This window comes from Massilia arenae, assembly GCF_008014745.1.
In the GTDB taxonomy this organism is placed as follows: Bacteria; Pseudomonadota; Gammaproteobacteria; order Burkholderiales; family Burkholderiaceae_D; genus Telluria; species Telluria arenae.
The window spans coordinates 55833-141408 of record NZ_VPFD01000012.1; the positions used below are offsets into that span (position 1 = coordinate 55833).

The following is an 85576-nucleotide window of genomic DNA, read 5'->3' on the forward strand; positions in this document are numbered from 1 at the left end:
ACCGGGCTTGATCCAGTCCAGCGCATAGTAGCGTTCGCCCAGGCCCCTGTTGCGCAAGTCGCTCCAGGTATCGACGTCGCCGCGCGGCGCGTACGGGATGCTGATGCTGGCCAGGGCGTGGAAACGGTCGGGCCGCAGCAGGGCCGCGCGCTGGGCATGGTCGGCGCCCCAGTCGTGGCCGACGATGACCGCGTGCTCGATCTTCAGGGCGTCCAGCACACCGACCAGGTCCCCGACGATGTGCAGCGAGGTGTACTGGCTGGCATCCGGCGGCGCAAAGCTCTCGCCGAAACCGCGCATGTCGAGCGCCAGCGCGCGGTAGCCCGCCCCGGCCACAGCGCGCATCTGGCTGCGCCAGGTCTCGGCGGTGTCAGGAAAGCCGTGGCAGAACAGCACCGCCGGCCCCTCTCCCTGCTCGAGTACGTGAAACGATTCGCCGTTGATGCTCAGCCTGTGCCGGCGCAGGGGCGGCGCATCGGACCGCGGCGCCGATGAATGAGGTGTGCGTGACATCGACGACATGGTTGGCCTCTCTTCGTAGAGTCGGGCGGGGCACGCAGTTTCTGTCACAATACCCGCAGGGACAACGCGCGCCAGGCCGACGTGTTAGCTACCAATGGTAAGTTACCATTGGTAGTAACCGTTGGCAGCGACTATACGCGCGCTGCTCATGCCGTCAAGCGAAGGACAATAGTTGACGAACAAGTTACCGAGGGCCAACCGCAGGGCCCAGCTGCTCGATCATGCGCACGCCATCGTGCGCGAATGCGGCACCGACGCGCTGACCCTGGGCGAGCTGGCCCGCCATGCCGGCGTGAGCAAGCCGATCGCCTACAGCCATTTCGAGACCCGTTCGGGCCTGCTCATCGCCCTGTATCGTGAGATCAACGAGCGCCGCCTGGCCGCGGTCGCGGCGGTGCTCGCAGCAACGTCGTCCACCCTGCCCGACGTCGCCCGCGTCGTGTCGGATGCCTACATGGCCTGCCACGCGGCGCTCGGGCCGGAATGGCATGCGATCGCCGCCGCGATGCGCGGCGACGCCCAGATGCTGGCTTGCCAGCAGCAGATGCTCGACGGCTATGCCGACTTCTTCCACGCCGCCCTGGCGCCGGTGTCGAGCCTGCCCGCCGACGTTGTACGGCGCCGCTGCATCGCCATCATCGGCGCGGCCGAGGCGCTGTCCGACGCCATGGTGCGTGAACGCATGACCGAACGGATCGCCGCGGACGAGCTGTGCTCGCTCATCCTTGCCTGGCTTACCTGTTAAGCCTCCCGGCGGATCGGACTTCGACGGCTCAGGCGCCGCGCAGCCAGCCCCGACGCCAGAACGGACGCCCCCGGTAAGCAATCCGCGCCGACAATGCGAGAACGACCCGCGTGCCGCGCCCGCCGTGGCCCGCGCCGCTATGGATCTCCAGCCTGGCGCCGATGCGCTCGGCGCGTTCGCGCATGCCGCGCAGGCCCCAGTGATCGGGCCGGCCGTGCCCCGCCAGCCAGGAGGGATCGATGCCGCAGCCGTCGTCCGCCACCGTCAGCGCGAAGGCGCCACGGCGGTAGGCCACGTCCACCGTCACCTGCGCCGCCCGGGCATGGGCGAAGGCGTTGCGCAGCGCCTCATGGCCGATCCGGTAGACCTCGTCCAGGATGGCCGGCTGCAGGCGCCGCACCGTCCCGTCGACCGCGAACGCGAAGCCGCAGTCCCACTGCGCGGCCAGCTCCTCGCCCGCCGCCGCCAGCGCCTCGTGCAGCTCGCGCGTATCGAGCGGACCGCCGCGCAGCGCGCGCACGCGGTCGCGGCCCTCCACCAGCACCTGGTCGGCGCGCACCAGCGCCTGTTCCAGCTGCGCCCGGGCGGGAGCCCCGGATGGCAGCATGTCGGCCGCCGCCTGGAAACGCAGCACCAGCCCATGCACGCCCTGCAGCAAGGTGTCGTGCAGCTCGCGCGCGATGCGCTCGCGTTCGCGGTGGCGCTCCTGCAGACGGTCGCGCACGCGCTCGGCGGCGCGGCGCGCGGTGGTCCGGTAGACCATCCGCAAGGCCGCCAGCAGCAGCAGGCCCGCTCCCGCCAGGAACAGCGGATGGCGGTAGAAGGCGCGCGCGACACGCAACTGCAGCACCGCCTCGCGCGGGCTCGGCACGCCATCCTTGTTCAGGGCGACGACGCGAAACGCGTAGGCGCCCGGCGCCAGCCCGGTATAAATGGCCTGGCGCGCGCGGCCGGCGTCCACCCAGTCGGTATCGAAGCCGTCCAGCCGGTAGCGAAAGCTCAGCCGCTCCGGCGCGGCCAGGCTCGGCGCCGTGTAGTCGATAGCGATACGTTGCACTCCCGCCCCAAGGCTGAGCGGCGCATCGGGCGCGAGCCTGGCGCCGTCGACGCTGACCGCCTCGATCTCGACCGCCGGTCCCGGTTCGGCCGGCGGCAGGCGCGCCGGATCCAGCGACACCACGCCGCCGCCGGTCGAGAACCACAGCCGCCCGTCGCCGGCGCGCACGGCGGTCGGCAAGGGCAGCACCTGGTGCGGATCGTTCGCCAGGCCGCCCAGGGCGTCGAAGGAGCGGTAGCGGATGCGGTGGCCGGGCGTGGCCATCGCGTGCGCCAGCTCGGCGGCAGGGAGCTGGAAGATGCCCGCCCTGGCATGCAGCCACAGGTCGGCCTGCCGGCCGTCTCCCGTGGGGACGGGGACGATGGCGTAGATATTGTCGAACATCCCGTCGCCAGGCAGCGCCAGGCGGCGCAGGCGCCCCGCCTCGACATAGGCCAGCCCGTGCTGCCCTCCGACCCAGCTGCGTCCCGCATGGTGGGCCAGCGCGGTGACGTGGCCGAGGCCATCGGCTTGCGTCCAGCGCAACGTTCGCCCGTCGCGGCGCGCTTCCAGCAAGCCATCGCGGTAGCCGAACCAGAGCCAGCCGTCGGGCGCGGCCAGCGCGCTGACCGGCATGCGCTGGCTTGCGCCAGGCGGCGTGCCGGCTACCTTCGCCCAGCCCCCGGCTTCGAGCCGGAACAGGCCAACCTTGTTGATCGAGACCCATAGCACGCCCTGCCCATCGCGCGCCATTGCGCGCACCGGCGCCTGGCCGGCGGCGCCGGGAGGCAGGTCGGCCACGAATTCCAGCTGCCGCTGCGCACGATGGGGCGCGCGCCAGATGCCTGCCGGGCCGGCCATCCAGATGCCGCCTTCGGCGTCGCGGATGGCGCTGTTGACCGGCGCCGGCATGGCCAGCGCCTGCATGCGGCCCTCCTGCAGCCGCAGCGCCGAGCCGCTGCCCGGTCCGCCCCACATACTGCCGTCGGGGCCGGCGGCCAGCGCCACGTTCAGCGCATCGGGCGGAAACGCCGACGGCGCCAGGATACGCGGCCGAAAGCGGTCCAGGCCTGCATTGGTGCCGACCCACAAGTTGCCGGCGGCGTCCAGGTGGAGCCGCCACACGAAGTCCGAGCTCAGGCCCTGCCTGGCCGTGAAACGGCTGGCGCCGGCCAGCGCCGCGAGGCCGTCGGGACGCGCCACGTGGAGCAGGCCGCGGCCGGTCGTGCCGAGCCACAGGCCGCCGGCGCCGTCGATTACCAGGCCCGTTGCCGGCGCATCGAGCCGCGCCGTGCCGGACGACAGCGCGTGCCCCTCCAGCACCACCCGGTGCACCCGGCTGCCCCGGCGCTCGGCCAGCCAGAGCGCGCCATCGGGCGCCTGCGCGATCTGGCTCACGCCATCGACCCGCAGGCCGGTGTCGGTGAATCGCCGGTCGCCGTCGCGCAGGTAATACAGCGTGTGTTCGCCGGCGGCCCACAGCACGCCGCCGCGGTCGACGAACACGGCGCGGGCGCCGGCCTCGTCGAAACCCTGGTCGCGGCCGATGCGCCGCCATGCGCCGTTCGCCCGCCGCGCCAGGCCGTCTTCGGCAGCGGCCCAGATGGCCTGGCTACGGTCTTGCGCCAGGCCGTACACCACGCCGGCCGGCGCGTCGGGTCCGCGCTCGCGCGCGAGGACTGCCCCGGGACGGGACAGGGCCACGCCGCCGCTGCGCAGGCCGACCCACAGGGCGTCGCCCTGCGCCAGCAAGGACGACACGATGGCCGGCGCCCCGCGCGCGCCGGGCGGGTGGCGCCGAAAGCGCAGGCCGTCGAAGCGTACCAGTGAATCGTTGGTGCCCAGCCAGAGATAGCCATCGGCGGCGTGAGCGATCGCGCCGACCTGGCTCGGCCCGCCGTCGGAAGACAGCCAGCGCCGGTGTTCGAGGCGGTCGGGGGCATGTTCGTGCGCGGTCGCGGCCGCAACGGGCGGCGACGATACAAGCGTCAGCAGGATCGACAGCAGCATCGCCAGTGCCTGGCGAACCGGCCCCTGGCGAATGTGGCGATGTTGCAGGATTTTCATTTCCCGATGATAGCATCGGCGCTGGGGCGATCTGGCGCTGGAAGCCTCCCGAGCCGCGCCTGCGTTACACTGTCGTCCCCGTCCTTCGCGGCAATGACGGGCGTGCGTAACCACCAGACCAGAAACCCATATGCTCACTACCCTCCTCGATTGGTTCCTCCACCTCGACCGCCACCTGGCCGTCCTCGCGGCCGAATACCAGATCCTCGTCTACGTCCTGCTGTTCGCCGTGATCTTCGTCGAAACCGGCGTGGTCGTGATGCCCTTCCTGCCCGGCGACTCGCTGCTGTTCGTGACCGGCGCGCTGGCGGCGAAAGGCATGCTGTCGCTGCCCGTTCTGATTCCGCTGCTGATCGTCGCGGCGGTGGTCGGCGACATCGTCAACTTCGCGATCGGCACACTGTTCCGCGACCGGGTCAAGCACGGCTACCGGCTGCGCTTCATCAAGCCCGAACACATCGCCCACACCGAGCGCTTCTTCGAGCGCCATGGCCCCAAAACCATCGTGCTGGCACGCTACGTGCCGATCGTGCGCACCCTGGCGCCGTTCGTCGCCGCGCTGGGCAGCATGCGCTACCGGACCTTCCTATCGTATAACGTGGCCGGCGGCACCTTGTGGGTCGTGTCGCTGACGGTGGCCGGCTTCGCTTTCGGCAATATCACCTGGGTCAACGACAACCTGACGGCGGTCATCATGGGCATCATCGTGCTGTCCCTGGTGCCGGGCATCGTGGCCTGGCTTCAGGAGCGCCATCGCGCGAGGGCCGGCGCCGACCGCCAGGCCTGATGCTTCACTACGGCGCTCTCGCCGCTTCGTAGCCGGCTTCACGGAACCACCGCGCCCCATCGCTGCTCGAACGAAGGCGACTGCATGCCAGCCCGGCATGCAGCGGCCACCCGCCGCACCGAGAAGACAGCACAAGTGAGTTCCGCCCCGATGTCCAGCAAGCGGGCCAGGCTGCGAAGCTGGCTGGTGCCGACAATCGCGGCCGTGCTGCTGTGCGCGGCATTCTGGGTCTTGCATAACCAACCGCAGGCGATCCGCTATCGCGATCTCCAGGCCGCGCTGGCCCGGCTCGGCCCCGAGCACCTGCTGCTGGCCCTGCTGTGCTGCGCGGCCAACTACCTCGTCCTGAGCTGTTACGACCAGCTCGCTTTCGTCTATATCGGCAAGCGCATCGCACGCACGCGCCTCGCCCTGACGGCCTTCATCGGCTACGCGATCAGCAACAGCGTCGGCTTCGCGCTGCTGTTCGGCACAGCAGTGCGCCACCGCTTCTATTCGCGCTGGGGCGTGGGCGGCGCCGACCTGTCGCGGATCGTGGCGCTGAACGGCATCACCTATTGGCTCGGCCTGCTGGCGCTGGGCGGCTGGGCCCTCATCGATCACCCGCATGCCTGGCTGCAGGGCCAACTGGCCCAGCGCGGCGCGCAGTGGCTTGGCCTGGCCTGCGTGGCGCTGGTGGGCGCCTATCTGCTGCTGCCGCTGGTGCGCAAGTCGCCGTTGCGGGTGCGCGGCTTCGACATGCGGATCCCGCCGCTGCCGCTCACTCTGGCTTAGTTGCTGGTGTCGGTGACCGACTGGATGCTGGCGGCCAGCGTCCTGTACGCCCTGCTGCCAGCGGATGGGCCGCCCTACCCCGTCGTGCTGGGCGCCTTCCTCGCGGCCAGATGGTGGCGCTGCTTAGCCACGTGCCGGGCGGGCTCGGCGTGTTCGACAGCATCGTGGCGCTGCTGCTGGCGCCCTGGCTGCGCGCCGACCAGATCGTGGCGGCGCTGCTGCTGTATCGCATCGTCTATTATCTGATTCCGCTGAGCCTGGCCTTGCTGCTGCTGGTCGGCGACGAGACGCGACACCGTGGCGCACGCCTGCGGCAACTCGGGCAGTCTCTGGGACAGCACTCGGTGCGGCTGGCGCCCAGGATCCTGTCGCTGTTCACCTTCATGGCCGGCGTGCTGCTGCTGGTCTCGGGGGCCACGCCGGCCGCGCACCGGCGATTGCATTGGCTGTCAAGCCTGTTCCCGCCCGGCCTGTTCGAAGCCTCGCACTTTGTCGGCAGCATCGTGGGCGTGGCCCTGCTGCTGCTGGCTCAGGCGATCGCGCGCCGCATCCGGCTGGCCTGGTATCTCGCCGCCGGCGCGCTGGCTGCCGGCATCGCAGCTTCTTTGCTGAAGGCCGGCGACTGGGAAGAAGCGGCCTTGCTGGCCTTGCTGCTGCTGGTATTCGTGCCGAGCCGCCGCCTGTTCGAGCGGCGCGCGGCCCTGTTCGATACCCGCTTCTCGCCCGGCTGGATCGTCGCCATTATCGCCGCCTTCGGCGCCTCGCTGTGGATCGGCGTCTTCGCCTACCGCCACGTCGACTACTCGAACGCGCTGTGGTGACAGGTGGCGCTGCACGACGACGCGCCGCGCTTCCTGCGCGCGAGCCTGGGCGCCGCCGTGGTCCTGTTCGTCTTCGGCATCTCGCGCCTGCTCAGGCCCCTGCCATACTTCACCGAACCGCCGTCCGGCGCGGCGCTGGCCGACGCCGAGCGCATCGTCCGCACGCAGGGCGAGACGCTGCCCTTCCTGGCCTGGCTGCGCGACAAGGAGTTGCTGTTCAATCCTGAGCGCACGGCCTTCATCATGTATGGCGTGCGTGGCCGGACCTGGGTTGCGCTGGGCGATCCGGTCGGCCCGCCGGCCGCTGCCGCGCCGCTGATACGGGACTTCGTCGAGCGCGCGGATGACCATGGCGCCACCCCGGTGTTCTACCAAGTGCATCCGGAGCAACTGCACTGCTACGCCGACCTGGGACTGGCCTTCGCCAAGTTCGGCGAGGAAGCACGTATCCGCCTCGATGGATTGTCGCTGGCGGGAGGCCGCTTCAAGGAGTTGCGGGCGGCGATGCAGCGCCTCAAGCGGGAGCACGTGGATTTCCGGATCGTGGCGCCGGAATCGGTGCCGGCGATCTTGCCGCAGCTGCGCTCCGTGTCGGACGACTGGCTGGCCGGCAAGGCCGGCGGCGAGAAGGGATTCTCGCTGGGCTTCTTTGCCGATGATTATTTGACGCGGCAACCGGTGGCGGTGCTCGAGCGCGAAGGCCGCATCGTGGCCTTCGCCAACCTGCTGTGCGGGCCCACCGGCCAGGAGCTGTCGATCGACCTGATGCGTTTCATGCACGCGGCGCCACGCGGACTGATGGACGGTTTGATCACCCACGTGTTCCTGTGGGGGCAGGAACATGGCTACCGCTGGTTCAATCTCGGCATGGCGCCGCTGTCCGGCGTGCCGGATTCCGCGGGATCGCCCTTGTGGAACCGGCTGGCCGGTTTCGTGTACCGGCATGGGGAGTCCATCTACAAGTTCCAGGGCCTGCGCGCCTACAAGGAAAAATTTCATCCGGTCTGAGAGCCGCGCTATATCGCGTATACCGGCGGCAAGCTGCTTCCGGTCCTGCTTGCAGATATCGCCGCGCTCTCGGCGCGCGGCTATGCGAGGATCTTCCTGTGAACGATGACCGCACGCACCGGCGCAGGTGCGGCAGCATTCGCGCATGCTACGCCACCCTGCTGCTGGCACTGGCGTGGCCGATTGCCCCGGCGCAGCCGGCCACGCCGGCCATCACAGCGCCTGCACATGGGCCGGCACAGCCCGCCCCGGTCATGCTGCGCTACGGCCCGTTCAGTGAGGTCGCGGTATATCCGCCGGCCGGCAAGGCCACCAGCATCGCGCTATTCATTTCCGGCGACGGCGGCTGGAACCTCGGCGTGGTCGACATGGCACGCCACCTGACCGACATGCACGCGATCGTGGCGGGCGTCGATATCCGCCGCTATCTGCGCGGAGCCGACGCCTCGCAAGGACAGTGCCGCAACTTCGCCGCCGATTTCGAGGGCCTGGCGCACGCGGTTCAGCGCCATCTCGCGCTCGACGACTACCTTGCGCCGGTCCTGGTCGGCTATTCATCGGGCGCGACGCTCGCATATGCCGCCGCCGCGCAGGCGCCCATCACAAACATCATGCTCGCCGCGGCGCGGCGCAATGCAACGCCCTGGATCGCCTTCCAGGGCGATATCGACCAGGTCTGCGATGCCGGCAAGACCCGGCAGTTCGCCGCCGGCACCGGCAATGCCGGCCTCGTCTGGCTGCCGAAGGTTGGCCACGGCTTCTCGGTCGAGCGCAACTGGCTGCCGCAGTTCCGGGCCGCCTATGCCAGGCTGACCGCACCGGGCAAGCCGCCGTCCGCCAAGGATCCAGCGCTCGGCGACTTGCCGCTGACGGCAGTGCCTGCCAGCGCCGACACCGCCCCCGCGACGCAGGACCTGTTCGCGGTCCTGCTCAGCGGCGATGGCGGCTGGGCCGGACTCGACCAGGACGTGGCGGCGGCGCTGGCGGCGCGCGGCGTCCCGGTGGTCGGCTTCGACTCGCTCCGCTATTTCTGGCGCGCTCGCACGCCGCAAGCGGCTGCCCGCGACCTGGCGCGCGTCGTGCGCGGCTATGGCGCCGCCCGCGCGTGCTCCTGATCGGCTACTCGCTCGGCGCTGACGTGCTGCCGTTCCTGTACGCGCGCCTGCCGGCCGATGTGCGCACCGCGGTGCGCAGCGTCACCTTGATCGGCCCGGGCAAGACGGCCAGCTTCGAATTCCACGTCGCGGACTGGCTTGGCGCCGGCGCCAGCGCGCACCATGCCGCTCATGCCGGAGGTGGCGCGCATGGGCGGTGCCACCATCCTCTGCCTCCACGGGGTCGAGGAATCCGATTCACTCTGTCCGTGCCTGACGGGCCGGCGCCTCACGGCGGCCGCGCACCCCGGGGGCCACCACTTCGACGGCGACTACCAGTTGCTGGTGCACCAGATCATCGAGCATCCGCCGCCGGCGCCGGGAAGGGCACCGTAACTACCAGCGAGATCCGGCTTCCTTCATGCGCCGCCTTTTCGGCCGGGAAGCAGCGTGTTCCGGCCTGCCCGCGCCACCGCCGATTGTAGTGCGTTGACGGACATCGATCGGCATACCGTGGAAACAATCACGCCGCTGATCCGTCGCCGAATGCTTCCTGTACAGCCGGTCGCGCCCTGCCAGTTGCTGGTACGCGGTGGCCAAGATGACATCTTATTTCAATTCGGCAATAATAGTAAAACCGGTTTCTGGTCAGCCCCATGCCGGGCCTGCCGACGTCCGGACCGATCCGAACCTGACGAGAATAGACATGCACGACAGCGCACTACAGAACCAGCTACAGCTTCTCTGCGACGAGCCCGACTTCCAGATCCTGCGCGCCAGACTCAACCGCTTCGATCCGTTCAAGGCGCTCAAGGTCGAGCGCTATGAACTGCGTCACACCACGACCCTCGCCTGGCTGCTCGATCCACAACAAACGCACGGGCTGGGCGACAGTTTCCTGCGCGCGTTCCTGCACGATATCCGCGACGCGGCAGGACAGGCGATGCTTGGCGCCGGCCAGCCGCTGATCGGGCACGTCGCCGTCCAACCCGAACTCCGCCTGAGCGGTGGTCAATTGCACGCGCCCGTGACCGACGACACCGGCGGCGCGGTGGCCGCCGCGAGGATGACGGGAGAGCTCGACGTCCTGATCGAGAGCGAAACCTGGGCCGTTGCGATCGAGGCGAAGATTGACAGCAGGGAGGGCCAATGGCAGCTGCGCGACTACGGCCAATACCTGAAGGCCCGCTTCGGCGGCCGCAAGCGTCTGGCCCTGCTCTACCTCACGGTCCAGCCCGAAACTGACGTGATCGAGGAAAACCCCGACTGGACCGGTATCCAGTGGGGCGGACACGCCGTCACGGCGCTGCGGTCATCCCTGAAATCACACTACGGCTCCGACCCGCAGCAGGCCCTCGCGTCCTGCCCGGCGGACGCGCGCGCGCTCTGCGAATTCCTGCATGGCTATCTGGATCTGCTGGATCGCCTCGGCGACACGCTACATGGCGTCGCCGATACCGTCCAGAAGCTGGCCGACCGGTATTACGGCGCCCTTGGCGCCCTGAAGAAGGCGCTGCGCCAGTGCGAAGACGAGGGCCTGCCCGTCCTTCCATGGTCGACACAGCCGAGCTGGTCCGGGCGCTACTGGGCCGATCGCCAGTTGTTCGACATCCTGGTCGGCCGCATGCGTTCGCCCGAGGCGGGCTTCGCCGCGGCCGTAGTCGAGCGGGTATTCGCGCCGGCGGCCATGCCGCTGAACCGGTTCGGCTCTGGCATCAACAGCGCGACGGTGCGCTTCGTCCCGCAGCAATGGATGGACTGGCAAGTCGGCCAGGATGACCGCCGGGCGCCGTTGCACACGCTGATGCACTACCACGTCGCCTTCCGCAACGTTCAGAGGGATATCGAGATCAAGCTGTTGCTCCCCCGCAGTCTTGATCATGACCTGCAGGTGCGCCTCGTCGAACAGCTGCTCACGCTGGAGAAGGCGCGCGGATCGGCATCGCTGCAGCCGAAGGCGCCCTACCTCGGCGACTTCCTGGAACCGACCGGCAAGTCGCTCAAGCTGTACACCGATTCGCTCGCATGGCGCCTGGACGGCACCGATCTTGCGCTGGTCGACGGCGCCGACGATAGGATCGCCGCGTTCTGGCACGCGGTAGCCGAGCACACTGCCCTGCTGGAAAAAATCCTGTCGACCGACGCGCGCTAGGTCCGACCCGGGTCAGGCCGCACCTTCGGCGCCGCCGCTGTCTTCGGGCGCCGTCTTGCGCAGGGTAGGCTCCGCCCGGGATTCAGCTGGCGCCGTCGCCGTCGCAGGACCCAGGACATGGAATAGCGCCAGCCCTTCCGCCGACGGCGCGCCGCGGTCCAGGGCGATCCCGCGCCCCGCATCGTCGCGAACCTCGACCGACGCCTGCCTGAACACGGCAAGGTCTACCTTCAGAAACTGGATGATCATTTCAGGCAACGGGGGCATGATGCCGCCATCCGGAGTCGCATCGGCATCAGCCTCGGCGTCGCCGTGTTCGGACACGATTGTGGACCCGGCGCTCTCCGAGTACACTTCCTCATCGATGTCGGCCGCCTGGAAATCCGGCGTGCCCAGCAAGACATCGAATTTCTGGGCGCGCGAGAAAACGACGTCGTACTGGTATTTTTCGTAGTTATTGGCGAGAAATGGAATGCCGATGCGCAGGGGCCTGCTCGAATCGGCCAGCGAATTGACCCGGTCCAGCCGTCCGATCCGCTGCTCCAGCCGGGCGGGGTTCCAGGGTAAGTCATGGTGGATGATATCGGCGCAATGGCGATGCAGGTCGATGCCTTCCGAACCGATGGCGGAGCACACCAGGATATCCGGCAACAGGGGCGAGTTAAATGACGCGCACAGTTTGAGGCGCAAGTCGTTGCCGACCGCGCCGGACAGGGTGCTGACGTACCTGACGTCACGGCGCAGGATGCCGCTCCACATGCTTCTGCGCTTCGATTCTCGCTGGTCGGCCTTGCTGATCGATCCTTCCTCGGCCACCAGTCCCGAGATGAAGCGCTGCGCGCGCGCCAGCATCGTTTCGCCGTGCCCAACGTCCATCGTCGCCATGCCCGCGCTTATGCGCTCGAAATGGGACTTGTTTCCAGCCAGCGCTTCGTAACGCGCGATCAGGTCCTCGCGCAGGGCGACCCGCCTCAACCCTTCCATCAGCTGCGGCACGATGTCGGCAAATGCCTGCAGCGGCAGCGGTTGCGGATTGCGGGCGAGCAGACGCTCCGCCTCGGAGTCGAGCAGGTCCCATAAGGCGCGATGGAAATCCTGGCGCGGCGCGGCGCACCACAGGTTCTGGCGATCCCGGTATTGCGCATCGACCACCCGCAGCGCTTCGGACACGCCGTCATCCTCATCCTGGTCAACGCTGTCATCGGAACGCTCTTCGTCCAACTGCCCACTGCCATTGACATAGGCCCGCAGCAGCCCACTCCCCTCCTGGTCATCGCTGGCCGTCAATGCCTGGTGCAACCCGGCGAACATTTTGAGCGCATGGGACCAGCGGCTGGCGATCCGTGCATCCTGCGCCAACGCCGTCCCCAGCAGATAAGCATCCAGCAGCCGGATGATGCGGCGCGCGTTCGGCCTGATCCCCGCCCGCGCCAGGCTGGCTTGCACGAATCGTCCGGCCGCGTCGCGCTGGCGCGGCAGCTCCACGCCAAAGGCGTCCGCCTCGCCGGCAGCGTCGCCCAGCGATATCCACCACAGATTGTCGACAAGGTCGGCACGCTTCAACAGGCTGGTGCGCTGCATCGTATTGGCGCCCGCGAGGGAGCGGTGGTAGGCATCGATTTTCTGCGCCAGCGCCTCCTCGATCTCATCCAGCGTCTTGACACGTTCGCAGAAAATGAGTGTCTTGCGACCGTGGACAAAATTGTCCAACGCCCGCGTCACGGTCGCCTGGACCTTGGGGTGGGTCGTGTCTCGCAATACCTGGGCAAACATGGCCTGGTAGCGCTGCTGGGACGAGCCAATCTTGCGTGCACTGGCGCCTTCCAGGTAGGCGCTCTTGCTCGACGACATGCCCCCTAGCAGGCGGGCATTGGCCTGCTTCGTCCCGCCGCCCTCCCGCTCCACGAGCTGGCCCAGCCGCATGCCGATGAAGTTGACCATGGCGGCATCCTCGCCGCCATAGCCGGCGCTCGGATACAGGGCGGGACGCCGACGGCCATCCGGGTGGCCCGTATGGAAATGCTCGCCGATCCGGAAGTCACGCTTGTCGGGCGGTTTCGTATGGCGAATGACGATCTCACGCAAGCTTTCCTGCAACGCTCCGATCGTGTCGCGATACGCCAGCAAAGCTGCCGAAAAATTCTCTACCGCATCTTCCGCATCGCCGACGTCTACGATCTTGCTTGCAATCGAGCGAATGCCGGCATCGTCACGAGCAGCGAGCAGCGCGTCGAGTTCGCGACTGTCGCGCACCGTGGACAGCGCCTTCCAGGCAAGCGCGAACTTGTCGCTGGCCTGGAGACAGCGGCGCATCGCGCCCGTTTCCTTGGCGAAGACCTGGGCCAGCACCCGGGCCGACTTGCCGTCCTTGCGTACCACGACATCGAACACACGCTGCATCTCGGCTTCCTCGACCTGGAATGGAGTTGCAGACATAATGAGCTTGCTGGCGATATGCGGCGCATAGCAGGCCTCGAACACGCTGGCGTTGTGCTTTCCCGCCTTCCAGTTATGCACCTCGTCGATGACGGCCAGTCCGATATTCGCCTCGGCCAGCTTTTCCTGGAACACCAGGTCGCGTACCTGGTTGAAGAATTCGCGCGGCACCCCGCCGCCTTCCTGCAGCTGCGCGCGCAAGACACGCCAGCGCGCCGCCACGTCGGCGCGCTTCAGGACACGCTGGGTGGCGCCGCGCAGTCCGTACATGTCTTCGCGGCTCGTGGCCAGGATGCTCTCCAGGTAATCCTGCCAGCGGGCATACCGCAGGCGCGGTCTAAGGATATTTGCATCTTCGAGGGCGCGCACTACCTTCATCCTGTTGGCCGCATGCACGCCGGACAGCAGGAAGCCCAGCACGAATTGCGAGAACAGCTTGTTGTCGCCTTCATGGATACGGGGGGCGTTGAGCGCGCTCATCGACATAACATAGACATTCGGTTCAAACCGGTCCTGCTGGCCGGTGAATCGCTTGAACAGCTCGATAAGCGGTTTTTCGTCGAAGGTCTCGTTCTTCAGCTCTTGAAACGCTTTCTGGAACAATCCCCCAAGGGCTGCGGATTCGCTGTCGAGAAATTCCCGAATCGCGGCTTGCGAGTACCGGGCGGCAAACCCCAGATTTTCTCTCCCGAGAACGTCGAATTCGCTCAACACCGGCCACATGCGCGGCTGCTTGCCAAGCAGGCCATGCGCCTTGGCCCAGCCGAACAGCGTGTGCAGGAAGGGATGCAGGATGTGCTTGTCCACGCGCCGGCACGCCGCGTCTTCGTAATCGTGGAGGCTGCGAAACAGCTCCCAATAACTGTTGATGTTCAGCGGACGCATACCCTTGCGTTCAGCATCACCGACATGATTCACGTACTTGCCGTTGAAGCTGTCGATTTCCTCGACCCACTTATGCTTGAGCACGTGACTCGGCGGCGTGATCAGCAACACCCTGCGGTCGTTGCGCTCACTCTGCATCAGGTAGTCGGCCATCACCGCGAGCGCGACATAGGTCTTTCCCATGCCGACTTCATCGGCGAGCAAGACCGCATCGTAGCCCTTGCCGAAGCGCGTGGAAATGGCACGTGCGGTCGTGCGCTGGCGGTCCCAGTCGCCCTGTACGGTGGCGCGCTCGGCGGTGGCCTTGACGATACGGTCGAACGAGATGCGACGGCTCATGACAATTCGCTCCTGCAGAATTCAAGATAGGTTTTCAATACTGGGGGATCTGCGCGACGTGGCTTGATCCCTTTCACGAGCCGGCGCGCGAGAACGCTCATGGCAGGCAGCTGTGCGCCCAGCCTGTGGCAGAACAGTGCGAGTTCGCCCATCTTGAAGCCGTGCACCTGGTCGCGCAGCGCGCTGGTCGATGTGTCGCGCTCCGTGTCGAGCAGGCGGGCGTAGAGCAGCAAGGGCTTTTCGACGGTGCGCGTCCACGGCTCTTTCCAGTGTGCAAGTCGAGCGATGTCGGCCACTCGCTGCTCGAATACGCGCTCCACCTCGCCGAAAAGACTGAGGTGCCGCTGCATCGCGATGACCAGATTGGCTTCACGGTCGACCGTCTTGCCACCGGGCTCGCCGGTGTCGGGGGGCTCGCCCGGAATCTTTTCGCCGCGACCGCCGCCGCCCGCATACTGGGGCCGCAGGTAATACAGCAGCCAATCCTCGGCGTTGGCGAACAGGCGCAGATCCGAATAGGCGAGCAGGTCGGCGGCGTGGTGGAAAGGTAGATAGAACACGGGTTCGGGCTGTCCGCGCGGCACGAAGCGCAGATTGCGCTTCCCCAGCAGGGGTAGCGCGGACGCGTTCCAGCAAATCGGCTGCGACGCCGTGCGCTCCAGCGTGAGCGGCACTTCGCCCCAGTGGATGTCATAGTCGCGCAGCCTTTCGGGCTGGTCGCAGCCGAAGTGAAATGCCACGCTTGCCAATCCATCCTGCGCGCGCAGTTCAATGTCGCGGATGAAGTCGAGCTGGCCTGCGGCGTCTTCGTACAGTGCATCTTCTTCGCGCTCGGCGGCCTCGATCTGCTCGGGCAACTGCGCATACGAACAGGCCGCCGACGAAGACAGCGCCTTGACGACCTGGGCGACGATGGTGTCCGCACTGCCCGTCTGCACCCATGCCAGTCCCAGCTCGTGATTGTCGCCATTCCAGGCCTTGCAGGTGAAATTGGCGCTACCGATATACACCAAGTGGCGTTGCCCCTCGCCGCAAAGAATGAGGATCTTTGCGTGCAGCCTGCGCACGATGTTCAGGCTGGCCACCGGGGTGCCGTCGTTGGCGGCGGCGATGCGCGCGAGTTCTTCACTACGGATCGCCGGCGGGATCAGGTGCAGGCGACGCGTTTGCGCATGCAAGCCGTAGTGGCGCTTGCTCAGCGCCGGCAGATTGGCCGCATCGGTATGGACGGCGATCTCGCGGATCGGTCCCACTTCGCGGTCGAGCGCGTCGACCAGAAAGCTGCTGCCCCGGTCGAAGAACGGCGACACCACGACCAGCTTGCGCGCCGGACGGGCGGACACCGAGCGCCACAGGCTGGCCAGTTGTCCGAGCCCCGTTTCGCCATAGCCGGACGACAGCAGCGTATAAGCCTCTTTCGGCCCGCCTTTGCCGGCGGCTTTCCACTTTTCCAAACGTGCGTCGAGGGTGGCGACGATGGCGTCCAGCGCCGGAGAAGCCGCGGCCTGGGGGTGCTGCGCGTAGCCGTTGCGCAGCAAATCGGTGAATGCGCGCAGCAGCCCTGCGTTGGCGCGCTCACGCCCGCTCCACACGAAGTCCATGAAGACTTCGCGGTTCGAAAACAGGCCGGTCTGGGTCAGGTTGAACGAGCCGAGTACGAGGCGCACGGTGTCGCGCGTGACGATCAGGTAGGCCTTCGAATGGTGGCAGCTATACGCCTTCGCGCGCACCGGAATCAGGTCCAGGAAATGCGGCAGCTTGTTGGATTCACGGGTCTTGCGCGCGTCGTACAGCACCAGCGGCTGGCAGGCGGCGATGAAGCGCAGGTGGTTCGTGCGCAAGTCGAATTCGTCGTCGAGCTGGCGGCCAGCGATCAGGTTGATCAATTGCTGGTCGTCGAACTCGTAGGTCAGCACGACCATGCGCTCGATCGGATCCGTCCTGGCATTGGTGGCGATGTCGGCAAAGATGCTCTGCAGCGAATCGAATTCGCCATGCGATGGTGAGTGGCTCATGCTTGCGCGTGAAGATGGTATCGGTTGGCGCGCTGGAAATGCCAGTCGCGGCGGTGCTGGAAAGCGACCAGGGCCAGGCGCGCCCCGCGACCTCCAGCCTTGGCCAGCGCGCTGCGCCGCTCGCCGTAACTGAGGACCTCGAACTTGCCCTGCACGCGCAGTTCTCCATCTTCCATGAACGGCGTGCTGCCCTTGGCTTTCTGGTGCGCCACGTGGTGGGCCAGGATCCGCTGCGCCGCATCCTGGTAATCGCGGACCTCCGTCAAGCCGGCGAACAAGCCCTTGGTGTCGCCGGCGTCAGGCATCTGGCCATAGGCACGTGCCGTCACGCGCAGCGCCCCGGCCAGGTCTTCTTCGAGTTCGTCGAAAGGCAGCGGCCCGTTGTCCTTTTCGGCGCAGGACAGGTACTCGCGTTCGAATATATGCTGCACCAGCCCGATCAGTTGCTGAAACAGCTCGACCTGGGTGAGCTCCGTCTTCAAGGGAGCGTACCGGCTGCGCCATGCGTCGAAGCCGGCGGCGTAGCTCGCCGCATCGTGCTGCCAATCCTCGTCTTCGTCCACGCTGATGGGCCGGTCCCACAGGCAGCGAACCGCCGGCGTGCGGTCACAATACTCGCTGATCAAGGTGCGCCAAACCTGCGCTTCGGCCCGTCCCGCGGGCGCCCCGGTCTCGAACAAGGCGGCATGGTCATTCATGCGGCCCAGGTCCCAGGACTCTCCTTCCCACCACGAATCCAGGGCGGCCCGCAAGGATTTACCCTTGCGCTTGCCGAATGCGGAGGCGAGCTCGCTTCCGCGCGCGGTGAGCTGCTTGCCGGCCTTGTCGAGAATGCCCCAGGTGCTCGACGGGCTCGAATAATGGCCGAGCGTGCCGTAACCCAGACTCGCATAGATGCGATCGTTGTTCCTGATATCACCAAGGGCAAGACTGTCCCGCTCGCGCATCAGCGCGGTGTATTTCGTGATATTCAGGACCGTGGACGATGCCGATTCCACAGTGTGCAGCAGGCCCCACAGGATCTCCGCCCGGCGAAACTGCAGCGCGAAATCCTTCTGTCCCGGGGCAATGCCGCGCTCGGCGAGGAAGGTATAGATCAATGCCAGCACACCGTGGTAAGCCGGCTGATTGGACAGGACGGTGAACTGCTTGAACAGCTTGTCCTGCAGCGCGGTATAGGGAGACAGGAAGCCTAGCGGATCCATCAGCAAGCCCTGGCGCCCGAGTATGACGTATTCGGAAAATTTCATGAGAGAGCGGTAACTGAAATCGAAGCCGGGCGGCAGCGCGGCCTGAAAGTGGTGGAACAGCACGGGCACCACACGTAGGGACGCTGGCATTGTCGAGCCTTAGGCAATAGGATTGCCTACCGAGCGTGGCAAAATCCATCACCGCGACGTCAACGTCGGCGGATCGCTTGGCGGACATGTCGGGCGTTTCCTGCATTGCCGTTATCTTGACCTCATGGCTGAGTGCACACGCTGGTGGCGCGTAACGGCGCACGCCACAATCACGCCCGTGCGATTGGAAGACACTGGCATGCTAGAGCGAATTTTTCTAGTGCGCAACTTTACTTGCGCAGACGGATCAGAAAACAACGAGGCTTTTCCTGGAATCCGCATTCCTCATCGGTTTGCAGCCGATCAATCACCCTCGGCACTCCGAGCCAAAAAAATTCCCGCCGCCCGCGTATGGTCGACATCGGTTTTCCTTGGGGGGGGATATGACACAAGACCGTGCAATAAGCTCGGGGACTAGACTGATTTGGCGGAGACGGTGGGATTCGCCTACATCCCGCAGGCGCTCTACTCGTCTGATACGCCAACAATGAGAAAAGCCACCTTGCGGTGGCTTTTCTCATCAAACTTGGCGGAGACGGTGGGATTCGTATTGCGTTTTAAAACCCGCATGGATACTGGCTTTCCGCCGATACAAAATACCGCCAACCCTTTCTCATACCCCTAAGCGATCTGGTCGAAGCAGGACAATGTTGGACAATCCTGGGCTCATCACTGGCCGACTTCCTATATTTGATTTTACCGCCAACTTACCCCATGCAGCTACTGGGCGTTATTGGAGAGCAGCGGCGTCGATGCCTTTCGAGTGTCTAGAAGACTCGTGGCGATTCACTTCTCCATTTTGCGGTCATGCCATTACCCTGTTTGAAATAGCCAACATGGCGGCACGAGAACGGCAGATCACTGTACCACTGTCCCGTCATGCCTGCCCGCTTTGGGATGCAGGCATGACGGCATTCAGAGCACTTCCGCTTCGGGAGGCGCTTCAGGCAGATTGAGCCGCGTTTGCACTTGGCGCATTTCGTTGGCGGACTGCGGGGTTGCAGACGCAGGCTCGCGACGAGAAAGCAGGTTGTACACGAGGTCTGCAATCTGTTTCGCCAGCAGCGGCGGCACTGCATTGCCTACCTGATGGAACTGTTCGGTTCGGTTGCCCTGGAAGAAGTAATTGTTGGGGAAGGTCTGCAGTCGGGCAGCTTCACGCACCGTCAAGCTTCGGCACTGGGATGGTTCGTAATGGATGAAGTAGTGTCCGTCCTTGGAAATGTGGCTAGTCACCGTGTTCGACGGATCTTTTCCCACTTGGACTCGGAACCGGTCCTTGAATTTTCCGGATTCCCAGTTTTCATGGTTGGGCCGCAGTCCTTCCAGATTGAAATCGGCGTGACCCTTAGGCGACCGGTCGTATGCCTTCGCATATGCAGACGCGAACGCGTAACGCCGCAAGTCACTCCGCATGTGGGCGCGGGCACTGTGATTCAACCAGACTTCAAGCCGTGGATCGTGATACCAACCTGCAAGCAGATTTGGCGAGTCAGCATTGTAATCTTGAATCTTCAGCTGGTTATCTCCCGGCCCCAGACCATCCAGAACTTCGTTTGCCGTCTGCAGCAATACATCATGAAGTTCGCAACGCGCACTGTCATGCGCGACCTCGCGGGCCATGCTCAAGAAATGGCCGCGAACGATTTCCGCCCATGAGCTGTCCGAGTCAGGTTCTTTGCTGAGTACGCTGCGTATGGCGGGAAGTCCGCTTAAAACTTGGCGGGCGTTCACTTTACCAGCCGTCGCAAGCTGCCCGGGTGCACCACGGAGTTCGACAACATCTTCCCTCACGCCTACAAGAATCACCCTGTGCCGTGCTTGCGGAATCCCGTGATTTTCAGCCTTGATGACGAAATCGTGCACGTCAATCTGATGCGCATCGTCACTTGGGCGAAAACGGGTCGGGCTGCTCATCGAATAGATTCGGTATCTGTGCATCCGATTCGATCCACCGGCATCCTTGTCGGGATCGGACAAGTCCTGCAGGATCGTCTCGAAAATCTTGTTGCCTCCAACGGAGGCCGTAAGTATTCCCTTAACGTTTTCCATCACGAAGACCGAGGGACGGTACTTCCGGATGATCCTGAGGTATTCCTTGTAGAGGAAATGACGATGATCGTCTTCCGCCTTGTACTCGACGTTTCCGCGATTGCGCGAGCGCCCCACGATCGAATACGCCTGACACGGAGGGCCGCCGATCAGTACCCACTGGACATCAGGTCCGATGCCGTGCGCGCTGATCCTCCGATCTAGCTCCTCGTTGCCTTCCGGCGTTCCAAGTTCGATCTGACGAGCTTCTTCGCATGCTTCGGCCCACACATTCATGTTGGACTCGTCATAGGGATGAGGCGCATGCCGGTTACAGAACCGATAGTAAGAATCGAGTGCGTTGCCGCCACGTCGCTTGAGAAGACGATAGAACGCCCGCAGTCGAAGCGTCCGGTGCGCGGCCTCATTCATTTCGGCCGATACAATGATCCTGAATGGATCTCCCTCAACGGAAGAAAAGCCTTCACCGAGCCCACCAGGGCCTGCGAAAAGATCAACTACCTGGATATGTCCGGAACTGGCGGACTGTGATTTGCTCGACAACTTTGCTTTACATCAAAAATGGCTGTTGCCGTAGGATAGCAAGAAATATGGACGTAGTCGATGCAGCAACCCGTTCGCGGATGATGTCAGGCATCCGGTCGGCGAATACAAAGCCGGAAATGATCGTCAGAAGGTACCTGCATGCCCGGGGCTTTCGCTATCGACTGCACGTCCGAGCTCTACCCGGCTCGCCCGACTTGGTGCTGCCGAAGTACAAGGTTGCGGTCTTCGTTCATGGATGCTTCTGGCACCGGCATGAGGGTTGCCGCTACGCGACAACTCCGGCCAGCAATGCCGACCGCTGGAAGCTGAAGTTCGACTCGAACACGGCGCGTGATGCGCGAAACGCGAGCATGTTGACTGCAGCGGGTTGGCGGATCATCGTGGTCTGGGAGTGCGAGCTGAAGCGTGATCCCGAAGAAAGACTTGGCAGTCTCGTATGCGAGATAGTAAGTCGAAATGGCGGCAACTCACTACAATCTAGCGAATATCAGATTCAGACGTACTGTTAAGGTCAATTGCTATATGGCCCGCAATCTGAATCGCCACCTTGCCTGTCTTGAAGCAGACCAATTTAGAGCACCCAAATCTCTTGCTTACCTTAAAATCGATAATGCTATATACGATGCCACCCCGGCCGAATGCCATAAACGGATTGCATCAAAAAGTCGCGCGGAAATATTTCGCGACACCTTAGAAACCCAACCACCAAGCCATTGGCGCGATTACATTATTGATCCTTCGACGAGATAACCTTCAAATCAACTTCCTCTTTGCGTCGCGTCAACGGTGGCCCAATTACCAACTCGTCCACTTTACGATGTGGCGCCTTGGGCTCTTCGGATACAAGATAAACCATTAAACCGGGAAACTGATTTTCCAAGGCCTCAATCGCTTTCTTAATGGCTCTTTCCGCGTCTGCACGGATAACCGGCAAAGCCTCCTTCGCTTTAGGGTAATTAGCTGTTGCGCTCATTGTCCCTCCAGCGATCCCAGCGACGGCTGCAAGTATCGGAAGCACGCTCTTTATTGAGCCTCGCTCCAAGTCACACTCTGGAATGCGAAGATTTGGCGCATCCGACTCGACTTTCAAGAGGAATGCCTCAACCATTAGCGAAGCATATAACCGCCATAACGAATCGACAACAATTTGATACTTTCCGACATTGGTTCGGTCTAGATTCAAGTGCAACGATTGGGCGAGAAGAAATTGCTGCCAGTATTTTTCATCGTTCCGAATTTCTACTTTGAGATCGATTATCTTTGGATTATCTTCCTGGATTCTATGCCTGATCGGACTGAGCAAGAAGAAAAATTCCCGGCATTGCTCACCTAGCAACTCAGGCATGAGTGAGTGATCCACCAAGCCGCGCACTTCGACTTCACCACTAAATATGTAATTTCTCCTAAACGGGTAACGTTCAAACAACAGAACCCTAAAGCCTTCGGATTTGGCATTGTACAGCCTACTGTTAGGGTAATAGTGCAGGCCGTGCTGCCCGCGTCCCTTATGAGTAAACGCAGAAAAATAAAATAGATTTCCCCGCCATTTCTTTACATAATATTCATTGTTATAGTTTGTTAGAAGGACGATAGTCCTTCTTTCCTCTGACACTCGCAGCGCCCGAAAAGGACTACCACCAAATTCGCGCAATAGTTGCTCATTACTTACCTCTTGCCCCATCGAAAATCTTAACGTATCCACCATAAGCAACCTTATAATTTTTACTGGACAGCATCGACTGAAGTTACGAAGAATATAATATATCCGCCTTATTTCATGAATTAAAGCAATATTTTCTCAAAGCGGGGATGCGGTATCCCAAGTGCAGGCGGGGACGCACTTAATCGATCAAATTTTTCATATTGACCGTTACAAACACTCTATCTTGGCCATATTTGTGCACGATCCGAGTCTGTGTCGAATATCGTTGAACCGTTATCGTCCTGCTTCAAATCGAATGAATTTAGACAATTGTCCAGATTTGCAGAGCGGTATTCTCATGCAACATGCCGGAATCCCGTCAGCCAAGTTGGATCTCTGCAAAACCTTCTCTAACAAGCCTCGACCGTATCGACCAGATCTGCTCGCATTCCTTCACGGAGGGAACAAACTTCGGAATCCTGCATGCTGTCCTGAGTACTCTTACCTCGCGCGCATCCAGCAGCCCCTGCGCAGTGCCCCAGTCGAGCATCGCCTGCCACTGCCCCGGCCGTATCCCCAGCACCGCAGTCCTTGCGAACACGCCATACCCGACCTGCTGCACGCCTGCCCCGCTCGCGTACTTCCTCGACACCGGATCGAAGAGGCCGTCGACGACCTCCTGGCTCAGCGGCGCGGCCGCGTCGCGGACTCGTTCCCAACAGGCCTCCTGCTTCGCCCACTCGGTCACGTTGGCCCTCGGACGATGAGGATCGGTTAGCACGCCGAACACGGCACGTGCACACTTCGCTATCTGGTCACAAAGGGGCTGTGATATGCGCTGGTGCTCCCATATCTCGCCAAGATCCAGCTGTCTCCCCTTGCCGTTCTTCAGGACCGAAAACTGAAGCACGGCCAGCGTGTACGTGACGATGTTCGCACGGTACGCACCTTCGAACCAGGGCTGAGCCTTGACGATCAGTTCGGTCTGCCTGAACATGATCGCCATCGCTACCAGATCCCTGAAGTACTGCTCGTCGAAGGCGCTGTCGTTCTCCGTCCAGCGCTTCGCGAGCCAGCCTGCAAAGATGACGAAGTTCTTCTGTGCTCCCTTGCTGACCTGGTGTGGCAGCCCCTTCCATGTATTCTCGAGCTTGGCGACATCGAGCTTCGTGAGCAGCTGCGATTTCGGATTCCTGAGCAGGAATTCCTTGCCCGCTTCCCTGCTAAGGTTCTTCTGGTCGTTGACGTACTGCCCGCGAGAGCGTTCGTAGTACCACCGGGTCGGCACGCCACCGGCGAAAGCCGGTGCCAAGACCTGCTTCGACAGCTGCTCCAGTCGCAGGTGATACTGATGGTTTGCGAAGAAGTCGGACTCGTTGACCTTGTTCTGGCTGTTGGCAAATCGCGCGATCAGCGGAATCAGCTCCGCGGTACGCGCAGACGGCAGCACCGACAGCTTCATCTGTACCCATACCTTCGACAGGTCGTGGCCCTGGCGGGATGCTGCAGCAAGCGATGCCGTCGTCTGGCCGCCGTTGACGATCTGCAGATTGACCACCCTGATGATTCTTGACGACTCTTCGTCGAACTCCACAGACTCTGCAGTCGCGGCAACGCCGTTGTTATAGGCGAAGAACATCGCGGGTCGTTCCGCAATGGTCTGCTGGATGCCCGAGTTGATCTTGCCCTTGGTGCTGAGGAAGGACCGCACGTTGCCCTCCAGCAGGCGGCTTCCATGGCGCTCGTAGATCGACGCCAGCATGGCGCCGGAGACGGTGCACAGGTAGCCCTCGTACTCGTCGGAGGAACCTGCATGCAGCGCCGCGATGCCGTTGCCGCTGCCGTTCCTGAAGTCGACCTCCAGGTCGTCCCTGCCGCTGTCCGAAACCCATGCACGGTGAAAGCGGGTGACATCCCAGACATGCCGCTCGACCGGTATGCCGGCCAGCACACGGCTGTCGATTGCATAGCCGGCGAAGTCCGCCAGACGATCGGTAACGAGATAGAGGCGCAACCTCGATATGCCTGTCTGCTGACGGACGATGTCGGCAGCAAGACCGATGCCGGGATCGCCCGACGGGTTGCCGTCCCGGGACAGCTCGCCCGCGAGCGCTGCCGCGGCGTAGCGTTCCGCCAGGTCGAACAGCCGCCTCGCCTTCTCGGCTGCGATGGGTGGCATGTCCGGAGCGCCGCAGAAATCCGCGATCAGGAGGGCAAGCGAACCATCGGCATCGTCGAAGGCATACCCGTCGACTTGCATCGCGCCGTATCCCGGCACCGACCGCACGAAGCCGCAGCGTTGGAAATCGGAAAACTCTTCTGCATCGACGAGGCGCCGGCCGGTGTCGTCGACAAAGGCCGTGGCTTCGATCTCGCCCTCGTCGGTCGCAGCCTCGCTAATCGAGGCAATCCAGTCATCCCTGAAGGAATTCAGCGCACGGAACTGGTGCTGGAGCTCGGCATCCTGTCGCTGATCGAACACGCGTTCGATGTCGAAGACTTCGACCGGTACCGACCGGCCGAGGACCGCGAGTTCGGGCACGTGCAGCGCTCCGGCGCAGAGGTCGGTCAGCACGTGGATGCGGACGTGCTGCATCTCGCTCCATGCCGCCGCGATCGTCGAAATCAGCGGGAAGGCATCGTGACTCCGGTCGACCCGTTCGCCGAGCGTGCCGCTGGCGGACAGCGCAAGGAAGCGTCCGCAATGCTCGGCGGCTTCGTGCGCCATCTCTTCAGGCATCGTTCGCGGCTCAGTCTCGCCTGCGTAGACGGTGACGAGAAGGTCCAGGCGATCGAGCTCGTCGGAAAGCGCAAATCCGCTCAGCCGCACGGGCTGCCCGTCCACCGTGGCCACGAAGCGGCAGGGCTGCGGCGCAAACGTGATGCCGCGCTCCGCCATGTAGCCCGCGAAGATTTCGACAAACGCAAGTTCGTCGAACTGCGTCGCCCCTGCGCTTGCAATATTTTGGAGGTCGAGCCGCTCGCGCACTTCCACGTGCACGACGGCGAGGAAATCCTTCAGCAGTAGGCTGGTTTCGGCGTTGTTCATCAGGCTGCCTTCCGCAGGGTCATCAACTCGGGAATCTTCATGTCGGGTACGGACCAGACGTGATCGAGCATGATGTCCCAGCACTCGTTTTTCTTGGCCCATTCGGAAATCATCCGGCCCCTGGCGCTCTCCTGCAGCAGCGCGTTGACCTCGTCGGACCACACCCGGATCTGGTTTTCAAGCTGCGGCGAAATGCCCTGCTTTTCCCAGATGGCGTCCAGGCTGATCCTGTCGCCGAGCAGGCGGGAAACCAGCGCCACCGTATAGGCGGTGACGTTGGCCTTGAAGGCCGGGAAGCGCGGCTTGATGAGCCGATCCGCAGACTTGAAGATGATGACCTGCGCGATCATGCGCTTGTACTGCGTCACGTCCGGAAGCGTGGCGGCTTCCGCACCATCCGGCGTCATAGTCTTCATGAAGGCCGGGAAGGCCTTCTGTCCGCCGAGGCTGACCAAGTCGGGCCTCTGCATCCACGCGCATAGATACTTGGCGAAATCGGTCTTGGTCAGCTTGCGGGCCGGCGGCATCGAATCCTGGAGGCGACGGCGGTCGGTCGGGGTCTTCGCTTCGCGGTCAAGCATGACCTTGTAGCTGCCGGCCGCACGTTCGTAGTACCAGCGGCTGGTGCCATCCGGACAGTAGGTCGTCATGGCCAGCTTTTCCATCTCTACCTGAAACGGCTTGTTCGCGAACAGATCGGACGCCTTCACGGCACTCTGCGAATTGGCGAAGCGGGAAATGTCGGCGATCAGGGCATCCTCGGTGACCTCGTCGGTCTGGCGAAGCACGATGATCTTGGCGGGAACGCGCACCTTGCTCAAGTCGACGGCAAGCTTCTTGCGCGTGAAGAAGATCGACGCCATGGTCTGGCCGCCGTTCACGACCTGCATGCCCTTCAGCCATGCGATGCCGGGGCTGCCGTCCGCCGCCCGCGCCAGGCTGGCTTCGTCCGCAACGATGACCACGCCGTTGTTGTAGGCCATGAAGCGCTCTGGCTGATCGCGCAGCGTGTCCCGGATACCCTTGTTGACCTTGTTCGTCTGGCTGAGGAACGACCTCACGTTCGCTTCGAGAATCCTCGACCCGTACTTCTCGTACAGGAAGCGCAGCGCTTCGCCCGGGATTGCCGTCAGCGCATAGGCATATTCCGCGCCTTCGTTCGGCACCCAGACGCATGGGAGCGGCCCGCCGCAGTCGTCGGCGAAGTTCACGACCAGTTCGTCGCGCGGCTTGCCACTCTGAAGGTGGTTGAACAGGCGCTGAATGTCCATCACCTCGAGCTTGATCGTCTTCCCCTGGATTTCGCGGGCCTTGAAAAAGCCGGTCTTCGCCTTCCGATCGGTCAGCACGTAGACCCGGATCTGTTCCAGACCCGGGTAGGCCGTTTCGATGGTCTGCACCAAGCGGTAGGCGTCGTGCGACTGGTCCATCTTCCGCAGCAGCGCACCCGATACGCACTCCTCGAGGAACTTCGCACACTGTCCGGCCGCGCGGGTCGTTTCCGCGTCTGGAATGGACATCACCTCGTTGCAGCCTTCGTAAAGGCTGACATACAGGTCGAGTTGATCAAGCTCTTCCGAGACGGCAAAGCCGCTGAGCCGCAAGGTGCTGTTTCCGACCCGGGCCATGTAGCGGCAGATCTCGGGTTCGAACGTCATGCCGGCGTCGGCCATGTGCCGCGTCACCACTTCGGTAAACACCAGTTCCGGGAACGGCGTCTCCTCTCCCGCTTCAGCGGTACGCGCTGCCAGCTCGTCCCGCACTTCCTGCTGGGTTTGCTGCAAAAATTCGATCAATTCCATTCAGACTGCTCCAGTAAGTTCCAGTACATTCCCCAGCGAGAATGCGCGCGCGCCGGTTGCGTCGAGATCAAGTTCGTAGCGCACGCGCCGTATCGCGGCGGGCACGTTGGCGGCGACAAGACGCGGGAACGTTTCGTCGACGCGGATGAAGCGGGACTCGGACACGACCAGGCGTTGCGTGTAGTGTTCGGCGTGCGCGTCGACATAGCCGGCATGCAGCAGCGCGTTCTCGAAGCGCGACGCCGCTGAGGGGTCGCTCTCCAGCACGAGGCGCAGAGCAAGCACTCTTTCGCCCAGCGTGACGCCTTCGTCCGCGACGGCGAACCGGCAGCCGAAAATGAATAGCGGCTGGCGCGTCGCGTCGTCCAGCTGCTCCAGCGACAGGATAGTGGCCGGGAAGCCGTCATGGGACAGCGTGCTCTTGACCTCGACGGCGCCACTGCCGATCTCGAAGTCCTGCAGGCCGTCGAGCGGCCCCTGCCAGCCCTCGACCGCAGCGTGGGCATCCATTCCGGCATCAAGCAGCATGTCGAGGCAGACCAGCTCCCCCGTCAGCCCAAGCTCGGCCGCCGGATTCAGGGCGCCCCTGCTCCGGCTCATGAACTGCTGCCATGCGCGCACGCGTCCAAGGAAGAGCTGCAGCTGCCGCTGAGGGGCAGCATTGCGGCTTGCGGCGATCGTGGCCACCACGTCCGTCGCCATCCGCGAGAAAAGCTCGATGCCGCCCTCTTCCTGACGCACCAGCGCCAGCCAGTCGCCGGGAAGGCCGGACGAGATGCGTTCGACCCGGAACCCGGTGGCTGCGGGCAGCGTCGAAGCGGGCGGCAGCGCGACCGAGTCGAAGCCGATCAGAAGTGCCTCGCGGTCTTCGGGAAATCTGCGGGCAGCCTGCAGCCGCACGCCTTCCAGCCCCGTGACCGCGATGCTCCTCCAGCCGCCATCCCTGTCCGAACCACCGGCGAGCGCGCGCCAAGCAGTGACGAGTTCCTCGTCAAGCAGCGTCAGCATATTCCTGCTCCCAGAGGACGTTGTTGACCTTGTACTCGACTTTCTTGCCCGATTTGCTGCCGGGGAAGCTGATGCCGAAGGCGACGAACGGGGTCGATTCGAGCGGCTTGTCACCGGCATCGAATTCTGGCGGCTCAAGCAGGTAGATCAGCAGCACGCCTCGCTCGGGATGTGCGGGGACACCAGGCGCACCATAGCCTCGCATCTTGCGCAGCGCGGGGCCGTTCGGCACTGCCGGTTCCGTCCTGTTCTTTAGCCGTCCGGGCTCCTCCTTCCAGACCTTCCTGGTCTCCGCCAGAGCTGCTTCCCACGCCGCGCGATCGATGTCGACTCCCTCGTCCTTCGGCGAGAGCAGACGGCCGATCGAGTAACGGTCGGAACTGGAAGACTTGACCGCACGCTCGGCGCGCTGGACCTTGACGCCATCGAGAATGAACGGGTTTTCCTCGACGCTGCCGCCAACCAGCGCGACTGTCCACTTCGTCAGCTCCTTGTCGCCGACCATGGAGACGATGAATTCACGCAGCAGCTGTCCATTGGCCTTTGGAGCGCCAGGATGCGTACTGTAGGCCCCGAGGAAGTCAGTGACGTGCTCGTGCGGGACGTCCGTCCAGACGATGCCGTTCCAGCGGTCCCTGCCATTGGGCCGCTCCTGTTCGGGGATCGGCTTTCCCCGTCCCATTGCAGAAACCAGGTCCAGGAATGCCCCGTAATTGCTGTCGATCCGCTTCTGCTGCCGATGCATTGACACGGTTTCGATTACGTGTCCGCTGAAGGACAGGAACAGGCTCTTCGCCGCCCTCATCTTCAATCGCGAAGTCACCATCAGCACGGGATGCGACCTCACCTTGAGGCCATAGTCGCGCGGCGTCCCCCCGCTCTCGACCATCATGTCGAATTCCTCCCGCAGCTCTTCCGACGCGTCCGCGATGTGTTCGAACCATTCGACCAGCTCTGACGTGGTGTACAATCGGCAGAGATCCAGGTAGCCCGGACGATAGCCGAACCATCGGCCCATCTGCATCAGCGTGTCGTACATCTGCGAGGCACGCAGGAAGTAGCTGGTGCACAGTCCTTCCAGCGTCAGACCCCGGGCCAACTTGTCGCCGCCGATGGCGATAACCTTCAGCCCGACTGCAGCGTCAGCATAGTCCAGCACGTCGCCTGCCGTTCCGTTGATCACCCGGACGCTGATCTCGCTGACGACTTGCGGAAGAACTTCGGCGATGGCTTCCCAGGAAGGAGCCGGATACGGTCCCGCCTCCGGCAGACACTCTGCCATCTTCGCCGTCGTCGACACGAAGTCCCGGTCCCACAGGTCCTTCAGCCTCGTCAGCACGGGCTCATGACCGATCTTGCGCGACAGGCGCTGGTCCATGCCGCGGACCAGGGCTTCAACGCGGGCGTGCACTTCGCGCTGGACGTCGTTGAAACGCGTGACGTGCACAAGCATCGAACTGTGCTCGCCCTTTTGGCCCCGCAGCTGACGTGCCGCGCAGGCGAGGATAAAGGCATCGACCGCTTCCTGCAGGGATGCCGGCAGACCCGTCTCGTCCGGATGGGGCGGCACATGTGTTTTCTTGTGACCAAGCGGCATCCACCCGCCCGTGCCGTCGTCGCTGCAGTGGTCCTTCACCTCGCACACCAATGGCAGCGCACCTTCGCGCTGCTCGCCGTTGTTGAGTCCGAAGACCCTGGCAGGCCCAATGTAGTTCGATGGCGCACCCAGGCTGTGGATGAACGCTGCCGGGAATAGATCCGGCCCCTCTTCCTTCGTGTCGTTGCGCTCGTGGATGAAAATGTTTGCGAACGGCGTGGCCGTGTAGCCCACGTACGCCTTCCGGTGGAACGAATGCAGAATCCTGCGGATCAGCCCGTTGATGGCCTTCGGCTCGTAATCCTCTTCGGGCTTTCCGTTCTCGTCGTGGAACTGTTCGCCCGTGTCGACGGAAGCATGGTCGGCCTCGTCGTCGATGATCAGGAGCGGCAGGTGCGTCACGATCTTGCGCCCGGTTTCCGGATCCGTCGCATCGGCAACGTGGGTCCGGATCCACTTCAGCAGGCGGTTGAGCACGGTCTTGTTTTTCTTCACCACGAACAGCCACGGCAGTTTTTCAGGCGACACGCCGAGGTTGCGAATATTGCTCGCAATGAAGTCGCCCTTTTCAGTGCGATTGGTCGCGTAGTTTGGCCGGATGGATGGGTCTTGGTCGATCTTGCCAACACCCACCAGACGCATTGATTCCGCGTTCGGGTTGGTCTCGAAGCCGAGAAAGCCTTCATCCAGGCGGATCTGGGTCTGCGTGCGCAAATTGTTGTGCAGTCCCGCGAGAACGATGATGATCCTATACTTGGCATCCGCTGCCTTGCAAATCAGCCCCGTGTAACTGCTGGTCTTGCCAGACTGAACGTGCCCCACCACGAGACCGCGGCGATCCCATGGGCCTTCTCGCAGCGGATCTTCCAGCATACCGAGTATTCGATCGGTTGACTTGTCGAGTGCGTCCACGGCCTTCCATGGAAGCTTTGCCTCCTGCATTTCGCGGTAGCGCTGCCAGTAGCGCCAGTCCTTCTTCCGCTCGGGCGTCAGCCACGGAACGTGCCCCTCGTCGCTTTTCAGCCACGTGTCCTGGCCGCACCACACGCTGAATCGGCGAATCAGTTCGTCCGCCACGGCATTGCGGTCGAGCCCCTCCCCCCAGCCGGAATTGATCATCAGCGCCAGGTCGATCTTCTGGCCGATCAGGGCCGGCGTGATCGCACTCTTGTCGGCTTCGCTGGCGAGCAGTTCCTGCACGATCTTGATGACGCTGGTCTTGTTGGCTTCTGCCTGTGATGTCATTGCTTCGCTTCCTGTTCGGTAAAGTCGTCCGGCAGCGACGCCACCAGCTCGGGATAGTTCTGAAACGGTTCGGCCAGCAGAAGCTTGCTGCGCGCCACGGCCGGGGACATTCCCTTGAACCGCACCATGTTCCGGTACATGACCTTCAGCACATCCATGACGGCTGCGGGAGGCTCGCCGGCGAATCCGGTTCGCGGCGTCTCGCGCTGCTCGGCGGTGTCGATCCAGATGCGCTGCACCGGCACGGTTTCCTCGATCACTCTCAGCATGGCCAGCACCTGCGGCGCAAGCCCCTTCGCGTCATCGAGCACGGCGCGCACCGCCGGGTGGGTCTGGTCAATCCGGTAGCGCATCCCGCCGGAAAACTGCTGCGAATGCCATACCTGGCTGACTTCCTCGCCATTTCGGGTACGGGGGGTCTGGCCGCGCATGGCGAACGCGCGACGTGCCCGCGCACGGGTGTCGTCGGCCAGCTTCGCCAGCCAAGCGCGGATTTCGACTGGCGGCCTCGCGGTCGACTTGCGGATGTCGATCTTCCAGGCCTCGTCGGCGGAATTCGGGATGTCCAGCCGGATGCGGGCAAGGCGGTGCGCCTCGTCCTTCGTCCAGCCCCGGCCCTGGCCAAGCCCGAGCCAGCTGCCAGCAACCAGCAGGCGCCGGTTGCGATAGACGTAGAAGCCCTGCTGCGCGGTCCAGCCATCCGGTCCCTGGGCCGATTCGTATTCCTTCGCGCTCAGCCGGTCCTTGTGCGGCAGCACATGGCACTCGACTTCGACGCCCCGCATGCCAGGCGGCGACGCCGGCGGCGAATGCCACGGCTTGGCCGGATGTCCGTTCAGAAAAGGATCCCACGGAGCAATCGCCTTGCCGCCGATGCGCAGTCGCAGCAGCGGGCGAGGACCTTCCAGATAGCGGTGGAACACCATGGCAAGATGCCGTTCGACTTGGTCGATCAGGTTCAGAAAATCCTGCTCCTTGAACCCGTCGGTCACAATGCGGTCCAGAACTTCCCAGAGGACCAGCGTGCCCTTCCCGTGCGTGCCGAAGTCCGACACCAGCGCTGCCGCGCTGTCGTCCGGTCCTTCCAGCAGACGCCAGCCGTCGTCCCGGCTTGCAGCAAGCACGTCGAGATCCCAGCGCAGGCATTGCAGGCCATCCGCTCCTACAGTCGCCACGGTCAGGCGCCGGCACTGCGAGAACGAGGCAGTCTTCAGGCCAAGGCCGAAGCGGCCCAAGTCGTTTTCGGCGCGCCGGTCGAGCGGATTCTTCTCGCCCAGCCGCATTGCCGAGTCGAGTTCGGCGGCGGTCATGCCGTGACCGTCGTCCTGGATGCGCACGCTGCTCTGCCGGCCGTTCCAGACGAAGGTCAGGTCGACGCTGGTGGCGTTGGCCGCGATGCTGTTGTCGATGATGTCGGCCAGTGCCGTCGCGGTGCTGTAGCCGAGTCCGCGGAGGGCTTCGATCATTGCCACTGCGCGCGGAGGAGCGTGGCGAAAACCTGATTTGTTCATCATTACCCCTGCTCTCCCTTGTTGCGTGATGGTTTGACGTCGGCGTAAACTGCCAGAATTTCCGTGCGCGACGAATGTCTCAGCTTGCCGAGTGTCTTTGCCTCGATCTGGCGAATGCGCTCGCGGGTGACATTGAATGCCTGGCCTACTTCTTCGAGTGTCATGCCGTCGGCTCCGCCAAGACCGAATCGCAGGTTCATCACCTTTCGGGCACGAGCCTCGAAGTCGGCGAGCATCCTTTCGATTGCGATCGACAGGCTCTGGTCGACTGCCTTCTGCTCGAGGTCAATTGCAGGATCGACGATCGACAACTGGTGCGGCGTGCTGGGAGCGTCTGCCGTGCCGCATTCTTCCAGGGGAAATACTCGAGCATCCGAACGCATGATCCGTCGAGCCGCTTCAGGCGTCAGTTCAAGTTGCTCCGCGACTACGTCCACGGAAGCGTCGCCGTCGCGTCCCCTGCTCAGCTCACGGCGGGTCCGGTTGAACAGATTGACCTTCTCGAGCATGTGCACCGGCACACGAATCATGCGGGCCGTGTCTGCGATGCCGCGCGTGATGCTCTGGCGTACCCAGTTCGTTGCATAGGTCGAGAACTTGAAACCGCGCCGGAAATCGAATTTTTCCGCAGCGCGCATGAGACCGAGATTGCCGTCCTGGATGAGATCCTCCAGCGGCAGTCCACGGCCCCGATATTGGTTGGCGACATGCACGGCCAAGCGCAGGTTGGCGCAGACCAGCTGGTCACGAGCTCTTTCGTAGGAAGCAGCCGCATCGGCAATGGTGTCCGCCACGTCCGATGCCATTCCTCGGGCAACCGCCAGCAGCCTAGTCAATTCCTTCGGTCGAGGCCTTGGCACTGCCGCTTCGCGACCGTACTCCTCCATGCCGCCCCGGACGCGTGTGGCATAGGTACGAAAATCGATCTGCCCTTCGCCGTCGTCGCCTTCCTCCACTTCGCCAGCTTCGTCGCCGGCGGCCGCGGAAAATTCGCCGTCGTCGTCGTCAACCGGGGCTTCCTGAGCGGGCGGTTCGCCAGAGGGAAAGGCCAGCGTCCATTGGTCTTCGGGGAGCGACACGAGGGCCCTGACGAGCGACCCGAGCGCCGAGTCCATGCGGCGTCCGAGCCGTTCCTCGTCCTCGCGCTTGATGAGTTCCGACTTCCGCGCTCCCGCGACGTGGAAGATGCTTGCGTCAGCAGGCTCCGGGAGGCGTTCCTGAAACGCGTCGACCGCGTCGAGCACGTCGTCGGAATCCGGCGCTAGCCCGGAGCCGAATGCGGGACTGCCTTGATCCACCAGAACTCCCAGATCGTCCAGAACGGATTGCAGCACGTCGCGGGCACGCTCGATCTGCTGCGGTCCGCAGTCTGCCTCAAGCGCCTGCCAGAAGTCCTCTCCGCTGACCAAGCCGGTACTCAGCCCGTTTGCGATCAAGTGCTCAATCGCGGGCATGTCGCCACGCACGACGGCCGGTCGCTGAAGTTCGACTTCGGGCAGATCGAACTCGACGTCCGACCAGTCCGTCTCCGTGCTTAGACGGCGGTGTGCCGCAAGCAGTTGCTGTGCTCGACTGGCTGCGGATGCGCACTCGGCGTCGTGCCTGGGAGGTATGACGGCCTCGTCAGGCACCCATCCGTCGGTGTCATCCGCGCTGTCGTCCCGTACCGGAGAGCTCGTGTCATCCGGAGAAAGGACAGGTACCACGTCTGCCTTTCCCGGTGCAGGTTCCGGGACATCGGTGATGGCGACGAAGGCGGCTTCGATTTCCGCGGCAGAAGTCAACTGACCTGCCGTCTCGTCGGTTGCCGGCGCAACTGCCGCTTCCTGTGCAATTGCGGCGTCGACATCCACGTCCGCAAGACAAGACACGGCGCCCATGCCGGCCGAGTGCCCGTTATCGGTGTCCTCCACGGTCTCGTCGTGCAAGGGGGCGTGCGCCTCGCCGCATGGAATGTCAGACACCACTCCTGTCGCCGTAGATGCTGCCTGCGGCGACTTTTCCGCGGTGGCGGCGGGCTCGTCCCCAGTAAAGCAGCCAGACTGGCCGCCCGAATCGTTGGCTGCCGGTGCAGTTGCTTCCGAAACCTCGACAACCTCACCGTTCGCGTTTACGAAGCGTGAGAGGAAGTCTGCAACCGCCGAATGCCCTTGACTTGCGGCGATCTGCCGGGCCGTCAGACCATTCGGAGCGTTGAGTTCGGGATCCGCACCGGCGTCAAGAAGTTTGACGCAGACCTCGAGCTGGTCATGCATTGCTGCCAGCATCAGGGGTGTCAGTCCTGCACCGTCCCGGCCGTTGACCGGCTCGCCGCGCTGGATGTGCAAGGGGATGGAGTCGGTGGCGCCGGACCGGATCGCGAGCCGGAAAAGAGCGCCGAGCTTCTTCTCAGTAGTCGCTCCAGCTAGCATGGCCGCCGTCCGTCTGAGCAGAACCGGAAGATGCAATTGAGGCAAGATAGTACTTTGGCCATGCGGGCTACAACACCAAACTTAACTGAAGGAAAAACCAATTATGAGGAAGCATTATCTACCATTTGCTGTTCATTAAGACAGGAAGACTGACGAACTGACTATTTTTTTGGGGAACTGTTGTGAAACTGAAATTCGCAGCTTGACGTCGACTGTCCGGAGATGCCGATTCCCGCAACTATCGTGTGGACATCGTAAGATGCACAGCGACAATTGCTGTCGCAACAAATCTTTAGGGTAAATATGATCGGCCTCATGCAGACCTCTCAATCCTGCCTGCTGAATCGCCACGGGTTCACTAGATACTCCTGAGCCTATAATTGTAGGTTCAAGGAGAAGTTATGAGCGGCAAGCGGTACACCGAAGAATTCAAGATCGAAGCAGTCAAGCAGGTGACGGAGCGCGGTCATCCGGCCACTGAGGTCGGAGAGCTTCTTCCAGCTACTGAAACGGGAGCGTGTTCGTCGTCGAATCTACGTTTCCCGAGACGAGGCCAAGCAGGACATATTTGACTATATCGAGATGTTCTACAATCCGAAGCGCCGGCACAGCTTCAGCAATGACTTGTCGCCGGTCGAGTACAAAAAGCAGTATCTAAAGCGGCTCTCGAGTGTCTAGCAGAGCTGTGGCGATTCATATGTCGAGCCGTACCATCGCAAGTGCCAGTGGAACTACAACGTGGGACTCTCTGGCTACCTCGGTCACGATCAGGCGGATGAAAGTGTGGGCCGCAAAGATACCGGACATGTACAATACGTTAATGGCGATCAGGCATCAGCTTAAGGACCTTGCCTCCGTTGCCCGGTCCCATCACGTAGAAAGTAACCATCGCGCAGGCGTCGATAGTCATCATGTCACATGCGCTGGGATCCTCCCAAGCAACACATTCCATGCAGATTTCCTGGCGCCATGGAAGCATTGACTGACGTCGAACTGGTGCTGGTGTTCGCCGAGCCCGGCGATCCCCAGTCGGATGAGGTCTACTCCGGACTAGAGAGCGCTGCATTACGCGCACTACTACCGTGGGCGCCAGCGGGGCCAGTTCCACCGCGCTCGCGCGGACGGCCCGCGCCTGCCACGATACCCCGGTGCGATGCGCACCAGGCCAGGGTTCTATGTACTCCAGCGCGGCCGATCGGACCGCAGCACGGGAGCGCGGTATTTACGCTACCAGCACCTCGTCGGTCTCGTCGGGCGTGGACGACGCCTCGGCGGCGGCGCCGTGCAAGGAAAACGAGACCACGAACTCGCTGGCCACGATGTCGAACTTGGTCGCATCGCTGAAGTCGATGTCCGCGAGCGTCGAGATCTCGTCGCTCGCGTTGACCAGGAACAGCTCATAGGTGCCACGGTTCACGCGCGCGAAAGCGTACTCGTTACTGCTCAGATGGATCCGGTTGTGCGTGTAACGCTTCACTTCCGCATAGCGCCAGCTTCTTCCCTGGTCGGGTGAATAGCGGATGTCATAGCCGTCACCGTCGCGCAGCTCGGCGACGTGCTCGACAAACCGCTTGCCGTACTTCTTCACTAGGCTCGCGAAGACGATTCGTTCCGCATGCGCGCCGGTGGCGCGGTTGCGCGCATCATGGTCGGGATTGAAGCGAGACGAACCCGGTGGCCGCGTGCCGCCGCCGCGGGAACTGGACGGGGCCATCGGGAGCGCGTTTGTGGCCGGCAATGGTTTCTCAGTTACCGCAGGCGTTGGGGATGTCCGCTCAGGACCGGCGGCGCGCTCGGCGCCCTGCGCGCGCAGATGCGCCAGGCCACCTTCAAAGAACAGCATGCTTCTGGCCGTCGCCGGCAACGATGCCAGCTCGTCGGCCGTGTACGCGCCGCGCTGCGCGCGGTAGTGCTGCTCATAATCCTGTGCCGGGACGAGCGCCAGTGCGTCCAGCCCGAAAGACTTGACGTGGTCGGCCAGCAGCGCCTCGTAGTCGGGCGCCAGATCCTCCCGGTGGCGCCCCGCCGCTACAGCGATCCAGCGGGTGTCCTCGAACGCGGCGAGCGTGTCGAGGAACCGGGCGCGCTCCGGCCAATCCTGGCCGTCCAGCCGCCGCCACGCACTGTAGGCGAAGGTCCCGAACGCGGCATGCAGCATATCGGTCAGACCGCGGCGGTGGTAGTCGGCGAAGTCCAGCTTATCCAGCGCGACCTGGTTGAATGCGGACGGCTGCACCTGCAGGGCGTCGAAGATCCGCTTCAGGAGCGCGGTGTCGGGTGCGGCCACGCGCCGCTCGACATCCAGGTCCGCCGCCTCGATACCGTACTCGCCGAGTTCGCACCACAGGGCCGCGCAGGCTTCGCGTGTAAAGCTGCCGACGGCGCCACCGCTGCGCGCTGCCCACAAGGCGGACCAGAATACGTCCGTCGGGCTGGCCATGCCGAGGAGCTGGCGGGCGTCGTGCAGCGTGTCATCGCCCAGCGCATTGCGCGCTAGGTGCTGGACCTCGGAAAGTGGATCCTTGAACACGCCGCGGAACTCGGCCCAGTGCTCGCCCACGGTGAAAACGGCGGCGACGATATCAGCGAAGGTGTCGCAAAAGTGGGGATCGCGTTCGAGGTCGGCGAGAGAGGCCGTCGGATCGACCTTGATCAGGTAAGTTGTGCCATCACGCACGTAATCGTTCAAGCCCAGGGACAGCGAGGCGCCGTCGACCCGGCAGTGTAGTTCCGCACACAAGATCAACTTCAACCTGTTCAGGCGGGCCGCCTCATTGGCCTGGCCGTTCTTGAGCAGCTGGATCCGGTAGGCCAGGATGAAGGGCAGTTTTTCGCGCAGTGTCGCCGTCAGCGCCTGCGTAAGCGCCGTCAGGGCGGCGTAGCTGTCGACCTCCAACGCCAAGTCGTTCAGGCTGTTGATGCCGAAGCATGCAGGGATCACGGCGGCGCCGCCGCGGCGCGGGTAGTCGAGCATCGCGTAGCTGCTGACGACCTTGCGCGGCAGCCGGATGTTGTCTGAATAGTAGACCTGATCCTGCGGGAAGTACGCGCCATGCTCGCCGCGGTAGGCGAACAGCGGTACGTCCGCTGGCAGCGCCAGCTTGTGCACGGCATAATGCTGTCGGACCAGTCGGTAAATACGCTGGGTCCGCCTACCCTTCGGATCGGCGTCCGGCAGCTTGCGCAACACGGCGGCCACGGCCTCGGGCGGCAGGTCCTCGAATTGCTCCTTCGCGCCGAGGCTTGCCAGTACCGCTTCGATGTCGCGCCGTGTGATGTCCGCCGCGGCAAGGCCGGGCGCTGCGAAATCGAACACGAAAGGATTGATCAGTTCGGCGGCAGGCAGGTCGCGGTTGAGGACAAAGTGGTCGAACAGGCCTGCGGCCTTCAGTTGGAAGTGCAGATACGACGGCTTGCGCGACAGCGCGTGCTGGTATGTGCCGCCGCGCTCGTTCACCTGCGCGTAATCGAACCTGTCGGGATTGTCGAGGCTCAGGCGCGCCCGCGCGACGCCGTCCCGGATCAGCCACTCGACCAGGTCCTCGCGCGGCATCATGGCCAGCATCTTCACCAGGTCGGCATCCGGGATGCTCATGCACTCTACTTTGTGCTCGCGATACGAAGGCGGACGCCCCATGAGGTCCAGAACATGGCGACCGTAGCGCTGCAAGCCGGCGGCGTCCCGCACCGGCATGTAACGGACGAAGCGATTCACGCCTAGCCATGCGAATACGCGTTCGAGCAGCACCGGGTCGGCAGCGGCGACCTTGCCGCCGAACTCCGACGGTGGCGCCAGGAAGCGGTCGGGGCGGTGGACTTTGGCGAAGAGGCGCTCGGTATGCGCGCCGGTGGGGTAGACGCCGGACAGGAACAGCTCGCGTGCATCGACCACGTCGAGATCGGTATTGAGCAGCGGAACGCTGGTGTCCGGCGGGAGGGACGCCGGGTCACCGTTGGTGAAGTTCTCCAGCATGGCCGCGACCATGACCCCGATGATCTCGGGCGCCTCCACGCGCGGTTGGCGTAATTCAACCGTCGCCGCCCGTATGATCGAGCGGATGATCTGCGCCGGTTCATAACTGTGCACCGTCGTGACCGACTTCAGGGCGCGCTGGACTTCGCGTGCCTTGTCACTGGACAGGACACCCAGGCGCGCCGCCAAGCCAGCAAACAGTGGCTGGCTCATGAAATCGATGTTGACGAAGGGCGGCAGCGAGACTTCAGTGTCGCCGCCCGTACGCGGGGTATAGGCGTCGGTGTCGGCGTCGATTAGCATTCCCTGTTCATTGACCAGCAGCGCATACTTGCCTGCCAGCGCGGGCTCGGCGCAGAGGATGCTGATCAAGTCCACGCGGTGCGCGAGCTCGTGCCCTAGCAGGCGTGCGCTCAACTCATTGACCGCATCCACGAAGGTGGGAGAAGTGGAAAAGGTCTGATACTTGGCCGTGTAGTCCGCATTCTCCACCCCGGGGTAGGCCAGTGCCGGGAACAGCGCGCCGCAGCCGGCCATGAGCACTAGCTCGGAAAAGGCGTCGCCCAGGTAGTACACGTCGCAGGCCTTGCGGTACTGGCCGTCGACGCAGGGGAACACAGCCAGATCGCTCAGGGCCTGGTCGAGCTGGCGATAGAAACCGAGGGCGCCGAGCACCTCGTTCGCGTTTCGATAGTGCAGCAGCCGCACCTGGATCCACGGGTCGGTCGCGCCATCCTTTAGCGCACGGGCCGTGCTGATGATCAGATTGACGAGTCGGGTCAGCAGGAACTCATTGCGTGGCGACTGGATCAGCTGGTTGCGCGAACTGTCGAGATCGAAGGTGCCATGTACGACCATCGGCAGGTCCAGGCTGACCTGGGTGGGGAAGAAGGTGTAGAGAACCCGAGCACCCTTGCTGAGCCCGTCCGTCGTGGCCAGCTTCAGGCTGTACCACTCTTCCTCGGCCTTGTCGGCGTTCTGGTAGTCGTCGGGCAGAGGCGCTTCGTCCTCGTGCAGCTGCCACCGGTCGGCGCCGAGAACGACGGTGGCGCCGTCCAGTTTTCTGTGCAAGGTCCTGCGCTCGCCGTCGTGCTCGATGATGACGGTATGGATGTGATTCAAGAATAGCAGGCATTCGGGCTGCAGGCTCGCGAGCTGGGCCTTGATCCCGTCGAGAAACGCGGGGCGGTAGTCAATGGCGATTTCCGTGGTCCACTCACTGGCGGCGCGGTCGGCGAATTCGGGCACGGCGAGGAACGCCAATGGCACCGCCTCGGCACCGAAGTTGCGCTCCTGGCGGATCTGCCGGCGCGTCTCCTCGTCGAACAGCTGCTCGAAGGTGCGACGCGCGATCGCTTCAGAAAACGTGACGCTCACGGGGCCGCTGTCGATGGTGACCCGATGCGCCCAATTGACCAGTGAGCGAAAACCCAGCCCCTTGTTGCCGATGTACTTGACCTTGGTCTTCGAGCTCATATTCGCGAGCATCAAGGACTGAATGCCCGCAAGTGAGAACGGAACGCCGTGATTGGCGATCGTCAAACGCGATTGATGCTCGTCCAGCCGGATCAGGACGGTCTCCGACTCCTCGTCGTCCGCATTCTGCAGCATTTCCAGGATCTGACGTCCGTTGTATTCGCCCATCAGCTGGCGCTCGCGATAGTAGTCGCTGATCATCCGTGCACGTGTTTCGCGATAGGTCTTGAGCTGATCGCGGATCAGCGCACTGAGGGCTTCTTTCATCGGGAAATGGGGTATTGCCGGAGGCAGTTGGAGAACCTGACAGCATGCCACAGTATTGCCGCTGGGAACAGGATCAAGAATGCCCCAGATCGCGGAGCGCGACGCGTGCCGTTGCTTCAAACGGGCCGCCGTGGTTTTCCGGCACGCTCAGTGCTAATCCAGCTTGCACGATTTTTTGGGAAGAAACCGACGTATCGCTCGGTTTCAATTGGCATCCATGGCTCAGGAAACAAAAAACCCGCAAGCCTCATCGTGCTTGCGGGTTCTCTGAAAGTTGAAGGTTTCCCTAAAACTATTGTCCTGGCGGAGACGGTGGGATTCGAACCCACGATACGGGTATAAGCCATATGCATCCTTAGCAGGGATGTGCCTTCGGCCACTCGGCCACGTCTCCAATCAGAACCAACCGGTTTCGGTCAGCGCTGAGTGCAAGCATCTTAAGGGCTGGACCTCATTGCGTCAAGAACGCACGCCCAAAAATTTTGAAATTTGTTAACCTTGCTCGAGGTTAAAAGCCTTGTGCAGCGCGCGCACGGCCAGTTCCATGTACTTCTCGTCGATCAGCACCGAGATCTTGATCTCCGAGGTCGAGATCATCTGGATATTGATGCCCTCTTCCGACAAGGTACGGAACATCTGCGACGCCACGCCGACGTGGCTGCGCATGCCCACGCCCACCGCCGACACCTTCGACACCTTGGCGTCGCCCAGTACCTTGGTCGCGCCCAGCGCTTCCTGCTGACCCTCCAGCACACCCATCGCGCGCACGTAGTCGTTGCGTGGCACGGTGAAGGTGAAATCGGTCTTGCCGTCCACCGACTGGTTCTGGATGATCATGTCGACTTCGATGTTCGCATCGGCGATCGGTCCCAGGATGTGGTACGCCACGCCCGGCTTGTCCGGCACGCCCAGGACGGTGATCTTTGCTTCGTCGCGATTGAACGCGATGCCGGAGATGACGGCTTGTTCCATATTGCTTTCTTCCTCAAACGAAATCAGGGTGCCGGACTGGGCTTCTTCTTCCAGCGGCATCAGGGGATCGGTCAGCGACGACAGTACGCGCGTCGGCACCTGGTAGTTACCGGCGAACTCGACTGAGCGAGTCTGCAGCACCTTCGAGCCCAGCGAGGCCAGTTCGAGCATTTCCTCGAACGTGATCTTCGACAGGCGGCGCGCCTCGTCCACCACGCGCGGGTCGGTTGTGTAGACGCCGTCGACGTCAGTGTAGATCAGGCATTCCTCGGCCTTCAGCGCGGCTGCAATCGCCACTGCGGAAGTATCCGAGCCGCCGCGGCCCAGGGTCGAGATATTGCCTTCTTCGTCCACGCCCTGGAAACCGGTGATGATGACGATCTTGCCGGCCGCGACATCGCGCAGCACGCGGCTGTCGTCGATCGACTGGATACGCGCCTTGGTGAACGACGAGTCGGTGCGGATGCCCGCCTGCCAGCCGGTATAGGACACCGCATCCTTGCCGATGGCCAGCAGCGCCATGGCCAGGAGGCCAACCGACACCTGCTCGCCGGTCGAGGCGATCATGTCCAGTTCGCGCGGGTCCGGTTGCGGCATGATTTCCTTGGCCAGACCAATCAGTCGGTTGGTCTCGCCCGACATCGCGGACGGCACAACGACGATTTGGTGACCTGCGTCATGCCACTTGGCCACCCGGGCCGCGACATTCTTGATACGGTCCGTCGAGCCCATCGACGTCCCGCCATATTTGTGGACAATTAAAGCCATATCAGGAAGGGTTCCAGCTTGTGTAAAGAGAAAAGAGGACCCTCAATGTAGCATGCTGCAACGCGGCATCACAAGGCTTCGAGAACGAAAAAGCTATATGGAAAGAAAATAACTTAATGCGTTTTTGGAATACACTTGCCTATACAATCCAGCGTCAGCTCGCTTCCCAACGCAGTCCGATCAGCTCCTGGCCGCTTGCCGACCAGTGCCGGCAGTCCATGCCGATGCCTGCCGCGAACAGCAGGTCGAGGTTGCGGCTGACGGTCGGCAAGCGCTCGCGCTCCCACGCCGGCACACCGAGCGCCTGGTAATGCGCCTTCAGGCCGCGCGATGGCCGGTTGGCCGCGAGCTTGAGCCTTTCCCCGCCCTTGCGAAAGTCGAGCGTCAGCGTCTGCGCGCGCAGCCACGCAGGATCGAAGCCCTGTTCGGTCCGCTCGAAGTGCAGCACCCCACCGTAGTCGGGGAAGGCGATCGAGGCCTCGCCCTGCCAGCGGAAGGTTTGTCCTTCCCTGTAGAGCACGCCGATATCGTCCGGATCGCGCATACCCGCCAGGTCCGGCAGGTGCGGAGTCAAGTAGAGCTTGCCGCGATGGCGGCGAATATGGCATTCCGGATGCGTAACCTTCAACTGCGCGTCCTCGCGTGCCGAGAACAACTGCGACACCATTTCGTTCAGCCAGGCGGTCGACGGCATCGCCAATCCGCGCACCGAGAACAGATGGCGCATGAAGTTATCGATGCGGTCTGCGCTCAGTCCGCCAAGATAGGCCAGGTCGATGGCGTCGCCGTCCTGGCAAGCCGCCAGGTCCTGGGCCGCAAGCTCGTCGAGCAGGCGCTGGGCCGAGGCCACGTGGGCCGCGCCGCGCGCCAGCCGGGCCTGAAAGCCCGGAAAATTCGTCGCCAGCGCCGGCATCACCTGATGGCGCAGTGCATTGCGGGTGTAGCGCGGATCCTGGTTCGATTCGTCCTCGACCCAGGCCAGCCCATGCTCGCGCGCATACGCTTCCAGCGCCGCACGCGGCTGCGACAGCAGCGGCCGCGCCAGCGCCAGGTCGGGCACGCCCAAGAGGCCGGGCGCGAGATTGTCCGCATCCATGCCCGACAGCCCCGCGGCGCCCGAGCCGCGCAGCAATTGCAGCAGCACGGTCTCGGCCTGGTCGTCCAGGTGATGGGCGGTGAGCAGTAATTTGACGTCGTGCGTGCGGCACATCTCGCCGAGAGCGGCGTAGCGCAGCTTGCGCGCCGCGGCCTCGACGCCGGAGCCGTCGTGCGGGATCGTCACGCGGCGATGGTCGAAGCCGATGCCGAGCTCGCCGGCGCTGCGCTCGCAATGCGCCACCCAGTCATCGGCATGCCGGCTCAGTCCGTGATGCACGTGGAAGGCATGCAGCCGCACGCCCTGCTGTGCGCACCAGTCGTGCGCCAGACGCAGCAAGACCATCGAATCGAGGCCGCCGCTACAGGCAACTGCTATGGATTGGGGAGAGTATTTGTCGCGCAGGCCGAGCATGGCCTGCGCAAACGATGCCGGGACCAGCCCGGCCGGGTTGGCCCCGCGTTTGGAACGGCTCAGAGGATCACTCCTCGCGCGGCAGCGTTTCCTTGAACTTGCCATAGCTCATCAGCTTCGCGTGACGGGCTTCCAGCAAGTCCTTCGGTCTAATGCCCTGGAACTGGCGCAGCGAATCGGCCAGTGCGCGCTTGAGCAATTGCGCCATCTGGGCCGGATCGCGGTGGGCGCCGCCCAGCGGTTCGCTGACAATCTTGTCGACCAGGCCCATCGCCTTCAGGCGATGCGCGGTCAGGCCCAGGGCCTCGGCGGCGTCGGACGCGCGTTCCGAAGTCTTCCACAGGATCGAGGCGCAGCCTTCCGGCGAGATCACCGAATAGGTCGAGTACTGCAGCATCAGCACGGCGTCGCCGACGGCGATCGCCAGCGCGCCGCCCGAACCGCCTTCGCCGATGATGGTGGCGATCAGCGGCACCTTCAGTTCGGCCATGACGTACAGGTTGTGGCCGATCGCTTCCGACTGACCGCGCTCTTCGGCGTCGATGCCGGGGAAAGCACCCGGGGTGTCGACGAAGGTGAAGATCGGCAGGCCGAACTTCTCGGCCAGCTTCATCAGGCGCATCGCCTTGCGGTAGCCTTCGGGCTTCGGCATGCCGAAGTTGCGCATCGCGCGCTCCTTGGTGTCGCGCCCCTTCTGGTGGCCGATCACCATGCATGGCTGGCCGTTGAAGCGGGCCAGGCCGCCGATGATCGACTGGTCGTCGGCAAAGGTGCGGTCGCCGTGCAGCTCATGGAAATCGGTGAAGATCGCGTTCACGTAGTCCATCGTGTAAGGACGCTGCGGGTGACGCGCGATCTGCGACACTTGCCACGGAGTCAGCTTGGCATAGATGTCCTTGGTGAGCTGCTGGCTCTTCTTGTCCAGGCGATCGATCTCTTCGGAGATGTCGACAGCGGAATCGTCTTGTACGAAACGCAGCTCTTCAATCTTGGAATCGAGCTCGGCAATCGGCTGCTCAAAATTGAGGAAAGTTGTTTTAGTCATTGTACCTCCGGGGTAATGTCTTGGCCGCGCTCCGTTATGCGCGGCCGATCAGGGCGCTATTCTACCGTAAGCCGACAGCGTATCGAACGCCTGAATTGCTCAGTTGGCGGGCAAAACGGGGTCCAGGCTGCGCCACAAATACCAAGTAGCAACCGTGCGCCAGGGTTCCCAGTTGGCGGAGACCTCGCGCGCATCGCTGCGCGAGACCGGCTCGCCCGAGAAATAGTTTTGGCTAATGCCCTGGATCAGGCCGGGGTCGTCCAGTGGCAGGACGTTCGGCCGCAGCAGATTAAATATCAAAAACATCTCGGCTGTCCAGCGCGTGATGCCGCGGATCTGGACCAGCTCGGCGATGACGGCTTCGTCATCCATTTCCGACCACAGGTCGGCATGCACTCGCTTGGCCTTGAAATGGTCGGCCAGGTCGAGGATGTATTCGGTCTTGCGCTTGGACAGGCCGCAGCCCGACAGCTCCACCGCGCCCAGCTTGATCACCTGGCTCGGCGCCAGTTTTGGGCAGACGGCGAGCAATTTGCCCCAAGCCAGGTCGGCCGCTTTCGGCGTCACTTGCTGGCCGACGATCGAACGGGCCAGCGTGATGAACGGGTCGGGCTGGCCGCGCAGGTGCAGGTCGCCGAACTGGGGGATCAGCTTGTTCATGATGCGGTCGCGCTGCATCAGCTCGCGCTTGGCCTCGGCCCAGTAGATCGGCACCGCCAGCGCATCGTGCGCCGGCGACGCCGACGACTCCACGCTGGCGCCTGCGGCGACGCCGCCGGCCTTGTCCTTGTTGGCTGCCATTATGCGCGGCGCCAGGTCGTTCCGTCGGCCTTGTCTTCCAGGACGATGCCGGCTGCCGTGAGTTCCTTGCGGATCGCGTCGGCCTGGGCGAAGTCGCGGGCGCCCTTGGCGGCCGCGCGGCGCGCGATCGCGTCCAGGATGGCCGCTTCGTCGAGTCCGGCTTCGCCCGGCGTGCCGGCCTGCAGGAAAGCTTGCGGCGCACGTTCGAGCAGACCGAGCACGGCGGCCAGCGCCTTCAGCTGGCGTGCAGTCTCCACCGACTTGCTGCGGTTGACTTCGCTCGCCAGATCGAACAGTTCGGCCACCGCCAGCGGGGTGTTGAAATCGTCGTCCATCGCGTCGCGGAAGCGCTTGGCGTGCGCTTCGTCCCAGTTGACGGCGAGTTCGCCATCGCCCAGGTCGATATCGTTCAGCGCCGTGTACAGGCGCGTCAGCGCGCCCTTGGCGTCGTCGATGTGCACGTCCGAGTAATTCAAAGGGCTGCGATAGTGGGCGCGCAGGATGAAGAAGCGCACCACTTCGGCGTCGTACTTGGCGAGGACTTCACGGATGGTGAAGAAGTTGCCCAGCGATTTGGACATCTTCTCGTTATCCACACGCACGAAGCCGTTGTGGATCCAGTAGTTGACCATCGGGCCGCCGAAGGCGCCTTCGGATTGCGCGATCTCGTTCTCGTGGTGCGGGAACTGCAGGTCGGCGCCGCCGCCGTGGATATCGAAGTGTTCGCCGAGCGTGGCGCACGACATGGCCGAGCACTCGATGTGCCAGCCCGGACGGCCGCGGCCCCACTGCGAATCCCATTTGGCTTCAAGCGGTTCGGATTCCTTGGCGGCCTTCCACAGCACGAAGTCGAGCGGATCGCGCTTAGCCGTTTTGACGTCGACGCGCTCGCCGGCGCGCAGGTCGTCCAGCGACTTGCCGGACAGCTTGCCGTAGCCTTCGAAGCCGCGCACGGCGTAGTTGACGTCGCCCTCTTCGGTTTTATACGCCAGCCCTTTTTGTTCGAGCTTCTCGATGATCGACAGCATGTGCGGCACGTATTCGGTCGCGCGCGGCACCACGGTCGGCGGCAGGATGCCCAGCGCGGCCGTGTCTTCGTCCATGTATTTTTCGAAGCGCGAGGTCAGCGCACCGATGGTCTCGCCATTCTCGACCGCGCGCTTGATGATCTTGTCGTCGATATCGGTGATGTTGCGCACGTAGTTGACGTCGTAGCCGGACACCATCAGCCAGCGGTACACGACGTCGAAAGCCATCATCATCCGCGCGTGGCCGACGTGGCAGTAATCGTAGATGGTCATGCCGCACACATACATGCCGACCTTGCCGGTGACCTTGGGAACGAATACCTGCTTGTCACGCGCTAGCGTGTTGTAAATCTTGAGTTGGCTCATTGAATTCCGTAACGGAAGAGGAGCGCCGGGCGGGGTAGAGGCCGCAACCTCCGGCGCAGCAACAGCAATGCTGGTGCGCCCTGGACGGGTGCGGCGTCGGGTTCGCCTGGCTCCTCGGTGTTGTTCTTATTTGATAGAATGGGACGTTGCTCTGCGAACGTCTTTTCGTAAAGTATAGCATTGATAAAATCCCGGCTGGCCGCCCACGGTCCAGCTTTATTTTTGGGGAAAACCCTTGACAGCGCCTTGCGCGAGGTCCATCAGAGGAAGCCAGATGTCGTCATCGATCACCCGCCGTTCCCTGCTCGTCCGCATGACGGGCGCTACCGCCGCGCTGGCCTGCGGCCTGCTGTTCCCTGGCGCCGCGCTGGCCCAGGAGGCCACCGAACAAGCGGCCGCGCCGGAAGCCGCCGCAGCCCCGGCCATGGTCGGTCCGCAGTATGCGATCAAGACCACGATGGGCGAGATCGTCGTCCAGCTCGACCAGGAAAAAGCCCCAAAAACCGTCGCCAACTTTGCCGCCTACGCCAAATCGGGCTTTTATAAAGGCACGATCTTCCACCGCGTGATCGACGGCTTCATGATCCAGGGCGGCGGCATGAACGAGAAGTTCGAGGGCCGCAAGACTCTCAAGCCGGTGAAGAACGAGTCGGATAACGGCCTGTCGAACCAGCCCTACACCATCTCGATGGCGCGCGAGGACAATCCCGACAGCGCGACCTCGCAGTGGTTCATCAACGTTGCCGACAATTCCGGCATCGACCATCCCTTCGTCAAGGGCTCGGGTTATACCGTGTTCGGCAAGGTCGTGAAGGGCCAGGAAGTGGTCGACAAGATCAAGGGTGTGGTCGTCGACGACGTGCGCGGGATGCAGAACGTGCCGGTCGTGCCGATCAAGATTACCAACGTCACCCTGCTCAAGGGCGACAAGCTAGTAAAATAACGGTTTTGCCGCACTTGCAATACAGAGCAAATAACAACCCATAGAACAGGACAAACCATGACGACTATCCTCATCACCACCAACCAGGGCAATATCACCGCCGAGCTGGACGCCGAAAAAGCACCGAAGACCGTTGCCAACTTCCTCGACTACGTCAACAAGGGCCACTTCGCCAACACCATCTTCCACCGCGTGATCAAGGACTTCATGATCCAGGGTGGCGGTTTCGAGCCAGGCATGAAGCAGAAGCCGGCCGACGCGACCGTCGAGAACGAAGCCAAGAACGGCCTCAAAAACGACAAGTACACGCTGGCCATGGCCCGCACCTCGGCGCCGCACTCGGCATCGGCCCAGTTCTTCATCAACACCAAGAACAACGCCTTCCTCGACTACCCGGGCCAGGACGGCTGGGGCTATGCCGTGTTCGGCACCGTGACCGAAGGCAAGGATGTGGTCGACGCGATCAACGGCGTCAAGACCAGCCGCAGCGGCATGCACTCGGACGTGCCGGTCGACGCCGTCATCATCGAAAAGATCGAAGTACTGTAATGGGCGGCGCGCACCAGCACGGGTCAACCCGATGACGCTGATTGCGCGCCCGTTCGCGCTGTTCATCTCCGACCTGCACCTGCAGGTCTCGCACCCGCGCACGCTGGAGGCCTTCCTGGCCTTCATGAAAGAGCGCGCGGTGCACGCCGAGCGCCTCTACCTGCTCGGCGACATCTTCGAATACTGGGCTGGCGACGACGACCTCGCCGACCCGTTCAATGCGCAGGTCGTCGCCGCAATCCGCGCAGTCGCTGACGCCGGCACTGCCGTCTACTGGATGGCCGGCAACCGCGATTTCCTGGTCGGCGACGGCTTCGCCCAGGCCGCCGGCCTGCAACTGCTGCAAGACCCGCATGTGATCGAGGCCGGCCCACGCACCGTGGCCCTGCTGCACGGCGACGCCCAGTGCACGCTCGACACCGCCTACATGGCGTTTCGCGCCCAGGTGCGCCAGCCCGCCTGGCAGGCCAATTTTCTCGGCATGCCGCTGGCCCAGCGCAAGGCGATCATCGCCGGCCTGCGCCAGGGTTCGCGCGACGCGCATACCGAGAAATCGTACGAGACCGTGGACGTCACCCCTGCTGCGATCGACGCCGTGTTCGCCGACACCGGGGCCGACGTCATGATCCATGGCCATACCCACCGCCCCGCCGTGCACGAACACGGCGACCGTTTGCGCTACGTGCTGCCCGATTGGGAACTCGACGCCGAGCCGGTGCGCGGCGGCTGGTTCGCGCTGCATGCCGACGGCAGCATCGTGCGCCACGACCACGCTGAACTGACCCTGCCCGCACAATAACGTCGGCACCCTGGCCGCCGATTTGCGTATGCATGTTTACATTTGCGCGCATGGTGTTATAGTTCACTACAACACCACATCAATACCTCACCAAGGAGGAAGGCATGAGCACCGCACCGCGAAGTACCGCAAGGGAGGCCGACAATGACCGCCGACTGGAACGATAGCACCCCGATCTACCGCCAGCTCAAGGAGCGGGTAGTCGGCATGATGCTCGACGGCGTATTGAAAGCCGGCGACGCCCTGCCCTCGGTGCGCTCGATCGCCGCCGAGTATCAACTCAACCCGATCACAGTGTCGAAGGCATACCAGGAGCTCGTCGACGAGAGCCTGGTGGAAAAACGAAGGGGAATTGGCATGTACGTCACCGAGGGAGCAAGCGAAAAACTGCTGGCAAGCGAACGCGAACGCTTCATCCGCGAAGAGTGGCCGGCCATGGTCGAGCGCATCCGACGCCTGGGCTTGGATATCGAACAGCTGCTGCGCGACAGCGGCAATCCGGTGGGAGGTGCGGCATGAACACCGTTCAAGACGCGGTCCAGAAACCAGGCCCACAATCGGCTTCGAGCGCGGTCCTGTCCGCACGCGGTCTGACCAAGCGCTACGGCAAGCAGGTGGCCGTCGACGGCATCGACTTCGAGATCCCGGCAGGCCGCATCGTCGGCCTGATCGGCCCCAATGGCTCGGGCAAGACCACCACCCTCAAGGCGGCCCTGGGCCTGATCCCGTTCGAGGGCGAGCTGTCGGTGCTGGGCCTCGATCCGCGCACCCAGCGCGACGCCTTGATGAAGGACGTGTGCTTTATCGCCGACGTCGCCATCCTGCCGCGCTGGTTGCGGGTGAAGGATGCGGTCGACTTCGTCGAGGGCGTGCATCCGCGCTTCGACCGCAGCAAGGCCGAGCGCTACATCGCCAACACCAAGCTCAAGCCGGGCATGAAGGTCAAGGAAATGTCGAAGGGCATGGTCGTGCAACTGCACCTGGCGCTGGTGATGGCGATCGACGCCCGCCTGCTGGTGCTGGACGAGCCGACGCTCGGGCTCGACATCCTCTACCGCAAGCAGTTCTACCAGCACCTGCTGGAAGACTACTTTGACGAACAAAAAACCATCGTCATCACCACCCACCAGGTGGAAGAGGTCGAGCACATCCTCACCGACCTGCTGTTCATCCGCGACGGCAAGATCGCGCTCGCGGCGTCGATGGAAGAGATCGGCCAGCGCTACGTCGAAGTGATGGTGCCGAACGAAAAGGCCGCCGCAGCGCGGGCCCTGCAGCCGCTCGACCAGCGCGTCATGTTCGGCAAGTCGGTGATGCTGTTCGACACCCAGCGCTCGGGCGGCCTGTCGCGCAGCCAGCTCGAAGCCCTCGGCGAAGTGCGCCACCCGAGCGTGGCCGACCTGTTCGTCGCCACCATGAAAGGAAGCTACGCATGAATACGCACATGAGCACGATGAAATGGCTGATCCGGCGCGAACTGTGGGAACACAAGGGCGCCTTCGTCTATGCGCCGCTGGCGGTGGCGGCGGCACTGGTGCTGCTGCTCGGCGGCGGCTTCCTGTACGCGCTGGCCACCACCGGCGCCTTCCACTTCCAGGCCAATGGCCAGCAGGTGATCACGATCGAAGGCGTCCCGCCGGAAATGTACGCCAAGGCGGCGGCGATCGCGGCCTCGAGCTACCTGGCGATCACGGCGCCGCTGTTCCTGGTGCTGCCGGTGGTGGTGTTCTTCTACTGCCTGGCGGCCCTGCACGACGAACGGCGCGACCGCAGCATCCTGTTCTGGAAATCGCTGCCGATGTCGGACCAGGAGACGGTGCTGTCGAAGGCGGCCGTCGCGCTGGTGGTGGCGCCGCTGCTGACGGTGGCGATCGGCATCGCCACGTCGCTCGTGCTGCTGGTGCTTGGCCTGCTGGCCAGCGCGGTCAAGGGCGTCAACCTGATCGCCCCGGTGCTGGCCAATGCCAACTTCTACCTGTCGCCGCTCTACCTGCTGAGCTTCCTGCCGCTGTACATCGTGTGGGCGCTGCCGACCGTCGGCTGGCTGCTGCTGGTGTCGAGCTGGGCCCGCTCCAAGGTGTTCCTGTGGGCGGTGGGCGTGCCGGTCATCGCGCTGGCCCTGCTGGCCTGGTTCGACTTCCTGGTCGGCCGCTTCTCGGGCCTGAGCCTGAACGTCAAGTGGTTTGGCGAAGAGGTGGTGGCGCGCCTCCTGGGCGGCCTGATGCCCGGCATCTGGTTCGGCGAAGTCAATGGCCGGGCGCTGGCCGAACAGAATGCCGGCCTCGATGGGCCGATGCTGATTGGCCTGTCCTACGGCACGCTGGCCTCGCCCGCGGTGTGGATCGCCGCCGCCGCCGGCTGCGCGATGATCTATGGCGCGATCCGCCTGCGCCGCTGGCGCGACGAAGGTTGATGCGATGCGCGCCCTGCTCCCCATCACGTGCGCGATGCTGCTGGGCGCCGGCGCCGCTGGCGCTGCCGCCGCCCAGACCAGCAAGCCCGACAGTCCGGAGGAAATCAAGGTCAATGCGATGCGCGACCCGGAAGTGCGCAAGTATGAGGCGATCGTGGCCGGCCTGGATGCCTTCGACGACTACCACCGGATGGCCCCGGCGGCACCAAGGCTGCGGTTCCGGATCGAGCCACGCGGCGGCGCCGACAAGCCCGTGCTGCCGGCTGCGCGCCTTGGCGGCGACGATGGCTTCAGCCTGGCGCTGGCGGTCGACGCGGACGGAATGTTCACCGTGCCGCGCAGTCAGCCCGCGCTCGATGCGAACAGCGAACTGGTGCTGAACCAGAAACGTCGTCGCTATCGGGTGACCCCGGTGGTGCGCTCGCCCGGTCTACCCGATCAGGTGCGGCGCCTTGGCGACCTGCGCCTGGAGTGCCGGGTGCAGGTCGCGATCATCAAGGAAGAGATTCCGCTCTGGGTGGTGCTGGCCGCGAACACGCTATTGCGCACGCGCGACTGGTGCGGCTTCACGTTCGAGGGCAAGTCGGGCTTCACCTTCCGGCACACGCATGCGCTGCGCGCCGCGGTGCTGGTCGATGGCAACCGCAGCGCCTTGCTCGAGACCGAAGGCAAGGGGTTTCGCGTTCCCCTTGGCGACACCAGCTGGAGCGACGATACCCTGGTCGAGCTCGAGCTCGAACCCGCGGAGGAAGTTACTGGAACTGCTGGCGAAACGCCTCGAACTGAGCCTTGAGATCAATCATTTCGCCACGCAGCGACGCGACCTCTTCTTCGAGCTGGGCGATGCGGCCGCCCTGGGTCTGGCCGCTGGATGCCGACGAAGTCTGCTCGCTGCCGGCGACGATGGTGATCTCGCCGCCCAGCAGCTGGCCGTAGCGCGATTCCTTGGTGCCCGGCGCGCGATCGAGCTTGACCACCAGCGGCGGGTATTTATCGATCAGGAACTGCAGCGCCGTCTCGACGTCCTGCACGCTCTTGAACTCGTGCAGGCGGCCGCTGCGGGTGCGGATCTCGCCGGCGGTCTGCAGGCCGCGCAGCATCAGGATGGTGAGCACGGCCAGCTTGTCCTGCTCCAGGGTCCACTTGATGCGCATCCGATGCTCGTACTTCACGACGCGGGCGCCGGCCTGCGAGATCGCGTTGACGAGTTTGCGTTCGGTGAGGCGCTGCAGGGTGTCGAGGACGATGTCGTCGGACAGCTGCATCACCGGATCGCGGCTCGACAATTGATTGCATCCGTTCACGATCGCGTTGAGCGACATCGGATAATTATCGGGAGTCAGCGCCTCTTTCTCGGCCAGTACGGCCAGCACGCGCAGCTCTACCGGGTCCAGCACGGCTGCGGCATCGATGCCGCCAGTCGCTTCGTTTGTCATGCGATTCCTTAATCTACCAGTCGGTTCAGTTGTTCCGAGTCGAGTTTATCACCCTCCTCCACCCGCGGGCAGCACAACCCGGCCGCGCGCAGGGTATCGGTGAGGCGTTCGATCTGCTCGTCCTGGCGCGCGGCGTGGTCGATCAGGCCGCGCAGGGCTTTCGAGAGCGGGTCGTCGCCGTTGGGCGTGACGCCATAGGCGGCGAACATGCGCGCACTGCGCGACTGGTCTTCTTTCTGGATGATGTGGGCCGGATTGCCGACCGCCGTGGCGCCGGCCGGTACCGGCTTGACCACCACCGCGTTGGAACCGATCTTGGCGTACTCGCCGACCGTGAAGGCGCCCAGCACCTGGGCGCCGGCGCCGACGATCACGCCGCGTTCGAGCGTCGGATGGCGCTTGGTGCCGGCCACCAGCGTGGTGCCGCCCAGCGTGACGCCCTGATAGATGGTGCAGTCGTCGCCGATCACGGCGGTCTCGCCGATCACCACGCCGAAGCCGTGATCGATGAAGACCCGGCGGCCGATCGCGGCGCCGGGATGGATCTCGATGCCGGTGACGATGCGGGCCAGGTGGGCGATGAAGCGGCCGAGCCATTTCAGGCCCATGCGCCAGCAGGCGTGGGCCCAGCGGTGGGCGACGATGGCGTGCAGGCCCGGATAGCAGGTCAGCACTTCCCAGCCGTTGCGGGCGGCGGGATCGCGCTCGATGATGTTGCGAATGTCTTCGCGTAGGCGTGAGAAAAACATGGTGATGCTCAGGATGGAACGGCTTTCATGGTAGCCGATCCGGGGGTGGAATGCTTGTGGGAGAGGTAAAACTGTGGGGCGTGGATGGCTTGCGGCAGAGCGAAGGACTTGGGTTCCCGCCTGCGCGGGAACGACGTTAATTGGCGCTCGGGAACATCAGCAACACGATTCCGGCCACCTGCTCAAACCCGTCGTTCCCGCGCAGGCGGGAACCCAAGTAGAACGCAGGCCGATCAGCCTTCGCGCGCGATGCGCTGGCGGCGGGCCTCGTACAGGCAGACGCCCGAGGCGACCGACACGTTCAGGCTCTCGACCGAACCGAACATCGGGATATTGACCAGCACGTCGCAGGTTTCGCGCGTCAGGCGGCGCATGCCCTCGCCTTCGGAACCCATGACCAGCGCGGCCGGGCCGGTGAAATCGGCCTGGTACAGGCCACGGTCGGCGTCGTCCGAGGTGCCGATGAGCAGGATGTCGCGTTCCTTCAACTCGCGCATGGTGCGCGCCAGGTTGGTGACGGTGATGTAGGGCACCGTCTCGGCCGCGCCGCTGGCGACCTTGGCGGCGGTGGCGTTCAGGCCGACCGCGCGGTCCTTCGGCACGATGACAGCGTGCGCGCCGACGCCGTCGGCCACGCGCAGGCAGGCGCCCAGGTTGTGCGGATCGGTGATGCCGTCCAGGATCAGCAGCAGCGGCGGACCCTCGATGGCGTCGAGCAGCTCGTCCAGGTTGCGCGCCAGCGCCAGCTGGCTGGCGAAGGCGATCACGCCCTGGTGGCGGCGGGTACCGGTGATCTTGTCGAGGCGCGCAGCATCGACCGGCATCACGCGTACGCCGGCCGCCTTGGCATTGGCGATCAGGTCCTTCATGCGGCCGTCATTGCGCTCGGCATCGACAAAGATCTCTTCCACCGACTGCGCCTCATGACGCAGGCGCGAGGTCACGGCGTGGAAGCCGAAAATCATTTTATTTTTCATTTGCTACTTCTCAATCGCTTTCAGGTGCTTTTTTCTTGCTGGTTTTGGATGCGGTCTTGGCCGCTTTCTTGGCGGCTGGCGCAGCCACTGGCGCGGCGACAGCCTTGGCGGCCGCCTTGCGTGGCGCGGCAGCCTTCTTGGCGACTGCCTTCGTTGCGACGGCTTTCGTGGCGACGGCTTTCGTAGCCACGACCTTCTTCGCGACCGGCTCGGTTGCTATGGCTTTGGTGGCGACAGCTTTCTTCGCGACGGCTTTCTTCGCTACGGCCTTCTTGGCAGGAGCGGCCACGACGACTTCCGCCACAGGCGCCGGCTTGGCAACTGCTTTTTTAGCGCGGGTCTTGACTGGTGCCGCTTCGACCGGCGCTGCTGCGGGTGCCGGCGCAGGAACAGCGGCGGCCTTGGCGGCGCGCGGCTTGCGGGCTGGTGGCGTTGCGGCTACCGGTGCTTCGACCTTGGCCTGGACGACCGGCGCTGGGGTAGGTGCCGGCGCTTTCACTACCGGAGCCTTGACTACCGGAGCCTTGACTACCGGAGCCTGAACCACCGGAGCCTGAGCTACCGGTGCTTCCACTACCGGCGCGGCTGCCGCTGCATTGGCACGCTCCAGGGCCTTGGCTTTTGCCCGGGCCTTGCGCGACTTCGGCGCCTTCGGCACTTCCATCGCATCCTGCGCCACCTGGCGCGCACGCTCGAGCGGCGTCGGCACGGCTGCTGCCGCCTGGACGATGGCCGGTGCCGATGGCTTCGGTCCGCGACCACGTCCGCCACGCGATTTCTTGCCGCCATTGCGACCTTCGTTGCGGCCCTCGTTACGGCCCTCGTTACGGCCTTCATTACCGCGACCTTCATTGCGGCCGCCCTTGTTGCGGCCAGCGCCCTCGCCCGCCTCAAGCGCCGCCGGCGCAGAGGCCAGCGTCAGGTCGATCTTGCGCGACTCGAGGTCGACGCGCGCCACGCGCACGGTGACGCGGTCGGTCAGCTGGTAGCGCTGGCCGGTACGCTCGCCGCGCAGCTCATGGCGCGCCTCGTCGTACTGGAAGTAATCGGCGCCCAGCTCGGTGATGTGCACCAGGCCCTCGACGAACAGCTCGTCGAGCTGCACGAAGATGCCGAAGGTGGTGACGCCGGCGACCGTGCCGGTGAACTCTTCGCCGATCTTGTCTTGCATGAAGAAGCACTTGAGCCAGTTTTCGACGTCGCGCGAAGCTTCATCGGCGCGGCGCTCGTTGGCCGAACAGTGCACGCCGAGGGCGTCCCAGATCGTCAGGTCTTTTTCGCTCTTCTGCGGCTTGCCGTCGGCCTTGTCCTTGGCCGCCTGCTTGCGCGCCGAATTCGACTGGGTCGAATTCAGCTTGCCCAGCTCGATACCCTTCGGCTCGTAGCGTTTGCCCAGCAGGATCGCCTTGATGGCGCGGTGGGTCAGCAGGTCGGGATAGCGGCGGATCGGGCTGGTGAAGTGCGCGTAAGCCTCGTACGCCAGGCCGAAGTGGCCGACGTTGTCCGGGCTGTAGACGGCCTGCTGCATCGAGCGCAGCAGCATGGTCTGCAGCAGCGTCGCGTCGGGGCGCTCGCGGATCTGCTGCATCACCGCGGCATAGTCGCGCGCGGTCGGCTTGCTGCCGCCGCCCAGGTTCAGGCCCACCTGCTTGAGGAAGGTGCGCAGCTGGTTCAGCTTCTCTTCGGTCGGCGTCGCGTGCACGCGGAACGTGCCCGGGTGCTTGTGGCGCAGCAGGAAGTCGGCGGCGCACACGTTGGCGGCCAGCATGCACTCTTCGATCAGGCGGTGCGCATCGTTGCGGGTGCGCGGGATGATCTTCTCGATCTTGCCCAGCGGATTGCAAACGATATAGGTTTCAGTAGTTTCGAAATCGATCGCGCCACGCTCCTGGCGCGCCTTGAGCAGCGAGCGGAAGGCGCCGTTCAGGTTCAGCAGGTGCGGCACAATGCCCGGACGCTGTTGCGCTTCCTCGCCGTCGGTATCGGCGAGGATGTCGGCCACCTGGTTATAGGTCAGGCGGGCCGCCGAGTGCATCACGGCCGGGTAGAACTGGTAGGCGGTGACTTCGCCGTCCTCGGTGACGACCATATCGCACACCAGGGTGCAGCGGTCCACATGCGGGTTCAGCGAGCACAGGCCGTTGGACAGCTTCTCGGGCAGCATCGGAATGACGCGGCGCGGGAAATACACCGAGGTGCTGCGCTCGATGGCGTCGGCATCGAGCGCGTCGTTCGGTTTCACGTAATGGCTGACGTCGGCGATTGCGACCAGCAGGCGATAGCCGCGGGTAGCGCCGATCTTGACCGGCTCGCAGTAGACCGCGTCGTCGAAGTCGCGCGCGTCTTCGCCGTCGATGGTCACCAGCGGCACGTCGCGCAGGTCGACGCGGTCGGCCAGGTCGGCATTGATCACTTCGTTCGGCAGGCGCGCGGCCTGCTTCAGTGCCGGCGGCGAGAACACATGCGGCACGCCGAACTTGCGCACGGCGATCTCGATTTCCATGCCCGGATCGTCCAGTTCGCCGAGCACTTCGACGATGCGGCCGGTTGGCTTCTGGAAGCGGCCCGGCTGCTCGAGCAGCTCGACGCTGACCACCTGCCCGGCGCGCGCCTTGCCCGGCGAACCGGATACCAGGACGTCCTGGGCGATGCGCTGGTCTTCGGGCGAAACGATCCAGACGCCGCCTTCATTGAGCAGGCGCCCGATGATGTGGGTGTTGGCGCGCTCGACGACTTCGACGATCGAGCCTTCGGGACGGCCGCGGCGATCGGTGCCGGTCACGCGCGCCATCACGCGGTCGCCGTGCAGCACTTTCTGCATCTCGCGGTCGGACAGGAACAGGTCGGGGCCTGGCTCGTCCGGGATCACGAATCCAAATCCGTCCCGATGCGCGGCGACCTTGCCGGCCACGAAGGCGGAATGGTCGGCCAGCATATATGTGCCGCTGCGGTCGGAGCGGATCTGACCGTCACGCTCCATGGCGTTCAGGCGGCGGCCCAGGACTTCCTGGGCGGCGGGCTTGACCTTGAGGGCACGTGCCAGGCCGGCCGCATCGAGCGGGTCGGTGGCGTCACGGAAGACTGCGAGGATTTCCTCGCGGCTTGGAATGGTATGAGTAGGTTGCTTCAAATCGGTTCTTTTTTCTCTTGGCCAGTAATAGCGCCGCTCATGAATAAATAGGCGGCAGCCAGCTTGATTGACACCTTGACAGGCGTAGTGTAACGGAGGTCCATCCGATTCGCCTAACGTGGCGTGCTACGGGATGTTCCTGGAATATGTTCATTGCCCTGATCAGAACTTCATCGTGGGTCTTTGACTATTGAAAATCATCCGCTATAATCTCGCTCTCTTCAGCAACGGCGGCAACGACGAAGCGAAGAAAGCAGCAGTAGTAAGCGGTGCGTTTTGCGTGATGATCTAGAAATGTTGATCTAGCGGAAAATGACAAAGCCTGCTATTGTAGCAGAGTTGGTTTGCAGTGCCCACGTGGCGGAATTGGTAGACGCGCATGGTTCAGGTCCATGTGCCGCGAGGTGTGGGGGTTCGAGTCCCTCCGTGGGCACCAAAATCTACCTTGTTTTTCCGGACTTCTGGTCCCGCAAAACGCCGTAGCCTTCTCATGAGGACTACGGCGTTTTGCGTTATACGTCCTCTTCTTCATTGCGTCGCCAGGTCGTCCAGGATTGGGCAATCCGAACGATCGTCGCCATGACAGGATGTCGCGAGGCTTTCCAGCGTCCTGCGCATCGCTTCCATTTCTGCGATCTTGCGATCCAGCTCGGCGATATGCGCCAGCGCCATCGCGCGCACGTCGGCGCTGGCCCGGTGTTTATCTTCCCACAGCGCCAGCAATTCCCTGATCTGGTCCAGCGAAAATCCGAGCGCGCGGCCGCGGTGGATGAATTGCAGCACCCGCACATCCTGTTCGCTGTACAGCCGATATCCGGCCTCGGTCCGGCGCGGCGCTTTCACCAGGCCGATCGATTCGTAATGGCGGATCATTTTCGCCGTCACGCCGGAAGCGCGCGCGGCGTCGCCGATGTTCAGGCTGAGCGTGGACTGCATGGAGTTCTCCTGTTGTTTGCCGCGCCAAGCATACACCTTCCCATAATGGGAAGCTCAAGCGGCGCTTGACTTGCAGTCGAGAACGTCCGAGCATAGCCCCATGCAGATTATCCGACCCGCGGCCCTCGGGCTGGCACTCGTCCTCATCCTGTCCTCGGCCCTGGCCGGGCCGGCGCCCTATTACCAATGGCGCAGCAAACTCACCGGCGAACTGGCCTGTTCGCAGACCCCGCTGGGTGAAGGCTGGGAAAAATCAAACGGTCCCTATCGGGACATGCGTTGCGAAAAACTCATTGTTGTTAAATAATGAAAGTGGAAGAGGCGGCGTTTTAACAAACATCGCCGCCAAACTTCATTACATAACAGAGCATCCACTGAGGAGACACCCATGTTTACCAGCCCGGAGCAGTTCGCAAACGCCACAAAAACCTTATTTGACCTGCAGATGCAGACCTTCAACGCCCTTGCCGGCAAGACCGTCAAAGGCGTCGAGCAGGTGGTCGCGCTCAACCTGAACGCGGCAAAAAGCTCGGTCGACAGCACGATGGCAGCCGGCCGCAGCATGGCCGAAGCCACCCAGGCCGGCAATCCGAAAGCCGCCTTCGACACCCTGGCCGCGCGCATGCAGCCGGCCGCCGGCGTCACCAATGCCACCGAGTACGCGACCCAGCTCAAGTCCATCATCGACGAGATGCACGATGAGTTCCGCGGCGCCGCCGATGCCCACGTGGCGGAAGCGAAGAACACACTGTCGGCGCTGATCTACGACGTCACCCAGAACGTCAAGCCGGGTTCGGAGAACGCGGTCGAGATCATCAAGGCCGCGATCGAGAATGCCTTCAAGGGCTACGAGCAGGTAACCAACGCCACCCGCCAGGCGGTGCAGAACGTCGAAGCCCAGTTCGAGCGCGCCAGCTCGATCGTGACGCCGGGCGCGGCCAAGGCGCAAAAGCCCGAGTAATCGCCCCCAGTGCACGTCCGCATCCGGCGTCACGGCGCCGGATGTTCGATCCCCAGCAAGTCTTCCAGCCGCGCCAGCGAGGCGTCATCCTTGATCACCGAACGCAGCCAGGCGTGCAGCGGCTGCTCGCCCCAGCGCGCCGCCTTCTCGGCCAGGTAGGCTACCGGGCTGTGCGGCTCGGTGCGGCGGAAGAATTCGGCCACCTGGCGCAGCTGGGCCAGCGCCTGGTCGCGGTGCGCCACCTGCCCGTCGACCCGCACAGGCAAAGCCAGCGCAGTGACCGCGCCGCCGGTCGCCGCCGCCTCGGGCGTGGTCGGCGCCGCGCCCGCCATCGCCACCGGCTTGATCAAGTCGACCACGTCGCCCAGCGCGGCCCGCCCGACGCTATAGCCCGGCCCATCGGCGCCGAGCTGGCCGTCGACTACCCGTTCCAGTTCCTGCAAGGCCGCCAGGCAGGCTTCGCAATCGGCCAGCAGCGCCTGCACGAAGGCGCCCTTGCTGCGCGTACGCACCGTCTCCAGCTCGGCCACCGCTTCCGGCCCCTTGGCGCGCGCGACTTCCCAGGCCTGCAGCGTCAAGACGCCGTTCTCGGCCAGCGGCATCGTCTTGACCAGCGGCGCAATACGCCCCGCGAGCCAGGACAGGTTGCCGATGCGGCGCTCGAAGCCATCCTCGTCGGCCTGCGGGTGCAGCCCTTCCCAGTAACGCTCGCACAGCGCCGCCACCAATCCGAGGCCTTCGGCCAGGCCGCGCATGCCGCCGGTCTTCGCATTCGCCTCGGCCAGCCACACGGCCAGTTGCAAATCCTTGCTGCGGGTTTGCAGCAAGCCGGTGCAGCGCTTGCCGACCAGCTTCCAGTCGGCTTCCTTGAGCGCCGTAACCCAGGCGCCCTGCTCCAGCGAAGGATCGTCGGCCAGGCGCGCACGCGCGATCTCGTCGACCTCGGGCGAAAACGCCAGGTCGGCGCCGCAGGGATTGTCCGGCGCGATCGGCGCCAGCAAAGCATCGATGTCCATCATGGCGCCCTCCTCAGGACTGTGTCGCTTCGATCAGGTACTTGAACTTGCCGGCGCGGGTCGCGCCGACCTTCACGCGGGCGATGCCGCCGCCCTCGGCCATGCGCGCCAGCACGCTGTCGGCGATCTCCGGCAGCAAGGTGCCGTTCAGGACGTTGTCGACGTTGCGGGCGCCGGAATCGACCTCGGTACAACGTTTCAATACGGCCTCCACCAGCGCCTCGTCGTACTCGAATGTCGCCTTGTGGTTGTCCAGCACGCGCGCGCCGATGCGGGCCAGCTTGAGTCGGATGATATTGGCCAGCACCTCGTCGCCGATCGGGTAGAACGGCACCACCGCCAGGCGGCCCAGGAAGGCCTGCTTGAAGTGTTTCATCAGCGCGGGCCGCAGCAGTTCGGACAGTTGCTCGGGCGTGGGCAGCTCGCTCGCCGGCCTGTTCAGGCACGCGGCCATCAGCTGGCTCGAGCCGGCGTTCGAGGTCAGGATGATGATCGTGTTGCGAAAGTCGATCTGGCGCCCTTCGGCGTCATCCATCACGCCCTTGTCGAACACCTGGAAGAACATCTCGAGCACGTCGGGGTGCGCCTTCTCGGCCTCGTCGAGCAGCACCACGCTGTAGGGATTGCGCCGCACCGCCTCGGTCAGCACCCCGCCTTCGCCATAGCCGACATAGCCTGGCGGCGAGCCTTTCAGGCCCGAGACGCTGTGCGCTTCCTGGTATTCGCTCATATTGATCGTGATGAGCTTGCGCTCGCCGCCGTACAGGATGTCGGCCAGCGCCAGCGCGGTCTCGGTCTTGCCCACGCCCGAGGTGCCGATGAACAGGAACACGCCCTTCGGCTTGTTCGGATCGTCCAGGTTGGCGCGCGCCGTGCGCACGCGCTGGGCCACCACGTGACTCGCATGGCCCTGGCCCAGGATGCGCTCGTCCAGCATCGATTTCAGATTGACCACGGTGCGGATCTCGTCCTTGACCATGCGGCCCAGCGGGATACCGGTCCAGGCGGCGACGATCTCGGCCACCGTGTGGCCGTCGACCTGCACCGGCACCAGCGGGGCTTCGCCCTGCAGGGCGCGCAAGGCCTCGTTCAATGCGCGTAAATCCTTCGCGCCGCTGGTTTCGCTGCGGCTGCCGGAGGCCTCCAGCTCGGCGCGCAGCTTGCCGATCTGGGCGGCCAGCGCCTGCTCTTCTTCCCACCTGCGCTGCAGCACCTCCTGCTCGGCGGCGGCGCTGCCGCGCTGCTGGCCCAGCGCCGCCAATACCTCGGCATGGCTCGCGCCCGCACTGGCGTCGCGGCTCAAGGCCTTGACGCGCGCATCGAGCCGTTCGATGCGGCGCACGCAGTCTTCCAGCAGCGCCGGCGTGGCGCTCTGACCCAGCGCCACCTTGGCGCAGGCGGTGTCCAGCACGCTGATCGCCTTGTCCGGCAGCTGGCGGCCGCTGATGTAGCGGTGCGACAGACGCACCGCCTCGGTGATGGCATCGTCGTAGACCCGCACGCCGAAGTGCCTTTCCATCAGCGGCGCCATGGCGCGCAGCATGGCCGACGCTGTGTCTTCGTCCGGCTCTTCGACCTTGATCACCTGGAAGCGGCGCGCCAGCGCGGCGTCCTTCTCGAAATACTTCTTGTATTCGCCCCAGGTCGTGGCCGCGATCGTGCGCAGCTCGCCGCGCGCCAGCGCCGGCTTCAGAAGGTTTGCCGCGTCGTTCTGGCCGGCCGTGCCGCCGGCGCCGATCATCGTATGGGCCTCGTCGATGAACAGGATGATGGCGTGCGGGCTCTTTTTCACTTCATCGATCACGTTCTTGAGGCGGTTCTCGAACTCGCCCTTCACGCTGGCCCCGGCCTGCAGCAGGCCCATGTCGAGCGTGTGGATCTCGACGCCCTTGAGCACGTCCGGCACATCGCCCTGGGCAATGCGCAACGCCAGGCCCTCGACCACGGCGGTCTTGCCGACGCCGGCCTCGCCGGTGAGGATCGGGTTGTTCTGGCGCCGCCGCATGAGGATGTCGATCGCCTGGCGGATTTCCATGTCGCGCCCGATCACCGGGTCGACCTTGCCGTCGCGCGCGCGCGCCGTCAGGCAGGTGGTGTACTGGTCGAGGGCCGGCGTGGCGCGGGCGGCGGCCTGGGTCAGGTCCGAGGCGGCGTCCGGGCCGGCGCCCACGGCTTCTTCGGCCTGGATATCAGGCGCTTCAGTCGAGCCACGCGTCAAACGCTCCAGGTCGTGCTTCAGGCGATCGAGCGGGAAGCGCGCGAACAGCGGCGAGGCGCGCTGCGCCAGCTGCGCCAGCGACGGCTCGGTCAAGAGCGCCAGCAGCAGGTGGCTGCTGCGGATCCGGTTCGGCTGGCCCGTGCCTAGAGAAGCGATCAGCCATCCATGCTCGAACAGCAGCGGCAAATGGCGCGAAAACACGGGCGTGCGCGCACTTCCGGTGGCGAAGCGCCCTACTTCGCGCCGCAGGTCGGCTTCCAGGCCGGTCAGGCTGATGTCACACTGGCGCGCGATCGCGGCCAGGTCGCTGCCCGGCTGCTCGATCAGGCCCAGGAACAGGTGCTCGACGTCGACCTCGTACTGGCCCAGCCCCATGCAGATGCTGGCGGCGCGGGTGGCGGCGGCGCGGGTGGTGTCGTTCAGCTTGGAGATGAGCGTCTTGAGGTTGATGTCCATCGTGGCTCCCTTGTTGTAGTGGCGTGGTGGCGCCGCTCAGGCCCTGGGCGGCCGGGCGGTGCGGTTGATTTCGTAGTGCAGCGATGACGGCTGCAGCACCGCGTTGAAGTTGACCGGTTCGAGCAGGCCGTCGACCGCCAGGCGGGCGTGGATCGCGAAGTGCAGGCGGTTGACGTCGCCCGCCTCGGGTTCGAGCACCGCGCGCGCATCGAGCAGGCGCGGCTCGTGGGTGGCGATCGCATCCTCGATGCTGGCGCAGACGGCGGCGCGGTCGACGCTGCTGGTCAGGCAGAAACCGGCGAAGTCGATCAGGCCGTAGTGCAGGATCGAGGTGCGCGCCGCCGGATAGCCTTCGAGGTGGGCGACGTCCAGCGCGATGCGGGTATTGAGCAGGGCTTCCAGGTCGCGCGCGACGCTGTCCTTGAGCTGCTCGACGCCCAGCGCGGCGCCGGCCGCGCCCTCCTCGACCATCAGGCGGTCGAGCAGGCCCGGCGTGAAGCCTTTCATGGTGCCTCCCGGGGAATGTCGGATGCGCGGCGGGCTGGTGGAAAACGCGCAGCCGCCGCGCGCAAAAGAGCGGCGAACGCCGCTCAGACGACCTTGTTGGCCGCCAGGTCCCAGCCGCCGGAGGTGTTGCCGCCGGCGCCGCCGGTGACCTTCTGCTGGGTGTACTTCCACTTGATCTTCGAGAATTTCAGGCCGACCGATTCCTGGATGATGCTGCCTTCGGCCACGCTGGGCTTGATGCCGCCGATCAGGACGTTCTCGAGTTCGATCTCGAAATACTTGATGCGCTCGCCCTGGCCGTCGGCGCGCATAAATTCCAGCTTGGCTTTCGGGATCGTCTTGCCGGCCGAGCAGGTCTGCAGCAGGATCGGCGACGCCAGGTCGGCCAGCTTGGTCAGTGCGATCTCCTGGTGTTCGCAGCGTTCGGCCGTGTGGCCGCCGCCAGTGGACGCGGTGGCCGAACGCGGCTGGCTCACGCCCCACGCCACCGAGGTGCACTCGATCCAGTCCTTGTGCTTGTCGTCCATCGATTCGCCCTTGATCCCGTCGATCTGCAGGTACACGTCAATTGCCATGTTCTACTCCAAGTAAGTTAATGAAGATTGCTAGCTTTTGGTCGACTGCGGCAGCTCCGCGACCAAACTGAGCGAAACAGAGAGTTCATCGAGCTGGAAGTGCGGGCGCAGGAAGGACACGGCGCGGTACACGCCGGGGCGGCCCGGCACCTCGGACACCTGCACGCTGGCTTCGCGCAGCGGGAACTGCGCCTTCTGGTCCTGGCTCGCGTTATCGTCGAGCAGCACATATTGGGTCAGCCAGCGGTTCAGGTAATCCTCGACGTTGGAAGCGGCGGCGAAGCTGCCGATCTTGTCGCGCATCATGGACTTCATGTAGTGGGCGATGCGCGAAACGGCGAAGATGTACTGCAGCTGCGACGACAGCACGGCATTGGCATTGGCAGCCTCGTTGTTGTACTTGCGCGCCTTCTGGGCCGACTGGGCGCCAAAGAAGGCCGCGTACGAGGTGTTCTTGCAATGCACCAGCGAGATGAAGCCGAGGTCGGACAGCTCTTTCTCGCGGCGGTCGGTGATCGCGACCTCGGTCGGGCATTTCAGCGCCACTTCGCCCTCGTCGGTCTTGAAGGTGTGGGTCGGCAGGTTCTCGACCAGGCCGCCGCCTTCGACGCCGCGGATCGCGGCGCACCAGCCGTAGTCCTCGAAGGCGCGCGTCAGGCGGGCGCCGAAGGCATAGGCCGCGTTGCACCACAGGTATTTGGAGTGATCGCTGCCGTCCACGTCCTCGACGTAGTTGAAGCCCTCGGTCGTCATGCCATCAAGCGGGTGGTATGGCAGGCGTCCCAGGAAGCGCGGCAGGCACAGGCCGACGTAGCGCGAATCCTCGGACTCCCTGAATGCCTTCCACTTGGCGTATTCGACGGTGTCGAACACCTTGGCCAGGTCGCGCGGTTTACCCAGGTCGCCGAAGCCTTCGACGCCGAACAGCTCGGGGCTGCTCGAGGTGATGAAGGGCGCGTGGCTGGCCGCGGCCACGTGCGACATCTGCTCGAGGAAGTAGATGTCCTCGGGCTGGCGCGAGATCTCGAAGTCGCCGATCAGGGTGCCGTAGGGCGCGCCGCCGAAGGTGCCGAATTCTTCTTCGTAGATCTTCTTGAACATCGTGCTCTGGTCGAACTCCATGGCCGACTGGAAGTCCTTGACCAGCTCGCGCTTGCTGGCATTGAGCATGCGGATCTGCAGGTTGGCGCTGGTGGTGCTGTTCCTGACCAGGTAGTTCAGGCCGGTCCAGCTGCGCTCCAGCTTCTGGAACTCGGGCGCGTGCATGATCGCAGAAAGTTGATCGGAGATCATGCGGTCCAGCTCCGCCAGGCGCGCGTCGATGGTGGCCGACAGATTGGACGAGATCACCATCGTCCCCTGCATCACCTGGCTCACCAGCTCCGAGATCAGGTCGCGCGCGCGTTCGTGCTCGCTGCTCGATGCCGCCACGCGGCTTTCTTCGACGATCTGGTCGAGCAGCGAAGCGTCCAGTTCCGGAGCCGCCGCTGTCGCTTGGGTGGATTCGAATACCGCCGCCATCTCACTCCCCTTTGCCTGACTTGCGCAGGCTGTCGAGTTTTTCGGTATTGCCCAGCACCTCGGTCAGGATGTCTTCGAGCTTGTCGTTGCCGGCCAGCTTGTTGCGCAGGTCGGCCAGCTTGGTGCGCGCTTCGAGCAGCCCGGCCAGCGGCGCGACCTGGCGCACCACCGACTCGGGCCGGAAGTCGTCCATCTCGCGAAACTGCAGCTGCACCCCGAACTGGCCGCCTTCCGGCGACAGGTGGTTCTCGACCTTGAAGGTGGCGACCGGGGCGACGGCGCCCAGCACCTCGTCGAAATTGCCGGCGTCGACATTGACGAACTTGCGGTCCTTGAGGCGCTTCTTCTCGGCCTTGGGGTCGACGCCGAAGTCGCCGACCACGCCGACCACGAAGGGCAGCTCCTTGTTCTCGATCGCGTCGCCGATCTCGACGTCATAGGTCATCTGCACGCGCGGCGCGCGCACCTTTTGCAAGCGTTTTTGTACGCTTTCGCTCTTGGCCATATCGACTCCAGTGGGGGAAGATGGGATTACTTCAACACGTCGAACGGACTGGCGCTGCCGGCCGCCGGACGCGACGGCGCCGCCACCGCAGGCTGGCTCGGCGTCTTGCGGGTCGACGCCGGGCGTGTGGCGGGACGGGTCGTGACCAGCACCTCCTCGCCCAGGCTGGTGCGCAGCAGCTTGGCCAGGTCTTGCGCTTCGCTGCGCACCGAACCCTGCAGATTGTTCTTGCGCGTCAGGTCGGCCAAGGCCTTGCTGGCCACGCGCAGGCCGCTGACGGCCAGGATGCTGTAGGCCAGCGTGTCGTCGGGATCGCGCGCCAACGCTTCCTGCGCGCTGCTGATGGCGTCGCCGTACTGGGTGGCGTCGAAGCGGATCTGGGCCATGCGCACCCAGGGTTTCTTGTCGACCGGGTGCGCCACGCTGGCCGCCTTGAGCAGGCTGACGGCCTTGTCGCTCTGCCCGGCCGCGAGGGCGGCATCGGCTTCGGCATAGATGTTTTCGGACACGGCGGCGCGCTTGGCGGTCGTGCCCGTGCCGTCGGTGGCGCACCCGGCCAGGGCGGCGACCCCAACCAGCAGGGGTAACAGGCGTTTGCGGAACATGTTCGTCTCTCCAGTGGGTGAACAAGCCCCCATTATTCGCATCGCGCTTTTCAAGAAGTTGTGCACTGTCAATGAAAAAGCGAGTTCAGCAATCACTGTTGGATGTCGCTTGCGTTTGCGCCGTGTCAGCGCGCCCTGGCGCGGATGGGTTTCAATCCAACCTTGGTGCCTTAGGACAATTGCGAGGAGATCGTTGATGAGGACGTCCAACCGGGTTGAGCTGCTGGTCTTGGCAACCGCGCTGGCAGCGGCGCTCGCCGGCTGCGGTGGCGCCGCGCTGGCGCCGCTGGCCAGCGTGGCCCTGGAGGCGGCCGGCTTGCGCAAGCCGTCCGAACTGCCCGAGTCGCAAAAGCCGCCGCGCAACGTGCCGCTCAAGCTGCACGCCGCCACCCGCCTGAACGTGGACGCGCGCGGCCAGCCGCTGGCGCTGGCGGTGCGCCTGTACAAGCTGCGCCAGAAGGACGCCTTCGAGGGCGCGCCCTACGCCACCTTCCTCGATCCGCGCCTGGAGCGCGAAAGCCTGGGCGCCGACCTGGTCGAGGTGCGCGAGATCATGCTGGTGCCGGGCCAGCGCTACGAGGTGACGGAAAAAGTCGCGCGCGAAGCCGGCCATGTCGGCATCGTGGCCCTGTTCCACACCCCGGCCTCCGGCCGCTGGCGCACCGCAGTCAGCAGCCTGGATGCCGAGCGCGACGGCCTCAACGTCGGGCTACACGCCTGCGCAATGAGCGTCGGCTCCGGCACCGCGGCGCTGGGCTCTGTGCGCTGTCAATAATCGTTTATGACTTTCCTGCAAGCTAGTCTTTTCTGAACGGCGAGGAGGCAATCGTGATGCCATCCAAGGTCTTATGGGGCGAGGGATTATTCCTGCGGCCCCAGCATTTCCAGCAGCAGGACCGCTACCACGAGGCGCGCCTGAACCAGACCGCCTGCGCCTTGCACCCGTATTGCTGGGGCGTGCGCAAGCTGGCGGTCGACCTCGACGCCCTGCGCAGCGACATCCTGCGCATCGACGAGCTGTCGCTGCTATTCCCCGACGGTGAAGTGGTGCGCGCGCCGGGTGACGACGTGCTGCCGCCGCAGGTGCGCCTGGGCGACCTGCCGCCGGCGAAGCAGACGGTCACCTACCACGCCGCCCTCCCGGCGCTGCGTACGCACGGCGACAACTGCGCCAATGGACTTGACGGTCATGAAACCATCGACGTGCGCTTCGGACGCATCGACCGCGAGACCCAGGATTTATATACCCAGGCCGCCGACGCCCCCGTTACTTACCTGCGCAAGGCGCTGCGCCTGGTGGCCGACAGCGAGCCGCTGGAAGCCTACGAAAGCTTTGCGCTGCTGCGCCTGCGGCGCGTGGCCACCGGCGGCTTCGAGATCGATCCCGGCTTCGTTCCGCCCAGCCTGTCGATCGACGCCGTGACAATGCCCGGCGCCGGCCTCTACGTCGGCCTGGCGCGGCTGATGGAAAAGCTGCTGGCCAAGGTCAATGCGCTGTATGGCGACCTGCGCGAGCCGAGCCGCAACGTGGTCGAGATCCGCGGCGGCGACGTGTCCTCGTTCTGGCTGCTGCACACGGCCAGCGCCGGCTACGCGGCGCTGGCCCACTACCTGCACCACCGCGAGCTGCATCCCGAGCGCCTGTACGGCGCCATGCTTGAACTGGCCGGAGGACTGATGACCTATTCGCGCAGCTACCGGCTTGAAGACCTGCCCTCCTACGTCCACGCCGATCCGGGCCCGCAGTTCGCGCGCCTGGACGGCATCATCCGCGACCTGCTCGATACCGTGATCTCATCCCGCTACTTCACCATCGCCCTGCACAAGGACCGCGCGTCCTACTACCTCGGCGCGCTCGACTCGGGCCGCATCAATGCCCAGACCACCCTGTACCTGGCGGTGGCGGCCGACATGCCGGCGCTGCGCCTGGTCGAGGCGGTGCCGCTGCAGTTCAAGGTCGGTTCGCCCGAAGACGTCGACAAGTTCGTGCTGTCGGCGCTGCCCGGCGTGAAGCTGGTGCATGCGCCCCAGGTGCCCAGCGCGATCCCGGTGCGGCCCGACACCTATTACTTCGTGCTCGATGGCCGCGGCGCGCTGTACGAGGCGATGCTCAAGGCCCAGGCGATCTCGGTCTACGTGCCGAGCGGCGTGCGCGAACTGCGCCTCGAACTGATCGCGGTGTCGGCATGAGCGCCTTCGTCGAGCGCCGCGCCGCGCCCAGAGGTGACGCCGCCAACCGCCGCCAGCGACTGGTGGACATCATGTACGAAGGCTTCCATGCCCTGTTCCTGCTCAAGAACGGCTGCGGGCCGCAGGACAAGGGCGCCTTCGCCGACAATATGACGGCCTTCCTGGCCGACGTCGACCGCAGCGCCAAGGCGCTCGGCATCGCGGCCGAGGACGTGACGGCGGCCAAGTACGCCTATTGCTCGGCGGTGGACGAGATCATCCTGCGCTCGAGCTACGAGGTGCGCGAGGCCTGGGAAACCCGGCCGCTGCAGCTGCGCGTGTTCGGCGACCAGCTCGCCGGCGAGCATTTCTTCCACCGCCTGGAAGACTTGCGCGCCAAGGGCGCGCAGCAGGTCGAGGCGCTGGAGGTCTTCCATATGTGCCTGCTGCTGGGCTTCCAGGGCCGCTATGCGCTGGACGGCAAGGACAAGCTGGACTACCTGGTGGCGCGCCTGGGCGACGAGATCGCCCGCATGCGCGGCCGCACCCGCGGCTTCGCGCCGCATGCCGAACGGCCTGACCAGGTGGTCAACCGGCTGCGCAGCGACCTCTCGCTGTGGGTGCTGGCGTCGGTGTTCACGCTGGCCGGGCTGGGCGCCTACGTGGGCTTTCGCACGGTGCTGGGCAACGAGTCCGAGTTCGCGCTGGCGCACTACAATGACCTGGTGAAGCTGCCGCCGAAAGCGGCGCACGTGACCATCACCCTGCCTTGACCCCTTTGATCGTTGGCCCCAGCACGTCGTACCCGCGAAGGCGGGTACCCAAGTTTGCGTGCGCAGCCACAATCCTTCTTGCGGCTACGGTACGCGCTTGGATTCCCGCCTGCGCGGGAATGACGAGCAGAGGGTGCGGGACTACGTGTCGATGTGCAGCGGGCCAGATCTACTGGATCACCTTGAACTCGATGCGCCGGTTGCGCGCCTTGCCTTCCGGCGTGCGGTTGTCGGCCACCGGCCGGTCCGGGCCTTCGCCCGACACCGCGATCGATTCTTCCGCAATCCCCTGGCTCACCACATAGGCCTTGACCGCTTCGGCGCGCGCCTGGCTCAGCGACAGGTTGCCGGCGCGCGAGCCGGCGTTGTCGGTGTGGCCGATCACCTCGACCTTCACGCCATTGAGCTTTTTCAGGGCCGCCGTCATCCCGTCCAGCACCTCGGTGCCGGCCGGGGTCAGGGTCGCCTTGCCCGACTCGAATTCGATGATGCGGTCGGCCAGCGCCGCATCCAGCACGCCCTGCTGCGACACGGTCACCCGCAGGCCGTTGTTGACCGTATAGGTCGGATTGAGGCGCGCCGCGATCTCGCCGGCGATCTGCTGGCGCTGGGCTTCGCTGGCCACGTCGCCGCGCAGGCTGACGCTGTTGCCCTCGACTTTCAGCTGACCGCCTTTCACCAGGCGCAGGTTTGGGCCGATCAGGCTGCCCACGTAGTTGTTCCAGTTGGCCGGCGTCGACACCGTGCCCACCGACAGCTGGTCGACCACGCGCTGCGCGCCATACACGCCGCGCAGGCGCTCGAGCAGCGCGGCCTTGGCGGCTTCGTCGGCGACCATGCCGCTGACCACGACTGGGGCTTCGGCTGCGCCGGGGGCCGTCTGCGCGGCCAGCGGCAAGGCGGCGGCCATCCCGAGGACCAGCAATGAGATGCGCTCTTTCATGTCAGGCTCCAATGAAGGTCTTCATGAACAGGTCGCGCGCCAGCGACAGCGGCAGGTCGGGCTGGGCCAGGTGGCTCGACAGCTGGCGCACGTCGGCGTCGAACTGCAGCTGCTCGTCGATCCAGTCCGTGTCAAGCAGTCGCACCTGCAGCTCGGCGCCGACCAGGGGGTCGATCACGGCGCGCAGGGTTTCGGCCAGCGCCGCGCAAAAGCCCACCACCAGCACCGGCCGTTCTTCCTGGCGCGTGATGAACAGCGCCAGGTCGAACTGCGCGCGGCGCAGGAAAGGCGTGATCAGTTCGAGCCAGAAGGCGGCCACCGGATAGCGCGCCGCCGGGTTGTGCGGCAGCGGCAGCACCAGGCTTTTGTGCAGCTCGGCCGGCTGGCTGTGCATGACCGGTTGCAGCAGCAAGCCGAGCGCCAGCACCAGCCGAGCCACCCCGCAGCGGTCCAGCAATGCATCGAGCGAGGCGATCGTGCCGTGCTCCATCCAGCGCGCCAGGGCCGCTTCGTCCCCGAGCCCGATCGCGCTGTCGGCGATCGCCTGCAGGTAGGCGGCGGGGTCGCCCTCGCCCAGCACCTTGGGGCAGATCTCTTCCAAAAACACCCACAGCGGCGCGAACGCCAGCGGACAGCGGGCGACGAAGGCGGCGGGGTCGCTCACCGCCAGCGTGCGGGTGGCAAGAAAAGGGAAGCGCCGCCCCGACTGGTCGTGGCTGGCCAGCAGGTGGCCGGCCACCGCGTGGTGACGCGCCGGGCCGACCAGGGCGAAGCTCACCGGCGCCATCGCATCGTAGTGAAAGCGCCAGCGCGCGTCCGACGGCAGCAGTGTCATCACCTGCGCCAGCCAGGCGTCGAGCATGCCGATCGCGGCCGGGTCATGGGCCAGCTTGACGAAATCGGCGCGCGCCGGGACCTTGCCGAAGTAGCCGATGCGGTCCGCACGCATCATTGGGCTCCCGCGCTGGCCAGCGCCGGCGCTGCGTTCTGGACATCATGGCGGCCGACGATGGCCGGCGGCAGGCGCAGGCCGCGGAAGCCCTGGGCCTGGCCCTGGCCGCCGCCGGTGGACTGCGGGCTGCTGACGATCTTCAGGTCGACCGCCACCGACACGTTCTGCGCGCTCCAGCGCAGCTCGAACACGCCGCCTTCCTTGCGCGTGCGCTGGGCCGCCTCGAACAGGCGCTGCAGGCCGAACTGGCCCGGCTGGTTGAACAGCTCCACCGTGCGGCCATCGAAGGTGACGGCCGAGACCCGCGCGCCCGAGACGCCCTGCGGCCCCGGATGGACCATATTGCTCCAGCTCGGGGGCGTGTTCCGGTAGCGCAGCTGCTGGCCATCGATCTCGAGCGTGTATTCGAGCGTGCCGGGCGCGCTCAGGGGCAGCACCTGGAACACGGTCTGCTCCGCCCCGCTGGCCGCCACGCCGTTGTTCGACAGCGGCGCCACCCAGCCCGGGAAGGCGGCCACCGCCTGCGGCGCCAGCGCGATGCCGATGTCGGCCCAGGTGCGCGCCGCCAGCACGTCGCCGCGCCGCACCACCAGCGGTCCCATCGCCGTGCCCACGAACTTGGCCACCGCGCCTTCGGGCCCGAACACCTGGCCGATCTCGCCGGGGGTCGCCTCGACGCTGGAATCCTGGGCGAACGGGTACTTGGTGGCCAGGGTACGGGTAAACGGCTCGACCACCTGCGCCTGCCAGGTCTTGTTGATCTCGGCCTCGGACGGCAGCACGATCATGGCGAAGGTCTGGGTCAGCGGGCGCACCAGCAGCGGGCGCAGCGCCTGCTTCTGGCTGTCGCTCATCCCGGTCAGCATCTGTTCGTCGACATAGCGCAGCGCGTCGGCCAGTTCCGAACCGCTGCCCTCCAGCGTCTGCTGCATGAACTGCTTGGCGCCGGGACCGGGATCGCCCTGGTTCTTCAAGGCGTTCAGCCGCGTGCGCAGGCGCGACAGCGCATCGAGGTAGCCGGTCATCAGCGACGCCTCCTTTTCCTTGGCGCCGACCAGGCGCGCCACGCCCGCGAATTCGCGGCCGATGGGTCCCGCGCCCTGCTGTTGCTGGGCCAGCAACTGGGCCGGGTCGACCGTGTCGGCCAGGGTGCGCGCCTCAAGCGGCGCGCGCCGCAAGACCACCTGCTTGAACCACTCGATCACGCCGCGCTCGGTCTTGCCGACGGGCGCGCGCAGGCCGCCCGGATTGTCCCAGGCCGTCTCTTCGTAGATCGTGCGCAGCAGCTTGGCAATCGGCGAGGATTGCGGGTCGCCCAGGCGGTTCATGGCTTGCACGCTGGCGTCGAAGCCGCGCAGGTCGGTGATCGCCACGCCCTGCACGAACTTCGACCATTCGCGCGCATAGTCGGCCTTGTACAGGTCGATCAGCGCCTTCTGGATCTGTTCCGGGCTGCCTTCCAGCGTCAGGTCATCGCGCGCGGCGGTCTTGAGCACCCAGTCGACGGTGTTCAGTTCCTTGTTGGAGGCGTCCCGGATCGCCCCCAGCACGAACTTGTCCCAGGCCGCGCGGGTGAAGGCGCCGCTGATGGCGTGGCTGCCGGCCACCAGCGCCGCATCCTGCTCGCCGACGATGCGCGCCACCGTCACCGCCGGGAAGCGGGTGGCGGCGCGGGTCTTGATGTCGGCATACACGCGCTCGCGCGCCGGCGTGCCGCGCACCACGCGGCGCAGGTGTTCGCGGGTGGTGTCGAGCAGGCCCAGTTTGTTGGAAATCTGCGGCCAGGCCGGGTCGTCGATATGGGCCAGGTGGAAGGTCAGCAGGCGCTCGGCGCTGCGAATCATCTGCTCGCGCGGCATGCTGCCGCGGTTCGTCTCCAGCCAGCCGCGCCAGTAGCGCGTGAGCTGGTCATTCAGGTGGCCCGGCTCGGCGTACGATTTATTGCCCAGCATGAGATAGGTCTTGAGCGCGTTATAGGCGTCGCCGACATTCGTGGGCGACGCGTCCTGGTATGGCTGGCCAGGCTTGGCCGCCGGCGTGGCCACCTGGTTCGCCGGATCGAGTCCGGAAGCCTTGTTGTTCACCTCCGTCAGCATGGTCTCGAGCGCGCCGGCGACCGGTTCGACCATCACCGCGCGCACCCCGGCGAAGTATTCGTCGCGCAGCTTGCGCGCCAGGACCTCGCCCTGGTACAGGCCGAAGCCCAGCGCCCACGGCTTGTCGTCGGCATAACGTTCGAGCTGTTCGATGCGGTCCTGCAGGATGTCGAGCGCCTCCAGGCGCGACTGCAGGTCGATGCGGCCGGCCTGCAGCTTCAGCACCTTGTCGAGATCCGACTGCACATTGGCGACCAGCTGGCGATTGCCCATATACGACCACGACCAGCCGCCCATCGCGCAGCCCAGCAGGATGGTGGCGGCGAAGAAGGCGCCCAGCTTCCAGCGCGCCGCGGCCGGATTCGTGTAGCGCTTGACCAGTTCGCGGTCGGCGAAGATCACCTTGCGGAACAGCTCCAGCAGAAAATACCCCGACTGCGAACCTGCAGGCTCCCCCAAGGCCTCGCCGCTCTTCCTGTCCTGCAGCGCCAGGTCGAAACGGCTGGCCACGCGCCGGCTCGACAGGTCTTGCACGCTGCCTTCCTGCAGCGCGCTGGTGAAATAAAAGCCGCGGAATACCGGCTTGAACTGATAGGTATTCTCTTCGAACAGCGTGGCCAGGAAGGCGCGCAGCGGCGTGCGCAGCGCCGCGAATTCCAGCGGGAAGGTGAATACGCCGGAGCGCAGCGTCGTGCTGCGGTTGGCGCCCATGCCGGCCAGGCTCATTTCCTTCAGGCCGTCGACCAGTTCGTCGAAATGCTCGTCGAAGAAGGCCAGCACGTCCTGCGGCGCGGCGCGCCGGTTGTAGCGCAGGGTCGCGCCCCAGATGCGCTCGCGCTCGGCCTGTTCGCTGTCGTGGAAGAAGTCGAGGAAGCCGGCGACCAGGTCGGCCTTGGTGAATACCACGTACACCGGCGCGTGCACGCCCAGGCGCTCGGTCAGCTCCTGCACCCGGGTGCGCAGGTTCTTGGCCAGTTCGTGCGAGGCGGTGGCCGGGCCGGCCATCAGCTCGGCCACGCTGACCGCGATCAGGATGCCGTTGATCGGCGCGCGCTGGCGGTGGCGCTTGAGCAGGTCGAGGAAGCCAAACCACTCGGCGCGGTCGTCGTCCTGCACCGAGTAGCGCCCCGCGGTGTCGAGCAGGATGCCGTCGGTGGTAAAGAACCAGTCGCAGTTGCGGGTGCCGCCCACGCCCTGCAGCGCCTTGTTGCCGGGGATCGGGAAGCTCAGCCCCGAATGCACGATGGCGCTGCTCTTGCCGGCCGCCGGGTTCCCGATGATCATATACCACGGCAGCTCGTACAAGGCCGCGGCGCCGCGGGTCAGGCCCAGCTTCGAGGTCTTGATGGTGCCGACCGCCTCCAGCAGGTTCTTGCGCAGCACCGCGACTTCGTCCTTGCCGCCTTCGTCGGTGGCGGCTGCGCCGGCGATGGCGCCGGCCAGCTTGCGCGCACGGCGGGCGCACCAGGCGCGGCGCAGCATCCACCAGATGCCCCAGCCGGCCAGCAGCGCCAGGGCGCCGATGGCCGCCCACACGATGCCCAGGCCGAGCAGGCCGGCGCCGATTACCAGGATGGCCGCCAGCGCGGCGACACCGATCGCGACCAGCACGCGGCTGTCGGCTAGGTACTTCCAGAGTCGTGCCATGGCGGGGTCTCTTGTAGAAAAGTCTCACAGGAAATGGTCGCACGGGCATACGGCACGCTGCTTGACTCTGCGCAATGCGGCCAAAATCCGAAAAATTGCGCAACAAGCCGCCTGGCTCAGCGCCCCATCACACCCCGCATGCGCAACTCGATGTGGCCGAAATCCATCATCTTCCAGCGCCCGCCCCAGGTCAGGCCCAGCGATTCGGCCACCTGGCCATACAGCTGGTAGCCGCGCATGGCCCACGGATCCTTTTCCGAGATCACCAGCTTGCCGTCGCGCAGGAAAGCGCAATCGGCCGCCAGGCCATACTGGTGCCAGCTCTGGAAGGCGCGCGCATTGGTGACGTGGCCGCCGGTGGCGGCCAGCTCGTCCTGGCGCGCCGGGCTGCGGTAGCCTTCGAGCAGCGCCATCTCGTAGCCATGCTGTTCCTTCATGATCTTGAACGCCAGCAGCAGGCGCTGGCTGAAGTCGGGATGCAGCAAGCCCCAGTTGCGGCTGGCGCCGACCAGCATCGGCCGCACCAGCTCGACCTCGGCCGTGGTGAACACGCCGGGCGGCAGCGCCACTGGCGGCACCAGCTGCTCGCCGGCCAGCAAGGCCGCTACCTGCTCGTCGGGCAAGGCGGTGCTGCCCTCGTACACCGGCAGCATGGCCGGATTGCTCAGGGCCAGCGCCAGCAGCGATGGAATCAGGACCGCCGGCGCGCCGATGGCCAGCAGCACCTGATGACGGCGCACGCCCTGCACCACCCGCTCGCGCAGCGACAAAGTTACGCTGTCGCGCATGGCGCCGGCGGCGCGCGTGCCGGCATGGCCCCAGGCCCCGGCGCGGCCGGCCAGGCCGCGTACGGCATGCACGCCGCGCGACATCCATGCCCGTCCACTTGGAAAAAGAACAAGCCACGCCAGGCCTGAAGCGAGACAAACGTACAGAAGGGCGATAAAGATCAGCATCGGACTCCCCAAGATTGTTTCTAATCAGAACAGGAGAAGCCAATCTTAGGAGTAATGTCGTGCGTCCATCAGACGAAAATCAAGACAACCGCATGCATGCCCAAATGCGTCCCAACCTGATGTCGTCGCCGCGCCGCGGCGGCCGTGAAGACAGCATCCTCGCCAAGCTCGAACGCGAGCCGGCGCGCCGCGCTGGTACCGGGCAAGGCGCGCGCCTGGCCTGGTATGGCGCGGCGGTGGCGGTCGCAGTCGGGTTGACGGCGACGCTGGCCTGGCTGGCGGCCGGGGCCGGTCCGGCGCCGCTGGAGGTGGCGCGGACCGAGGCGGCGCCCGCCCCGATGGCGGAGATGGCCCCTGCGCCGGTCGAGACGGCCGTGATCGTCGACGCTGCGCCTGCGCCTGCGCCTGCGCCTGTGCTGGCGGCGGCGCCTGCGCCCGTTCCCCCGCTGCGCCTGCTCGAGCCGGCCGTCGTGCCGCCGGCCCCGGCCAAAGTCGTGCCTTCCCCCGTCAAGGCAGCCCCGGCGCGGCGCCCGGAAGCGCGCGCCGCCGCGCCCGCCCGCCCCCGCGCCCAGGCGCCACGCCAGGCCGCGCGTCCGGCCCGGACGGTCAATCCCGCGCGCGCCGGCGAGTCCCAGGACGACAGCGATGTCGCCCTGATCTCGGCCGTGATCTACCATGCCAACGGTCATGCCGCGCCGGCGGAAGGCGAATCCGCTCCGGCTCCGGCACGCTAGGCGTGGTAAATAGGCCGCACGCTCCCCGGGTGCGGCCAACCCGCCGGGCGGCCAGGGCCAGAAAACGCTATACTGTATATAAGTACAGGTGAGCGTTCAGTCATGATCAGGGTGTTGGAAAACGAGTTTTATTATCTGGATAACTTCCAGCGGGTCCTCGACTGGATCGGCGAACGCTATGGCGACTTGCTGGACGACGGCGAACAGGCCTTCCTGGCCCTGTTCCCCACCTTGCCGCACAATGCGCGCGCCCTGTTTGTGCGCATGGTCATGCGCAAGGGCAATCTGTTCCGTGCCAGCAAACTGAGCTATGCCGAGATCGGCTGCCCGGTCGAAGCCGCCGCACACCTGCTCGGCACCGGCTGGATCGAGGCCGACCCCGAACTCACGCTCGACGAGTTGTTCGACCTGCTGTCCAAGCCCGAGCTCGTCGACGCCTTCGGCGCCCAGCTGCCGCGCAAGACGGCGCGCAAGGATGAACAGCTGGACGCCCTGCGTCCCGTGTTCCCCGCGGCGCGGCGCTTCTCCGGCTGGCATCCGGCCTGTCCCGACGTCGCTTGGCGCATCCTGGTCAAGCCGCTGTGCGACCGCCTGCGCCTGGTCTTTTTCGGCAACCTGCACCAGGGCTGGACCGATTTCGTGCTGTCCGACCTGGGCCTGTTCCGCTACGAGAGCGTGGACATCTCGCCCGCCTCGCGCGGTTTCCGCCAGCGCGCCGACGTCGACCACTACCTGCAGCTGCATGCCTGCCGCGAGCGCTTCGCTGCCGGCGAAGACGTGGGCGAGGTGGTGCGCGACCTGCCCGTGCACGCGTTCGACAACGACTGGCTCGAGAGCCGGCGCGAAAAACTGACGTTCCAGATCGGCCAGCACTACGAAAAGCTGAAGGACTGGGACGGCGCCTACGCTGCCTACGCGCGCTGCCGCTTTCCCGGCGCGCGGGCGCGCGCGATCCGCGTGCTCGAAAAACACGAGCGCTTCGACGAGGCGCATGCCCTGTTGACCGTGGCCCAGGCCACGCCCGAGAACGACGCCGAGCGCCAGCATCTGGCCCGCATCGCGCCGCGCCTGGCGCGCCGCCTCGGCCACGCGCGCCTGGCGCCGCGCGGCAAGACGGCAGTCGAGCGCATCGAATTGACCCTGGCGCCGCCGAATGGCGAACGCTGGGTCGAAGGCGCCGTGCGCGGCCACCTGCACGGGATCGATGCGCCCGTGTTCTACGTCGAGAACGCGCTGGCCAACACCCTGTTCGGCCTGCTGTGCTGGCGCGCCGTGTTCGCCGCCATCCCGGGCGCCTTCTTCCATCCTTTCCACCGCGGGCCGGCCGACCTGCACAGCGCCGACTTCCACCAGCGCCGTCGCGCGGAATTCGCCGCCTGCCTGGCCGGGCTGGACGACGGCAGCTACCGCGATACGATCCGGCTCACGTACCAGGACAAGGCCGGCCTGCAATCGCCCTTCGTGCACTGGGACGGCGTCACACCCGAACTCATCGAGCTGGCCCTGGCCTGCATCCCGCCCGCCCACCTGCGCAAATGGTGCGAACGCATCCTGGCCGACGTCAAGGAAAACCGCACGGGCTTCCCCGACCTGATCCAGTTCTGGCCGAATGAAGGCCGCTACCTGATGATCGAAGTGAAAGGCCCGGGCGACCGCCTGCAGGACAACCAGCTGCGCTGGATCGACTACTGCGCGGCGCATGATATGCCGGTGTCGGTGTGCTACCTGCAGTGGCTCGAGATGGCGGCCTGAGATTCAGTGAGCTATTCCATCGCCGTACGCGCCCTGTGCGAGTTCACCGCCAAGCAGGGTGACCTCGACCTGCGCTTCACCCCCTCCCCCAGCGCCCAGGAAGGCATTGCCGGCCACGCCGTCGTAGCCGGCCGCCGCGGCGACGGCTACCGCAGCGAAGTCGCGCTGTCCGGCCAGTGGAACGACTTGCACGTGCGCGGCCGCGCCGACGGCTATGACGCCAATGAAAACCTGATCGAAGAGGTCAAGACCCACCGCGGCCGTGCCGACGCCATCCCCGACAACCACCGCCACCTGCACTGGGCCCAGCTGCGCGTCTATGGCCACCTGATGTGCCAGGAACAGGGCATGGAATCGGTCAACCTGGCCCTGGTCTACTACGACATCGTCAGTGGCGTCGAGACCGTGCTGCGCGAAACGCGCGACAGCGCCTGGCTGCGCGCGCATTTCGACGATCTGTGCCAACGCTTCTCGGGTTGGGCCGCCAGCGAAGCGGCGCACCGCGCGGCGCGCGATGCCGCATTGACCGGGCTGGCCTTTCCGCATGCCGACTTCCGTCCCGGACAGCGCCAGCTAGCCGAAAGCATCTACCGCGCCAATACCGGCGGCCGCTGCCTGCTGGCGCAAGCTCCGACCGGCATCGGCAAGACCGTGGGCAGCCTGTTCCCGGTACTGAAAGCAATGCCGCGCGAGAAGCTGGACAAGGTGTTCTTCCTGGCCGCGAAGACGCCCGGCCGGCGCCTGGCGCTGGACGGCGCTGCGACCCTGTGCCGCGCCAGCCAGGCGCCGCTGCGGGTGCTCGAACTCACCGCGCGCGACAAGGCCTGCGAGCACCCCGACAAGGAGTGCCATGGCGAATCCTGCCCGCTGGCGCGCGGCTTCTACGACCGCCTGCCGGCCGCCCGCGCGGCCGCCGCCGAGGTGTCCGTGCTGGACCGAGAGGCGCTGCGCGAAGTCGCCCTGGCGCACGAGGTCTGCCCCTATTACCTGGGCAGCGAGATGGCGCGCTGGTCCGACATGATCGTCGGCGACTATAACTATTATTTCGACGGCAGCGCCATGCTGTACGCGCTGGCGCTGAACAACGGCTGGAAAACCAGCCTGCTGGTCGACGAGGCCCACAACCTGGTCGGCCGGGCGCGCTCGATGTTCAGCACCGAACTCGATCGCGAGCTGCTGCGCCTGGCCCGCGCCGGCGCGCCGCCAGGCATCAAGAAAGCGCTGGAGCGCGTGGGCCGGGCCTGGACCGCGGTCGACAAGACGGCGCCGGCGTCCTATCAGCTGCTCGAAAAGATCCCATCTAAGCTGGTGGATGCATTGCAGGAAGCGGGCAGCGCCATCAACGAACACCTGGCGGCCTTCCCCGGCCCGCTCGACCCCGACCTGCAGCGATTTTATTTCGACGCCATGGGCTTCGTGCGCCTGGCTGAATCGTTCGGCCCGCACTCGCTGTGCGACCTGAGCCGGGACGCCGACCGCCCCACCCTGCGCGACTCGACGATCTGCATCCGCAACGTGGTGCCGGCGCCCTTCCTCGGCCCGCGCTTCGCCGCCACCCATTCAAGCACCCTGTTCTCGGCCACGCTCGGGCCCTGGCATTATTGCCTCGACACGCTCGGCATGCCGGAGAATACCGCCTGGGTCGAGGTCGAATCGCCGTTCAAGGCAAGCCAGCTCGAGGTCCACGTCGCGCGCGGCATCTCGACCCGCTACCAGGTGCGCGCCGCCTCGGTCCAGCCCATCGCCGAACTGATCGCGCGCCAGTACCACGAGCGGCCTGGCAACTACCTGGCCTTCTTCAGCAGCTTCGACTATCTCGACAAGGTGGCGAACGCGCTGGAGCGGCTGGATCCGTCGATCACGGCCTGGCGCCAGGAGCGCCGCATGAGCGAGCAGGAACGCCAGGGTTTCATCGACCGCTTCGTCGTTGGCGGCACGGGGGTCGGCTTCGCGGTGCTGGGCGGCGCCTTCGGCGAAGGGGTCGACCTGCCGGGCGAGCGCCTGATCGGCGCCTTCGTCGCCACCCTCGGCCTGCCCCAGGTCAATCCTGTCAACGAGCAGCTACGCGAGCGGATGCAGGTGCTGTTCGGCGCCGGCTACGACTACACCTATCTGTTTCCCGGCATCCAGAAGGTGGTGCAGGCGGCCGGCCGCGTGATCCGCACCGAGAAGGACCGCGGCGTCGTGTGGCTGATCGACGACCGCTTTGCCCAGCCGGGCATCAGGAACTTGATGCCGGCATGGTGGGAACTGGGGTCACAGTAGAACTTACGATAGCAGTTCGCGCACCTTCTGGTAACCGCTGCGGCTGATCGGCAGCTTGACGCCATCCTTGAGCACCGCGCAGTAGTTGTCCTTGCTGACCGGCTCAATACGTTCGATGGCGCCGACATTGACGATATAGGAGCGGTGGATGCGCACGAACACGGCGCCATCGAGCTGCGCTTCGAGTTCGGACAGGCGCTGGTGCTTCAGGTAGCCCTTGCCGCCGGCGCAGATCTGCACATAGTCGTCCTGGGCCTCGATGTAGTCGATGCTGTTGGCGGCGACCACGTGCACGCGGGCGCCGTCGCGGATCAGTATCCGTTCGAGCGGCTGCTGGCGCGCCTGCGCGTCCTTCACCGCGGCCTCGATCCGGGCCGGCTGCGGCGAACGCAGGCGCGCCTGATTCAAGGCCTCGGCCAGGCGCTCGCGCGAGAACGGCTTGAGCAGGTAGTCGAGCGCATGCACCTCGAAGGCGCGCAGCGCGAACTGGTCATAGGCGGTGGCGAAGATATAGTGCGGCTTGCCGCCGGCCAGCTCCACCACCTCGAAGCCGTCCAGCTTGGGCATCTGGATGTCCAGGAAGACCAGGTCGGGATCGTACTCGGCGATCGCCTTGACGGCCTCGAAACCGTTGGCGCATTCGGCCACGATCTCGACGTCGGGATGCGCCGCCAGGTATTCGCGCAGCAGCGCGCGCGCCAGGTGTTCGTCGTCCACGATCAGGGTTCGCATCCCTTACTCTCCAGTGTCGGCGGGCAGCACCAGCTCTACCCTGAACATATTATCCACGCGTGTCGCATGCACGCTCGCTTCAATCCCGTATTCCGCCAGCAGGCGCGCACGGACATTGGCCAGGCCAATGCCGCCGCCCGCGGCCGCACCTGCACCATCCGGATCGACGTCATTCTCCACCCGCAGCCTGAGCTGCGAACCGGCCCGTTCGACGTGCACGCGCACCACGCCGCCATCGAGCAGCTGGCCGATGCCATGCTTGACCGCGTTCTCGACCAGCGGCTGCAGGATCATCGGCGGCAGCAGGCAAGCCTCGGCCTGTTCGTCCACCTGGCGCTCCACACCCAGGCGCGGCCCGAAGCGCACTCCCTCGATCGCCACGAAGCGCTCGACCAGCTCCACTTCCTGGGCCACCGTCACCTTGTGATGCGCCTCCAGTCCCAGCGTGTGGCGAAAGAAGCCCGCCAGCTGCAAGGTCATGTCGCGCGCGGCGCCGGCGTCGATGGCCGTCAGGGCGCTGATCGAATTGAGGCTGTTGAACAGGAAGTGGGGATCGACCTGGGTGCGCAGCATGCGCAGCTCGGCATCCTGGGCCAGGAGCTTGAGTTCGAGCTCGCGCCGCTCCAGGCCGCGCGTGCGCTCGAATTCCAGCGCCAGGTAGTGGGCGCAGGCGGTCATCCCGTACAGCAGCACGCCGACACCGAACATCACCGCCGTCAAGGGCCGCGACATCGCCACGCTATCGCCCTCCGGCGCCAGCCACTGCCACCACGCGGCCCAGCCGGACGCCGCGGCACACCACAGCAGGGCCGCGCACACGGCGGTGGAAAAGAACACGCCCAGCACCGCCGGCGTCGACTTGCGCGCCAGCGGATAGGCGCGGCACAGGTAATAGGCCGAGAAGCCGCACACGGCGGCGTAGACCAGCACCAGCGGCAGCGCGAACAGCAGGCTCGCCGCCAGGCCGGCGCCGCCGGTGGCGGACAGCAGCCCGGCCAGCATCAGTCCCAGCATCAGCCAGGCCGCCAGGTATAGCGCGGCGCTGCGCCGCGCCCAGAATCCGCCGCCCATCAGTTGCGGATTTCCACGCCACCCATGATCGCGTAGCCGCGGATGACCAGCCGCTTGCTATTGTCCGGCGGCGCGATGGTCTTTTCCTCGAAGCCGCCCAGGATCGGCGTGCCATGCAGGACGATGGCCCAGTCGGGCGGACACTTGATGGTCACGCCGCCCCAGAAGGCGAACACATTGACCACCGCCTCGCCCTGGATCGAGGCGCCGCGCATATCGAGTTCGCAGCCGCCCATCACCGCCGTGATCTCGCCGCCGCGGAAGTTCTGGCTCGTGACGCGGCGCTCGTAGCCGCCCAGGATGGCGGTGATATCCAGCACCTCGCCCACGCCCACGTCGGCCGGCGCGCCGTCGACGATCGCCACCCCGTGTTCCAGCGCGCGCTTGCCGCGCAACGCCTTCGCCACCAGAAAGCCGCCAAGGCCGATCAGGACCAGCGGCCAGATGGTGCGCCAGCTGAAGTCGATGATGTCCATCCGGTCCAGCATCAACAGGATGCCGACGCCGACCAGTCCGGCCCCGAGCAGGGTGCCGCCCTGGGTGCGGGTGTCGCACAGCTTGACCGTGCCGACGATGACGAACAACATCGGCCAGAACGAGAAGGCGCGGTGCATGTCGACGAAGCCCAGGTTATCGAGCAGGAACAGCAGCCCCATCCCGATCACGAGCAGGCCGAGCACGACCTGGCTCGTCACGCCTTTTGCATGCGGATCATTTTTCATGGCGATTCCTCTGATTGTTGGCGAAGCGGCGCGCGATGAACGGATCCAGCACCAGCTTGACGCCCCACATCAGGATGAACAGCGGCCAGCTGTTGCGGAAGGTGAGGCCAAAGGCGTTCTCCAACACGGCGAACAGCCACAGGCCGGTGAACACGGTCCAGAGGCCGTTGCCGAATTCCTTCGGACTCGGGTAGCCGATGGTCTGGCCGATGCCGACCACGACCAGCAGCAAGGGGGCGTAATGCCAGTAATCCTGGGCATCGATATAGTGCAGGCGATCGAGCAGCACCACCGTGCCGACGACGATCAGGAGCAGGCCCCACAGCACCTGCTTGCGCCAGCGATAGGCATCTTCGGACTCCATTGCATCACTCCTCTCGTTATCGAACTGGATATACGATAGCAAACGGGAAGGCAAGCGCGAAAGCGCTATTCGGTGAATGGCTGCTGGAAGGCGGCGAATGGAGATATTCGGGAAAGCGGGACGTAAAAAAGCCCGCCTCGCAGGCGGGCCGCAGGCGGGCCAAATAAGGCGTATGGGGTGGATCAGGCGGCCGTCTGCGCCTGCTCGCGCTGGGCCTGGCCTTTAGGCTGGTTGCGGTACCTGGCGCGGGCTTCAGCCTGGCGCACCGCTTCGCGCGCGACGTTGGTGCGCTTGATCTCAAGGCGTTCTTTCTTGCCGCGGTGTTGGGCGATGTGTTTGCTGCCGATCTTGCTGGTCATGGATGTCTCCTGTGGTGGGCTGGGCGCCGCGTCCTCGCGGGACGTCGGCGCGTAAAGAAATAAGCTATGAAGCGATGCTCAGGAGCGGTTGGTGCCCATCTTGAGGTCGGCCGGCATCAGCATGCCCCAGCCAAGCTGGCGCCGGATTTCTTCCGGCGTCGGCGGCGGTTTCGGGTCGCGCGAGCGACGTTCGAGATAGGCGCGCACCAGGTGCTTGGGTGGATGCTTGACATCGTACATGGCAACCTCCGCTTGTCGTTGCGGGCCGCGCCTTGGACTGCTGGCGGCGCGTCCCTGAAATTGGTGCCGATCCTCGAGGCGACCGGCTAACCTGTTGAGGTTTCGGATGGCAGCGAATCGAATCGCGCGTTCCTCACTCAGACAGGTGCATCTTATCGAAACCGCAGCCATTGCACCGTTAGGTGACGCACACTGTGCGCGTCAATACGGTCGAGCAGGCCACTGATTGTCCTTATTCGCTAGCGCAAAAACGTCGTCCCCGCGAAGGCGGGGACCCAATTTTGCCTGCGTCTCGCAATCGCCGGCAGAACTTGGGTCCCCGCCTGTGATGTGACCCCTTGAAGTGAGACTCCACTTCAAGGGGTCTTATGAAGTACGACGAGCAGTTTAAATTTTCAGCCGTTGAGGCCTACTT

63 protein-coding genes, 2 tRNA genes and 3 pseudogenes (1 of these 68 running past the window's edge) are annotated in these 85576 nt (G+C 64.8%); 26 read left to right on the top strand and 42 right to left on the bottom strand.

Going from position 1 to position 85576, the window contains the following annotated elements; translation table 11 throughout:
* Positions 1–513 carry the 5' portion of an alpha/beta fold hydrolase gene (locus tag FVD38_RS12150; protein ID WP_147935051.1) on the bottom strand. Its footprint begins 489 nt before the window's first position, so the window shows 513 of its 1002 coding nt (coding positions 1–513); its start codon is at positions 511–513; its stop codon lies beyond the left edge, outside the window.
* A 181-nt stretch (positions 514–694) separates the two neighbouring features.
* Between FVD38_RS12150 and FVD38_RS12155 the strand changes: the two genes are divergently transcribed.
* Positions 695–1267: a TetR/AcrR family transcriptional regulator gene (locus FVD38_RS12155; RefSeq protein WP_147935052.1), complete on the top strand. Its 573-nt coding sequence runs from the start codon at positions 695–697 to the stop codon at positions 1265–1267.
* A 28-nt stretch (positions 1268–1295) separates the two neighbouring features.
* On the opposite strand, the gene FVD38_RS12160 is transcribed toward FVD38_RS12155, so the two are convergent.
* Positions 1296–4370: a sensor histidine kinase gene (locus FVD38_RS12160; protein WP_147935053.1), complete on the bottom strand. Its 3075-nt coding sequence runs from the start codon at positions 4368–4370 to the stop codon at positions 1296–1298.
* A 130-nt stretch (positions 4371–4500) separates the two neighbouring features.
* Here FVD38_RS12160 and FVD38_RS12165 point away from each other — a divergent pair, with 130 nt between their 5' ends.
* From FVD38_RS12165 to FVD38_RS12200, 7 genes and pseudogenes are all read left to right on the top strand, one after another.
* A complete protein-coding gene (locus tag FVD38_RS12165; RefSeq protein ID WP_147935054.1) occupies positions 4501–5157 on the top strand; it encodes a VTT domain-containing protein in 657 nt (218 codons plus the stop codon).
* A gap of 84 nt (positions 5158–5241) precedes the next feature.
* Entirely contained in the window at positions 5242–5931 is a 690-nt protein-coding gene (locus tag FVD38_RS12170; RefSeq protein ID WP_147935055.1) for a lysylphosphatidylglycerol synthase transmembrane domain-containing protein, read from the top strand.
* Positions 5932–6041: 110 nt separating this feature from the next.
* A complete protein-coding gene (locus FVD38_RS12175) occupies positions 6042–6752 on the top strand; it encodes a putative bifunctional lysylphosphatidylglycerol flippase/synthetase (protein ID WP_147935056.1) in 711 nt (236 codons plus the stop codon).
* 3 nt (positions 6753–6755) lie between these two features.
* Positions 6756–7760: a phosphatidylglycerol lysyltransferase domain-containing protein gene (locus FVD38_RS12180; RefSeq protein WP_147935057.1), complete on the top strand. Its 1005-nt coding sequence runs from the start codon at positions 6756–6758 to the stop codon at positions 7758–7760.
* 254 nt (positions 7761–8014) lie between these two features.
* Positions 8015–8970 (top strand): annotated as a pseudogene (locus FVD38_RS27075) (AcvB/VirJ family lysyl-phosphatidylglycerol hydrolase); the annotation flags it as partial.
* Between the two features lie 67 nt (positions 8971–9037).
* Positions 9038–9250 (top strand): AcvB/VirJ family lysyl-phosphatidylglycerol hydrolase, encoded by a 213-nt coding sequence (locus FVD38_RS27080; protein ID WP_147935059.1) that lies wholly within the window; start codon positions 9038–9040, stop codon positions 9248–9250.
* 310 nt (positions 9251–9560) lie between these two features.
* A complete protein-coding gene (locus FVD38_RS12200; protein ID WP_187271566.1) occupies positions 9561–11006 on the top strand; it encodes a PD-(D/E)XK nuclease family protein in 1446 nt (481 codons plus the stop codon).
* 12 nt (positions 11007–11018) lie between these two features.
* On the opposite strand, the gene FVD38_RS12205 is transcribed toward FVD38_RS12200, so the two are convergent.
* The 4 genes from FVD38_RS12205 to FVD38_RS12220 form a co-directional block, all read right to left on the bottom strand.
* Entirely contained in the window at positions 11019–14666 is a 3648-nt protein-coding gene (locus tag FVD38_RS12205; RefSeq protein WP_147935061.1) for a DEAD/DEAH box helicase, read from the bottom strand.
* The gene (locus FVD38_RS12210; protein WP_147935062.1) at positions 14663–16681 is read right to left on the bottom strand and encodes a phospholipase D-like domain-containing protein; all 2019 of its coding nucleotides are present in this window, start codon (positions 16679–16681) and stop codon (positions 14663–14665) included. The genes FVD38_RS12205 and FVD38_RS12210 overlap by 4 nt, the downstream gene beginning before the upstream one ends.
* On the bottom strand, positions 16678–17994 hold the full coding sequence (locus FVD38_RS12215; protein WP_229493609.1) for a hypothetical protein: 1317 nt from the start codon (positions 17992–17994) through the stop codon (positions 16678–16680). Before FVD38_RS12215 ends, FVD38_RS12210 begins: the two co-directional genes overlap by 4 nt.
* Positions 17995–18936: 942 nt before the next feature.
* Positions 18937–20616 (bottom strand): DNA cytosine methyltransferase, encoded by a 1680-nt coding sequence (locus FVD38_RS12220; protein WP_147935063.1) that lies wholly within the window; start codon positions 20614–20616, stop codon positions 18937–18939.
* Positions 20617–20663: 47 nt separating this feature from the next.
* On the opposite strand from FVD38_RS12220, the gene FVD38_RS12225 reads away from it, so the two are divergent.
* A complete protein-coding gene (locus FVD38_RS12225) occupies positions 20664–21128 on the top strand; it encodes a very short patch repair endonuclease (RefSeq protein WP_147935064.1) in 465 nt (154 codons plus the stop codon).
* 218 nt (positions 21129–21346) lie between these two features.
* Here the strand turns inward: FVD38_RS12225 and FVD38_RS12230 are convergent, their stop codons facing one another.
* The 7 genes from FVD38_RS12230 to mzaA all read right to left on the bottom strand — a co-directional run bounded on the left by FVD38_RS12230 (position 21347) and on the right by mzaA (position 34884).
* Positions 21347–22324, bottom strand: coding sequence for a hypothetical protein (locus FVD38_RS12230; RefSeq protein WP_147935065.1), 978 nt, complete (start codon positions 22322–22324; stop codon positions 21347–21349).
* A 316-nt stretch (positions 22325–22640) separates the two neighbouring features.
* Positions 22641–25310 carry an AIPR family protein gene (locus tag FVD38_RS12235; RefSeq protein ID WP_187271568.1) on the bottom strand — a complete coding sequence of 890 codons (2670 nt, stop codon included), beginning with the start codon at positions 25308–25310 and terminating at the stop codon, positions 22641–22643.
* The gene (mzaE, locus tag FVD38_RS12240; protein WP_147935067.1) at positions 25310–27112 is read right to left on the bottom strand and encodes an MZA anti-phage system associated AIPR family protein MzaE; all 1803 of its coding nucleotides are present in this window, start codon (positions 27110–27112) and stop codon (positions 25310–25312) included. The genes FVD38_RS12235 and mzaE overlap by 1 nt, the downstream gene beginning before the upstream one ends.
* Positions 27113–28120, bottom strand: a complete 1008-nt coding sequence (gene mzaD, locus FVD38_RS12245) for an MZA anti-phage system associated PD-(D/E)XK motif protein MzaD (protein ID WP_147935068.1) — start codon at positions 28118–28120, stop codon at positions 27113–27115.
* Positions 28104–30962 carry an MZA anti-phage system associated Z1 domain-containing protein MzaC gene (gene mzaC / locus FVD38_RS12250; RefSeq protein ID WP_147935069.1) on the bottom strand — a complete coding sequence of 953 codons (2859 nt, stop codon included), beginning with the start codon at positions 30960–30962 and terminating at the stop codon, positions 28104–28106. Before mzaC ends, mzaD begins: the two co-directional genes overlap by 17 nt.
* The gene (gene mzaB / locus FVD38_RS12255) at positions 30959–32428 is read right to left on the bottom strand and encodes an MZA anti-phage system associated ATPase MzaB (protein WP_147935070.1); all 1470 of its coding nucleotides are present in this window, start codon (positions 32426–32428) and stop codon (positions 30959–30961) included. Before mzaB ends, mzaC begins: the two co-directional genes overlap by 4 nt.
* A 47-nt stretch (positions 32429–32475) precedes the next feature.
* Entirely contained in the window at positions 32476–34884 is a 2409-nt protein-coding gene (gene mzaA, locus FVD38_RS12260; RefSeq protein WP_147935071.1) for an MZA anti-phage system associated sigma-70 family RNA polymerase sigma factor MzaA, read from the bottom strand.
* A gap of 483 nt (positions 34885–35367) precedes the next feature.
* On the opposite strand from mzaA, the pseudogene FVD38_RS12265 reads away from it, so the two are divergent.
* Positions 35368–35562 (top strand): annotated as a pseudogene (locus FVD38_RS12265) (IS3 family transposase); the annotation flags it as partial.
* Positions 35563–36106: 544 nt separating this feature from the next.
* Here FVD38_RS12265 and FVD38_RS12270 read toward each other — a convergent pair.
* The 7 genes from FVD38_RS12270 to cysS form a co-directional block, all read right to left on the bottom strand.
* Positions 36107–40600, bottom strand: a complete 4494-nt coding sequence (locus tag FVD38_RS12270) for a protein NO VEIN domain-containing protein (protein ID WP_147935072.1) — start codon at positions 40598–40600, stop codon at positions 36107–36109.
* 301 nt (positions 40601–40901) lie between these two features.
* A tRNA-Ser gene (locus tag FVD38_RS12275) sits at positions 40902–40994 on the bottom strand.
* Positions 40995–41092: 98 nt separating this feature from the next.
* Positions 41093–42340, bottom strand: a complete 1248-nt coding sequence (locus FVD38_RS12280) for an aspartate kinase (protein WP_147935073.1) — start codon at positions 42338–42340, stop codon at positions 41093–41095.
* Between the two features lie 154 nt (positions 42341–42494).
* On the bottom strand, positions 42495–43850 hold the full coding sequence (tilS, locus tag FVD38_RS12285) for a tRNA lysidine(34) synthetase TilS (protein ID WP_147935074.1): 1356 nt from the start codon (positions 43848–43850) through the stop codon (positions 42495–42497).
* A 67-nt stretch (positions 43851–43917) separates the two neighbouring features.
* Positions 43918–44895: an acetyl-CoA carboxylase carboxyltransferase subunit alpha gene (locus tag FVD38_RS12290; RefSeq protein ID WP_147935075.1), complete on the bottom strand. Its 978-nt coding sequence runs from the start codon at positions 44893–44895 to the stop codon at positions 43918–43920.
* A gap of 99 nt (positions 44896–44994) precedes the next feature.
* Positions 44995–45696: a DNA-3-methyladenine glycosylase family protein gene (locus FVD38_RS12295; protein WP_229493611.1), complete on the bottom strand. Its 702-nt coding sequence runs from the start codon at positions 45694–45696 to the stop codon at positions 44995–44997.
* Entirely contained in the window at positions 45696–47090 is a 1395-nt protein-coding gene (gene cysS, locus FVD38_RS12300; RefSeq protein ID WP_147935076.1) for a cysteine--tRNA ligase, read from the bottom strand. The genes FVD38_RS12295 and cysS overlap by 1 nt, the downstream gene beginning before the upstream one ends.
* A gap of 274 nt (positions 47091–47364) precedes the next feature.
* Here cysS and FVD38_RS12305 point away from each other — a divergent pair, with 274 nt between their 5' ends.
* From FVD38_RS12305 to FVD38_RS12335, 7 genes are all read left to right on the top strand, one after another.
* Positions 47365–48033 carry a peptidylprolyl isomerase gene (locus FVD38_RS12305; protein WP_147935077.1) on the top strand — a complete coding sequence of 223 codons (669 nt, stop codon included), beginning with the start codon at positions 47365–47367 and terminating at the stop codon, positions 48031–48033.
* Between the two features lie 57 nt (positions 48034–48090).
* A complete protein-coding gene (locus FVD38_RS12310) occupies positions 48091–48582 on the top strand; it encodes a peptidylprolyl isomerase (protein ID WP_147935078.1) in 492 nt (163 codons plus the stop codon).
* Positions 48583–48613: 31 nt separating this feature from the next.
* On the top strand, positions 48614–49381 hold the full coding sequence (locus FVD38_RS12315) for a UDP-2,3-diacylglucosamine diphosphatase (RefSeq protein WP_147935079.1): 768 nt from the start codon (positions 48614–48616) through the stop codon (positions 49379–49381).
* A gap of 144 nt (positions 49382–49525) precedes the next feature.
* Complete coding sequence (locus tag FVD38_RS12320; protein WP_147935080.1) at positions 49526–49900, top strand: GntR family transcriptional regulator; 375 nt, start codon at positions 49526–49528, stop codon at positions 49898–49900.
* Positions 49897–50817 carry an ABC transporter ATP-binding protein gene (locus FVD38_RS12325; RefSeq protein ID WP_147935081.1) on the top strand — a complete coding sequence of 307 codons (921 nt, stop codon included), beginning with the start codon at positions 49897–49899 and terminating at the stop codon, positions 50815–50817. Before FVD38_RS12320 ends, FVD38_RS12325 begins: the two co-directional genes overlap by 4 nt.
* Positions 50814–51794 carry a hypothetical protein gene (locus FVD38_RS12330; protein ID WP_147935082.1) on the top strand — a complete coding sequence of 327 codons (981 nt, stop codon included), beginning with the start codon at positions 50814–50816 and terminating at the stop codon, positions 51792–51794. The genes FVD38_RS12325 and FVD38_RS12330 overlap by 4 nt, the downstream gene beginning before the upstream one ends.
* Before the next feature lie 4 nt (positions 51795–51798).
* Positions 51799–52587 carry a hypothetical protein gene (locus FVD38_RS12335; RefSeq protein WP_147935083.1) on the top strand — a complete coding sequence of 263 codons (789 nt, stop codon included), beginning with the start codon at positions 51799–51801 and terminating at the stop codon, positions 52585–52587.
* Here the strand turns inward: FVD38_RS12335 and FVD38_RS12340 are convergent.
* From FVD38_RS12340 to rnr, 4 genes and pseudogenes are all read right to left on the bottom strand, one after another.
* Positions 52547–53230 carry a YceH family protein gene (locus tag FVD38_RS12340; protein WP_147935084.1) on the bottom strand — a complete coding sequence of 228 codons (684 nt, stop codon included), beginning with the start codon at positions 53228–53230 and terminating at the stop codon, positions 52547–52549. The genes FVD38_RS12335 and FVD38_RS12340 overlap by 41 nt on opposite strands.
* An 8-nt stretch (positions 53231–53238) precedes the next feature.
* Positions 53239–53979: a serine O-acetyltransferase gene (cysE, locus tag FVD38_RS27085; protein ID WP_147935085.1), complete on the bottom strand. Its 741-nt coding sequence runs from the start codon at positions 53977–53979 to the stop codon at positions 53239–53241.
* Positions 53980–54212: 233 nt separating this feature from the next.
* Positions 54213–54956 carry a 23S rRNA (guanosine(2251)-2'-O)-methyltransferase RlmB gene (rlmB, locus tag FVD38_RS12350; protein ID WP_123071447.1) on the bottom strand — a complete coding sequence of 248 codons (744 nt, stop codon included), beginning with the start codon at positions 54954–54956 and terminating at the stop codon, positions 54213–54215.
* Between the two features lie 904 nt (positions 54957–55860).
* A pseudogene (gene rnr, locus FVD38_RS12355) lies at positions 55861–58086 on the bottom strand (ribonuclease R); the annotation flags it as partial.
* A gap of 351 nt (positions 58087–58437) precedes the next feature.
* Between rnr and FVD38_RS12360 the strand changes: the two are divergent.
* A tRNA-Leu gene (locus FVD38_RS12360) sits at positions 58438–58522 on the top strand.
* Between the two features lie 92 nt (positions 58523–58614).
* On the opposite strand, the gene cueR is transcribed toward FVD38_RS12360, so the two are convergent.
* The gene (cueR, locus tag FVD38_RS12365) at positions 58615–59004 is read right to left on the bottom strand and encodes a Cu(I)-responsive transcriptional regulator (RefSeq protein ID WP_147935109.1); all 390 of its coding nucleotides are present in this window, start codon (positions 59002–59004) and stop codon (positions 58615–58617) included.
* Between the two features lie 118 nt (positions 59005–59122).
* On the opposite strand from cueR, the gene FVD38_RS12370 reads away from it, so the two are divergent.
* Both FVD38_RS12370 and phaP read left to right on the top strand, forming a co-directional pair.
* Complete coding sequence (locus FVD38_RS12370) at positions 59123–59329, top strand: hypothetical protein (RefSeq protein WP_147935086.1); 207 nt, start codon at positions 59123–59125, stop codon at positions 59327–59329.
* An 81-nt stretch (positions 59330–59410) separates the two neighbouring features.
* Positions 59411–59983, top strand: a complete 573-nt coding sequence (phaP, locus tag FVD38_RS12375) for a TIGR01841 family phasin (protein WP_147935087.1) — start codon at positions 59411–59413, stop codon at positions 59981–59983.
* Positions 59984–60012: 29 nt separating this feature from the next.
* On the opposite strand, the gene tssA is transcribed toward phaP, so the two are convergent.
* From tssA to FVD38_RS12410, 7 genes are all read right to left on the bottom strand, one after another.
* Positions 60013–61002 (bottom strand): type VI secretion system protein TssA, encoded by a 990-nt coding sequence (gene tssA, locus FVD38_RS12380; RefSeq protein WP_147935088.1) that lies wholly within the window; start codon positions 61000–61002, stop codon positions 60013–60015.
* Between the two features lie 10 nt (positions 61003–61012).
* Positions 61013–63673: a type VI secretion system ATPase TssH gene (gene tssH, locus FVD38_RS12385; protein ID WP_147935089.1), complete on the bottom strand. Its 2661-nt coding sequence runs from the start codon at positions 63671–63673 to the stop codon at positions 61013–61015.
* 36 nt (positions 63674–63709) lie between these two features.
* Entirely contained in the window at positions 63710–64180 is a 471-nt protein-coding gene (tssE, locus tag FVD38_RS12390) for a type VI secretion system baseplate subunit TssE (RefSeq protein WP_147935090.1), read from the bottom strand.
* 83 nt (positions 64181–64263) lie between these two features.
* Positions 64264–64755 (bottom strand): Hcp family type VI secretion system effector, encoded by a 492-nt coding sequence (locus FVD38_RS12395; RefSeq protein ID WP_123067557.1) that lies wholly within the window; start codon positions 64753–64755, stop codon positions 64264–64266.
* Positions 64756–64785: 30 nt separating this feature from the next.
* Entirely contained in the window at positions 64786–66276 is a 1491-nt protein-coding gene (gene tssC, locus FVD38_RS12400; RefSeq protein ID WP_147935091.1) for a type VI secretion system contractile sheath large subunit, read from the bottom strand.
* A 1-nt stretch (position 66277) separates the two neighbouring features.
* Positions 66278–66781 (bottom strand): type VI secretion system contractile sheath small subunit, encoded by a 504-nt coding sequence (gene tssB, locus FVD38_RS12405; protein WP_123067559.1) that lies wholly within the window; start codon positions 66779–66781, stop codon positions 66278–66280.
* A gap of 26 nt (positions 66782–66807) precedes the next feature.
* A complete protein-coding gene (locus tag FVD38_RS12410; protein ID WP_147935092.1) occupies positions 66808–67386 on the bottom strand; it encodes a tetratricopeptide repeat protein in 579 nt (192 codons plus the stop codon).
* A 196-nt stretch (positions 67387–67582) separates the two neighbouring features.
* Here FVD38_RS12410 and tssJ point away from each other — a divergent pair, with 196 nt between their 5' ends.
* The 3 genes from tssJ to icmH are packed head-to-tail and all read left to right on the top strand — an operon-like array spanning position 67583 to position 70328.
* Entirely contained in the window at positions 67583–68161 is a 579-nt protein-coding gene (tssJ, locus tag FVD38_RS12415) for a type VI secretion system lipoprotein TssJ (RefSeq protein ID WP_147935093.1), read from the top strand.
* 56 nt (positions 68162–68217) lie between these two features.
* The gene (gene tssK, locus FVD38_RS12420) at positions 68218–69576 is read left to right on the top strand and encodes a type VI secretion system baseplate subunit TssK (RefSeq protein WP_147935094.1); all 1359 of its coding nucleotides are present in this window, start codon (positions 68218–68220) and stop codon (positions 69574–69576) included.
* Entirely contained in the window at positions 69573–70328 is a 756-nt protein-coding gene (gene icmH / locus FVD38_RS12425; protein ID WP_123067563.1) for a type IVB secretion system protein IcmH/DotU, read from the top strand. Before tssK ends, icmH begins: the two co-directional genes overlap by 4 nt.
* 169 nt (positions 70329–70497) lie before the next feature.
* Here the strand turns inward: icmH and FVD38_RS12430 are convergent, their stop codons facing one another.
* From FVD38_RS12430 to FVD38_RS12445, 4 genes are all read right to left on the bottom strand, one after another.
* A complete protein-coding gene (locus FVD38_RS12430; RefSeq protein WP_229493613.1) occupies positions 70498–71271 on the bottom strand; it encodes an OmpA family protein in 774 nt (257 codons plus the stop codon).
* A 1-nt stretch (position 71272) separates the two neighbouring features.
* Complete coding sequence (gene tagF / locus FVD38_RS12435) at positions 71273–72223, bottom strand: type VI secretion system-associated protein TagF (protein ID WP_229493615.1); 951 nt, start codon at positions 72221–72223, stop codon at positions 71273–71275.
* On the bottom strand, positions 72220–75966 hold the full coding sequence (gene tssM, locus FVD38_RS12440; RefSeq protein ID WP_147935095.1) for a type VI secretion system membrane subunit TssM: 3747 nt from the start codon (positions 75964–75966) through the stop codon (positions 72220–72222). Before tssM ends, tagF begins: the two co-directional genes overlap by 4 nt.
* Before the next feature lie 116 nt (positions 75967–76082).
* Entirely contained in the window at positions 76083–76922 is an 840-nt protein-coding gene (locus FVD38_RS12445) for a M15 family metallopeptidase (RefSeq protein ID WP_187271570.1), read from the bottom strand.
* Positions 76923–77014: 92 nt separating this feature from the next.
* Here FVD38_RS12445 and FVD38_RS12450 point away from each other — a divergent pair, with 92 nt between their 5' ends.
* From FVD38_RS12450 to FVD38_RS12460, 3 genes are all read left to right on the top strand, one after another.
* On the top strand, positions 77015–77656 hold the full coding sequence (locus FVD38_RS12450) for a hypothetical protein (protein WP_147935097.1): 642 nt from the start codon (positions 77015–77017) through the stop codon (positions 77654–77656).
* Positions 77657–77758: 102 nt separating this feature from the next.
* Positions 77759–79408, top strand: a complete 1650-nt coding sequence (locus FVD38_RS12455; protein WP_147935098.1) for a VRR-NUC domain-containing protein — start codon at positions 77759–77761, stop codon at positions 79406–79408.
* 6 nt (positions 79409–79414) lie between these two features.
* A complete protein-coding gene (locus FVD38_RS12460; protein ID WP_147935099.1) occupies positions 79415–81673 on the top strand; it encodes an ATP-dependent DNA helicase in 2259 nt (752 codons plus the stop codon).
* Positions 81674–81676: 3 nt separating this feature from the next.
* On the opposite strand, the gene FVD38_RS12465 is transcribed toward FVD38_RS12460, so the two are convergent.
* From FVD38_RS12465 to FVD38_RS26500, 6 genes are all read right to left on the bottom strand, one after another.
* Positions 81677–82405, bottom strand: a complete 729-nt coding sequence (locus tag FVD38_RS12465; protein WP_147935100.1) for a LytR/AlgR family response regulator transcription factor — start codon at positions 82403–82405, stop codon at positions 81677–81679.
* A gap of 3 nt (positions 82406–82408) precedes the next feature.
* Positions 82409–83476: a sensor histidine kinase gene (locus FVD38_RS12470; RefSeq protein ID WP_147935101.1), complete on the bottom strand. Its 1068-nt coding sequence runs from the start codon at positions 83474–83476 to the stop codon at positions 82409–82411.
* Complete coding sequence (locus FVD38_RS12475; RefSeq protein ID WP_147935102.1) at positions 83476–84198, bottom strand: LiaI-LiaF-like domain-containing protein; 723 nt, start codon at positions 84196–84198, stop codon at positions 83476–83478. Before FVD38_RS12475 ends, FVD38_RS12470 begins: the two co-directional genes overlap by 1 nt.
* Positions 84188–84562, bottom strand: a complete 375-nt coding sequence (locus FVD38_RS12480; RefSeq protein WP_123067573.1) for a LiaI-LiaF-like domain-containing protein — start codon at positions 84560–84562, stop codon at positions 84188–84190. Before FVD38_RS12480 ends, FVD38_RS12475 begins: the two co-directional genes overlap by 11 nt.
* A 182-nt stretch (positions 84563–84744) precedes the next feature.
* Complete coding sequence (locus FVD38_RS26495) at positions 84745–84921, bottom strand: hypothetical protein (protein WP_187271571.1); 177 nt, start codon at positions 84919–84921, stop codon at positions 84745–84747.
* Positions 84922–84999: 78 nt separating this feature from the next.
* Positions 85000–85161: a hypothetical protein gene (locus FVD38_RS26500; protein WP_183407287.1), complete on the bottom strand. Its 162-nt coding sequence runs from the start codon at positions 85159–85161 to the stop codon at positions 85000–85002.
* Positions 85162–85576 lie beyond the last annotated feature (415 nt).

Coding starts and splice junctions, on each gene's coding strand:
- FVD38_RS12160 (WP_147935053.1), bottom strand. CDS start 4,370: ATGAAAATCCTGCAACATCGCCACATTCGCCAGGGGCCGGTTCGCCAG.
- FVD38_RS12165 (WP_147935054.1), top strand. CDS start 4,501: ATGCTCACTACCCTCCTCGATTGGTTCCTCCACCTCGACCGCCACCTG.
- FVD38_RS12170 (WP_147935055.1), top strand. CDS start 5,242: ATGCCAGCCCGGCATGCAGCGGCCACCCGCCGCACCGAGAAGACAGCA.
- FVD38_RS12175 (WP_147935056.1), top strand. CDS start 6,042: ATGGTGGCGCTGCTTAGCCACGTGCCGGGCGGGCTCGGCGTGTTCGAC.
- FVD38_RS27080 (WP_147935059.1), top strand. CDS start 9,038: ATGCCGCTCATGCCGGAGGTGGCGCGCATGGGCGGTGCCACCATCCTC.
- FVD38_RS12200 (WP_187271566.1), top strand. CDS start 9,561: ATGCACGACAGCGCACTACAGAACCAGCTACAGCTTCTCTGCGACGAG.
- FVD38_RS12205 (WP_147935061.1), bottom strand. CDS start 14,666: ATGAGCCGTCGCATCTCGTTCGACCGTATCGTCAAGGCCACCGCCGAG.
- FVD38_RS12210 (WP_147935062.1), bottom strand. CDS start 16,681: ATGAGCCACTCACCATCGCATGGCGAATTCGATTCGCTGCAGAGCATC.
- FVD38_RS12225 (WP_147935064.1), top strand. CDS start 20,664: ATGGACGTAGTCGATGCAGCAACCCGTTCGCGGATGATGTCAGGCATC.
- FVD38_RS12230 (WP_147935065.1), bottom strand. CDS start 22,324: ATGGTGGATACGTTAAGATTTTCGATGGGGCAAGAGGTAAGTAATGAG.
- FVD38_RS12235 (WP_187271568.1), bottom strand. CDS start 25,310: ATGAACAACGCCGAAACCAGCCTACTGCTGAAGGATTTCCTCGCCGTC.
- mzaE (WP_147935067.1), bottom strand. CDS start 27,112: ATGGAATTGATCGAATTTTTGCAGCAAACCCAGCAGGAAGTGCGGGAC.
- mzaD (WP_147935068.1), bottom strand. CDS start 28,120: ATGCTGACGCTGCTTGACGAGGAACTCGTCACTGCTTGGCGCGCGCTC.
- mzaC (WP_147935069.1), bottom strand. CDS start 30,962: ATGACATCACAGGCAGAAGCCAACAAGACCAGCGTCATCAAGATCGTG.
- mzaB (WP_147935070.1), bottom strand. CDS start 32,428: ATGATCGAAGCCCTCCGCGGACTCGGCTACAGCACCGCGACGGCACTG.
- mzaA (WP_147935071.1), bottom strand. CDS start 34,884: ATGCTAGCTGGAGCGACTACTGAGAAGAAGCTCGGCGCTCTTTTCCGG.
- FVD38_RS12270 (WP_147935072.1), bottom strand. CDS start 40,600: ATGAAAGAAGCCCTCAGTGCGCTGATCCGCGATCAGCTCAAGACCTAT.
- FVD38_RS12280 (WP_147935073.1), bottom strand. CDS start 42,340: ATGGCTTTAATTGTCCACAAATATGGCGGGACGTCGATGGGCTCGACG.
- tilS (WP_147935074.1), bottom strand. CDS start 43,850: ATGCTCGGCCTGCGCGACAAATACTCTCCCCAATCCATAGCAGTTGCC.
- FVD38_RS12290 (WP_147935075.1), bottom strand. CDS start 44,895: ATGACTAAAACAACTTTCCTCAATTTTGAGCAGCCGATTGCCGAGCTC.
- FVD38_RS12295 (WP_229493611.1), bottom strand. CDS start 45,696: ATGGCAGCCAACAAGGACAAGGCCGGCGGCGTCGCCGCAGGCGCCAGC.
- cysS (WP_147935076.1), bottom strand. CDS start 47,090: ATGAGCCAACTCAAGATTTACAACACGCTAGCGCGTGACAAGCAGGTA.
- FVD38_RS12305 (WP_147935077.1), top strand. CDS start 47,365: ATGTCGTCATCGATCACCCGCCGTTCCCTGCTCGTCCGCATGACGGGC.
- FVD38_RS12310 (WP_147935078.1), top strand. CDS start 48,091: ATGACGACTATCCTCATCACCACCAACCAGGGCAATATCACCGCCGAG.
- FVD38_RS12315 (WP_147935079.1), top strand. CDS start 48,614: ATGACGCTGATTGCGCGCCCGTTCGCGCTGTTCATCTCCGACCTGCAC.
- FVD38_RS12320 (WP_147935080.1), top strand. CDS start 49,526: ATGACCGCCGACTGGAACGATAGCACCCCGATCTACCGCCAGCTCAAG.
- FVD38_RS12325 (WP_147935081.1), top strand. CDS start 49,897: ATGAACACCGTTCAAGACGCGGTCCAGAAACCAGGCCCACAATCGGCT.
- FVD38_RS12330 (WP_147935082.1), top strand. CDS start 50,814: ATGAATACGCACATGAGCACGATGAAATGGCTGATCCGGCGCGAACTG.
- FVD38_RS12335 (WP_147935083.1), top strand. CDS start 51,799: ATGCGCGCCCTGCTCCCCATCACGTGCGCGATGCTGCTGGGCGCCGGC.
- FVD38_RS12340 (WP_147935084.1), bottom strand. CDS start 53,230: ATGACAAACGAAGCGACTGGCGGCATCGATGCCGCAGCCGTGCTGGAC.
- cysE (WP_147935085.1), bottom strand. CDS start 53,979: ATGTTTTTCTCACGCCTACGCGAAGACATTCGCAACATCATCGAGCGC.
- rlmB (WP_123071447.1), bottom strand. CDS start 54,956: ATGAAAAATAAAATGATTTTCGGCTTCCACGCCGTGACCTCGCGCCTG.
- FVD38_RS12370 (WP_147935086.1), top strand. CDS start 59,123: ATGCAGATTATCCGACCCGCGGCCCTCGGGCTGGCACTCGTCCTCATC.
- phaP (WP_147935087.1), top strand. CDS start 59,411: ATGTTTACCAGCCCGGAGCAGTTCGCAAACGCCACAAAAACCTTATTT.
- tssA (WP_147935088.1), bottom strand. CDS start 61,002: ATGATGGACATCGATGCTTTGCTGGCGCCGATCGCGCCGGACAATCCC.
- tssH (WP_147935089.1), bottom strand. CDS start 63,673: ATGGACATCAACCTCAAGACGCTCATCTCCAAGCTGAACGACACCACC.
- tssE (WP_147935090.1), bottom strand. CDS start 64,180: ATGAAAGGCTTCACGCCGGGCCTGCTCGACCGCCTGATGGTCGAGGAG.
- FVD38_RS12395 (WP_123067557.1), bottom strand. CDS start 64,755: ATGGCAATTGACGTGTACCTGCAGATCGACGGGATCAAGGGCGAATCG.
- tssC (WP_147935091.1), bottom strand. CDS start 66,276: ATGGCGGCGGTATTCGAATCCACCCAAGCGACAGCGGCGGCTCCGGAA.
- tssB (WP_123067559.1), bottom strand. CDS start 66,781: ATGGCCAAGAGCGAAAGCGTACAAAAACGCTTGCAAAAGGTGCGCGCG.
- FVD38_RS12410 (WP_147935092.1), bottom strand. CDS start 67,386: ATGTTCCGCAAACGCCTGTTACCCCTGCTGGTTGGGGTCGCCGCCCTG.
- tssJ (WP_147935093.1), top strand. CDS start 67,583: ATGAGGACGTCCAACCGGGTTGAGCTGCTGGTCTTGGCAACCGCGCTG.
- tssK (WP_147935094.1), top strand. CDS start 68,218: ATGCCATCCAAGGTCTTATGGGGCGAGGGATTATTCCTGCGGCCCCAG.
- icmH (WP_123067563.1), top strand. CDS start 69,573: ATGAGCGCCTTCGTCGAGCGCCGCGCCGCGCCCAGAGGTGACGCCGCC.
- FVD38_RS12430 (WP_229493613.1), bottom strand. CDS start 71,271: ATGAAAGAGCGCATCTCATTGCTGGTCCTCGGGATGGCCGCCGCCTTG.
- tagF (WP_229493615.1), bottom strand. CDS start 72,223: ATGATGCGTGCGGACCGCATCGGCTACTTCGGCAAGGTCCCGGCGCGC.
- tssM (WP_147935095.1), bottom strand. CDS start 75,966: ATGGCACGACTCTGGAAGTACCTAGCCGACAGCCGCGTGCTGGTCGCG.
- FVD38_RS12445 (WP_187271570.1), bottom strand. CDS start 76,922: ATGCTGATCTTTATCGCCCTTCTGTACGTTTGTCTCGCTTCAGGCCTG.
- FVD38_RS12450 (WP_147935097.1), top strand. CDS start 77,015: ATGCATGCCCAAATGCGTCCCAACCTGATGTCGTCGCCGCGCCGCGGC.
- FVD38_RS12455 (WP_147935098.1), top strand. CDS start 77,759: ATGATCAGGGTGTTGGAAAACGAGTTTTATTATCTGGATAACTTCCAG.
- FVD38_RS12465 (WP_147935100.1), bottom strand. CDS start 82,405: ATGCGAACCCTGATCGTGGACGACGAACACCTGGCGCGCGCGCTGCTG.
- FVD38_RS12470 (WP_147935101.1), bottom strand. CDS start 83,476: ATGGGCGGCGGATTCTGGGCGCGGCGCAGCGCCGCGCTATACCTGGCG.
- FVD38_RS12475 (WP_147935102.1), bottom strand. CDS start 84,198: ATGAAAAATGATCCGCATGCAAAAGGCGTGACGAGCCAGGTCGTGCTC.
- FVD38_RS12480 (WP_123067573.1), bottom strand. CDS start 84,562: ATGGAGTCCGAAGATGCCTATCGCTGGCGCAAGCAGGTGCTGTGGGGC.
- FVD38_RS26495 (WP_187271571.1), bottom strand. CDS start 84,921: ATGACCAGCAAGATCGGCAGCAAACACATCGCCCAACACCGCGGCAAG.
- FVD38_RS26500 (WP_183407287.1), bottom strand. CDS start 85,161: ATGTACGATGTCAAGCATCCACCCAAGCACCTGGTGCGCGCCTATCTC.